The following is a 100990-nucleotide window of genomic DNA, read 5'->3' as shown; positions in this document are numbered from 1 at the left end:
GGTCGCCTTTTCTTTGCTTACTTTCTTTTGGCGAAGCAAAAGAAAGTAAGTCGCCCGCCGGGGCGAGTCCCGGCCCCGGACAACGAGAAAACCCAGTCACTCAAAGCATATGACTGCGATCCCCTTCAACAAACCCCATCGCATCCCACCCCTCGCCCACAGCAAACCCCACAACCTTGAACAGCTCCCCCATCTCATGCTCATGAATGAGCCGCGCCGCCATGGCACGTTCAGCCACGGTCCCCGCTTCCATCAGAGACAGCAGCCCGCAATTCAGCAGAAACCGCGCCTGGCTCGCATAGCCCAGCACGACAAGCCCCGCGTCCTGCCCCGCCAGCGCGATGCCAGTGAAGTCCACATGCGCGGTGATGTCCTTGTAGCCCACGTCGGACAGCGGATCGCCGTCTGCCTGGTGCGCCCGATGGCACATCACGGTCCCCATGTGCCGCTGCGGGTGGTAGTACTCCCCTTCAGGAAACCCGTAGTCGACGAGAAAGATCGCGCCCTTCTTCAGCCGGTCCGCCAGGGTGGCCATGAAAGCCCGCGCCTGCGGATGAATCTCGGTGAGGTAGTCATGCGCGCCCGGCACGTCGACCGGCGGACGCAGCTCGGTCGCGCGGTCGGCCCAGGTCCAGCCGTCGTCCTGCGCGTTGCGCACCACGCCGCGCTCGAACCATTGCCCGCCCACGCGCGCCAGCAGTTGCACCGGCATCGCATCGAGCACCTCGTTGCCGACGACCACGCCCTCCATCGATTCGGGCAGTTCGCTGAGCCACTCGACACGGTCCGCATAGCGCACCAGTGCCTGCTGCTGCCGCTCGCGCAACGTGCCCGACAGGTCGACGATGCGGTAGCGCACGTCGGTGCGGCCCATCTCGTCGAGCGCATGCAGCAACTGGACCGCCAACGCACCCGAGCCCGCGCCGAATTCCCAGACCGTGTCGGTGCCGGTCTTCTCCAGCGCCTGCGCCACCTGCGCGGCCAGCGTCTTGCCGAACATCGGCGTCAACTCAGGCGCGGTGACGAAATCGCTGCCCGACGAAGGCATGTGCCCGAACTTGGCCGAAGTGTTGGCGTAATAGCCCAGGCCGGGCGCATACAGCGCGAGCGCCATGAAGCGGTCGAACCCGATCCAGCCGCCCGCGCGTTCGACGGAACGCGCGATGAGATGGTCGAGGGCGGTGGGTAAACTGCTGGGGGTGGTCTTGGTCGTCACCACGCAATTGTCTCTCTCCTCGCATTTTCCTTGCCCCCGTTGCCGTCTTCCCGCCCTCTCTTCTCTCCTCTCTTCGCATGAGCACCGCATCCCCCTCCCCGGCCCCCCGCACCGTTCTCGTCACGGGCGCGGGTCGCCGGCTGGGCCGCGAGATCGCGCTGGGGCTCGCCGCGGGCGGCTGGCAGGTGGCGGTGCACTACCGCAACTCGCGCGCCGAGGCCGAGCAGACGGTGGCCGACTGCGCCGCGCTCTCGGGCGATTCGGCGCTCTTCGCCGCCGACCTGGAAGACGAGGCCACCACGCGCGCGCTGCTGCCCCGCGTGGTCGCGCGCTTTCGCGGCATCGATGCGGTGGTGCACAGCGCGGCCCTGTTCGAGCACGACGAGGCGGCCACCTTCAGCTACGCGCTCATGGAACGCCACGCGCGCAGCAACACTGGCGCGGCCATCCTGCTGGCGCAGGCGCTGCACGAGCACCTGGCGGCGCGCGACGCGCACGGTGCGGTGGTCCACCTGCTCGACCAGAAGCTGTGGAACCCGAACCCCGACTTCTTGAGCTACACGCTGTCGAAGGCCGCGCTCGAAGCCGCCACGCCGATGCTGGCGCTGGCGCTGGCCCCCCGCGTGCGCGTGGTGGGCGTGGCGCCCGGCCTCACGCTGCCCAGCCACATGCTGGACGACGACACCTTCGCGCAGTTGCACAAGCTGTCGCCGCTGGGCCGCTCTTCCACCCCGGCCGACGTGGTCGCCACGGTGAAGTTCGCGCTGGAAAACAGCTCGATCACCGGCACCACGCTGCTGGTGGACGGCGGCCAGCACCTGATGAAATTCGAGCGCGATTTCTCGCTCATGTAAGCAGCACCATGTCTACCCCCTCCACGCCCTCGCCCACCCGGGGCCGCCAGACCCTCACCCTGCAGGGCCTGCGCTTCGATGCCAACCTGGGCATCCTCGACCACGAGAAGACGGCGCCGCAACCCATCCTGGTGGACGCCGAACTCAGCCTCGGCCCGCAGCCGCTGCTGCCGCAGGACGACGACATCTTCCACGTGCTCGACTACCGCAAGGTGCGCCGCATCATCATCGAGGAGTGCACCGCCGAGCACGTCAACCTGCTCGAAAGCCTCATCGGCAAGCTGGTGCAGCGCCTGCTGCAACTGCCCGGCGTGGTGGGCGTGCGCGTGAAGATCGCCAAGCTCGAAATCTTCGACGATTGCGAGGTAGCGATCCGCATGGAAGCCGGCGAGTGGTAACCGCCTTTTCAGGCGGCTGAACCGCAGGCCACGGCGGGCCCGGCGCCTGCCGGCCACATCCGCACGCCGAGCGCACCCAGTGCCGACACCGCGGCCATCAGCGCCACGCCCGGCCAACCCCACTGCGCCAGCACCAGCGCACCGAGCGCCGAGCCCGTCGCCATGCCGACGAACACGCCCGTGAAGAACACCGCGTTGAGCCGGCTGCGCGCACCGGGGTCGATGCCGTAGACCACCGTCTGGTGCGCGATCAGCGCGGCCTGCAGGCCGAAGTCGAAGCCGATGGCACTGGCCACGATGAGCCCCAGCCGCGCGGCGGGCGCCATCAGCGGCGCGAACAGCATCGCGGCGAACGACACCACCACCAGCGCCGCACCCATGCGGATCACCAGCTCGGGCCCCCGCCGGTCGGCCAGCCGGCCGGCGATGGGCGCGGCCAGCGCACCGGCCGCTCCGGCCAGGCCGAAGGCTCCTGCTGCCGCGCTGCCCAGGTGGAACGGCGCGCCGTGCAGCATCACGGCCAGCGTCGACCAGAAAGCGCTGAAACCGACCGACAGCAAGGCCTGCGCGATCGTGGCGCGGCGCAGCGCGCCGTGGCGCCGCCACAGCTTGCCGAGCGAGCCCAGCAAGGCGCCGTAGCCCAGCTGCGTGGTCGGGCGCAGGTGCGGCAGGCCGCGCGCCGCGGCCACACCGATGAACGCGATGCTGGCCGCCGCCACCACGAACATCGCGCGCCAGCCGAAGTGCTCGGCCACGAAGCCGCTCAGCACGCGCGACAGCAAAATGCCCAGCAGCAGCCCCGTCATGACCGTGCCGACGATCTTGCCGCGGTGCGCCTCGGGCGCCAGCGCGGCGGCGGCCGGCACCACGTCCTGCGCCAGGGTGGCGGCCAGGCCGATGACGAGGCTGGCCACGAGCAGCGGGCCGACCGAAGGCGAGAAGGCCGCGCCAAGCAGCGCCAGCACCAGCACGGTGGCCTTGGCCAGGATGATGCGGCGCCGGTCGAAGCGGTCGCCCAGTGGCGCCAGCAGCAGGATGCCCAGCGCGTAGCCCAGCTGCGTGAGCGTGGGCACGAAGCCCACCGAGCGGGCGGAGGCGCCGATGTCCGGGCCCAGCACGCCCAGCATCGGCTGGCTGTAGTAGAGCGCCGCCACGCCGAAACCTGCGCTGGCGGCCAGCAGCAGGATCAGCGAGCTCGGCAGCCTCTCATGCGTTGATTGAATGGAAGACATGGTGTTAACCCTAGGATTCGAAAACAAGGGCTGGAGTGTGCTCGCCGTAGCCCCTTGAAGGTAGCCCCTTGCTTTGAACAATTGATATACGCTGCACGTATGGCCGCTCCGCTCCCACCCACCGCTTCCGCCGACCGCATCGAGTTGATGCAGACCTTCGTGCGCATCGTCGAGGCCGGCAGCCTGTCGGCCGCGGCCGCGCAGATGGGCACCACCCAGCCCACCGTGAGCCGCCGCTTGCAGGCGCTGGAGCGTTCGCTGGGCGTGCGCCTGCTGCAGCGCTCCACCCATGCGATGAAGCTCACCGAGGACGGCGAGCGCTGCTTCGAGCGCGCCCGGGAACTGATCCTGAGCTGGAACGCCTTCGAGGCCGAGGTGCGCGGCGCCGTCGACCAGCCCGAGGGGCGGCTGCGCGTGGTGGCGCCGCACGTGTTCGGCCAGCAGCTGCTGGTCGGGCCGCTAGCCGCCTACCTGCACAGCTACCCGCAGATGACGGTCGAATGGCTGCTGCACGACGGCCCGCAGGACCGCACGCCCGACTTCATCGCCGAGGGCGTGGACTGCGCGATTCGCGTGGGCGAAGTGACCGACCCGTCGGTGGTGGCCATCCGGCTGTCCGAGGTGCCGCGCATCGCGGTGGGCGCGCCCTCGCTGTTCAAGGACGTGGCGCCGCCCGTGCACGCCCGCGACCTGGAGGCGCTCCCCTGGCTGGCCGCGAAGAACTTCTACCGCACCGAGGTCGTGCTGACGCATGAGACCAGTGGCGAGGTGCACAGGGTGCAGATCCGCCCGCGCATGATCACCGACAGCCTGAACGCGCTGCGCAGCGCGGCCGTGCTGGGGGTGGGCGTGGGGGTGCTGTCGACCTGGATGCTGGCCGAGGCGCTGGAGGCCGGGCAGCTGGTGCACCTGGCGCCGCAGTGGCAGGCAGCCCACGCGCCCGTGTACGTCGTGTACCCGTACGCGCGCTTCTACCCGGCCAAGCTGCGCCGCTTTGTCGATGCGATGCGCACGGCGTTTCCGGTGCCGTGAACCGCATAAAAACGCCGCGATGGCAGGTGAAAGGATGATCGGGGACAATCGCACCCTCCCCCGACTCCCCGAAGTAGCCTGCCCATGAACGCCGTCTGGATCGACGAGGCGCCCGCCGCCGCGGACGCCACCCACTCCCTGAAGATCGAACGCGAAACGCACAAGCTCGAAAAGCGCCTGTGCCGCCAGGTCGGGCAGGCCATCGTCGACTACAACATGATCGAGGAGGGCGACAAGGTCATGGTGTGCGTCTCGGGCGGCAAGGATATTGGACTGCGGCCTTGATCTGGTGGCTTTGACTTGCTAACTGATTGATCTGATTGCAGTTTTTCCGTCAAGGCCAGAAAAAAGACGGTGAAGCGCGAAAATCGCCCCCTGTATTAGGCACAGATCCCGAAGTGGAAGGATTTGGCTTTGATTGAAAGCTAGTCCATATTGTCTTCATGCGATCTCGGTGAGGGCCGTGCCGTCGTGATCGAACAGACCTTTCTCCGCGAAGCGCCAGCGACTCTCCATTCGTTCCGCTGTGGATAGATTCAAGCCCCATAACTGAGAGACGACCTCCCCAAGGCTACGCCCCTCGTCTCAATTAGTTCAGCGGGAATCACAACCGTCACTCCCTACTGCAGTAAGGTAGTCAACCAGTTTTCAGCGACATCAGCAAAGCAGTCTTCTCATTTCATTCTGCTGCGAGGGCGAACTCAGTGAAAGTCCTTGCTCAAGGCCTGCGCGAGTCGTTCCGCCATAGCGCGACCGAGGCCAACCGCTGGAGCATGCGGGTCCTTACCGTCAGATTGGTACTCCAATCGCTTGCTAGGAGCGCGGAACCACTGATGAGACGAGAAGCGAAACGTCGACACCCAGTGCAGTTGCAAGGCGCTCGAGGTTGTCGATCGAGATATTCCTCTCCTCCCTCTCAACTGACCCTACAAACGTCCGGTGAAGCCCGGCAGCTTCTGCAAGCTGCTCCTGGGAGATGCGGCGTTCCGCGCGTATGACACGTAGATGGAACGCCACCCTTTGCCTTGCACTCTGCGTTCTTGGTTGAGGTTGGCCCATCCCCCAAGAATTCCCTGTCTAGCATTTTTTATCGACAGCGCTAAGATATCGATTTGATGTATTTGAGTAGCAAAATAGCTACTTGGACAAGTAATGGGCAGTGTTCGTATGTCTTGTTGAACTGCTTGGACGGCAAGGCGTCCGTGACCAATCTTCACCTTGGGCTGCAAACTGTAGGGTCATTTTTATGTTTATGACGATGGATTCGCATGAGGTGAGGATCTCTTCCATGCTGGCCGGTCCCGGTGCGAAATGCTGGAGAGCAGTCCAGTTGAACTTGACGATTCCTGCCTTCTTTCCGACCTGGGTGGTGCACGAAGACGACCTCGAGATCTCGGAGCGTGCGTTGTTGATTTATGAGAGCGATTTCCTCGATCTCTTTGAGAGCGTGGGGGCGCAGTCGCTGCGGCACGTTCAGTATCTGGCGCCGACGGAGAGCGATCCCGATCGCTGGCAAATTCGAGACATTCGGAAGATCTGGTCAGCGACCAGCGCCGATGCCGATCAAGTCGACCTTCTGGTCCTGGAAGATGAGAACGGAGCGCAGTTCACGCACTACGACATGCGCACCTCGTTCAGCATCCGGCACCAGATCTGGCCGGTCAACTGAGCATGGAAATCTCACTCCTGCTAGCGCTCGCCGTCGCGCTGGTCCTCTTCTATTGGGCCTGGATCGCATCGCCTCGTTCGATCCAGACAGGACGTGAACAGCTACTCCGGGAACGAGCCCAGGTATCTGGCGCAAGCTTCTTTCCGGTCGATCCCCGACGCATGCTGGGCGATTGGAATGGAACCTGCATCCTGTTCGATTCCGATGCCCGCAAGGCCTGCATCGTCAGTCGCGGAAAGCAAGCCCGGACGGTCGATTTCGAGTACTTCCACACCTGGCGGCTCAAGTGGACCGAGCATCCCGGAAACCCGGTATTTCGCTTTCACCATGTGCACTTCCTCTTCGAGACCGGTGACTTCGACCGTCCGACGATCCGCGTCGCCGTGCCCTCCAGGTCCGATGGCGAGGCATGGAATGCCAAGCTCTCGATCCTGATGCCCTGAGCGCTCTGCTGAGGAAACGGGTTTGCCGCTGTGAAGCTGCTTATTCTTTCGGACCTGCACCTCGAGTTCGGCACCCTTCTCGTCCCGAAGGTCGACCGCGATGTCGCAATCCTTGCCGGGGACATCTCTGTGCCCGGTTCCAAGGCCATGCGCTGGGCCCGGCAGGCAGAGAATTTTGGGGAGACAGTCCCCATCGTCTTCGTGCCTGGTAACCATGAGTTCCATCAAGGTGTTCTGCAGACCACGCTCAAGGAAATGGCACTGACCGCGAAAGCATGCAATGTGCACCTCCTGGCGCCAGGCAAGGCCGTGGTCGCCGGCGTCCGGTTTCTGGGTTGCACGCTGTGGACAGACTTCGAACTGCCGATCCAGACCAAGACGGGGTCGCTGGTAGACACCGAGCGGTCCATGAAGGCGGCCAAAGTCCGTCTCAACGAATACTCATCGATCCGGTGGGCCGAGGCGCAGGAATCCTCCGACGCACCGGCGGCATCAGCCAAGTCAAAAAAGCGCCGCCTAGTGCCCGAAGACACGCGGGCGCTCCACCAGAGTGACCGAGCCTGGCTGGCCCAGAAGCTGGCCGAGCCCTTCGATGGGCCGACGGTGGTCGTGACCCATCATGCCCCGCATCGAAACTCTCTCGCGCGGCACTATCAGTCCGACTGGCTGTCCGCATCTTTTGTGAGCGAGCTCCCAAGTTCCTTCTTCGAAGCGCCGTCACTCTGGGCGCATGGCCACATCCACGAGAGCTTCGACTACCAAGTCGGGAACTGCCGGATGGTGTGCAACCCCCGTGGGTACCTGCGGCATGGCCGCGGCCTGGAGAACAAGCAGTTCAACCCCGAGTTCGTGGTCGAGCTATGAGTGACATCCGGTCATCTACCCACACGATCCAGCAAGTGCTGGCTGCCGCGGCTGCGGTCTCGGGCGGGGACCTCGAGGCGGCCATCCTCTGGTACAGAAACGAGCCACTTGCGCTGTTTGACAACAGGACCGCCGAGTCGCTGGTAGCCGAAGGGCGAGCTGCCGATGTGCTCAATCTCCTTGAGGCCTTCCAGGCGGGGTTTATTGGATGATGAAGCCCTGTACTGGCCGTCTACCCATGGCAGAAGCGACGCCGACCCATGATGCCGTTGGCCGCACGGATGATTCCAGCGATTTGCTGTTCCTGGATGTCGATGGTGTTCTTCATCCTGTCGGCGTGGACTACTCGTTCAGCAGCAGGTTCTTCAGCCATTTGCCGCGGCTCGAGGAGCTTCTTCGAGAGTTCGATTCTGTCGACGTCGTCATCTCGTCGGATTGGCGGCGAGCCGAAAGCATCGAACAGCTGCAGCGCTATTTCAGTGCCGACATCCAGCATCGGATCATCGGAGCGACGCCACAGATTGATCCCAATGTGGTCGTCCCCCACCGGCGCCAATTGGAAATCCAGGCCTGGCTCGACGGGAACGGCCGTAGCGATGCAGAGTGGGTTGCGCTTGACGATTGGTCCTCGAACTTCGAAGTGGGCTTCGCGCGGCTCGTGCTCACGGATCCCGCGCGGGCATTCGATCAGGACAGCTTCCAGGAGCTGCGCTCGCACTTCCTGCGGGTTGCGGCCGGATGATGAACCGCCATCGGCATATGAGATGAAATCGCTCATCTCGTCGGACCTCCATGCGCGATCCGAGCACAACCAGTCGAAGCCAAAGCTCATGTTCTTCGGCGACCCGCACGGCGATCTCGATTCGGTGATCGCCGCAGTCGAGTACTTCCGTCCAGAGGCGATCGTGCTGCTGGGTGACATCCAGGCGCGCCGACCTCTGCACATCGAGTTGGCGCCTATCCTGGGCCTCACTGAGGTCTGGTTCATTCACGGGAACCATGACACCGATAGCGTCGAAGATTTCGATAATCTATTTGGATCACAGATCGCCGCCCGCAACCTGCACGGACGGATCGTCGAGATCGCTGGGTTCAAGGTCGCGGGCCTGGGCGGCATCTTCCGCAGCAAGATCTGGGATCCGCGGCGGCCGATCGAGGAGGCGGCGTTCCAGTCGAGCGACGCCATGCGCCGAACCATGAAGCGCGAGGAACGGTGGCGTGACGGCATCTCCCGCAAGCACCGGTCCTCCATCTTCCCGGCCGACTACCAACAGCTGCTCAGGCACCAATCTGCCGACATTCTGGTGACGCACGAGGCGCCGGCGGCTCACCCACACGGCTGGCAGGCGATCGACGAACTCGCCGAAAAGCTTGGCGTCCAACTGGCGGTCCATGGTCACCACCATCAGAGCATCGACTATCTCGACGAGGGCCTGATGACCGCCGCGGCGCCTTTCCGTGCCTTCGGGGTCGATATGGGCTCGCACTTGGCATGGCCGCGCGATGAGTCTGGGCCGGGAGGGCCTCTACAAGACGTGCTCGATCTCGCTACTCAGGTGTTCGGCACAGCGGCCCAAGCCTGGCTGGACAAGCCGCACGAGCTGCTCGATGGTCAAACGTCGGCGGCGTTTGCTGTCGGGGGCGGCGCCGACAAAGTGCGATCGATCCTGATCGCGATTCAACACGGCGGTGTCGTATGAGGGCCGGTGGATATGGGCTAGGAGATGCAAGGTGATCCTGTTCCTCGACTTCGACGGCGTGCTTCATCCGGAGGGGGAAGATCACATCCTCAACGGCGGCGCCGACTTCTGCTTCCTGCCGCGGCTTGAAGGGCTGTTGCGCGAATTCCTGCACGTGAACATCGTGATCAGTTCATCCTGGCGCGAGCAGCTTCTCTACAAGACATTGCTGAAACCGTTCTCCAGGGACATCCGGGCCCGCATCCTTGGGGCCACGCCTCATTCGGGCTTTGGCCTCCCGCCACCGTACAGAAAGCGTGAAGGAGAAATCCTTGCCTGGCTCCAGATTCACGACGCGGTCGATGAACCGTGGGTCGCACTCGACGATGCCTATTGGCAGTTCGATCGCCGCAAGGACCATCTGGTGGTTTGCGGTTCGTTCACCGGCTTCGACGACAAAGCCAGCGCCGAGCTTCGCGCGCGCTTCGAAGGGGTGTCCCGATGAAAGTGCTGGTTCTTTCCGACCTCCACCTCGAGTTCGCACCGTTCGAGCCGGTGCCTGATCTCGAATTCGATGTCGTCGTCCTCGCCGGCGACATTCATTCGCCGGCCAAGCGCGCCGTCCAGTGGGCCGCGGATCGCTTTCGCGGCAAGCCCGTGGTCTACCTGCTTGGCAACCACGAGTACTACGATGGCCGCTTGGACAAGACACTGGCCGAAGCGCGCCGCGAAGCCGAAGGAAGCAATGTCCATCTACTCGACGGTGACAAGTTGGTGATCGACGGCGTACGCTTCCTCGGTGCGACGCTTTGGACAGACTTCGCGCTCTCCATCGAGACAACTGAGGGTCTGGTCAGCGATGTTGGACGGGCCATGAAGATGGCGACCAATTTGCTGAACGACTACGCGCTGATCCGCACGGTCGATGAATCCGCAGAACCCGATACCTGGCGCGATAAGCAGGGAAGAAAGCTTCAAGCAGCCGACACGCTTCGGATTCACCAGGCACAGCGTGCCTGGCTGCAGGAGAGGCTTTCGGAAACGTTCGCCGAACCGACGGTGGTTGTGACGCACCATGCACCTCATCGCGGTTCATTGGCGCAGCGCTATGCTGATGACTGGTCCTCAGGCGCCTTCGTCACCGAACTTCCGGATGCCTTCTTTGATGTGCCCGTGCTCTGGGTCCACGGTCACACGCATCAGCAGTTCGACTATCGAGTTCGTTCTTGCCGAGTTGTGAGCAATCCGCGCGGCTATGTGAACTGGAGCGGCAGGATCGAGAACAAGGCGTTCGACCCTGGTATGGTGATCTATGTACCGGCTGCCTCCGAAGGTAGCAGCTCGTGAAAGGGTAGCGCGGTAGTGATTCCATGCCGAATATCGCCTCGATTCTCAAAAGTCGAAATCGCAAAGAAGTGCGCGCCAAGATCGAAACGCTCAAGAATGCATTGATCGCGCATCGCACACGTCGCATCCGAAGCTGCTTTGCAAATGCGAACGTTCTAGATACGGTACTACTTCGTGTTGCGAAAATGCCGCGCATGCGCGCCACGGCACCTGTTCGGGTGAATCGATCGCGCTCGCTACCTCGAATAGCGTCTTGGTAACCCAGATTGTTGATTTCCATGCAAACGTATCCCACCATTTCCATCTCAATCTGACCCACCCTTTTGCGTGAACGTCATGCTCACGTTGTGGATAAGTTCTTGGTGGTCTTCTCCTTTTTGGTGGGGGTTAGGGTCTGTGGCTGCTGTGCGGAACTGTTCTTGAACCGGTAGCTGTCGTTGCCCGTTTCCAGAATATGGCAGTGATGCGTGAGCCGGTCCAGCAGCGCCGTGGTCATCTTGGCATCTCCGAACACATTGGCCCACTCGCTGAAGCTCAGGTTGGTGGTGATCACAACGCTGGTGCGTTCGTACAGCTTGGACAGCAGGTGGAACAGCAGCGCCCCTCCTGAAGTGCTGAACGGCAGATAGCCCAGTTCATCCAGGATCACCAGGTCAGCGTAAGCCAGTCGGTGAGCGATCTGTCCTGGCTTGCCCTGGGCCTTCTCCTCTTCTAGCGCATTCACCAGCTCCACCGTCGAGAAGGACCTGACCCTTCGGTGGTGGTGTTCGATGGCCTGAACCCCCAGGGCTGTGGCGATGTGGGTCTTGCCCGTGCCCGGCCCTCCCACCAGCACCACATTGTTGGCTTCCTGCAGGAACTCGCACCGATGCAACTGGCGCACCAGGGCCTCGTTCACTTCGCTGTGGCTGAAGTCGAACCCTGCCAAGTCCCGGTACGCTGGGAACCTGGCAACCTTGAGTTGGTAGGCGACTGAGCGCACCTCCCGTTCTGCGGTCTCGGCCTTGAGCAACTGCGCCAAGATGGGTTGGGCCGCTTCGAAGGCTGGTGCTCCTTGCTCGGCCAGTTCGTTCACGGCCTGGGCCATGCCGTGCATCTTGAGTTCGCGCAGCATGATGACGATGGAAGCAATGGCGGGGTCATGACGCATGGCGCACCTCCCTCAGTAGGTCGTAGCGAAGAACATTGGCCTGTGGCTCTACGGTGAGCTTGAGGGCCTGTGGGGAAGTCACCGGTGCTGGAGCGGGCTTGCCATCGAGCAGCCGGTGCAAGACGTTCAGGATGTGGGTCTTGCTGGGAGCGCCAGCCTCCAGGGCCAGCTCCACGGCCGAGAGCACTGCCTGCTCGTCGTGGTGCAGTACCAAGGCGAGGATCTCCACCATCTCCCGATCGCCGCCTGGCTGCTTGAGCAAGGTGGCCTGCAGGCGCTTGAAGGCCGGCGGCAGCTCCAGGAAGGGAGCACCATTGCGCAGGGCTCCGGGCTTGCGCTGCAGTACCGCCAGGTAGTGGTGCCAGTCGTAGACCGTCTGGCCCGCGCCATGGTGGTTGCGTTCGATCAAGCGCCGGTGTTCACAGACGATCTGGCCTTCGGCGGCGATCACCAGGCGGTCTGCGTAGACCCGCAGGCTTACGGGCCGATTGGCGAACGGCGCCGGCACGCTGTAGCGATTGCGCTCGAAGTGAATCAGGCAGGTGGGAGAGACCCGTTTGGTGTGCTCCACGAAGCCATCGAAGGGACGCGGCACGGGCATCAGGGCAGCCCGTTCCTCCGCCCAGACGTCTGCTACGGTGCCAGGCAGCTTGCCGTGCTCGATCTCGTGCCACAGGGCCATGCAGCGGTCGTGCAGCCATGCGTTGAGCTCCGGCAGGCCAGGCAATGGTGGCACGACCTGCCACAGCCTGTGACGGGCATCGCGCACGTTCTTCTCGACCTGGCCCTTCTCCCAGCCGGAGGCGGGATTGCAGAACTCGGCCTCGAACATGAAGTGGCTAACCATCGCTGCAAAGCGCGCGTTGACGTCGCGCTCCTTGCCCCGGCGCACGCGGTCCACGGCGGTGCGCATGTTGTCGTAGATGCCCCGCCTGGGCACCCCGCCGAATACTGCGAACGCATGGTTGTGGGCATCGAACAGCATCTCGTGCGTCTGCAGCAGATAGGCACGCAGGTAAAACGCCCGGCTGTGGCTGATGCGTATTCCGGCGAACGTGACCGACGATTCCGCTCTATCGTGACCGGTCGCCATGCGTGCTGAGTTGCGCGTTCAGATTGTAGAAGTGGCGGTCACGATGGGTCTTTGTTCTTCTCCTTTTGAGGCGTTTTCGCGGTCTGACGCAATGACTCACCCGTGAGGGTGAGTCGGTGGTTCTGCTGCATCAGGCGATCAAGGATCGCGTCGGCGATGGTGGCGTCTCCGACCCAGGCATGCCAGTGCTCGATCGGCAGTTGGCTGGTGATGATGGTGGCCTTGCTGGCCGCCCGGTCGTCGATGATCTCCAGCAGGTCGGACCTGGCCTGAACGTCGAGCGCCGCCATGCCCCAGTCGTCCAGCAGCAGCACGTCGGTCTTGGCCAACTGGATCAGCCATTTGCCGAAGGTCCCGTTGCCGTGGCGGATGCGCAGTTCCTCACCGAGCCTGGGCATGCGCTGGTAGTAGGCGGAGCGACCGCGCCGGCAGGCGTACTGCGCCAACGCACAGGCCAGCCACGACTTGCCCGCACCCGTCGGTCCCGTGATCAGCACACTGTGGCCCGAATCGATCCAGTCGCCAAGCGCCAGGCTCATCACGGCCTTGCGATCGACGCCGCGACCGGCGCGAGCATCCATGTCCTCGATGGCCGCCTGCGGGTACTTCAGCCGTGCCTCCTTCAAGAGCCGCTCGCGTCGCTTGTCGCCGCGCCAGTGCACCTCGCGCTCGACCAGCAAGGCCGTGCGCTCCTCGAAGCTCATGGCCGTCATGCCGGCGCTGGTGAGCTGGTCCTGCAGTCCTGCTGCCATGCCCAGCAACTTCAAGCTGCGCAGTTGATCGAGGGTCGTGTTCATCATCATTGGAATTCCTTCTTGTTCAAGTGCCGGATGCAGTCCGGGCGTCACTGGTAGTACGCCGGGCCGCGCACATGCTCGTGGGGTGGGCTGGTCCAGCTCGGCGCCGTGCTCGCTGACGCCTTGTCGCGCTCGTTGACCAGGATGGCCTTCACATGCACGTACTTCGCCGTGCCCAGCTCCAGCGCGATCAGGCTGGCCGCCTCCAGCCGCTCGCGGCCGTAGCGGCGCGCCAGCGACAGCAGCCCGAGGCATGCCCGGTAGCCGTGCTCGGGGTGACGCCGCTCTTCGATCAGACGCGCCACCAGGCGGCCCGTGGCCGCGCCGATGCTCTGCCCCCAATGGACCAGGCGCTCGGGCGTCCACTCGAGATGCGCGCGGTGCGCCGCCGGCAGATGGGCGACGACGGTCGTGAAGCCACCCTTATGTGCGCTGCGCTGATGCGCGGCCACACGCTGGCCGCGGTGCAGCAGTTCGACCGCGTGGGCTGTGATGCGCGCCTCCAGCAGCAGGCCCACGAGGTTCTGGGGCACGCTGTAGCGATGGCCCTCGATCTCCACGTGATGGTCGATGTGCACCCGCACGCTCTTGAAGGCCGCCCACTCCCAGGGCTGCAGCGGCAGCGCCTGCAGTGCAGGAGCATCCAGATCGGCGAAGGCGCTCGCGCGGCTGCCGGGCAGCTTCTGGAAGGGCTTGCCGTTGAGCCTGGCCAGCAATGGCTCGATCGCCTCGTTGACATCGTCGACGGCCGCGAAGCGTTGGTGGCGCAGGCGCATGAGGATCCAGCGCTCCACGACCTGCACGGCCGACTCGACCTTCGCCTTGTCCTGCGGATGGCGCGGCCTTGCCGGCAGCACCGAGGTGCCGTAGTGCCGTGCGAAGTCCTCCACCGTGTCGTTAGCCCGAGGCTCATAGCGGTTGGGGTTCGCGATCATCGCGCGCGGGTTGTCAGGCACGATGAGCTGCGGCACGCCACCGAAGAAGCTCAGGGCACGCGCGCAGCCCTCAAGCCAGTCGGCCATGGTCTCGCGCGGCGTGGCGCAGGCGAAGGTGTAGCAGGAAGCGCCGAGCGCGGCCACGAAGATGTGTGCTCGGCTGCCGTCGGCGAGCTCGACCGTGGGGCCGGCGTAGTCGACGAAGAGCTTCTCGCCGGCGCGGTGGATCTGGCGCATAGAGCGCTTCAGGCGCAGTGCGTAGCGCCGATACCGCTCACAGAACTGGCTGTAGCGGTAGGTCGGCTGCCCGGCGTGGGTCGTGACGTACTCCTCCCACAGCAGCATGAGGGTCATGCCCTTGCGCCGCAGTTCCTGATGCGCGCGGCCATAGTCGGGCATCACGTAATGGGTCGCCCGATCCTGGCGACCCTGCACGACACGGCGCTCCAGAGCGGTGTCGCTCAATGCTTGAACGGTGGGCCAGTCCAGGCCCGCAGCGGCGGCCAGGCTGACGTACTTGGCCACGACGCCCTTGGAGATGCCGAGGGAGGCCGCGATCCGCTCATGGGAGAGGCGGGCTTCGAGTTTGAGACGTAAGACGTCTCTGATCTTGCGCATGTTGATCCTTGGTGCGGGCAAGCCTGTCTCCGGCAAAAGCCGGGCAGGCTACCCCGCGTGAGGTGGATGAAATGCGCAACACCAACACGATGACATACGGCAGCGTTCCGCTGCCGTGACCGCCGGTTCCGCCATCGTGACCGGTGATTCCGGACCATCCGGAAATCGGTCACGTTGAGCCCGGAATCACCGGTCACGTTCGAACGGAATGCTCGGTCACGATCGCACGGAATCGGCGGTCACGGTGCTCCGGAATACCCAGCTGAGCTTGAAGTGAGCCACCTGCAGCTTGGTGCGCACGCCGGCGAGCACCGCCCAGTCCTCGCTCCAGTCGAACTGGAAGGCCTCGCCGCAGTCGAAGGCCAGGGGCACGAACGTACCGCGGCCGGTGGTCTGCTGGGCTGTCTGGCGCTGCTCGTGCCAGAGCCGGGCGAAGGCGGCAACCCGGTTGTAGGAGCCGCCATAGCCCAGCGCCTGCAGATCGGCGTGCATCTGCTTGACGGTGCGCCGCTGCTTACGAGATCGACCCGCTTCGGTCTTCAGCCAGCCGGCCAGCTTCAGCGCGTAGGGATCGAGCTTGCTGGGGCTGATGCGTTTGGAATAGCGCGGCTCGTCGGCGTCGGCGCGCAGGTGTTTGCGGATGGTGTTGCGCGAGAGGCCCGTGCGGCGGGAGATCTCGCGGATGGACATCTGCTCTCGCAGGGCCCAGCGCCTGATGACACTCAGTGTTGCCACGTCTATCACTCCTGGTCTCCTGCTGCTTAACAAAGCAGCAGGTTAGGGTTAGTACGTGGATCAGATTTAGATGGAAAACTTAGGGGTTAGTGGGTCACTTCTAGATGGAAATCAACAGCCTCACGGCATCGAGAATTGATTCGTCGACGTCGTGTCCTATCTGGACCAATTCGACCTTGTCTGCAATTTCACCCATATTCGAGCTCCCTCCCCAGAGTTGATCACGCACTGCTGCCCTGCGCTGAAAGGCCGTCGCAGTGAGCGCGACTATGCTTGCCCGGATTCAGGCACAGAATTTTCAGAGGAATAGTCAACCGAAGTCGCGTTGCCTTAGTGTCCAATCCAAGGGATAGCCAAGCAGCACTGCGGAGCCTAGGGCTGACAGCAAACGTAGAAGAACTGAGGATATCTACCTATGCATCGGAGTAACCATGATCGATATTGACCGCGCATCGTTTGACGTCGAGTGCCCTCAATGCAGTTTCACGACCAAGATTTTCTACCGCGATGCCCGGCTTCGAGATGTCATGATCTGCCGCGGCTGTAAGGCGAACATTCAGCTAGACGATCATATGAATGAGTGCCGGAAAGTACGCAAGCAGGTGGCATCCGCGATCGCCGATCTGGAACGTACGGTCGCAACGCTCAATAAAACCATCAGGATCACACTCTGACCATGGATTCCCGGTACCTTCAGCAGCAACGGTTCCAACTTCAGAAGCGAATCCGTCGACTGAACTCTTGTGACGCGAAAGTTTTTCACAGCTCGCTCGTCCAGTTCTGGAACTATCTTCATGCGCAACCGCTCCTCGCAGGGGTTCTCGCGAGGCAAAAGGCCGAAGCTCCAGCCCACGTCGAGGACTTGGAAAGTCTGACGCGTGGAAGCATTCCGATCTTCGCTCACGAGGGCGAGGCGTCGGCTTTCGTCTATCGCGTGATCGAGCATTGCACACAGCAGCCCCTTGGGGGTGGCATTGGACCTGAAGTCATGATCGGACGAGCTCTGGCACGCTCCGGGAAAGCGGATGAGCTGCTGGACAGCTTCCGCGAATACTTCCTTGAGCCGTTCTACGAACATTTAGATGAATCGCTCGATCAGCAAGCTGCCGTTCTTTCCTTGCTGATCAAATACAAACGCAAAGTGGAATGGTTTGAGCGGGAAACTGCCTGCGCGCTAGCCGCCGAAGGCGAGCGCGCACTGGCCAAGCATCTCTACGCCTACCTGTTCGATCAAGGTCTGGACTTCCATATTGAACCCCAGTCGGCCTCCGGCGAGGCCGATCTTGTTTCTCCCGATCTGGTTCTTGGGGTGATCGTACTTTTCGTGCAGGTTGACACGGTTTCTCCGCGAAGTCTTATCCGGTGCGGGTTGCCGGACCGGCGGCCCGCGCCGCATGTTCAATTCTGCTCACCCGAGGCGGCGCTGTAGAGTTGGCGGACATTCAAGAACAAAACGGCCATGTCCACCTATGCCTATCGATTCGTCGGTCTGGAAAACCTGCCCAGCCGCTTGACGGAGTTCGACCTCGCGCAGTTCTTTCGGCTCACCGAGGCCGATGTGCTGGCGATCCGCGAACGGTTTCGATCCGCCAACCGGGTTGCCGGCGCACTTCAGCTGCTTTTCCTGCGTGCCTGCGGACGCCCAATGGACCGGTTCTCGGTGCTGCCGCGTAACGTGTTGCGCTATGTGTGCGAGACGCTGCAGGCGCCCTCGGTCACGATCGCGAGCCTGCGTACGCTCTATGCACGCCGGCAGACACTCTACGAACACCAGCTTTGGGCGAAGGAATACCTTGGCCTCAAGGAGCTGAATCCGCCTGTGGAGACGGAACTGATCGCGATGCTCGGGCTGCATGCCGCAGAGGCGTCCCACACCGATGATCTCGTGCTGGCCGCCTGTCACTGGCTCTACGACCGTCGCGTTCTGATTCCCGGCCAGCGTCGCATCAAGGATTGGGCACGCAACGCCTTCGCATCGATCGAGGCCCACATTCGCAGCGCGATCGCGGCCGAGGTCCCGCCAGCCGTCCTGCGTGCCTGCCTTGACTCCGCCTACAGCGTCCGGCGCGACGGCGCGACGACCCACCTCGAATGGCTCAAGACGCCCTCCAAGCGCAACGGCCCCAGCACCCTGAACGAAACCCTCGAAAAGATCCGCTACCTCAAGTCGCTCGGCGTGCACGCCTGGGCGCTGGCCGCGGTCGCACTGCCCAAGCAGCGCGCGTACGCGCAGCAGGTCCAGGCGCGGCGCCCCGCGAAGACCGGCGAACTCAAGGACGCGCGCCAGACCATCGAGCTCGTGTGCTTCCTGCGCATGAGCCTGCTCGAGCTCACCGACCTGGCGATCCACCAAGGCTCCAGGCGCAGCCAGCAGCTGTTTCGCGAGGCGACGCAAAAGGCGAAGGCGGCGCGCGAGCGCTCCAACGACGTGGCCCGCAACCAGGCCCGACTCGCCCGCGAAATCCTGCGCGACCGGACCAAGACTTTCCAGGCCAGGTGCACCGAAGCGGACCAGCTGCTCAGCAAGATGCTCGATGCCGCGCCCCGGAGCTTCGTGTCCGAAGTGAGAAAGGCCCTGTCCAGCGACCCCACGCGCGTCAAGGCGTTCCTTGGCGGCTTGAAAGACCTGGAATTCGGCGGCCGCGAAGGCGACTCGGGCTATGAGCAACTCCAATCCTGGCGCGAACTGCAGTCGGCCAGCGAACTGCCGTCGGGCTTCGCCCTGCCCGACGTGGGTGCGGCCTGGCACGACTTGGTGCACGACGTCGATCCGCGCTTCGGGCTGCATGCGTTTGCCGCGTGCACCATGATGTCGTTGCGCAAGAGCCTGCGCAACGGACGGGTCTGGATCGACCACTCCCTGAGCTTTCGTGCGCGCGACCAGATGCTCATCCCGGCCGATGAATGGGCACGCGACCGAGAGAACTACCTCGCGCTGCTGGGCCTGCCGGTGCAGGTCGACGACCTGCTCGAGCCCTTGCTGGGCACCCTGCGCGCGGGCCTGGCGGCGGTGGCGCAGGCGTGCGAGCAAGGCGCGCTGGAGATCGGCGCCGCCGATGGCATGCTGCACCTGCCCGCGGTCACGGCCTTGCCGGACGAGGGCGAACCGCGGCGCCTTCGGGATCTCATCTACAAGAAGATCGGCGATGTGCAGTTTCCCGACCTCATGCTGGAGATCGATGCCCTGTGCAACTACAGCGAGGCATTGCTGGGCCATCGCGCCGAAACCGTGGCCGAACTGCTGGCCCTGTACGCTGCGGTGCTGGCGCACGGCACCGACATCGACGCCAAGAGCGTTGCGGCGATGATTCCGGGTCTGGAGACGGCCCGGGTGTCGGTCGCCATGCGGGCCTTGGAGACGCACGGGCGGCTGCGCCGCGCCAACGAACGCGTGGTCGAGTTCCAGGGCCGCATTCCCATGGCCGCGCACTGGGGCGGCGGCGACAAGGCCTCGGCCGACATGATGTCGCTGGAGGCCTCGCGCCATCTGTGGAGCGCACGCACCGATCCGCGCCGGCGCACCTACGCCGCCGGCATCTACACCCACGTGCTGGACCGCTGGGGCATCGTCTACGACCAGCCCATCGTGCTGAACGAGCGCCAGGCCGGGGTGGCGGTGGAAGGCGTCGAGCTGCACAACCGCAGCGAGGACCGCATCCGGCTGTCCCTGCTCGCGGTGGACACGCACGGCTATACGAACCCGGCCATGTCCGTGGCCAAGCTGCTGGGCTTCGACCTGTGCCCGCGGCTGCGCGATCTGGCCGAGCGCAAGCTGTATCTCCCGCCCGGCATTGACGTGCCCGAAGGCATCGAGCGTGCGACGGTCCAGCGCCTGTCGCGCAAAGCGATTCATCAAGGCTGGGACGAACTGCTGCGCATCGTGGCGTCGATCCGCATCGGCAAGATCGGCGCCGAGCTGGCGCTGCGCCTGCTCGGCAGCGCCGCACAGGGCGACCCGGCGCACCGCGCCGCCGACCACCTGGGCCGCCTGCTGCGCAGCATCTTCCTGTGCGACTACCTCGCGATCCCCGACTTCCGGCGCGAGATCCACACATTGCTTGCCCGCGGCGAATCCGTGCATCAGCTGCAGCGCGCCGTGTACACCGGCAAGGTCGCTCCCGAGCGCGGGCGCCGGCGCGATGAGATGAAGGCGATCTCCGGCTCCCACGCGTTGTTGACGAACATCGTGCTGGCCTGGAACACCAGCGGCATGAACGAGGTCGTGGAGCGACTGCGAAAGGACGGTATGGCGATCGACGACGGGTGGTTGCGTCGCATGGGACCGGTGCACTTCGGGCACATAAATTTTCGGGGAACGTTCCGGTTCGGGATCGAGAAATACGCGCAGGCGCTGCTGCGGCAATCGTCGGCAACCGGGGAAAAAATGCTCTCCCACGGCTGATCTAATTTGGCAGCCCGACGCTCTGCGCCAGGATCTCATGCATATACTGGAAGCGTGGCATGGGAGTTTCCTGTGAAGGTTCCACGAACGGTTACCGCTGGTCTGATCGCTTTGACCATCTGCCTTGGTGCTGCCTTGGTGCTGCCTTGGTGCTGCGTTGGTGTGGCGCATCTGACTGGCTTGCGGGAACCAGCGCCAAACGTGGCCTACGTCCTCCTCGATGGCAAGCGTGAAGAGCTACAGGCCTTGCGCGGCAGGGTGGTTCTGGTCAACTTCTGGGCGACAAGTTGTGCCACCTGCGTCAAGGAGATGCCCGCGATCGCAGCTACGTATGAAAAGTACAAGTCGCGCGGCTACGAGACGCTGGCCGTCGCCATGAGCTATGACCCACCACCGGGAACGGCAGCCTTCGCGTCTCGGCAAACTTGACCACAAAGAGCGGCCGAGCACGCGCAGCTGGTTCACGGCGTTGAACGACTGCGAGCCGCCCGACACCTCCATGAGCGCCAGCGTCTTGCCCTGCGTGGGCGCACCGAGCCGACAGACAGCGGGACCCAATCGATCTGTGCCTTCATGATGCCGGTCATGGCGCCATGGCGCCATGGCGTTCGGGCGAGCACCAGACCATGCCTTCGGACCACTGCGCCAGATCACGCAGTTCCTGGACCTTCGGGTGATCTTCCGGCGCGCCGTCCGGCAGGGGCAGTCCGCGCTTGAAACGGCGCCGCACGGGCCGACCTACTAGGGCAATTTTCTGGCGGCGTGCGGCTCGTGACCCTCTTGCCTTGTCCCCCTCAAGCGCAAGGCATTGGTGATGACCGAGGCCGAACTCAGACTCATCGCCAACGCCGCAATCATCGGTGACAGAAGCCACCCCGTGAACGGGAACAACACGCCCGCCGCCAGCGGCACGCCGAGGGCGTTGTAGAGAAAGGCGAAGCCAAGGTTCTGCTTCATGTTGGCGACGGTCTGCTCGGAGATGACGCGCGCCTGCGCAATGCCTCGCAGATCGCCCTTGACCAGCGTCACCTGGGCGCTGTTCATCGCGACATCGGTGCCTGTGCCCATCGCCACGCCGACGTTTGCCTTTGCGAGCGCAGGGGCGTCGTTGATGCCGTCACCCGCCATCGCGACGATACGGCCTTCGCTCTGCAGCTTGTCGACCAGCGCGAGCTTGTCGGCGGGTTTGACTTCTCCGTGCACCTCATCGATGCCCAATCTGGCCGCAATGGCCTGGGCCGTGGTCAGCCCATCGCCGGTCGCCATGATGACCCGCATGCCCGAGGCCTTGAGCGCGGCCAGCGCCTCCATGGTGGTGGCCTTGATCGGATCGGAGACCGCGAGCAGGCCGGCCGGTTGGCCGTCCACCGCCAGGAACATGACGCTCGCGCCCTCGGCCCGCAACGCCTCGGCCCGCGGCTTGAGATCGTCGACCCGCACGCGCAGCTGTTGCATGAGCGCCGTGTTCCCGAGCGCCAGCTTCCTGCCGCTCACGGTGCCGCTCACGCCGATGCCGCTGCTGGATTCGAAACCATCGGGCGTGTCCAGTGCCAGGTTGCGCTCACGCGCCGCGCGGACGATGGCGTCGGCCAGCGGGTGTTCGCTGCCCTGGTCCAAGCTGGCCGCGAGGCGCAAGACTTCGTCTTCGGTGAAGCCTGGCGCAGGCACCGCGCGCTCGAACTGCGGCCGGCCTTCCGTCAGGGTGCCGGTCTTGTCGACGATGAGCGCATCGACCTTGCGGAAGTTCTCGATGGCCGCGGCGTCGCGGAACAACACGCCTTGCGTGGCCGCCTTGCCGGTGGCCACCATGATCGACATCGGCGTGGCGAGGCCGAGCGCACAGGGGCAGGCAATGATGAGCACCGCCACGGCATTGATGAGACCGTAGACCCAGCTCGGCTGCGGTCCGAAGAATCCCCAGGCGAAGAAGGTCAGCACCGCGATGCTGATGACGGTCATGACGAAGTAGCCGGCGACATGATCGGCCATCCGTTGCATCGGGGCCCGGGAACGCTGGGCCTGCGCGACCATCTGGACGATGCTCGCGAGCACGGTCTGCGAGCCGACTTTTTCCGACTGCATCACCAGGGCGCCGTTGGTGTTCAACGTCGCACCGATGAGCTTGTCGCCCACGCGCTTGGTCACGGGCAACGGCTCACCTGTCAGCATGGATTCGTCGACCGCGCTGCTACCTTCGATCACCACGCCGTCCACGGGCACTTTCTCCCCTGGCCTGACACGCAGCTTGTCGCCGACATGCACGTGACTGATCGGAACGTCCTCCTCGGCGCCGTCGGGGCCAATGCGGCGCGCCGTCTTGGGTGCGAGACCCAGCAGCGACTTGATGGCCGCGGAGGTTTGCGAGCGCGCCTTGAGCTCGAGAATCTGGCCAAGCAGGGTGAGCGAAATGATCACCGCCGCAGCCTCGAAGTACACCGCCACGCGCCCCATCGAAACGAACGAGGCGGGAAATACGTGCGGCGCGACGGTGGCGACGACGCTGTAGATGAACGCGGCGGCAGTGCCCAGACCTATCAGGGTCCACATGTTCGGGCTGCGGTTCGCCACGGATTGCACCGCGCGCTCGAAGAACGGCCACCCGGCCCACAGCACGATCGGCACGCTGAGGACGAGTTCGATCCAGCTCTGCGTGCCCATCTCGAACCACCGGAATCGATGGCCGGCCATGGCGAGCACCGTGACGATGACGGTGAGCGGCAAGGTCCAGACGAAGCGTCGCTTGAAGTCCTTCAGTTCGGGATCTTCCCCCTCGTCGAGGGTCGGCATCTCGGGTTCCAGCGACATACCGCACTTGGGGCAGTTGCCCGGGTGATCCTGCCGGATCTCCGGATGCATGGGGCAGGTGTAGATCGTGCCTGGAGGAGGACCGGGTTGAGCCGGCTCCGCGGGCGCAAGCACGAGCGGGGCCGTCGGCTGCGCGCCGCGCTTTGCGTACTTGGCCGGGTTGGCCTCAAACTTGGATTTGCAAACCGCACTGCAGAAATACACGGGCCCGCCTTCGTGCTGCAAGACATGCGTGGACCGCGCGGTCACCGTCATCCCGCAAACGGGATCCTTCAGAGCCGAATCGGTCTCGGGCGAAGGTTCTCCAGAGGCGGGCGGGTGCGCCCCGTGATGCCCCTGATGGCGTTCATGCAGGTTGGAAGGCGTAAGGTTCATTCGAGATCTCCAACGAAAAATTGGCTGGATGCACCCCCACATGGCGGTGCCTTCAGTCCACGCAAATCAGCACGGGACCACAGCCTCCGATCAAGGCCGCTGTCCCGTGGAGCCAGATCACTTCGGGGGATAGCCGGCTTCCGTCAAGGCCGCGGTCACAGACGCACGGTCCTCGGCGCTGTCGACGCGCAACGTTTTGGTCGGCAGGTCGACTTCGATCTTCGCCGTGGCGTCCAGATTCTTGACAGCCTGAGCGATCCTGCTTGCGCAGCCACCACAGGACATCGACTGGATGACGAACTCTTGCATGAGAGACTCCTTGATTGAAAGTGATTCCAGTATCAGGCTTGACATCGTGTGAAGGTCAAGTGGTTGACGCCAGACCCTTCGCCTGTGTGATTCCCAGCATTCAGGCTTCCACGTCCAGGATCATCATCAGGCCGCCGCCTCCGTCTTGCTCGACGTTGTTGTTGGTCGTGTGGTGCGGGATGTGGCAGTGGACCAGCCACTTGCCGGGCCGCAAGGCCTTCCAGATCACGTCGTAGCGCTGACCGGGCCCGACATTGACGGTATCGGCCTGAAAGCGCGCCGACTCCGGCAGGACGTACCCATCCCTTGCGACAACAGTGAACGGACCGCCATGGACGTGCATGGGGTGCACGAAGTTGTTGTTGCTGCCCACGAACCTGAGTTTGATCGTCTCCCCGACCTTCATCTTCACTGTGTCGGTTGCGGGGAATGCCTTGCCATTGATGGTGAAGTAATTGGGAAGGCCGCCCTCCATCAGCATGGCCGGATAGGTCAGGCCTTCGCGCTTGAGCCACTCCTGCAACTGCAACACGTACTCGTGGTCGGCCTTGGGCGCCTCCTGCGGGCTCTTGGGATCGATGATCAGAGCACCGTACAGGCCAAACGCTTGCTGGCGGTCGACATGATCGTGCGTGTGATAGAAAAACGTCCCAGCCTGCTCTGTCGTGAATTCATAGGTGTACGAGCCGCCGGGCTGAATCGGCTTCTGGGTGATCTTGGCGGGGCCGTCCATTTCGTTCGGCAAGATTAAGCCGTGCCAATGCACCGTGGTGCTTTCGGGCAAGCGGTTGGTCACCTTGATGCGCACGCGATCACCTTCCGTGACCCGAATCCTCGGGCCCGGGATCGTTGCATTGAACGCATAGCCTTCGACCGTCACATCCGGGAGGATGTTCCAACGGATGACGCTGGTCTCGAGATTGAAAACCTTGACCCCGTTGTCCAGCGTCGGCACCAGGTCCACGTCGCCACGGGCCTGCGCTGCGGCAGCTTGTGCGACAAGACGCGGATGGATGGCCGACATGTCGCGCATCGCGTCGCCCGGTGTGTCCCACCCCATGATCATCGACGGCGGCATGATGGCACCGCGCACATCCCGGTTCGACAAGCGCATGTTCACGAACATCGCGGGCATCGTCATGCCGGCGAGCAGCATGAGCGTGGTCGTCATCGCCACCGCAGCCAGTTGTGGCCGAGTCACGTTGGGGCGCATGCTGTGGCCATTGCGGCCGCCATGTCCATCTTGGCCGTGCTGCGCCCCGTGCGCGTTGCCGCCTGACGGGCCAGTTGGCGATATCGCCGGGACCGCGCCTTCATGGCCCGCCTGAGCACCATGCTCACCCGGCTGTGCGTTGGTTAGCGTTCCGTGCGCCGCCGCAGGCAGTGCGCCGGTCCCATGATCGACTTCCACGGGCATGCCCGAGTGGCCGCTGGTTGCCTTTTCGGACCGACGCTCGGTCATCAATCCGTGCTTCATCCTGCGCGACACCATCCAGACGTTCACCGGATAGGCCACCGCAAATCCAACGGCCACGCCCAGGGACATCACGCCCCAAAAGACGAGTTCGGTCGGATCCATGGCCCGCATGTCCCGGCCCATCATCAGCAGCGCCATCACCGGCGCCATGCCCGCCATCATCGCGTTCATGCTGATGAACTCCGGCATGAAAGACTTCTTGACGTTTTCCAGATACGAGCCACCCATCATGTTCTTCATGAAGAGGGACTGAAAGATGAAGAGGCCGAACGCGAAGCCTGCGACGTACTCCACGATCAGGTCAACCCACATTGGAAGACCCAGCACCGCAGTCACGACGGCAGCCAGGATGATCCCGGTCGCATCGCCCGCAACGCAGTGGATCGTCGAACCCACGCCCTGCTTCCACAGCGGCTTGACGAACTCCTCGTGCTCTCCAGGGGCCGGCTCCTTGTCTGCCATCACGTACAACAGAAGGCCCAAAGGCCCCAGATACAGGGTGACGAGGATGAACCCCCACTTCATCACCAGCGGCTCGGGATTGTGGCGCAGCTGATCCCAGGCAACGTAGGCTGTCGACAAGGCTGCGAGCAAAAACCAGACAGCGAGGAAGTAATCAATGGGCTGAATGAGCATGAGATTCCCTTCAATAGGCCGGTCGACGCGATTCGCAGAACAGTGGGTCAGCGCTCGTGACTTTTTTTCTCGTCAAGAGAACGAGCCTTAATGCACAGAACAAAGACATCGTCGGGCCTCTCAGACTGGCGTGCGATCCGCGCGGTGTCTGTCAGACGCTCGCTCTACCAGAGTCGAGTGCGGTCATCGGATGCCCCGCCGGCGGCGCTTGGCTTTCCTCGAACCGCCCAGTCGAGTTGAGCCATGGTGTTTATCGCCTGCGGGGTTTCTCTTTCGATGCTTCCGGCGTTGCCACACGATGACAACCACGAAGATGACCACTCCAACGAGCCAGGCGATGAACATCGTGCCAACAACATTGGTTGAAACCCAACGTCCTGTCACGTACATGCCTACCTCCTATGGCGAGAGCAACTCTGGGGGCATGGCGTCGTTCAATGCAGCCCCGCGATGTAGTCGGACACGGCCTTGATTTCGCGATCGTTGAGCTTGGCTGCAACGCCACTCATGGGCACGTTGTTGAGTCGCACCCCATCGCGAAACGCAGTCAGCTGCGCGGCGATGTATTCGGCGTGCTGCCCGCCCAGTCGCGGGTACTGGATCGGGATGCCGGCGCCGTTGGGGCTGTGACAGCCTGCGCAGGCTGGGACACTGCGCTCCCCGATGCCGCCGCGATAGATCTTCTCGCCCAGCGCCACCAGATCCTTGTCCTTCGCAAACCCGGGCTTGATGGGCTTGGAACCCAGGAACCAGGCGACGTCGCGCATTTCCTTCTCGGACAGCATTGCCGCCATGCCGCTCATAACCGGGCTCCTGCGTTTCCCGGACTTGAATTCCTGAAGCTGCTTGACCAGGTACTCGGGATGCTGCTGAGCCAGCTTGGGATTGGCGGGGATGACTGAATTGCCATCCGCGCTGTGGCACGCTGCGCATGACTTGCCAGTGAAGACGACTTCGCCGTTTGCAATGTCGGGTTTCGCCAATTTGGCAGGGACGCTCTCCGTCGGCCCTGGGGCGCCAGGATCGGCCGCGAAAGAGAAGCCGGAGAAAAATCCGGCCAGCGCGACGAGCAAAAGAGGCGCGAACAATTTCATGGGGTGCTTAGGTTTATGGGGGCTGGTTGCAAGGATGGCGAAAGATCGTGCGCAGGCCGCGTCAACTGCGCGGCGCTCGTGCATGCGACAGCACGTGAATGGGTGTGCCGCACCTGACGACGTTGGTCGAGACGATGTCGCCCAACTCGATGGGTGTCGCAAGATCCAGCATCACGATGTGCGCGTGGCGCTGCCCCGTAGAACGATCGACCAGTACGGCAAAGCGCTGTACTGCAAGATCATCGGCACTGGCTGCCTTCCTGCAATCCGAGCGCCCGCCGCGCTGGATCTCGCTTGCGCGGCCGATTTCGACAATCTCACCGGTGCGCCAGCCGTCCTGGAAATCGCGAGACTGCCGGTAGAAGTCGGCGCATCCCGTCAGACCAGCGAAGAGAGCCATACCCAGGATCCCGCCCGCAGCGGAATGTGCCCTCACGGTGACGCGAGGCTTCTTCTCCAGTGCGACTGCGAACAACTTGCGCGCAGCCCGCCAGGACTGGCGAGCACGCGTGGACGCTTTGGCTTGCATCGCTCAACTGGCGAAGTAAAGGCCACTGAACGTCGGAATGCTGCGCTCGGGAAATCCCGGCAGATACAACGAACGCTCAGGAACCTGCCACTGGTCGCGCAAGGTGTACCCCAGCGCCTCGATTTCCTTGATGAAGCGTTCGCGGTTGTAGACGTGCATGGGCGCAAAGCAGCCGGCACCGATGTTCTGTGCCGTGATGTAGTCCTCGCCGTCGTAGAGCGGGAGCTTGTTCAGCAGGACGTGCCGTGGCCGCGTGTCGCACCGCTGGAGCAGATCACCGGGACGCGAATTCTCGACATAGTGCAGGGCGCCGGCGGACAGCCAGATATCGTTGTCGTGCAGCGCCTGCGAAAGATCCTCGGCGAAGCTCAGTCCAGTGGCGTCGGCCCGGCTGGCGATATCTCGCCCCAGGGCCGCGATCGCAGGCACTTCAACGACGCGCCAGGACAGGCCCTGGGGCATCTCGAAATAGCGGCGATAGGCATAGAAGTGAACCCCTACCGAGCCACCGATGTCGAGCAGCTTGGTGGCACCATCTCTGAACGCACGCTCGAGCCACCACATCACGGGGTAGTCGTAGGCAAACACCTTCTTCGTGCGGACATTCACGTACTCTTCCGCCAAGGCCGCGTGGTCGAATTCCGGACTGTCAGGCAGCCAATCCCGGGCTTCGGAAAAGCTATTGAACAGTCCGAAGTAACTACCGAATCCGGCCTCGGAAAAGAACTGCTGGCGCCGCCAGCGCCGCAACGCTGGCCGGGTAACCGGTCCCTCCAGGATCTGCCGAACGACTTGCGAAGCACTCGAGTAAGCCATTCCTTCCTCCATCCTTTCGATAGTCGCCGCCCGTTGATTTTTTACGCGCTCAGCGGGCCGATTCGATCTTCGTGACGACGATCTTGCCGTCGATCTTTTCCGCTTGGAAACGAACCTTGGCGCCGGTCTCGACCTTGTCGAGCATGGCGTCATCCTTGACGCCGAACACCATCGTCATGCCCGGCATGTCGAGGTTCTTGAGCGGGCCGTGCTTGATCGTGAGCTTCTTGTTGTCCTTGTCCACCTTGCGGATCTCGCCTTCGCTGAGGTCCGAAGCTGCAGCCGCATCCGAGCCGCCGGCCGCGGGCGCCTTCTCGGACATGCCCGGCATGTCGGCCATGGATTTGGAGGACTGCGCCCCGGCTGAGCCAGCGAACGAGAGTGCGGCAACGAATGCCAAGAGTGCGATGCGGGTGTTGGTCATGAGGATCTCCTGAGATATGAATGAATTTGGAGTCCCGCCGTGTTCCGATGGAAGCCGGCGGCGGGAGCGCCTCTCTTACTTTCCGGTCTTGGTCACGTTCACGGCGCCCTTCATTCCGGCGTCGTAATGGCCAGGCTGCAGGCACGCGAAGTCGACCTTGCCGGCCTTGGTGAATTGCCAGACGATCTCGCCGCTCTTGCCCGCAGCCAGCGTCACCATGTTCGGATCGGAGTGCTCCATCTCCGGGTTCTTCTTCATGACTTCGTAGTGCTCCTTGAGCTCCTTCTCGGTCCCGATCACTAGCTCGTGCTTGAGCTGGCCGGAGTTCTTGATGACGAAGCGCACGGTCTCGCCTTGCTTGACGCTGATGTCGGCCGGCGTGAAGCGCATGCTGTCGGCCATGTCGACATTGATCGTGCGGGTGGTCTTGGTGGCCACGCCGGGCTTGCCGATCGCCTCGTCGGCATCGTGGCCGTGGCCGCCTGCGTGGGTGCCAGATGCCGAAGCGCTCGCGGCGGCCAAGGCCAGGAGTGCTGCGAGAGCCGTGTTGCGGAAAGTGTGTTTCATGGGTTTTTCCTTTGAGAGTTGGAGGTTGGAACGGAGGGAGAGAACTAGTGGTTCGAATGGCCGCTGCCGGGCTTTCGAATCTGGACTTCGATGTTCTTGGCGGGCATGTTCTGGGCGGGCATCGCTGCGGCGCCGGCGCCGCGTTGGCGCGAGGTCTCTGGCGGCGGCCCGTCCAGCTCGTAGGCGACGGTGCCTTTCGGGTGCTTGAACCAGCCGGGGTTCGAGTAATCGCCGGCCTTCTGGTTTTTGCGCACCTTGACCATGCTGAACATGCCGCCCATCTCGACCGAGCCGAACGGGCCTTCGCCCGTCATCATTCGCGCGGTGTTGTCGGGAATCGGCATTTCCATCTCGGCCATGTCGGCCATGCCGCGCTCGCCCATCACCATGTAGTCGGGCACCAGGCTCGTGATCTGCTTGGCCACGTCCTTGTGGTCCAGGCCGATCATGGTCGGCACGTCATGACCCATGGCATTCATCGTGTGGTGGCTCTTGTGGCAATGGAAGGCCCAGTCGCCTTCCTCGTCGGCCAGGAATTCGATCTGCCGCATCTGGCCGACCGCCACGTCGGCGGTCACCTCGTACTGCCTGGACGACTTGGGCGTCGGCCCGCCATCGGTGCCGGTGACGAGAAACTCGTGCCCGTGAAGGTGCATCGGGTGGTTGGTCATCGTCAGGTTGCCGATGCGGATGCGCACCTTGTCGTTGAGCCGCACATTGAGCGAATCGATGCCGGGGAAGATCCGGCTGTTCCAGGACCACAGGTTGAAGTCCAGCATGGTCATGATCTTGGGCGTGGCGCTGCCGGGCTCCACGTCGTAGGCGTTGAGCAGGAACACGAAGTCGCGGTCGACCTTCTCGATCAGCGGATGCTCGGCCTTGGGGTGCGTCACCCAGAAGCCCATCATGCCCATGGCCATCTGCGTCATCTCATCCGCATGTGGGTGGTACATGAAAGTGCCCGGGCGGCGCGCGACGAACTCGTAGACGAAAGTCTTGCCTGGGCGGATCGGTGGCTGGTTCAACCCGGCCACGCCGTCCATGCCGTTGGGCAGGCGCTGGCCGTGCCAGTGCACGCTGGTGTGCTCGGGCAGCTTATTGGTCACGAAGATGCGCACGCGGTCGCCTTCCACGACCTCGATGGTGGGGCCTGGTGACTGGCCGTTGTACCCCCACAGATTGGCCTTGAAGCCGGGTGCCATCTCGCGCACCACGGGTTCGGCCACCAGGTGGAATTCCTTGACGCCGTTGTTCATGCGCCAGGGCAAGGTCCAGCCGTTGAGCGTGAGCACTGGGTTATAGGGGCGTCCGCTCGAGGGCATCAGCGGCGGCATGGTGTTGGGTGTCGTCTGGAGCACGGGCTCCGGCAGGGCGGCCATGGCCACCTTGCTCACGCTGGCCGCGGCGATGGCGCCCGTGATGGCACCCGCACCGCTCAAGAAATTGCGTCTGTTTTTCATGTCATTCAAATCAGTTGGAGAGCTCAGGTAGCGGGCTCAGTGGGCAGCGCCAGCAGAGGCGCCTTCGCCGCCCGAGCTGGCCATCGAGGCGCCCATGGACGTGGGCTTGCCCATCACCGAAGCCGCCAGCGCAGCATCGGCCAGCCAGAACTGCTGCTGGGCATTGATCGCGTTGCTCACGCTCGCGATCTGGTCGCGCGCCTCGGCCAACAGCTCGAAAACGCCGATCAACATCCCGTTGTAGCGAAGCACGTTCTCGTCGGCCATGGCCTGGCGCAGCGGCACGATCTCGTCGCGGTAGTGCCGTGCGATGTCGTAGGCAGTGCGGTAGGCCGAGTAGCCTTCGCGCAGCTGAGAGGAAGCGCCGCGCACGGTGGCGTCGTAGCGGTTGGCCGCGGCCAGCGACTGCGCGTTCAACATGTCGCGCTGCGCCGAACCCCAGTCGAACAGCGGCAGGCGGATGTCGAGCTCGAAGCCTCGGCGGGTGCTCTTGGTGTTTTCCGCGTTGTCGAACACCGTGTCGCGCCGTCCGCCCACCTCGACGTCGATGAAGGTCGACAGCAGGTTGATGCCTTGCGATTTGCCCGCCACATCCAGCTGGGCACGCGCGAGTTGGACATCCAAGCGCTGCTCGGTCGCGGTCGCTGCGACTTCCTTAGCCTCGCGAGGGGCCTTGGGCAGGTCAGGCAAACGCTCGGGCAAGGCCAGCTTGGTGGCCTGCTCATCGTTCAACCCCAGGACACGAATCAATTCTTCGCGCGCAGCGGTGGTGGCGTGCTGTGCCGAGGCGAGTTGTGTCGTCGCGTCGGCGTAGAAAACCTGTTGGCGTGCACGCTGCAGCTTGGAGAAATTCCCAATGAGCTGCATCCGGCGCGCGAGCTCGGCGCTGGCCTGGGCAGACTTGTTGACTTGCTCGGCGTACTGCAACGACTGCTGCGCGGCGACCGCACGGACCCAGGCCTGCTTGACCTGCGTGACCTGGTCGACCACGGCACCGGTCAGTTGGACTTTGGCCTGGGCTGCCTGGCTCCTGGAGATCGACAGGCGTTGTGGCAACAGAATCAGGTCCACCAGTCCGAAGGACAGCAGACGCCCAAGCTCAAGCTCGCTGTTCAGGCGCATGCGCTCGAACGTGAAAATCGGATTCGGCAACCGGCTGGTCTGGTTGGCTGCGGCAATGTCGCCCCAGCTCTGGGCAATTAAAGCCTGGACGGACGGGCTGTTGGCCAGCGCGAGCTGGACCGCGTCGTTCTGCGACAGCGGTTTGGCAAGCAATTCCTGCGACAGCGCGGCGCGGCGGTCACGCTGCTCCTGAGTCCGGCTGAGTTCGAGCTTGCCGCCGGTGAACTGCTGCGCGTTGGTGTTCGTGTCCTTCAAGGCGTCGTCAATGCCGACCGAGGCGCACCCCGCCAGGAAAGCAGCGGCGACGGCAACGGCCGTCAAACGAAGGGCGCGCTTCATGGCTTCTCCTTCTTCGCAGGCATGGGCATCGAATGGCCCGGCTGCGCGGCCGGCGCAGGGGCTGCGCCCTTGGTCGAATCGGCCTCGCCCACACCGGAGCCTGAGGTCTCCTTGGCGTAAGCCTGCCAGCCACCGCGGCGGTAGACCGTCTCATTGGCTTCTTTCCAGGGAATGGGCTTCTCGTCGGCAAAAGGCTGATAGCCCTCAAGCGCGGACTTGTAGGTCAGGACGGCGGGCGCCGCAGCCTCAGCGGATTTCGCGGGTGCGGGTTGAGCCACCGCGACGGCGGCACTCAGGGCCGCCAAAGCGGAGAACGCAGCCAAGGCGGGAAAAGCTGCCAACCGACGGGTCGGCGATGAATGGAACATGGAGTCCTCGCAAGTTCATGAACGGAGTGCGTCAAAAGCTGCCCGAAAAGGCATGACGCAGGCGATGCATGAGCGTTCGCGGCGGCCCGTGACGAGAGTCACAGGCGCGCGAACGCGTTAAGCGCGAGGAGGTTTGTCGAGAACGCGCGGAGCGAGCGTGGCCACCGTGATGGCTGGCTCCATCAGGTCTGCTTTGGGAAGGTCGTGGAAGACCGCCACGTCCATCGTGCTGGTCAGCGCCGTGGCATGGCATGCGCCGCAGGTACCGCACTTGTGCATCGCATCAGGCTCTGCATTCGCAGTCTTGGCGACGCTGTCCTTTGCGGGAGGCTTGGCGGCCTGTGTCGCCTTGTGCTCGTGATCGCCGTGGCCGTCCGCATGGGGGTACCGGGCATGGTCGTGCGCCCCGGGCTGTGCGAGCGACACCTCGGCCGCCGCACCGGCGTGACCTGGTCCGCAAAAGACCATGGCTGCCGCCGCGTACCCCTGGAAGGGCACGGCGAACATCATGATCCAAAGGACGAACAGGCGAACCCGGTGCATGCGGCGAATTCTAAGTCGAGCAGTGTGTCAGGAGACCTGTATGGACATCCAGTTTTGCGCGCAACTCTCAGGGCTGCGCTTGTGCGCGGGCTTTGCTCGCATCACCTCTGGGCGCTGGCAGGGGCGCACCGAGCCTTGCTGCGGCATCCCAGTTGGGCTGCTTCTGCGCGGCCTCCAGTTCGGCCACCACTTCGGCGCGCGACTTGGCGGCTCCGACCTTCGGCGTGCTCATCGATCCCCAGCGCAGCATGCTGCCCCCGGCAGGGGTTTTCTGCGCGTCAGCGAGTTCAGCTGATACCTGGGCCTGGGATTTGCCCTGTCCAGCTTCACTTGGGTGATAGACCACGCCGGCTTCGTTGGGCGCAAAGTGGGACGGCCCTTCTGAGTAGGCTGCAAACGGCGCAACCAATGCAGCGCCTGCACCCACGGCAAGTGCGAGCGAGAGGATTTGACGGTTCTTCATGATAGGTCTCCTTCAACGAAATGCTCGACTTCGCGAGCTGCACTGAACGCGTCGGCATCGACCACCGAGCCGGCGATGCCAGGCAACTGTCCGGCATGCAACGACTCTAGGAAGCCAGTCCACCAATCAACCGCCACGTGGATTACAAAGAAGTAATCCACGCATGCGATCTAGCGCCGTAGCATTCGACGATGCGAATCCTGGTCATCGAAGACGAACACAAATTGGGCGACTACCTGGGCAAGGGGCTGGCCGAGAGCGGCTTCGTGGTTGACCTTGCGCGCACCGGAATCGAAGGGCGCACCCTCGCCCTCGAGGGCGATTACGATCTGCTGGTACTTGACGTGATGCTGCCGGGCATCGACGGCTTCGCGGTGCTGGAGGCGGTCCGAAGATCCAAGGCGATGCCTGTGCTGATGCTGACCGCCCGCGACGAAGTGGCCGATCGGGTGCGCGGACTGCAGAGCGGCGCGGATGACTATCTGGCCAAGCCGTTCGCCTTTTCCGAGCTGCTTGCCCGGATCCAGGCGCTGCTTCGGCGCGGCAAGCTCCATGAGGTGTCTAACTACACGCTGAAGGACATGACGCTCGACGTGGTGGCTCGCAAGGCAACACGCAGCGGACACCGCCTCGACCTGACCGCCAAGGAGTTCGCGTTGCTGACCTTGCTCATGCGCCGCCAGGGCAATGTACTGTCGCGCACGCAGCTGGCCGAGCAGGTGTGGGATATGAATTTCGACAGCGACACGAACCTTGTGGAAGTGGCCATCCGGCGGCTGCGCAGCAAGATCGACGATCCTTTCGAGGAAAAGCTGCTGCACACGGTCCGCGGCATGGGATACGTGCTGGAGAGCCGGCAAGGCGGCGTGCCGTGATCGCCGCCAAGACCGCTGTGGAGGGCCTGGGTGCAAAGCCCAGCATCACGCCAGCCCCACCAGAGGTGGGTGCACAGGCCGTCACCGCGCATGCGAAGGGCACCGGGTCGATCCAGGCTGCGTTGTCACGCTGGTTTGCAGCCCAGGCCCTGATCGGACTCAGCTTGGTGTGCGTGGCGATCTACGCCGTCACCGCATGGAGCTTTCAGGTCAAGCAGGCCAGCGAATTCGAGCGTCAATCCGAACTGATCAAACATCTGATCCAGGAGTCGCGCGATGACCCGGGGCGCGACGGACTGCGCCACAAGCTGGACGACTTCTTCTCGACCCACGCGGAGATCAGCCTGGTATTGCGCCGCGGCAACGAAATCATCTATTCGTCCACGCCGGCCCGGACCTCGGGACGCTGGGTCTGGATGCCTACGCAGGAGCAGCCGATGTCTTCCGGCGAAGCCGCGATGCAATTGCAGCTGGGCATTGATGTGCAGGAAGATGCCAAGCTCCTGGCGCGGCTGGCCTGGACCCTGGTGGGTGCGGCCGTCCTCGGCTCCGCGGTCATCTCGCTGACCGGCGCCTTGCTGGTGCGTCGAGGGATGCAACCGCTGCAGAGGCTCGTTCGACAGACGGCCGACACCGGGCCGGAACACCCGGGCCGACGCATCGACCCTGCCCCGTATGCCTCTGAGATCACGCCGTGGGTGGCTCAGTTCAATGCGGTGCTCGATCGCGCCGAACAGGCCTATCTGCAACTGGAATCCTTCAATGCGGATGTGGCGCATGAACTGCGCACGCCGCTGGCCAACCTGATCGGGATGGTCGAAGTCGAACTGGCCCGGCCGCGATCGATCGAGGAATTGCGCGAAGCCTTGTTGTCGGCGCTGGAAGAAGCAAGGCGGGTCTCCACGATCGTGATCGACATGCTCTTCCTGTCGAAGGCGGACCGCGGCGCGGTGGCCCGCCGCTCGGCGCCGGTCAGCTTGGCCAACCAGGTGCGAACGGTGCTTGAATTTCATGACGCCACGTTGGAGGATGCAGGATTGAAGGTGCATGTGAGCGGCGATGCACGCATCGGCATCGACGCGGGCCTGGTGCGGCGAGCCTTGTCAAACTTGCTGAGCAATGCGGCCAGGTATGCGACACCAGGCTCGACCATCGCCGTCGTGATCGACACCCAACCCGATGGCGTCTGGGTCAAGGTTGCCAATCGCGGTGAACCGGTTCCAGTCGACGTCCTCCCCAATCTGTTCAAACGGTTTTTCCGAGCAGAGCGCTCCCGATCCGACTCGTCAGAGCATCACGGGCTCGGCTTGGCGATCGTGGCCGCCATCGCCCGCATGCATGGCGGCCAGACCCGCGCGACCTCCCGTTCGGGGGTCACTGAGATCAGCTTTTCGATAGCGCCGGAAAGTTGAAACGTATTTCTCAGGACCGCCTGCTGTCCACCGAGGGCAAGCGCAACCTCTGGTCCATTCGACTCCGTGCGAGGCCAGACCGGAATTCGACCGCCAGAGATTCCTATGCGGAACGTGGCCCCGACTGGAGCGGCCCGTGCTTCAATCGATGGTGTCGCGCCTTGCGCATTTCAATCCTCTGCGCCCATGTCCCTTGGTCTTGAAGTTCTCATCGGTCACTGGAAGTCCGATTCATTGAGCACCTACAACTCCTGGTTTCTGTGGGACGAGCGGCTGAAGAATTTCCGCTCCATCCGCCGGGGCCTGGCCCAGGTGGTCAAGGACATCGATGCGGGGACCTTCGGCAGCGCGTTTCGCGGCTCCTCGCTCGAGACCGTCGTCGGGTCGGTGGCGGAGCAACGCCAGATCTTCAAGGGCGCCGACCATGCGTTTCTCTGGAAGCCCAAGCTGCGCATTCCCGACATCTACGAGAACAATGCCAATCAGCGTGCCTTTGCCCGACTGCTGCATGCCTGCGACTGCTGCGACAACGCCGAGGAGGTGGTCGAGGCCATCCGCCGCATCGATGCGCATCGGATCAAGGGCCTCGGGCCGGCCGTGGCGAACCTGCTGTACTTCGTCCATCCCACGATCGTGATGCCGTTCAACACGGCGATCGTGAAAGGCTACAACGCCGTCACGGGCAGCAACGTCAAGCTCGGCAAGTGGGACCATTACCTTTCCATGCGCGAGGGCTGCCTTCGGCTGAACGCGCAGCACCGCCGGCTGCTGTCCAACGACATGGGAGCACTGGCCGGGTTGCTCTTCGACATCGGCTCGGGCCGGTACGCGGCGCCGCCGCGCAGCGATGATGTCGCAGCCGTTCAGGGCTGGGAGGCCGACCTCGAGAAAGTTCGCGAAGATTCGGCAGCCGCGCACAAGCGCTGGGCGGCGGAGCGCGAGAGCGACGCAACCCACACGCAAATCCAGGGATGGCTGCGCGACCTGGGCAGGTCGCTCGGCTACGGCGTGTGGATCGCCTCCAACGACCAGGGACGCAGCTATGCGGATGGTCGGCTCGGCGACGGTTGCTTGACGCAATTGCCTGCGGGCGCCCAGCCCGGCCTGGACTCGGTGCGCTTGATCGACGTCATCTGGGTGGAGCCCGACGGCTCGAAGATCGCTGCAGCCTTCGAGGTGGAGCACTCGACTTCCATTTACTCTGGCATCGTGCGAATGCTGGACCTCGCACTGGGCACTGCGTTGGGCGTCGGCGTTTCGATGTTCCTGGTGGCGCCCGATGCGCGTCGTGAGGATGTCCGGCTGCAGTTGCGCCGCCCTGCATTCTCGCGCGTCGCCGAACTCGGCATCCGTTATCTGCCCTACAGCGAACTTGGAACGCACCGCGAAGCGATTGGACGGTTCGGTTCGGGCTTGAAGCCACTCAGAGAGATCTCTCACTCGCTCTGATCAAGGCCATTGGCGGCGGTGACAGCCGCGCGCCGCTTCGCGAAGAACGCAGCGCACGATGCAAGTCCCAGGACCATCAATGCGCCATGGCTCGGCATGCGGCAGCACAATCCTTGCAGGCCTTGGCGCAGGCCTTGCAGTGGGCCATCTGGTGCTTCTCGCACTCTGCACCGCATGCGTCGCAGATGTCCGCGCACAGTGCGCAGATGGCCTTGGCATGTTCACTGCCGCGGGCCATTGCGGCCGCAGCAAACTGGCAGGCGGCGGCGCAATCGATGTCAAGGGCGATGCACCTCGCCAGCATCTTGACGTTGTCTTCTTTCAAGCACGCGGACGCGCAATGATTGCAGGCAGTGGCGCAGCCGTTGCAGGCCTCGATGCATGCGGTATAGCTCTCATGTGACATTGCTGACTCCTTTGAAGTGAATGCCGGTGACCCGGCGACAAATGGGCTGCCGTGACTCGGCATCCCGGAACCATCTGCTGCCGTCGCATCGGCCTTGGACGTGGCGATGTCCGACAGCATTGGCTTTGGTGGCGGTTACTTCGGGGTGCCGCCCTGACCGGGATCGCGGTGTGGGCGCGCCTCGCGAGCGGCAGCTCTTCCCTGGCCCGTGGCCTCGGGGCGTGTCGTCTTCTTCACGCCCGAGCCCTCGCCTTCAGCGGTGCTGCCATCCTTGATCGGCTTGGTTCCCGTCGGCTTCGCGCTCTTCTTGGCTTCGGCTGCGATCTGCGGCTTCGTGTTCGTCTGCGGGACGGCCTCGGACGTGTGGTTTTGCGCAATGGCAGCACCCGAGAACAAAACGGCAGCACCGAATCCGATGAACGAGGTCTTGAGAGAGAAGATCTTGCGTTGAGGGATCGTGTTCTGGCTTGTCATAAAAACTCCTTTAGGTCGTTGCCGGTGTCCCGGCGAATAGGACATCTGTCTCATCAGGTATCCGTGAAGACAGCTGCCGCACTCACTTTAGGAAACGGCTTTATAGGAAGCCGGACGCGGGCATTACAGTTGTGTAATCCGCCCTCGCGCAATTGCCGAGGGCAAATTGCGCACGCGGTATCCAGAGGAGACTGCGGCCAGGTCATTGCGCTTCCTGATGAGTGCTGGGCGATTGCTGCGTGAGTTGTTCGAACTCTGCCGGCGAAAGCTTTGGCAATTGCTGCAGGAAGGCCACCATCGACCACAAGGTCTGATCGTCATGGGTGTACCCCCAGGCCGGCATGCCGGTCATCTTGACGCCGTGCTTGATTACCCAAAACGCTTTCTCGGGGTCATGAGCTCCATGCGCGTAAAGATTGGGCGGCCGCGGATTCAACCCTTTGCGCAGATCGGAGTCGCCCTTGCCGGGCGCCAGGTGGCATTGAACGCACATTTGTGCGTACTGCCTTGCGCCCGCCGCAACCATCTGCGGAGCGTCGAGGTCGGGCACAGGAATGCCTTGTGCACGCGCAGAGATCGAGCGCTCGCGCATCGAAGTCAGGGCGGATGTGACGGGCCGCGAGTGCGCCTCGTCCGCTGCGACGTTGTATCCGCCCGTCCACCAAACGGCCGCGAGTCCCGCAGCGGCGACCACGACCGCGGCCGCCGCCCCGACAAGCATCGTTGAGATGAGTTTTGACATGGGGTGCTCCAGTCAGAACCACAATCTCACGCCAGCCACGATTTGCGTGTCCCGAACGCGTTCGCCAGCCTGTCGTGCGTAAGCGGCGGTATTCCCGAACTTCTTCGACCATGTCACCCCAATGTAGGGAGCGAACTGCCTCGTCACCTCATAGCGCAGTCGCACTCCCAACTCCATGTCGGACAGCCCCGAACCGATGCCGCGCTGCGGATCGTTCTTGCTATAGAAATTGGCCTCGAGCTTGGGTTGAAGGATCCACTTCTGCGTCAGGAGGAGGTCATAGCGCAGTTCGAGACGTGCGGCGAGCGCGCCGCCCGAACCCACATAGGCTGTTGCTTCGGTTTCGAACCAGTACGGAGCAAGGCCTTGCACACCGAACGCCAGCCAGCTGCGCGAGCGACCTCCACCGCCGTTGTCGTGCCGCACACCCAGCTGAGTGCTCCAGAACGTGGCGATGGCATGGTCCCAGAGTGCCTCGGTGCGAAAGGCGTCGAGGCGGCCCGCGCGGCGTTCGCCTTCAGCCTTGATCCAAAGCTTGTTGTAGTCGCTCCCATACCAGGCTTCGACGTTAAGGTTCTGGCCACGAGCATCTCTGCCCTTTGCATATTCCAACTCGTTGACCAGGATCCGCCCGTAGCGTTCGTCATCCGCCATGTCCATGCCGGGCATGGCCATCTTCGGCATTCCCTCAGCATAGGCGTCTGGGTCGCGGGCATCGGCAGGGGGGCTGCCACCTTGCATCGGGCCCATGCCTGGCATGGAGCCCATGTTGTTCATTTCGGGCATGTCCTTCATGTCGGAGCTACTGCCTTTCATTCCAGGCATCCCCTGCATTTGTCCGTGATCCATAGGCGCTGCGGTGGATCGAGGATTTTTCTTCTCGGTTAGCTCTTTTGGCGGTGTCGTCGGTGCGGCCCTATTGGATGCACCGTCCTTCGACGTGGGACCGGACATGTTCGTGCCCATCCCCGGCATGTTGTCCATGCGCTTGGACGCATCGCTCTGGGCAATCGCAGAAACTGTGAAGCCGAGTAGAAAAGTTGCGGTTGCGACTGCAATGCTGCTGCGCGCAAGTTTGAGCTGAAGCGGGTTCATGACACGTGCACCTCACGAAACATACCTGCTTCCATGTGGTACAGCAGATGACAGTGATAAGCCCAACGCCCCATCGCATCCGCGGTCACCCGGTAGGTCACGCGCTGCGCGGGCTGGACATTGATCGTGTGTTTGCGAGCCAGAAACTCGCCAGTGGGAGATTCCAGTTCACCCCACATACCGTGCAGGTGAATCGGGTGATTCATCATCGTGTCGTTGACAAGCACCAATCGAAGCCGCTCGCCGAAACGGAAGTGCACTGGCTTCGACTCGGAAAACTTCTGACCGTCGAAAGACCACATGAATCGCTCCATGTTGCCGGTGAGGTGCAACTCGATGTCGCGGCCAGGCTCCCGGCTGTCGATCGGTCCGCCGATCGTGTGGAGATCGGCATAGGTCAAGACGCGTCTTCCGTTGTCGCGCAGATTGATGCCGGGGTCGTCGAGGTTGGTGCGCGGCATGTCGACGTGCATGTCCACGCCAGGGCCGTACTCCGTACGGGCGTGGCGCACGCGCGGCGGTTTCATGGCCGGCTTCGCGCTACCCTCTGCACCCATTCCGGCCATGCTCGAGTGGTCCATCCCTTGCATGCTCCCCATCTCCTGCATTCCGTCCATCTCGCCCTTGCCTTTGGACCCGCCCATGCTCCCCATCATGCCCATGGCGCCCATCATGTCGGTCATGGTCAACCACTGCGGTTTGTCCACCTCAGGTACCGGCGCCTGCATCCCGGTGCGAGGCGCAAGCGTGCCGCGGACAAAATTGGTTCGGTCGATCGATTGAGCGAAAAGGGTGTAGGCCCTGTCGTCGGTTGGTTCGACGATCACGTCGTAGGTTTCGGCAACAGAGATCCGGAACTCATCCACCGTCACCGGGTGGACGTCCTGACCATCCGCGGCGACCACGGTCATTTTCAGTCCCGGTATGCGGACATCGAAGATGGTGGTGGCCGACCCGTTGATGAACCGGATCCGCACCTTCTCGCGGGGTTGGAACACGCCAGTCCAGTTGTGATCGGCGGTCTTGCCATTGAGAAGGTAGCGCGCGGCGCTTCGAAGTTGAGTCGTGCCGGTCAGATCACCGAGGTCGGTGGGGACCATGCGCATGCGATTCCACATCTTTCGCTTTTCGAGCGCGCCTTGGACACCCATCTGGGCGATGTCTCGCTTGAAGTCGCCAACCGTCGGCTGGTTGAAATTGAAGAACCCGCTCATGACCTTCAGCTTCCGGAAGATCTCTTCGGGCACGCCATCCGTCCAGTCCGAAAGCAGCACCACGTGCTCGCGGTCCGCCCTGAAGCGAGGTCCGTCGCGGGGGTCAATCACGATGGGCCCGTACAGCCCCGTTTGCTCCTGGAATCGCGAGTGGCTGTGGTACCAGTAGGTGCCGCTCTGCTTGACCGGAAAGCGATAGACGAAGGTTTCGCCAGGGGCGATGCCGTTGAAACTCAGACCAGGCACGCCGTCCATGGACGCAGGGACCAGGATGCCATGCCAGTGGATCGAACTTGCGACCGGCAGTCGGTTGGTCACACGCAGCGTGACCGTATCTCCTTCGCGCCACCTCAGCGTTGGCGCCGGGATCCGGCCATTGACCGTCGTCCCGATGCGCGCCTGTCCTGTCACGTTGACAGGCGTCTCTGCTATCACGAGGTCGAACTCCGTTCCACGCAATTCCGTACGTTCGGTTTGCTCCGCCGTCGCAGCCCAGGACAAGGAAGGAGGCAAGGCCAGCCCACCGAACGCTCCAGAAAAGCCCAGGCCCGTCACAAATTTGCGCCGATTGAGGCGGTTTGAAACCGGCCTCATGGTGCGCCCCTTCTCGTCTCGATGCGGCACGAACGCGAGACGACGGAAGGTCGGGCCCGACCGGTCGATCGTGGCGCGGGGGATCGGGCTTCAGGCGAGCAAGGCACCCGCGTACCGCTTGGTGGAACAGTACGCACGGATGTGGGCTCGTTCTGGGAACGTGTTGATGGATGGAGCATTGGATCCTCGAAGATTCATGGCTGGATGCATTCCCCGCCCGAGAGGGAGGGAGACTGCCGATGCGAAGCGCTCGGCCTTCGGACTGTGAGGTCGAAGGCGAGAAGGTGCTTCAGGCCCGAGGTGGGCGTTCGAGGAGGAGCGGAAAAAGGGTTGTGGGCAGCGCGCGCGGTTCTGCCAGATCTGCCGCCGGCAGATGCTGAGGGCGAACTCCGGAAGTCTCAGGTATCAATGCCACTGCGTGGCACGCTCCGCAGGTTCCACACTTGTGTGCGCCATCTGAGCTGCCGTCATGGTGACCCGCGTCTTCATCATCCATTCCCTGGAGGTGCGCGGCATCGGAAGCATTGGTATGCGCCTGATGGTGCGAGTCCGCTTGAGTCATCGCGGCGGGCTCGCTTTGCTCGGTCTCGCAGAAAGCCATGGACGCTGCCGCGTACCCTTGGAACGGTACGGCAAAGATGAGCGCCCAAAGAAGCAAAACTCGAATGCAGGACATGCCGCAGGGGCCTTGGTGATCCAATCGACAAGCCGACGGATTGATGCCCGAATGATTGGCGCGTGGGCGCTGCCGTCTGTCAGATAACTGCTGATTCGATCGTGAGTCCCGCCGAGCCCTGTGTCCTTCGCCAGGCCCTCGCAAACGGCAGGGTGGCACTTCGATCGGCAGCTTCCGATAGATGACGCAACTGTAATCTGCGCGTGCGCTAAACCTCCGATCCGCGGCCTAGAGTTGGTACATCGGAAAGACAAATCTCAGCCTGTCTATTTCCGCAGATGCCAACCCCTCCACTGCCAAAGGACCGATCATGAAGACTTCCCTCAAGACCTCCCTGACCCTCGCCGCGCTGCTCGGCACGATCGCAGGACCCGTTCTGGCCGGCAACTATGCCGAAGGCGATCCTCGCCCGGCGCCGCTGACCTCGAGTACCAGCCGTGCAGCCGTTGCCGCGGACACGCAGCGCTGGCTGCAAAGCTCAATGGACCAGGGCTATCCCGAGGGCAATCCACGCGCTGTCGTGAGCGTGTCCTCCAACACCCGTGCGACGGTACAGGCGGACACGCTGGCCTGGATGCGCTCGGGTCTGGCCGCCGCCACCAACGGCGAAGCGGGTGCGGACACGACTCGCCCTGCCTATCGGCAAGCCGCAGCAGCGTACGCACGCCTGCGCGGTGAGCAGCCGGAGTTCGGCAGGCCCGTGGAGCGCCTCACCCAGCAGGGCCAACTGCCGGACGCACCCGCGACCATGCGCCGCTGAGCGACCTGGACCTCGGGCGACCGTCAGGCAATTGAGCGCCGATCACGGCGCTGTCGTCCGCCGCAAGCCGCACGTCTTGCCACGGCTCACCTCGTTTCCCGAGTAACAGGCCTAGAATTCGCGGAACCACTTTTCAGGCACTGACTCCATCAGCAGCGTTTCACGCGTTCTCCAATGCTCATTTCCGCAACCCTCCTCACACGGTACGCCAACGCATCATGCGCTGGACGTGCGGCCGTGTCGGCGTTGCCAGAGGTGCAGCGATGAGGCGTGGACTTGTGCAGATGGTGGCCCGGGGGCTGATCGGCTTGCTGCTGTTCTCGCAGTTGGCGATCGCCGCTTACGCCTGCCCCGCGCTTTCCGCGGGTCTGGCGGGTGGCTTGTCCACTGACTTGTCGATGACGCAAAACGCTGTCTCTGCAACAGACAACTCTCTTGACTCGGCCGTGCAAGGATCGCCCTGTGCGGACATGGTGGGCGCGACTGACACGGCTTCCGGCAACCTGTGCGCCGAGCACTGCAAATACGGGCAGCAAAGCGACCACGCATCCACACTGACGGTTCCGCCGGTGTTGCTGTCGGCGATCTATGCCCTGACCCCATGGGTGCCTGAGACGGTGCCTCCTGCGCGCCCTTCGGCCACCTCCCTGAGTGCACTGGTTGCGGCCTCGCCGCCTCACGCCATCCTGCACTGCGTCTCCCGAACTTGATCGCCTGATCGACTTTGCGCCGACGGCCCATTGTGGGCCGGTACGGCGCGTCGGTCGTGCCTTGCCGTGTTCGTCGAGCTGTGCTCGGCGCACCGGAGCGGCCCGACAACCTACTCGAAGGTTCGTCAGGAGATTCCATGTTCCCCAATCCTTTTGCGGCTGCACCCATCGTGCGATCAGCCCGCCGCCCCGCTCGTCTTTGGGCTGTGGTGTTGGCGCTGTGCGCCGGCACCCTCGGCCTGAGCGCTCATGCACAGCAGACGCTTTCTCTCGATGCGGCACTGCGGCTCGCCGAGGAGCGCTCACGGCAGCTCGTCGCGCAGGACGCGGCCGCCAGCGCCGCGCGCGCCATGGCCGTGGCCGCAGGACAACTGCCCGATCCCGTGCTCAAGGCCGGTATCAGCAATCTGCCGGTGAACGGGAGCGACCGCTTCAGCCTCACGCGCGACTTCATGACGATGCGCTCGATCGGCGTGATGCAGGAATTCACCCGCTCCGACAAGCGCCAGGCCCGCGCGGCGCGCTTTGACCGGGAAGCCGAGGTCGCCGAAGCGGGCCGTGCCGTCGCCTTGGCCAACCTGCGGCGCGACACCGCGATCGCCTGGCTTGATCGCTATTACCAGGGACGGATGCGCGAGCTGCTGCAAACCCAACGTGCCGAGTTGACCCTGCAGATCGAGGGCGCCGACGCCGCCTACCGCGGTGGCCGCGGCACGCAGGCCGATGTGTTCACGGCGCGCTCTGCGTTGGCGCAACTGGACGACCGCATCCTTGCGCAGGAGCGCCAGATCGCTACGGCCCAGACGCGTCTGGCGCGTTGGGTCGGGCCGGGTACGCCTCCACCCTCGACGGTGCCCCCGGAACTGGGCTCGGTGCGTCTGGACGCCCGCAATCTGGAGGCCCAGATCGGCGAGCACCCGCAGATCGCGCTGATGGCGCGACAGGAAGCGGTGGCGCGCGCGGAAGCCGACGTCGCGCAAAGCAACAAGCGCTCCGACTGGAGTGTCGAGCTGATGTACAGCCAGCGGGGGCCGGCCTACTCGAACATGGTGTCGCTGAACCTGTCGATCCCGCTGCAGTTGGACCAGAAGAATCGTCAGGATCGCGAACTCGCGGCCAAGCTGGCGGCGGTCGAGCAGTTGCAGGCCCAGCGTGAGGAAGCGACGCGAGAGAGCGCCGCCGAGGCTCTCTCATGGTTGCAGCAATGGCAGAGCAACCGCAAGCGGCTCGGCCTGTACGACAGCTCGCTCATCCCGCTCGCCGCCGAACGCACGCAAGCGGTGCTGGCTGCCTACCGAGGCGGTGCAGGCACCTTGAGCGCTGCACTTGAGACACGACGCATGGAAATCGACACCCGCCTGGAACGCCTTCGCCTCGAGATGGAGACCGCCGCACTTTGGGCCCAGCTCGAGTTCCTGATCCCAGCCATCCATCCAGCGCTCGATACCGGCCCGTCCGCGGCCGCGGGCGAGTCCAAGGAATCACAGAAATGAAAACAAGACCTCTCTTTCTTGGACTGATCGCGGCAGCAGTCCTCGCCGCGGCAGCCTTCGGTGCCTACACCTTCGGGCTGCAGCGCGGCAGGAGCCAGGGCCCCTCGCCCGCCACCTCCGGAGGAACGTCGGCGATGGCCGCACCGTCGGCGGGCACAGCGACCGCTCCGGCCGCCTCTTCCAACGAAACCGGCGAAGACGCAACGCGGCGCCACATTGCGGCAGGCCTCAAGGCCGGCGACATGGACCCGGCCAACGGCAAGAAAATCCTCTATTACCACGACCCCATGGTGCCGGGAAACAGGTTCGACAAGCCGGCCAAATCCCCCTTCATGGACATGATGATGTCCCCCGTCTACGCGGGTGGCGACGGCGACCAGAACAGCGTGACGGTGAGTGCGCGCGTGCAGCAGAACCTGGGCGTGCGAACCGCCGTGGTGACCGAGGGCACCGTGTCGCCGCAAGTGACCACGGTCGGCAGCATCGCCTTCAACGAGCGCGACCAGGTCATCGTGCAGGCCCGGGCGACGGGATATGTCGAGCGGCTGAATGTGCGGGCCACGCTCGATCAGGTGAAAAAAGGCCAGGCCCTGGCCGAGCTCTACGTCCCCGAATGGATCGCGGCACAGGAGGAGTTCCTGTCGGTTCAGCGCATGCGCGGCACCGACCTGGCCTCGCTGGTCGACGGTGCACGCCAACGCATGCGCCAGGTCGGCATGAACGATGGGCAAATCGAACTCGTCGCTCGCAGTGGCCGCACACAGCCGCGCATCACGCTGGTCGCGCCCATCGGCGGTGTCGTCACGGAGTTGGCCGCGCGCGAAGGCATGACGGTCAGCGCCGGTACCACGCTGTTTCGCATCAACGGCCTGGCCAGCGTCTGGGCCAATGCCGAAGTACCCGAAAGCCAATCGGCGCTGGTGCGTCTGGGCGCGAGGGTGCAGGCCAGAACGCCGGCCGCGCCCGGCGAGACCTTCGAGGGCAAGGTGCAAGCCATTCTTCCCGATGTGAATCCGGCGACGCGCACCCTGAAGGCACGCCTGGAGCTGGCGAATCCGACCGGCAGGCTGGTACCCGGCATGTTCGTGTCGATGCAGTTCACGGACACGCGAGCCGACAAGGCGCTGCTGATCCCGACCGAAGCCGTGATCCAGACGGGCAAGCGCGCGGTTGTCATGCTGGCGGAGGACAACGGCCGGTTCCGGCCGGTCGACGTCGAGATCGGCCTGGAAACCGGCGGCCAGACCGAAATCAAGCGCGGGCTGCAGGCCGGCCAGCGTGTCGTGGTGTCCTCGCAGTTTCTCATCGACTCGGAGGCCAGTCTCAAAGGTGTCGAGGCGCGCCTGAACGCCGCTCCCGGGACAGCGGCGCCTACGGCGGCGACGGCCGCTTCTGCCACGCCGGCTGCAGGGGCTCCAAGACACGTGGGCGAAGGCAAGGTGGAAAGCATCACCAAGGACGCGATGACCTTCTCGCACGGCCCGATTCCGACGATCAAGTGGGGCGCCATGACGATGGAGTTCAAGCTGCCGCCTGGCGGCACACCAGGCAATCTGAAGCCCGGCGACCGCGCGAGCTTCGAGTTCTTCATCGACGCGGATGACCTGCCGCAGCTCACCCGGGTGACGCCCATGGCGACGGCTCCCGCGGCAAGTGCCGCTGCGACCCCCAAGGCCGCAGCGCCGGAAAGCAAGCCATGATCGCCAAGCTCATTCGGTGGTCCATCGCCAATCGTTTCCTCGTGTTGCTGGCCACGGCCATGCTCAGCGCCTGGGGCGTGTATTCGGTCTTGCGCACGCCACTGGATGCGCTACCCGACCTCTCGGACGTGCAAGTCATCATTCGCACAAGCTATCCAGGGCAGGCGCCGCGCATTGTCGAGAACCAGATCACCTACCCGCTGACCACCACCATGCTGTCGGTGCCGGGTGCCAAGACCGTTCGCGGCTATTCGTTCTTCGGAGATTCGTTCGTCTATGTGCTGTTCGAGGACGGCACCGATCTGTACTGGGCGCGCTCGCGGGTGCTGGAATACCTGAACCAGGTGCAGTCACGCCTGCCGGCCGGCGCCAAGGCCTCGCTTGGCCCCGACGCCACCGGCGTGGGGTGGATCTATCAGTACGCGTTGGTCGACCGCGGCGGCACACAGGACGCCTCGCAGCTGCGCGCCTTGCAGGACTGGTTCCTCAAGTACGAACTCAAGACGGTGCCCAACGTGGCCGAAGTCGCCTCGATCGGCGGCATGGTGCGCCAGTACCAGGTCGTTCTCGATCCGGAGAAGCTCGCCGCCTACCGGATCCCGCACACCAAGGCGGTGGAGGCGATCCAGAAAGCCAACCAGGAAACCGGCGGCTCGGTCCTCGAGCTCGGCGAGGCGGAATACATGGTGCGCGCCTCGGGCTATCTCCAGGGCGTGGAGGATTTCCGCAAGATCCCGCTGATGACGACCGACGCCGGCGTATCGGTGCGCCTGGGCGACGTCGCGCGCATCCAGGTCGGCCCGGAGATGCGCCGCGGTATCGGCGAGCTCGATGGCGAAGGCGAAGCCGTCGGCGGCGTGATCGTGATGCGCTCGGGCAAGAATGCGCTGGAGACCATCACCGCCGTCAAGGAAAAGCTCCAGACCCTGCAGGCCAGCCTGCCTCAAGGCGTGGAGATCGTGCCGACCTACGACCGGTCCAATCTGATCGAGCGCGCGGTCCGCAACCTGGGCTTCAAGTTGCTCGAGGAATTCATCGTCGTTGCGGTGGTGTGCTTCATCTTCCTGTTCCACCTGCGTTCCGCATTCGTCGCGATCGTCTCGCTGCCGATCGGCATCCTTGCGGCCTTCATCGTGATGCGCTACCAGGGCGTCAATGCCAACATCATGTCGCTCGGCGGCATCGCGATCGCCATCGGCGCGATGGTGGATGCCGCGGTGGTGATGATCGAGAACGCCCACAAGCACATCGAGAAGTGGAAGCACGATCACCCTGACCAGACCCTGCGCGGAGAAACCCATTGGCGCGTGATCGCGGACTCGGCGGCGGAGGTGGGCCCTGCGCTGTTCTTCTCGCTGCTCATCATCACGCTGTCGTTCATCCCGGTCTTCACGCTGGAAGCCCAGGAAGGGCGGATGTTCTCGCCGCTGGCTTTCACCAAGACCTATGCAATGGCCGCCGCAGCGGGACTCTCGGTGACATTGATCCCGGTACTGATGGGCTATCTGATCCGCGGCAGGATTCCCGATGAGAAGACCAACCCGCTGAACCGGCTGCTCATCGCGGTCTATCAACCGCTGTTGAATGCGGTGCTGCGCTGGCCGAAATTGACGCTGTCAGGCGCCGTGGTCGTGCTGGTGCTGAGCCTGTGGCCGTTGCAGCACATCGGCGGCGAATTCATGCCACGCCTGGACGAGGGCGACTTGCTCTACATGCCATCGGCATTGCCTGGGCTGTCGGCAGGCAAGGCCAGCGAGCTGCTGCAGCAGACCGACCGGCTGATCAAGACGGTTCCCGAAGTGGCAAGCGTCTACGGCAAGGCCGGGCGCGCCGAGTCGGCGACCGATCCGGCGCCGATGGAGATGTTCGAGACCACCATCCAGTTCAAGCCGCAGGACCAGTGGCGTGCCGGGATGACGCAGGACAAGCTGGTCGAGGAGCTCGACCGCACCGTCAGGGTGCCCGGCCTGACCAACATCTGGGTGCCACCGATCCGCAACCGCATCGACATGCTGGCCACGGGCATCAAGAGCCCGGTGGGCGTGAAGGTGGCGGGCACCGACCTTGCCACCATCGACCGCATCACCGGTGAGATCGAACGCGTGCTCAAGGACGTGCCGGGTGTCTCGAGCGCCCTGGCCGAGCGGCTCACCGGTGGCCGGTACGTGGACGTGAATATCAAGCGAGACGAGGCATCGCGGTTCGGAATGAACATCGCCGACGTGCAATCGGTCATCGCCTCGGCGGTGGGTGGCGAGAACATCGGTGAGACGGTCGAAGGCCTGCAGCGTTTCCCGATCAACGTGCGCTACCCGCGCGAGATCCGCGACTCGCTGGAGCAACTGCGCTCCCTCCCAATCGTCACCGAACGCGGTGCGCGATTGGTGCTCTCCGACGTGGCGGACATCCGGGTCACCGACGGGCCACCGATGCTGCGCAGCGAGAACGCGCGGCTGTCCGGCTGGGTCTACGTGGACATTCGCGGCAGAGACCTGCGTTCGGCGGTGCAGGACATGCAGCGCGTGGTTGCGAAGGAAGTGAAACTGCCCCCGGGCTACGCGGTGTCGTGGTCCGGTCAGTTCGAGTTCCTGGAGCGCGCCACGGCGAAGCTGAAGGTGGTGGTGCCGTTCACGCTGCTGATCATCTTCGTGCTGCTGTACCTGACCTTCAAGCGCTTCGACGAAGCCCTGCTGATCATGGCGGCGCTGCCGTTCGCGCTGGTCGGGGGCATCTGGCTGCTCTACCTGCTCAGCTACAACCTGTCCGTCGCCGGCGCGGTCGGTTTCATTGCGCTCGCGGGTGTGTCGGCGGAGTTCGGCGTGATCATGCTGCTGTATCTGAAGCACGCCTGGGACGAGCGCATCGACGAGGGCAAGACCAGCACCGACGATCTGCTGGACGCGATCCGAGAAGGCGCGGTGCTGCGCGTGCGCCCCAAGGCCATGACAGTGGCGGTCATCCTGGCGGGCCTGTTCCCGATCATGTGGGGAACAGGCACGGGCTCGGAGGTGATGCAGCGCATCGCCGCTCCGATGGTGGGCGGCATGATCACGGCCCCATTGTTGTCGATGTTCGTCATTCCCGCGGCCTACCTGTTAATGCGCAGGCCTCGCCGCGCGAGGCATCCCGATGGACGCTTGGAAGGAGCCGCCGTGCGGCTCTCTGAACAAGACGTCACCATTCCGTCCGGTGAAAGATAGTCGCAATCGTCACCTGTTGAGTGACGAGCGAGAAGGGCTTCTTTCTCGGCAGGTGTCTACATCGATTGCCCGGCCCACTTGCCACGAGTCGGAGAGTGGCCCTGCGGAACTGCGGGATCGCACGCGTGCGCTATGGACTGCAATAGTCTTGCTGCATCTGCACCGGTGGGAACTTGACAGAGCCATATGAACAGAACACGCAGCAGTCGCCGGCCGTCGGCCGCAGCACCGTCTTGCACTGCTCGCATTCGTAGAAGAACTGGCCAGCATCGGTCGGCATGTGCTCTTGCTTAGCGTGCCCGCACTGCGGGCACGTCAAGACAGAGTCCAGCATGGGAGCGGTAGTGGTCGTCACTTGCGCACCGTCGAGGGGAAGCCCGCGTCGGTCGTGGCCTTGACCAGCGCCGCGGCGGTGGTCTTGTCTGCGTCGAATGTGACTGTGGCCGTCTTCTTCTCGAAATCGATGCGCGCCTGGCTCACGCCCGGCACATGCTCAGCGACTTCTTGACGGTAACGGGGCAAAGGTTACAGGTCATGTTCTGCACATCGAGCACATTGAGCACAGCGGTCTTCACCGCCCAGGATCCGGCGCACTACATTCTCAACAGACGCACCCAACGGCGGATGCGGAAAACAACCCGCGAGCGAGGAAGGAGATGCCTAGCTATTTCGCGGACATACAACGCGCAGACGCGCCGGTCTGTCGCCTGACCATCACCGGGACATGGTCCCAAGAAGAGGCTCATCGCCTGTTGGCGGTCAAAGCTCGCTTGTGGATCGACGAGTACTTGTCGCGGCCGCATAGCGGAGCCATAGACTTCGGGACGTTTGATAGCGCCTCCGAGCAGCCTTGATCATGGCTTCGTGCCCGCTGCAGTCCTTGAGGTTTTCCGAAAACCTCTTGGCGCGACCTATGGCAGCCGGAAGAAGATTTCGGCCCGGATCATGGTCATCTCCTTGAGCAAGTTCGGCAAAGCTCTACGCACTTCCGCCAGGGCTGAAACTGCCGCGGCGCATGGTGACATCGCCACAGGAACTCGCTCGCGAGACGTGCCCGAACAATGGCTGGTGGGCGATGGAGAATGGACTGGCCCGGCATCGGCAACGCTCATCGGGGTGATGCGCGCGCAAGAAGTACCGTGGTGAAATTGACGCGTGAGGGCTGGACGACGCCCGCCGGTCGCTTCGTTTTAAGCAGACGCCTTGTCGGTCACAAACTGCGTCGCATCGAGGCTCTGCTCGCCACCCAGAGTTCGGCGGCATCCTCAGCATCACCACCAAAGCTTTTGTCGGGGCCACGCCGCCGCGCCTATCGCTAGATGGTCCTTACGCGATCCGGCTCGGTTGGTACTCCCTGACCGCAAGCCTGATCCTGGCGCTGGCTGCTACCTTCATCGTACTGTTGGGTCAATCGATCGTACAGATGAAGATGCGATCAGCTTTTTTCTGATGGTCGCCGACGGGGCTGAAGCCACACACGGGTCCGAACTGGATTGGCGTGGCGATCAAAGCATCGGCGCCGCTGGCGTAGCATCAAAATTCTGAGAGATGTCCGGCCTGAAACGCGATATGTCCTTCGTGAAGCCTGGTTGGCAAGACCTGGATGCATCCTCATTTTGGAAGACGCCATACCTGACCCCGTCAGCTAGACGGCTTTTTTCCTGATCCGATGGTGGCGAGGTCCAGGCCACACGTTCCGGGGCCGTGCGCCGCGGGCGTATTCTGAAAAACTGGCAGGGCGTCTCGCAGATCGCCGAAGAAAGGTGGTGCGCAAGAGAACTGCGCGCAAGCGCAATCATCGGGCCAACTTCGCTCATCACTGCTATTGCGATAATCCTTCTTATCGCAGTAACCATCTCGATTGGCTAAACTCCAAATATGAAAAATAGCCCACGTGCCTTGCCCCAGGAAGAAAAGCCGCAGGACTTCCCCGGTGCCGCGGCGCTCGCGGCCCTGCGTGCCTGGTACGCCGGCATGGGCACCACCGAGGCCGTCGCGCAGTACCTGCCGCACAGCACCGGCACTGGAAGGTCGTCGCGCGCCGTACTGGGCGAGATCCGGCGCCAGCTGGCGGACCACGCCCGCCGGTGTCGCCGCGACGACCTGGCGCAACTAATCCTGCACCCGGCCTCCGAGCGGCCGAAGCGGGTCCGCGCCGTCATGGCGACGATCGACCTGTTGCGCGGGCTCGCCGTGCCGCGGCCGCTGGTGACCGACGCCGTCGAGCGTTGGCTGCCCGTGCGCATCGCCAAACCGATGCGGGCCCACGGCCTGCGCACGCTGGCCGACCTGACCGTGCGCGTCCCGCGCCGGCGGCGCTGGTGGGCGGCCATTCCCGGCCTCGGTGCCACCGGCGCCCGGCAGGTGGAGGCTTTTTTTGCAGCGCATCCGTCGCTCACCGCGGCCGCCCGAGCGCTTGTGTCGGTCGGCATGCCACACGACGTGGTGCCGTGGGAGCGCCTGTGCGTGCGGCGCGAGGTCGACGGCTCGCAGGGCGCCTTCCGGGCGCCGCCGGCGACCTGCGTCCTCGCCGCGGACAACGACTACGAAGCGGTCCAGGCCTGGCTGTCGTTACACGAATCGGCGGCCACCCAGCGTGCCTACCGCAAGGAAGCCGAGCGGCTGATTCTCTGGGCGATCGTGGAGCGCGGCAAGGCGCTGTCGTCGCTGACGACGGAGGATGCCGTGGCGTACCGGGCGTTTCTGCGGCACCCCGCGCCGCGCGGGCGCTGGGTCGGACCGGCCGCGCCGCGTTCCTCGCCCGAATGGCGGCCGTTCACCGGCGCCTTGTCGGCGCGATCCGTGGCCTACGCGCTGTCAGTGGCCGGGGCCTTGTTTCGCTGGCTGATCCAGCAGCGCTATGCGCTGGCCAACCCCTTCGCGGGCATCAAGGTCCGGGGTGCATCGCGGTCGGAGCCGCTGGCCGTGACGCGGGTCTTTGGCGAAGGGGAGTGGGCGATCGTGCAGGCGGTGGCCGAGGGCCTGGAATGGATGCACGGGTGGGAGGCCCCGGCGGCGCAGCGCCTGCGGTTCGTGTTGGATTTCGCATACGCCACCGGGCTGCGCATCGGCGAACTGGTCGGCGCGACGCTGAGCCAGATCGAGGCGGACGTCCACGGCGATCACTGGCTGCGCCTGGTGGGCAAAGGCGGCAAGGCCGGCAAGGTGGCGCTGCCGCCGTTGGCCCGGTCGGCGCTGGACCGGTACCTGATGCAGCGTCAGCTGCCGGTGACGCCGGCCCGGTGGAATCCGAAGACGCCGCTGCTGGGCAGCCTGGACCTAGACAGTACGGACGGCATCACGGCCACGCGGCTGTGGAGCGTCATGCGCGGCTTCTTCCTGAAGGTGGCCGAGGTCATCGAGGCGGACAGCCCGGCGCTTGCGGAAAAGCTGCGCCGTGCCAGTCCGCATTGGATGCGCCACACCCATGCCACGCATGCGCTGGCGCGCGGCGCCGAACTCACGACCGTGCGCGACAACCTGCGGCATGCCTCGATCACGACCACGTCGATCTACCTGCACGGCGACGAGGTCAAGCGGGCACGGCAGATGGATGCGGCGTTCGCGGTCCGCGGCTCGGCGTCATGAGTCGTCTGCAGCGGCCGCCTTGCGCACGGCGCGCAGTTCCATGCGTGCGGATTCGCGGATGTCGTCGCGGTCCAGTTCGACGGCGGTGTCGTCGGCCCAGGTTTGCCTGAGGCTTTCGAGCCAGGCCTGGCGGGTGCTGAAGGATTCGACGGCGTAGTCGAGCCAACTCGCGTACCCGGCCGGCGGCGGCAATGGCTTTTGAATGGTGAAGAGGAATTCTCCTGGGTGAGTTGGAACAAGGCCGAGATCATCGAACACGACAACGAAGTCCGGCAAGTCCAATTCGCACCATTGCAGACCGCATGTCGCGATGGCGGGCCGACAACCGCGGCCCTCGAATCGCTCGGGTGTCAGGAACCGAGCCAAGCGCACCAATTTGCACGAAAAGGACGAGCCGTCCAAAATGTCACGTCCCTAAGTGATTGATTTGACTAGTTATTTTTTGACAAACCGTGTCAATCTGCACGAAAAGGACGATCACCCCTTCTTGACGCGAAGATATTCGATGGTGACGCATCCTCGCGGGGCACTCGGTACATCAAGCATGGCGTCAATCAACTCATGACGTATGCGCGAGACTTCAACCAGTTGGTCGGATACCTTGTGATCTACCGCACCTGTCCTGAAGATCTGCAGTTTCCCTTCGCAAGCAGTGATGTGATGGTTCCGTTCGTCAATTTCGGAGGCAAGACGCTCTACCTGCTGGTCGTCGATATTTGCAGCTACGACCGACCCGCTTCAAAGCGCGGTGCACTCCGTGCGCACGTTTTGGATCAGACTGATCTGATTGCAGTTCTTACAGAAGCGACGGCAGAAGAGTCAGCAAACTCCTCAGGCGTCAGCAACTGACCTGAGACGACCTGAAATGGCAGGTACATCACCTCTGCCATTAACCGCGTGCGCATCCATGTTCGGGAGATAGGACGTTTGGGAATGTCACCCTCAGCCGCTAACCGGTATTCAAGCGGAGCCAACGATTGAGCAGGCCTGCGGTTATCGCTACGCCGACGAGCAGAAGCACCATCCCCGACAGTCGAATGACGCTGAAGCTTTCACCATAGACCAGCGAAGACATGCTCAGGCCCACGGCGGGCGCCAGCAGAGCGAAAGGGGCGACGGTGCCAGCGGGATAGCGCTGCAGCAGATTTCCCCAAATGGCGTACGCCAGCACGGTCGCCAGTAGCCCAAGGTAGACCGGCGCGAAGAGACCCCATATCGATGCGTGCGTCATCGCCCACAGGAGCGCCATCGGTCCATCCTGGATGAAGGACAGCGCCAGCGCGGGGGCAGGGGGAACCAAGCTGGCCCACACCATCAGGTGCAGCATGTTGACCTTGGACAGCCGCTTGATCACCAGGTTGCCAACGGCCCAGCTCAATGCCGACGCGAGGGTCAACGCGAAGGCCAGTGCAGGCACGTTGCCGTTGAGCGTCAGGACGATCACGAGCAGCCCGACCAGGGCAACGACCATGCCGATGGTCTGCTGGGTGCTGGGGCGGTCTCCAATCATCAGGGCTGCGAAGACGACCGTGAAGAGCGCCTGCGTCTGCACCACGAAGGCCGTGAGTCCGGCAGGCATTCCAAATGCGATCCCGAAGAACTGCAGCAGAAACTGCCCCGTGAAGACGGTGAGGCCGATGAACACCACCGCCCTCCATGAAATCGCCGGCCGCGGCAGCCAGAACACCCCCACGGCCGCCACCAGGAACCGCAGCGCGGTCAATTGCGGCGGTGTGAAGCTCTCCAGGCCGATCTTGCTGACGACAAACGCCACACCCCAAATGACGGCGACTAGAACGGCGAGAAGCATGTGGAACGGTCGCATTTGACGATCTCCTGTTGCCGGCACAGTTTTGGACCGAGCGCTTGCGCAGATTCAATGATTCAACGATACTTGAATTATGGAAGAAAATACTGTTGTCCGTTCTTTGATGGCACTTGCGCAGCCGATTCGCCTTCGGGTGTTTCGTGCCTTGGTCGTTGCGGGTCCTGAGGGTATGACCCCGGGTGCGCTGACGGAAGCTCTGTCCGTTCCGGCGACTGGCCTCTCCTTCCATCTCAAGGAGTTGACGAATGCCGGTCTCGTCTCGCAGGAGCGGCAGGGCCGGCATCTGATCTACCGGGCGTCGTTCGACCAGATGAATGACTTGTTGGCCTACCTCACCGAGAACTGCTGCCAAGGGCAGGCATGTGTCGCGGAGGCCGACGCCTCGTGTGCTTGCTGACATTCAAGCCCGCCGTCGAGCTATGCCCCCCGAACAGGCAAGCGCAGCTGATTTTGCGCAAGTGCGCGCGCTGCTACTCACTTGCGAGTTGCCCGAGAGCGATCTGAGCCCAGGTCACATGAACGATTTCCTTGTGCTTCGAGCCGGCGACGACTTGGTAGGCTGCGTCGGGCTTGAGCGCGCGGGAGATGCAGGCCTGTTGCGCTCCCTGGCAGTAACCCCCGAGAGTTGGGGCGTGGGCCTCGGTGATGTGCTCCTGCGTGCGATCGAAGCCAAGGCCGTGGCTGCAGGCATCCAGCGGCTCTTCCTGCTCACGACATCCGCGCCCAATTTTTTCGCGGCGCGTGGCTACCTTCCCGTCACGAGATCCGACGCACCCGACACGATCCGATCCACCACCGAATTCGCCAGCATCTGCCCCGCTTCGGCAACCTGCATGGCCCGCGCGCTCAGATCGACGACTTCGAACTAGGCACATCGCCAAAACCGCGCCACCACTTCTCAACGCCCATTAGGAGAACATGTCATGAAGCGTTTCCACGTTCACCTGCACGTCGATGACCTGAGCAAGAGCATCGCCTTCTACTCCCTCCTCTTTGCGGCAGAGCCTGCGCGCGTCGAGCGCGACTACGCGAAATGGATGCTGGACGACCCGAGGGTCAATTTCGCGATCTCGACGGTGGGCCATGGCGTTGGTATCGACCACCTCGGCATCCAGGCCGATGACGAAAGCGAACTTGCTGAACTGAAGGTTCGTGCCCAGGCCGCGGACCGGACGCTGCTCGATGAAGGCGAAACCGTGTGCTGCTATGCCAAGAGCGAAAAGCACTGGGTCACGGATCCGCAGGGCATCGCCTGGGAACACTACCGGACGCTCGAGTCGGCCGTTGTGTATGGCCAAAGCCGCAACCCGGACGCCCCAGCGGATGCTGCCAGCGCCTGCTGCGCCGGGCCTGTCGGTTTGAAAGCCATCCCAGTGGTGGCCTCCCCCAGCAAAGCCTGCTGCTGAAAGTACCCAATGACTGAACGCAAACACAACGTCCTCTTTATCTGCACGGGCAACTCTGCACGCTCCATCTTGGCCGAGGGGATCCTCGACCACCTGGGTTCGGACCGCTTCACCGCTTTCTCGGCGGGAAGCCACCCCAAAGGTGCCGTACATCCGCTCGCGCTGACCACATTGCGCAACCTGCATTTCAAGGACTCCGGCTACCGAAGCAAGAGCTGGGGTGAGTACGCGAAGGACGGCGCCCCGCACATGGACTTCGTGATCACCGTGTGCGACCAGGCCGCCGGCGAGGTGTGCCCCATCTGGCCGGGCCAACCCATCACCGCACATTGGGGCCTTGCCGATCCGGCGACTACCGAAGGATCCGAAGAAGCCCGGCAACGCGCTTTCACCGACGCGGCTGTCACGCTCAAGCGCCGCATCGAATTCCTGCTCTCGCTCCCACTCGCCAAGCTCGAGACCTTGGCCATCCAACGCGAAGTTCGCGACATCGGAATCCGCTGACATGACGACAAATATCCTGATCCTCTGCACCCACAACTCGGCGCGCAGCGTGCTGGCGGAGGGCATGTTCAACCATTGGGCACGAGAACTCGGCGTCGACGCGCGCGCCTACAGTGCCGGTAGCGCACCCAGCGGCCGCATCAACCCGGTGGCCGTCGAAGTGCTCGAGAAGGCTGGCATCGACACCTCCAGTTATCGCAGCAAGAGCTGGGATGAATTTACGGAGCCTGACGCGCCGATCATGCGCGTGGTGATCACCGTGTGCGACAGCGCGGCCGAGGAAACCTGCCCTTACTGGGCCGGCTCGCCCGTGAAGATCCACTGGGGCTACCCGGATCCGTCCAACGTCGGAGCGAACGCGGATGAAAAGCGGGACGCCTTCGAATCCACCCGCCAGGCCATCGGCGAACGCATGCGCAAGCTGGCTCAAATCCCGTTCGATGTCCTGAACGACGCGCAGTTGCGCACGACCCTCGAAAGCATCTGATCAGGTCTAGGGGATTCCCGACTCTATGCAGCAGGTGGGCGGTGCCCACTTGTGCATCTCACCTACCAACCAAGAAAAACTCTCCAATGCTCGCGGCCATCCTGATCTTCGTCTTCACGCTCGTGCTCGTCATCTGGCAACCACGCGGCCTGGGCATCGGCTGGAGCGCTTCGCTCGGCGCCATCATCGCGTTGCTCTTCGGCGTTGTTCACCTCGCCGACATCCCGGTTGTCTGGGGCATCGTGTGGAATGCGACCGCGACCTTCGTTGCCGTCATCATCATCAGCCTGTTGCTCGACGAGGCCGGCTTCTTCGAATGGGCCGCGCTGCACGTGGCGCGCTGGGGCAATGGGCGCGGCCGGCTGCTGTTTGCGTTCATCGTGCTGCTGGGCGCAGCGGTCTCGGCGCTCTTCGCCAACGATGGTGCCGCGCTGATCCTCACGCCCATCGTGATGGCGATGCTCGTTGCGCTGGGCTTCACGCCCGCCGCCACGCTCGCCTTCGTGATGGCGGCCGGCTTCATCGCTGACACAGCCAGCCTGCCGCTGATTGTGTCCAACCTGGTGAACATCGTTTCGGCCGACTTCTTCAAGATCGGCTTCAACGAATACGCATCGGTCATGGTGCCGGTGAACATCGCGGCCGTGCTCGCCAGCCTGCTGGTGCTGATGCTCTACTTCCGCCGCGGCATTCCGGCAAGCTACGACGTGGCCCAGCTGAAGGCGCCGGGGGACGCAATTCGTGACCCCGCGACGTTCCGGGCAGGCTGGATCGTGCTGGCGCTCCTGCTCATCGGCTTCTTTGGCCTAGAGCCACTGGGCGTTCCGGTCAGCGCGGTGGCGGCCGTGGGTGCAGCCATCCTGCTCGCCGTGGCGGCGCGCGGACATGTCATCAGCACGCGCAAGGTATTGCACGGTGCACCATGGCAGATCGTGATCTTCTCCCTGGGCATGTACCTCGTGGTCTACGGCCTGCGCAATGCCGGGCTGACCGGGCAAATCGCCTCGCTGCTTAACGTCTTCGCGGAAAGCGGCGTCTGGGGCGCGGCCATGGGCACCGGCTTTCTCACGGCCGCGCTTTCATCGGTAATGAACAACATGCCGACCGTGCTGATCGGTGCACTCTCGATCGACGCATCGAGTGCTACCGGCATCGTGAAAGAAGCCATGATCTACGCCAATGTGATCGGCTGCGACTTGGGCCCCAAGATCACGCCAATCGGCAGCCTGGCCACGCTGCTCTGGCTGCATGTGCTTCAGAAGAAAGGCACGACCATCGCCTGGGGCTACTACTTCAAGGTCGGCATCGTGATGACCATCCCCGTGCTCGCGGTCACGCTGGCTGCTCTTGCGCTTCGCTTGAGCCTCGGCTGAGACCGCGCCACCTCTCCACACCTACTGTTTCAAATCTAATGAGCGACGTCACCATCTATCACAATCCCGACTGCGGCACGTCCAGGAACGTGCTCGCGTTGATCCGCAACACGGGCGAGGAGCCTACGGTCATCGAGTACCTGAAGACCCCGCCTCGTCGCGCCACGCTGAAGCAGCTGATCGCAGCCATGGGCGTGCCGGTGCGCGATGTGCTGCGCCGAAAGGGAACGCCTTACGACGAACTCGGCCTCGACGATCCGAAGTGGACCGACGAGCAACTGATCGACTTCACGGGGCAGTATCCGATCCTCATCAACCGGCCGATCGTGGTAACGCCGCTTGCCACACGCCTGTGTCGGCCTTCCGAAGCCGTTCTCGACATTCTGCCGCGGCCGCAACTGGGTGCGTTCACCAAGGAAGACGGCGAAGCCGTGATCGACGCGAAAGGCCAGCGTGTCCCAAAGCCTTGATCTCCCCAACATCGATCTGGAGGCCTTTCGCCGCCCCGATCTGCAAAGCCTCCTGCCGGCAACACGCGCTGCACACGCACCACGCATCCTGCTGCTCTATGGATCTGTGCGCGAGCGTTCCTACAGCCGGCTACTGACCGAAGAGGCCGCCCGCCTGCTTCGCGCCATGGGTGCGGAGACCCGCATCTACGATCCGCGCGGCCTTCCGTTGCCTGACGACGCGCCCGAAGATCACCCGAAGGTGCAAGAGTTGCGCGATCTGGCGCAGTGGGCAGAAGGCATGGTGTGGACATCGCCCGAACGGCACGGCGCGATGACCGGAATCATGAAAGCACAGATCGACTGGATCCCACTGGCCGTTGGCTCAGTTCGCCCGACGCAGGGCAAAACCCTCGCGGTGATGGAAGTGTCGGGCGGCTCGCAGTCGTTCAACGCGGTGAACCAACTGCGCGTGCTCGGCCGTTGGATGCGCATGATCACGATCCCCAACCAGTCGTCGGTGGCCAAGGCCTTCCTCGAATTTGATGACGACGGGCGCATGAAGCCCTCGCCATATTACGAGCGCGTGGTCGACGTAATGGAGGAGTTGGTGAAGTTCACGCTTCTCACGCGCGACTGCGCGGACCACCTGGTCGATCGCTACAGCGAGCGGCGCGAAAGCGCCGAGGCGCTGTCGAAGCGGGTCAACCTGCGCAGCATCTGAGCGAGGCGATTCCAACGTGCAGAGCAGGACCACGACGACAGTGATGCTGGGCGTCGCTCAGACCCTGGCCTGGGCATCGTCGTACTACCTCCCTGCGGTGCTGGCCGGCGTCATGGGCAAGGACATCAGCATCTCCACATCCACGGTCTTCGGTGCTTTCTCGGTGGCGCTGCTCGTTGCCGCCGGCATTGGGCCCATCGCCGGCCGGCTCATCGACCGCCTGGGCGGACGCCCGGTGCTCATCGCCAGCAACCTGGTGTTTGCCGCAGGGCTGGCCGCGCTGAGCCAGGCCACTCATGCCAGCCATGTGTTCGGTGCTTGGGCGCTGATGGGCCTGGCCATGGGCAGCGGCCTCTACGAAGCGGCCTTTGCCACTGTGGTGCGGCTGCACGGCCAAGAGGCGCGAAGGGCAATCACTGGTATCACACTGTTCGCAGGTTTTGCGAGCACCGTGGGTTGGCCGTTGTCGGCCTATCTGGAAAGCACCGTGGGTTGGCGCGGGGCGTGTCTTACGTGGGCGGCATTGCATCTGGTGATCGGTCTCCCCCTCAATGTGCTGCTGCCACGAGCTTCCCGTATCAATCAGGCGTCGAAGGGGGCCACTGTCGCCGAGAAGGACGTTGGCGCTGGACTTGCGCCAGCGCAGCAGCGCCGCGCCGCCGTTCTGATGGCGTACGTCTTCGCCGTGACTTGGTTCATCAGCACGGCGATGGCCGCACACCTACCGGAACTGCTGCTGGCCAGCGGTGCCACGCTGGCCGCAGCGGTTGGCATCGCCGCCTTGGTCGGCCCGGCCCAGGTGGTGGGGCGGGTGATCGAGTTCACCTTTCTCAAGCGCGCGCATCCGCTGTTGTCGGCCCGGCTGGCCACGCTGGCTCATCCGTTGGGCGCGCTCTGCCTTGGCCTGTTCGGTACTTCGGCCGCCGCTGCCTTCGCGGTGCTGCACGGCTTGGGCAACGGCATCCTGACCATCGCCATCGGTACGCTTCCGCTGCTGATCTTCGGCGCCAAGGGTTACGGGCAGCGTCAGGGATTCCTCATGGTGCCGGCGCGCGTCGTGCAAGCCGGCGCGCCGTTTCTGTTCGGCATGGCGGTGGAACGGTGGGGAGACGGTGCGCTATGGTTCTCCGCCATGCTTGGCCTGTCCGCGTGCATTGCGCTGGTGGTCATGACGGCCGACATGAAGAAGGCACTACTTGTTGCTGCAGCGCATTGAAATCGGAACTCTGACCGTCGTATGACCCACGACGTGATCATCATCGGGGGTGGCCAGGCGGCGCTCTCGGTCGCGTACTTCCTGCGGCGGACGCAGCGCTCGTTCCTGATGCTCGACGCCGAGGAAGCCGGCGGTGGTGCCTGGCAACACGGCTGGGACTCGCTGAGGCTGTTCTCACCAGCCGCGTGGAGTTCCATCGCGGGCTGGCCGATGCCGAATGCGGGCACGACGTACCCCGGCCGCGACCATGTGGTGAGCTACCTGCGCGACTACGAGAAGCGATATGCGCTCCAGTTCGAGCGGCCCGTTCTGGTGTCGTCGGTCACCCGCGTCGAGCAGGGATTCGAGGTGCGGGCCGGCGATCGGACCTGGACGTCGCGAACGGTCGTGAGCGCGACGGGCACTTGGCGCAAGCCATTCATGCCCGACTATCCAGGCATGGCGGATTTCTCCGGCCGCCAGCTTCATTCGGCCCACTATCAGAGTCGGGACGAGTTCAGCGGGCAGAGGGTCATGGTCGTGGGTGGAGGAAACTCCGGCGCCCAGATCCTGGCTGAGATTTCCCTCTCGGCTGCTGAGACCGTGTGGGTCACGCAGGAGGAGCCCATGTTCCTGCCAGACGACGTGGATGGCCGGGTCCTGTTCGAGCGCGCGACGGCGCGATGGCGGGCTCTCCAGGAAGGGCGGAGCGTTGAAGTCCTTCCTGGCGGATTCGGCGACATCGTCATGGTGCCGCCGGTGATGGATGCACGTGCCCGAGGGGTGTTGTCCTCGGTCAGGCCCTTCGAACGCATGACGTCCAAAGGTGCGGTCTGGAGCGACGGCACCTCCCGCAACGTCGATGCGGTGATCTGGTGCACCGGCTTCCGAGCGGCCCTGGATCATCTGATGCCGCTCGGCATTGTCGAGGATGGAAAGATCGCGGTGGAGGACACCCGGTCTCGCGACGAGTCGGGTCTGTGGCTGGTCGGCTATGGTGAATGGACGGGCCCGGCATCGGCAACGCTCATCGGGGTAATGCGTACGGCCAGAAGCACAGCAAGCGAGGTTGATTCGTTCTTGCAAACTGCAGATTCTGCAGCTCCCCAATGACCTCCTCCTGCCTACAGGCTCAGGCGCAATGCTCGCCGTGCCCTTCGAGCACGGCGGCGATCGGTTTTCAAAGCGTGAGTGAATGGACAGCATGCGCTCCAAAGAGCTTGTCCAACGTCGACAAGGCATCGTCCGGGAGCGTCTGTGTTAGCAGTACGGCCAGTCGCTTCTTCGGCCTAGACAAGCCGACGTAGAAAAGATTTCTCGCCCTAAAGAAGCCATTTCTATTTTTGGCGGTAAGCGCACTCGTCTGCATCAGTTCAAGCATTTGCGGCCAGTTGTAGTGATTCCAACCGCCGCCGAGAACGACGAGCACATTCTCAAATTCTGCCCCTTTGACACTATGCTGCGTGGCGAATGGAGTTGAACCTTCAATGAATTTCGTAAGCTTCGCGATCTCCTGATACGGGACTGCTCTCAAGCCGCGGTGCCTCCGAAGGTAGGAAGGCTCTTCCTGGCCGTCCTCCAGAACAAGCGCAGCAAGTTCCGCCTCTCTGCGCGAAACCGGATCGGGGAGCGACGGTCGTCGCGTTGCCTTGAGATGGTCCAACACATCTCCGACGGTTCCGGTATCCCGAAGATTTTTTAATACCGCCATGTTCTGCTGCCATGTCGCTTTGTCAGCGTGGCTCTTGATCTGTTGGGGTCGGCCAAGAATCCGAAACATGTCACCGTATCGCCCATTTTCGTAAGCGAGGCACATCGGCTCGAGCACATCGGCAAAGAACTCGATGGTCTTGTCTTCCTTCTTGGCGAAAGCCTCTTTGCGTTCCCTGAAGACTTCAACAATGGTCGGATACCCTTGCTCTTCGGCGAGAGCGTTGTGGGTCAGCATGAGTATCTTGGTCGCGTCGGGTGAAAAATTCCATCCGTCCTGTTCCAGACGGGCCCTAAGCGCAGCCAGGTGATCTCGCGCAGATGCTGGGAGCAGATCGTGCTTGGAGTTTCGATCGTTGGTCCGCTCGCCCGCATAAGCGTTCGTGTGGAATGCCCTCGCTTCACCAGGCGCGTGTGGATCTTTGACCGCTTGAGCGAGTTCAGGCCTCAGCCTGTTCAGAACATCGACCACGGCTGGCACGGATCGGAAGTTTGCCCCCTTGTCGATACCCTCGATGTTCGGATACGCGGTCAGCTCGAAGTCGTCCCTGTAGATTGTTTGCCAATGATCACCAAACAGACCGACAAGCGGGCCCGTTCCGTCTTCGAGGAAGTGCTTGGCGATGGCGGAAGCGAAATGCTCATCGGTATCTTGGTACTCGTCGATGAACAGGACGGGATACGCACTTGCAAGCTGCTGCCTGAACTTGGGAAAATCCATCAGCTTTGCCATGAGCTCGGGCACATCGTCGTGATAGAGCGTCACCTTGTCTTCGTCGATTCCGAAAAAACCTAGGCTGTACTCAACCCGGCGATTGCCAAGCCCTCCTGCGTCCGCGACCTTGGCGGCGTTGCGTTCGATCTGCGGTATCAGTGCCCTGAGCTGAACCTGGAAGCGAGACATAACGCTCCAGCAGAACGCATGGATCGTGTCGACTGCAATGGCGGGATGTTGGTCAATCTCCTTGAGGATCTCGTCTCGCGCGACCTTCGTATATGTGATGCATGCGACCTTTTTCCCTTTCTGGATATAGGCGGTACCGCGCTCCGCGATCAGCCGCTTCAGGCTGGTCACAAGTGAGTAGGTTTTTCCCGCGCCCGCCCCGGCTTCAAGGCGGAAGTTCTGCCCTGCATCAATGCAGGCGTTTACCTTAAGCTGCGCAGCGGCTGCGGCGGCTTCAGCAGGATTGAGTGCTACATCAGGCATTGGGATCGACCATTTCAGCTTCCAGCGGCGGCAGCGGTGCGGGTTCTGGTGGCTCAGACAGCCAGATCAGACCCTCTCGAATGTAGAGAGGCACATTCCACTCGGCCACCTCGATTGCGAAACGCAAGGCTGTCTCGGTTTTGGGCATGTCTTGTGCCAACAGCCAAGCCGTATCGCCCCAATGTGTACCAGCTGCAAGTTGAAAGTGATCTGGGTTGGCGAGGATGAGCGCATCCTCGTAGCTTCTGGCACAGAACGCAGAGCCTGCTTCATGGATTTGATAGGCGATCCTCCGACTACCTTTTGTTTTTTCGGCAGGCGATTTTTCCTTAAGTTGCTCGACTGAAATCTGCTCTCCTTCAGCCACGTCGAACCAATTTTTGATTGTCATGTTGTTGGTTCGAACTCCTTTAGAGTACGGACACTTCACCCACCGTGCTGGCTTGTTGTCATTCAGCTTGACCACGTCTAGATCAGTAATGATGAGAGTTCTCAGCTCCAGGAAGTCGAGCAAGGGCTCAAAAATACTGGCATGCGCGCCGCTGACCTCCAATACGGTGATGTACTGTTTCGCGAGCTTTGATGCGGCAGGTAGATCCTTGTCCACGATCTGACAGATCCGGGGTATCAGCAGGCGTTCCGTCGTCCCTTCGATCACGATCGTCTTGTCCGCGAAATAGAGGTCGCATTTCGTCAGCGTCATGTACTGATGAAGAAACTTCCGATCGGCTGGCTGTATGGTGTCCAGGCCCTTCCTGAAATCTTTGACTTGAGTGTGTCGCGTGAGGCCGTCATCGGCCGGTTTGGTCAAGAAGTATCTGATCGAGTCGAAGCTTGCAGCGTTTGCCAGGTGCGGCGAATGAGTCGAGACCACGAACTGAACCTGCCAGGGCGGCCCGCCGGGGTAGCCCTCCGAGAAGGTTGCAATAGCATCGGTCAACTGCTTGATGAAGACTTCCTGCATTTGCGGGTGGAGATGTGCTTCGGGCTCTTCGATGAAGACCAAGTGGATCCCAGGGAGCGTGGGGCGTGCCCGATATGCCTTGTGAAAGGTCATCAGTTGAAGAAGGATGTAGATCAGGTTCCGAGTGCCGAGACCGTTGTATCCTTCGGGCAGGTGTACACCGTGTGTGCCTGTATAGAAGACCTTGGTGTGCTCGGACAGCAGGCTGCCAACATCCAGGGCAGTCTCGGTCCTCAAGTGCGGATCGCTGAGGCCCGGATAGCCAAATTTGTCGAAAGTCGGCAGGAGACCCTTGAGCTTCTCATTGAACCCGCTCTGGATCTGCTTTTCCACAGTTTCGACCGCAAGCTTTAGATCGGCTGCGATGGTTCGATCGCCAGGAGCTGCAGTAGCGGTCGATGCGGTTTGAAACAACGTTTCTAGAAGCTTTCCCAACACATAGGGATCGCCTTTTTTGGCTTGGTCCAGCGCACGCTGCGCACCTACGAAACCATACTGAAAAAGCGCCGCAACGTGCTTGAGCTCTAGTGCGCGTTCATTCGCTGCATCCGTAGGATCGATGGCGACAGGATGCAATGAGTACGCTTTGGGCACCGTTTCTCGAAGACTGCGGAAGAAATGTGCCACTCCATCCTCGTCGCCGACCAGCACGGGAATATCGAACAGGACCGCTAGCGTCGCCAAGCTCGCCCGGTAGTCGACTCGGAGCATTGCCTTAGTGCAATTGACGTCAAGATCAATAACAAAATCCGAGAGCGGCCCAAAATCTGTGGCGCCTGCTTCATAGCTGAGCGTCAAGGTGACCGATATGACCGGAAGCGCCGCTAAGACCGCTTTAGCCTCCGCGCCATCCTCGCGGAGCTTCTTGGCGGCGAGAAACATTGGCCTTGTGCTGGCCGAAAAATCTTCAAGTTTGAATTGACCGACCTTGTCACCAATCAAGCGGTCGAACACCTCAGTAAGGGACGTCTTCCCGCTGTTGTTTCGGCCCACGATCACTGTAGAGACGGCTTCGAACGAGATCTCCACCTTCTCGAGCAGGCGAAAGTTCGTGATCTCGGCTTTCTCGATACGCATAGTGCCTCCAGTATTTTTCGTTGCGCTTCCCGTCATGCCAGCATTCGACCACTTGCCTTGCCCCTTCCAAGGTTTCAAGTCGACGACGATCATAGGTTCTAAAACCGAGCAATTCGGCGCGGCCGTTTCCGTGGATCTCGGGAGATCAGTGCTCGCCCTCGGTATGGCTGAGTTCGACCTCGACTGTCCTCATCTTGAGGCGCTTCATTTTTTCCCAAAGCGTCTTGCGGCTGATGCCGAGCAGTTCGGCAGTCTTGGAAACGCTGCCCCCGGTTCGCTCAAGCGCGCGCTGAATGTGGAGCCGCTCGGTTTCCTCGATCATCGCCTGCAGAGGCACGAACTCGTCGCTCGATTCACCCGACAGTTCGTTTGTGATCAAGCGTCGATCTTCCAACGGAAGATCGACGATGCCTTGGTCGCTCAGCACGACCGCCTGCTCAAGGTAAGAGCGCAGTTGCCTTGCGTTTCCCTTCCACGTGCGCCCGAGCACGTCACGCATGAATGGCTCCGAAACCGCTATAGGCCTGCCATGCTCCTCTGTCAACTGCGACAGCATTCGCTCGGCAAGCCAACGGATGTCCTCCGGTCTCTCGCGCAGCGGCGGTAGCCACAGGTTGATTACGGCCAGCCGGTAGAAGAGATCTTCGCGAAACGACCCTGCCAGCATGTCGGCGTAGAGATCCCGATTGGTCGCGGCGATCACACGGAAGTCGCTGCGCGTCGTGCGCTCAGACCCCAGTCGAAAAAAGCACCGCTCTTGCAGCGCACGCAGGAGCTTCGCCTGCATCTGGTGCGGTAGGTCACCGACCTCGTCGAGGAACAACGTGCCACCGTGGGCTCTCTCGAGATAGCCCTTGTGGGCCCGTTGTGCACCTGTGAAGGCGCCTTTCTCATAGCCGAAGAACTCGGCCTCCATCATGTTTTCGGGAACGGCAGCGCAGTTGACGGCGATGAACTCGCCCTGGGCACCGCGCGGGTCGAGACTATGGACAAACTGCGCCGCTACTTCCTTGCCGACCCCGGATTCGCCTGTCAGCAGGACGGATGATCGCTGACCCGCCACCTTGCGGATCATCTCTTCGATCTTGCGCATGGCGCTCGAAACGCCGAGCACTGCCTCGTCATTCGACGCCCGGCTTGACGACGTTGCGGAGTGGATGAGCGTAACCAAGCGCTCGATCTCGAAGGGTTTGGTCAGGTACTCACGCGCTCCCGAGCGAATCGCCGCGACGGCATCGTTGACGCTGCCGTAACCCGTCAGGAAAAACCATGGCACGGAACGAATCTGTGACGACAGACCCGCGAACCATTCGGTGGCCAATCCATCCGGCAGGCGCACGTCACTGATGACCGCGGCCCATGGATCTTCCATGCGTCCGGCGGCTTCGGCCAGCCGGCGGCACCAGACCACCTGGAAGCCCTCCAGTTCGAAGCGCTGCTGCAGGGACTCGCCCATGATCGGATCGTCTTCAACGAGTAGGAGTGACTTGCTCATTTGCTTCCAGGTTGGGGATCCAAAAACACAATTCAGTCGCCGCGGTGGGGGAGTGCAGCAGGCCAAAGTCACCGCTGAAGCGGTTCGCGATTTCACGGCAGATCCAGAGGCCGAAGCCGCGCGGGTCATTGCCGCCTTCCGACGCCAATCGGGCTTCGAGCGCATCGGCCGTCAATTGCGAGCCGCTGTTGCTGACGGTGACTTTCACGGCTTGGGCATCGGCGTGCACTGCGGCATGCGCCAAGCCGCCACTGCCGGCGGCCTTGATGGCGTTCAGCAGCAGGTTGAGCAGCACCTGTCTCACCACGGCCGAGGGAACGCGAAAGGCGGATGCGATCTCCATCTCGAGCGTCAGGTGGACGCCCAGTCGGACCGCTTCAGGCTGGACCAGCGTGATGACATCGTTCACGTCTCCCGGTTGCAATGCCCGGTCCTCGACGCGGGCCTGCGGCAGCAGCGCGGCCGTCATCGTCTGGATCTGCTTCAGGCCACGATCAATGAGATCGATGCTTCGCAGGCGCGCGTCCTCAGACGCGCCATGAATGCGCAACGTCTGGGCTGCCGTGAGCAAGCCAGCCAGCGGATTGTTGATCTCGTGCGCGACTGCCGCAGTGATGCGACCTACAGCGGCGAGACGTTCCGCTGACAACGCGCGCTGCTCCGCCGCTTGCCTGACTTCGAGTTCCGAGAGCAGGCGTCGCACAGCGTTGCCGATTCGATTGAGCTCCGGGTCCTTGGCTTCGGGCACCTCAGTCTGCAGTTGCGCGGCGCTCGTGTTGCCGATCCGGGCAATGCAATCGGCGATGCGGGCGATCGGGCGACCCATGCGCTCTCCGAGCCACCAGCCGGCTGGCACGAGCAGCGCGGCTGCGAGCATGGCGCCGATGAGTGCTGGTTGGGCAACCGCAACCCAATCGGGCGCAAACACTGGTGCGTCGACCTCCACGTAGACGAATCCGAGCACCTCGCCGTCTTCACTCTGGATAGGCTCGATCAGCGTCAGATCTCCGGCCTGGTCCGGCAACTCCACGTGACCTCGAATGTCTTGGGCGGGGGGCGTGACCCTGGCTCCAGTCTGAAGGCCAAGGGCCTGTTCACCGGTGGCAAGCCGTGAGGGATCGGAACCTGCCAAGAAGCGGCCCTTTGCATCCAGGATCGCACCCCGTGTCTGTCCATGCTCGGCACCCGGAAGCAAGGCCGCCGTATCGCGCAGTAGCGTGAAAGCGCGCCAGGTGTCCTCGGATGCCAGCAACGGCCGCGCCTGCGCACTCAGCAGGACCATGGACTGCCTGACCGTCGACAGAATTTCCTGCCGCACCGAACGCGCTGAGATCTGGGCTGCAACGGCCGATACCAGCAGCGCCGACACCACAACAGCCAGCACCAGCCCGAAGGGGATCTGGAAGCGGTAAGGCAAGCGGCCGAGCATGGCGTCAGCTCACGCGTTCTTGTTCGGCCGCCAGCTTCTCGATCGAAGCGAAGATGCTGTTCGGCTCCTGCGCGAAACCATCGAGGTTGAGCGCTTGCAGCAGGGCCCGGCCTTCCGCATCCTGGCTCATGGACAGCAATGAAGAGCGTAGCTGCTGCGTCAACTCGCCGAGCGCTCCCTTGCGCACCACCAACGGCGGAAAGCCATACGGTTCGGACCGCCAGACGACCTCGGTTCGCTCGGCCGCGATCATCTTCTGGCGCCGCATCGTCTCCCACACATAGCCGTCGATGCACCCGGCATCGGCCAATCGGGCGGCCACGGCTTCCGCAACGTTGCGGTGGCCGTGGGCGAAGAAGCCGCGACGCAAATCACGGGGGAGAAGACCCACGCTGCGCAGTTGCGCCTGAGGGACCAACCACCCCGAGTTGGACAGAGGGTCCGAGTACGCGAGCACACGGCCCTTCAAATCGGACCAGCCCTCGATGCCATTGCTCTTGCCTGCGGGCCGGATGAGGTAGGAGCGGTAGAGAGGCTTGTCCTCGTAGATTGGCACGGCCAGCAGTTCGAGGCGCGCCTGCTGAAGCACGTAGGGATAGCCGCAGATCCAAGCAGCGTCGAGCTGGCCGCCGAACAGCAGGTCCAGGATCTCCTGGTAGGACTCGCGTGCGGAGAAGGTCACGGACACCCCGGTCCGGCTGGACAGGTAGCTGCCCCAGCGCGAAAGAAACGCGACCTGGTCAGCGAGGATCACCGCAGTCAAGCCGATGCGGATACGCGGCCGCTCGGCGGTGTTGGCGGCGCTCCAGCCGGCCAACGCCGGCAGCGCCTGAAGCAGCGTTCTTCGTTGCATGTCTGGGATCGTGGGTGTTACGAGTTCGTAACTTACTCGCCGAAAAGACGTTACGTGATCCGGACATTCCCGATGCGACCTCGTTCTAAGTCGTTGAAAACATTGAAAAGCTCCGTTGGCACCTGTCTTGCGGACAGAGAACGCTTGCCCCAAACAACGGAGACACGATGGAAAACCCGAAAGTCAGTCGACGGATCTTCATGCTGACCAGCGGCGGCGGCGCGGCCGCGCTGGCGTCCTCGACCTTGACGGCTGCGCATGGCGCGCAGCCCGCAGCACAGCCCGCGCCGGGCGCCACGACCCTCAACTATCCGCGCCGCGCGGTCGGCAAGGCCAGCGCGATGCCGGTCAACCAGGCCGTCAGCTTCAGCTACCCGGACTCCAGCTCGCCTTGCTACGCCATCCGCATGGGTTCGCCGGTGCCGGGCGGCGTCGGCCCCAACCAGGACATCGTGGCGTACAGCGGCATGTGCACGCACATGGGCTGCCCGGTCGCGTACGACGCCGGCACCCGGACGTTCAAGTGCGGTTGCCACTTTTCGGTGTTCGACCCCGAGAACAGCGGCCAGATGGTCTGCGGGCAGGCGACGGAGGATCTGCCGCAAGTGCTGCTGGAGTACGACGAGCGCAGCGACAGCCTGCAGGCCGTCGCCATTAACGGGCTGCTGTACGGCCGCCAGTCCAACGTGCTGTAAGGGAGCAAGGCCATGACCACCAACATTCGGGACCGCATCGCGCTGCCCACCAAGGATGCCCAGAAGACCAACATGACGTGCCACTTCTGCATCGTCGGTTGCGGGTATCACGTCTACAAGTGGGATGCGAACCGCGAAGGCGGCCGCGCCCCCGGCGACAACGCGCTGGGAATGGACTTCCGCAAACAGTTGCCACCGATGGCGATCACGATGACGCCAGCCATGACGAACACGATCACCGATCGCTCGGGCAAGCGCTGGAACATCATGGTGGTGCCGGACAAGGAGTGCGTGGTCAACAGCGGCCTGTCTTCCACGCGCGGCGGGAAGATGGGTTCGTACATGTATTCGGCCGACGGCATCGGCAAGGAGCGCCTGAAGACACCGCGCATCTTCCGGGGCAGCGAGTGGCTCGATACGAACTGGAGCGAAGCGCTGGCCATCTACGCCGGCGTGACCAAGAAGATCCTCGACACCGACGGTCCCTCCGGTGTGATGTTCGACTGCTTCGACCACGGAGGTGCTGGCGGTGGTTTCGAGAACACCTGGGGCACCGGCAAGCTGATGTTCTCGGCGTTGAAGACGCCCATGGTGCGCATCCACAACCGCCCGGCCTACAACTCCGAATGCCACGCCACGCGCGAGATGGGCATTGGCGAACTCAACAACAGCTACGAAGATGCCGAGGTTGCGGATTGCATCCTGGCCACGGGTTGCAACCCCTACGAAACCCAGACGAACTACTTCCTGAATCACTGGGTGCCCAATCTCTCGGGTGGAACCACCGACAAGAAGAAAAAGTGGTTCCCGGGAGAGACCACGGCCGCCGCCAAGCTCATCGTGGTGGATCCGCGCCGCTCTTCCACGATCGCCATCGCGGAACAGGTTGCAGGCAAAGAGAACGTGCTGCACCTGGACCTGCAGCCAGGCACAGACACGGCGCTGTTCAACACGCTGTTCACCTACGTCGTTGACCAGGGTTGGCACGACAAGACCTTCATCGCCCAGCACACGTCGGGCTTCGACGACGCGGTGAAGACCAACCGCATGTCCCTCGAAGACGGCGCCAAGATCACCGGCTTGTCCGTCGACAAGATCAAGCAGGCGGCCGAATGGGCCTACAAGCCAAAGGCGTCGGGGCATCGCCCGCGCACCATGCATCCCTACGAGAAAGGGATCATCTGGGGCAACGACAACTACGTCATCCAGAGCGCGCTGGTGAGCCTCGTCATCTCCACGCAGAACGTGGGGCGCCGCGGCACCGGAGTGGTCCGCATGGGTGGTCACCAGGAGGGCTACACACGTCCGCCGTACCCCGGCGACAAGAAGATCTACATCGACCAGGAGGCCATCCAGGGTCGCGGCCTGATGTACACAATCTGGGGCACCAACCCGTTCCAGACGACCAACAACGCGGAGCAACACCGCGCGATCCTGACCCGCCGGGCCAACATCGTGCGCGAGGCGATGGTCAAGGCGCGCGGTGCCGATGTGGCCGCCATGGTCGACGTCATCTACGACGCCTGCAAGAACAAGGGCGGGTTGTTCGTCGTCGGCATCAACCTGTACCCCACCAAGCTGGCCGAGGCGGCCCAGTTGCTGCTGCCGGCCGCCCATCCGGGCGAGATGAACCTGACATCAATGAACGGAGAGCGTCGGCTGCGCCTGTCCGAACGCTTCATGGACCCGCCCGGTTCCGCCCGGCCGGACTGTCTGATCGCCGCCGACATCGCCAACACGCTGAAGACGCTCTACACGCAGGCCGGCAACACGAAGATGGCCGCGCAGTTCGAAGGCTTCGATTGGAAGACAGAGGAAGATGCCTTTAACGACGGCTTCAGGCAGGCCGGCAGGCCTGGCGTGGGCCCCATCGACAGCCAGGGCGGTGACACGGGTTACCTGGCCACCTACGAATTGCTTCGGAAAGCGGGCAATAACGGCGTGCAGCTTCCGATCAAGGAGGTCAAGGACGGCAAGCTGATCGGCACGGAAATGATCTACGCCGATGGCAAGTTCGACACCAAGGACGGCAAGGCTGCCTTCAAACCGGCTCCGTGGAACGGCCTTCCCAAACCGGTGGCGGCCCAGAAGGAGAAGCACAAGTTCTGGATCAACAATGGCCGAGCCAACGAAGTCTGGCAGACCGCGTACCACGACCAGTACAACGAGCAGGTCAAGGGGCGCTATCCGATGGCGTACCTGGAGATGAATCCTGACGACGCCAAGGCGTCGGGTGTCGGCGCCGGCGACGTGGTCGAGGTCTTCAACGACTACGGCAGCACCTACGCGATGGTCTATCCGACGAAGTCCATCAAGCAAGGGCAGACGTTCATGCTCTTCGGGTACTTCAACGGGACGGCCGGCCACGTCACCAGCGACTGGACCGACCGCAATGTGATCCCGTACTACAAGGGGGCATGGGCCAGCATCCGCCGCGTCGGGACCTTGGCCGATTACAAGGCGACGGTCTCGTTCAAGGACCGGCATTTCGCATGACAACCCCGCATGGCCAGCGCGTCAAGGCAGGCGACGCCCCTCCGCCCACGATGCTGCCCTGGCACGCCAGCGACGTCGGCGCCGAGTTGGCGTCGGTCCTTGCTGCACGGCACAACGTCTCTGCAAGGCGCCTGGTCGAACCAGGGCCAGATCCCGCGGCCTTGGAGCGGCTGATGGAAGCGGCCGTTACCGCTCCGGACCATGGGCTCCTGACGCCGTGGCACTTTGTTCTGATTCCGGCGTCGCAACGGTCGCTGCTTGGAAAGGCATTCGTCAGCGCGTTGCTCGAACGCGATCCTGGCGCAACGCAAGCGCAACTTGCCACGGCGGCAGAGAAGGCAGAACGCGCACCGTGCCTGCTGCTTGCCGTCGCCCATGTCGACATCTGCACGAGCGGCATTCCAACGCACGAGCGTCTCATCTCACTGGGTTGTGCCATCCAGAACGTCTTGCTCAGTGCGACGGCGTTGGGGTACGAGAGCGGTCTGGCCAGTGGCCGTTCACTCGATGCCCCCGCAGTGCGATCCCTCTTCGGCCTGGAACCGCATGAGCAGGCGATTTGCTTCATCGCGATCGGCACTGAAAGCCAGGCCAAACCCCCACGCCAGCGTCCAGGAGCAGGCTCTGTGCTGCGCGTCCTCGGCGCATGACATCACCTCACTTCACAACAGGAGATTCCTTTGTTTCGCTCAGCCATTTCTTTCGCATCTGCCGCCGCGGCGTTGATTCTTGTCTCTCCATTGGCACAGGCGAGTGACGCACTCGCAGCCAAGAACAGTTGCACGGCGTGCCATGCCAAGGACCACAAAGTCGTAGGCCCAGCTTTCAAGGACATCGCTGCGAAATACGCAGGCGACAAGGACGCTACCGACAAGCTCATTGCCAAGGTCAAAAAAGGTGGCTCCGGCGTTTGGGGTTCAGTCCCCATGCCACCGAATTCCCAAGTGTCGGATGCTGACGTGAAAGCACTCGTGACGTGGATTCTCAAGATGAAGTAGCCTCCGGAATCGACTCCATGAATCCGGAGGTGTCGAAATATGCTTGATAGGCTCTTCGCTCTTTCGCTCTACTTCGGATGCATTTGTGCGGGAGTGCTCGTCATGTGGCTGGTCAGCCGCCGCAGCGGCCGGGAATGGCTGCTGTGGGTGAGCTTTCTGGCCGTCACCGGCGTCCTGATGGGGGTGCTGTCGTACTCCGGCGTGGAGTTCCCTGGCTGACAGGGCCCGCGGTACTACGGCGGCAAGGCCCGATCAGCTTCCCTCTGCGGGTTCTGCGCTCTTGACCGAACTGCTCTGATCGAGCCGGCGGCGTTCCGCTTCAGGGCGGTGGCCCGTCACTGTGACGTATGCGGCTTCGGCGATATGGGTTGCGTGATCGCCGATGCGCTCGATGTTCTTTGCACAGAACAGCAGATGCACGAAGCCGATCACTTGCGACGGGTCGGCGCCCATGCGCGAGACCAGATCGCGAAACACCACCGTGTGCAGCTCGTCGATTGCCTCATCCTGCTCGCGCACCACCATCGCCTGTTCGGCATCCCGCGCCAGAAACGTCTGCAGTGCGTTGCTCAGCTGCTGCGAAGCGAGTTCGGAAAGCCGCTCCAGACTTTGCACCAGATCTTCGGGAAACTGGGTGCCGGTGATCGCGATGGCGCGCTTGGCGATGTTCTTCGCAAGATCGCCAATGCGCTCCAGGTCTTCGACGATCCTGAAGTCCGCAAGCACCTCGTCCAGGTCGCCGGCGAGCGGCTGCCGCTTGGCAATCACCATGGCCGCTGAAGCCGACAGGTCGCGACGAAGCGCATCGACCTGTCGGTCCTGCTCGATCACGCGCTCGGCCAGCACCCGGTCGCCGTGCAACAGAGCCTGAACTGCATCGGTGAACTGACTGCCCGCGAAGTCGCCCATTGCCCCGATGCTGCTGGTCAGAGTGTTGAGCTCGAGATCGAATGCTTTGACAATGTGAGGAGTGTTCATGTTGACTCTGAAGGTGAGTGCATCAACCGAAGCGGCCGGTGACATAGTCCTCGGTCTGCTTCTTTGCTGGCTTGAAGAACAGTTCGTCGGTGGCGCCGTACTCGACCATCTCCCCGAGGAACATGAAGCCGGTGAAGTCCGAAACCCGCGCGGCCTGCTGCATGTTGTGCGTCACGATGAGCAACGTATACCGCGTCTTGAGTTCATCGATCAGCTGCTCGATCTTGGCGGTCGACAAGGGGTCGAGTGCCGACGTCGGTTCGTCGAGCAACAGCACTTCCGGCTTCAAGGCGACAGCGCGAGCGATGCAAAGCCGTTGCTGCTGACCACCGGACAGGCCGAGGGCACTTTGCTTGAGCTTGTCCTTCACCTCATCCCAGATCGCGCCTGCGCGCAGCGCTTCTTCCACTCGCTGATCCATGTCCACACGCGACAGGCTCTCGTAGTGGCGGATGGCGTAGGCAACGTTGTCGTAGATCGACATCGGAAAAGGCACGGGCTTCTGGAAGACCATGCCGACTTTCGTGCGAAGCCGGTTGATCGAATAGTCCTTCGACAGGATGTTCTTCCCGTCGAGCAGCACCTCGCCCTCGGCACGTTGCTTGGGGTAGACCGCATAGATACGGTTGAAGATTCTGAGCAGCGTGGACTTGCCGCAGCCCGAAGGCCCGATCAGCGCGGTGACGCGCTTTTCACGAAGCGTCAGATTGACGTCTTTGACGGCATGCGAGTCGCCGTAGAAGAAATTCAGATTGCGCGTCTCGATCTTCGCTGGCGAGGTCGGCTGCTGGAAGGTCGGTCGATGCGCGCTCACGCGCGTCGCGGTGGTTTCAATCATGGTTTTTCCTGGAAAGCAGAAGGCCGCGTGATACCAGTCCCAGCACGAGGACCAGGATCGTCACCACGAAGGCGCCGGCCCAGGCGAGCGAATGCCAGAACTCGTAGGGGCTGAGTGCGTATTGGAAGATCACGACCGGCACGTTGGCCATAGGCTGCGTCAAGTCGTTCGTCCAGTACTGGTTGTTCAGCGCCGTGAAGAGCAGCGGTGCGGTCTCCCCGGAGATGCGCGCGATTGCGAGCAGCACGCCCGTGATGATCCCGGACAAGGCCGCCCGGTACAGCACCTGGCGAATGACCTTCCACTGCGGGATGCCCAGTGCCAGCGCTGCCTCTCGCATCGTCGATGGAACCAACTGCAGCATCTCATCGGTGGTTCTCACCACCACAGGCAAGACGATGAACGAGAGTGCCACGGCACCGGCCAGCGCAGAGAAATGCCCCATCTGCCGAACCATCAACTCGTAGACAAAGAGCCCGATCACGATCGATGGCGCCGACAGCAGAATGTCGTTGACGAAGCGGATGGTCGCGCCCAGTTTGGTGTGACGGGCGTATTCGGCGAGGTAGGTGCCGGCTGCAATGCCGATCGGAGTTGCGATCAGAACGGCGAGGCCGCTCATGATGATGCTGCCGGCAAAGGCGTTGAGCAGGCCGCCATCCTGACCCGGCGGCGGCGTCATCTGGGTGAACAGCTCCCACTTCAGCGCAGGCAGACCGTTGCTCACAGTGGTCCAGAGGATCCATGCGAGCCAGAAAAGACCGAAGAGCGTCGCGCCAACGGCGAGCGCCTTGGCGACGTAGTCCATGAGTTGCCGTCGGGCCCAGCTGCTCATGACGATGTCCCTCCGCGCCGGGCGAGCTGGCTGAGCATCAGGCGCGCGATCGCCAGCACGATGAATGTGACGATGAAGAGCAGGAAGCCCAGTGCAATCAGCGACGACAGGTAGACGGACGAATCCGCCTCGGTGAACTCGTTGGCGATGGTGGCGGCGATTGAATTGCCCGGTTCGAGAAGAGAGGCGGACAACAGGTGGGCATTGCCCAGCACGAAAGTCACCGCCATCGTCTCGCCCAATGCGCGCCCCAAGCCTAGGAAGATCCCACCGACGACCGCAGAGCGCGTGTACGGCAGGACGATGTCCCAGACCACTTCCCACGTCGTGTTGCCGACGGCGTATGCCGATTCCTTCAGCTGTGCTGGGACGGTCATGAACACCTCCCGCATCACTGACGAGACGAACGGGATGACCATGATGCTTAGCACGATGCCGGCGGTGAGCATGCCCAGGCCGATCGGAGGCCCCTGGAACAGCGGTCCGATGAGGGGCAGCGGCCCGACGTGTTCGTCCAGCCACGGGCTGACATGGTTGGCCATGAAGGGAACGAACACAAAGAGCCCCCACATGCCGTAGATGATCGAGGGGATGCCAGCAAGCAGTTCGACCGCTGCGGCCACAGGCTGACGGATGCGGGTGGGCGCGATCTCGGTGAGGAAAAGCGCGATGCCGAAGCTCACCGGCACCGCGATCAGCATCGCGATGGCTGCCGTCACCAGCGTGCCGTAGATGGGCACCAGGGCGCCGAACTTCTTCTGCACGGCGTCCCAGTCGGAGCTCCAGATGAAGGACCATCCGAAGGTGGCGAAGGCTTCTTTGCCGCCCCACAGCATCGACAACGCCGCGCCGAGGAGCGCGACCAGAACGAACATCGCGCAGCCGAACACGCCATAGCGGAAGAGACGATCATTGCGTGCGTCACGCTGTTCATCGCGCGCGGTTCGCACTCTAGGCACGGTGGTGCTCACAGGCAAAGTCTGGGTTTGAGACATACAAGAACTCCGGAGGGGGAGATCAGGCGGTGGCTGCAATGCCACCTCTGACCTCTCGGACTGTCGTTACTTGATGTTCTTGGCCCAGTACGCCTCGATCTGTTTGACCAGCGTGGCTGGCAGCGAGACGTAGTCCAGCGATTTCGCGTCGGCCTGGCCGTCCTGCAGTGCCCACTTGAAGAATTCGAGCGCCTCCTTCGACTGCGCTGCGTCCTTCGGCTGCTTGTACATCATCACGAAAACCGACGCGGTGATGGGCCAGGAGTCCTTGCCGGCGGCGTCGGTGATGACTTCGAAGAAGTCAGGTGCCGACCAGTCCGCGCCAGCCGCTGCGGCCTGGAAGGTTTCGAGGGTGGGGTCGACGAATACGCCAGCCTTGTTCTTCACCTCGGTGTACTTCATCTTGTTCTGCATCGCGTAGGCCAGCTCGACGTAGCCGATCGAACCCTTGATCTGGTTCACATACGCTGCCACGCCTTCGTTGCCCTTGCCACCGACGCCGGCCGGCCAGTTCACCGATGTGCCTTCACCGACTTTGGTCTTCCACTCGTCGCTGACCTTCGAGAGATAGTTCACCCAGTTGAAGGTCGTACCCGAGCCGTCGGAGCGGTGCACCACCGTGATCTTCTGGTCGGGCAGCTTCATCTTGGGATTCAGGGCTGCAATCGCGGGGTCGTTCCACTTGGTCACCTTGCCGAGAAAGATGTCGGCCAGCAGAGGTCCCGTGAAGCGCATGTCGCCAGGTTTCGCATCTTCGATGTTCACAACGGGCACAACACCGCCGATCACCACCGGGAACTGAGCGAGGCCTGCGGCCGCGAGTTCCTCGGGGGGCAGCGGTTTGTCCGAAGCGCCAAAGGTCACGGTCCCGGCTTTGATCTGGGCGATGCCACCGCCGGACCCGATCGACTGGTAGTTGATCTTGGTGCCCTTCTTGGCGTTGTAGCTCGCCGACCATTTGGACAGTATCGGATACACGAACGTGGATCCGGCACCGGTAATTTCGGCGGCGTGCGAAGCAACCGAGGCGAACGCAATGATGATGCCGGCAGCGGCAGCGCGGATCGGAGAACGGAAAAGCGTGGGAGTGGTCATGGTCGAGAGGCTCCTGATGGAAAGGCAACGGTGACTGGCCGTTCGGTTCGCAGGGATTCCCCGTTGCGCGCCAAAACGTTGGTGAAGTGACGCTCCGTGCGAAGCACCACTTAGATCCACATAACTAGATTCCTATGTGTCTAGATTTGTAGAACTGTTGACCGCATTCTGTTGAGCGTTTATGACAGCGAAGTGACAACCCAAGAGGTTTGCAGCGACGTTGAGAAAATCATCCTTCGCGCCCCAGATAGGCCGCTGCCTCGCCTGAAAGCGATCCCACGGGATCAGCGCCGAGTTCGGTGTTCTGACGAATCGCGCCGTCGGCGCGAGGCGGGTGAATGTCGGGTGAGAAGGCTCGCGCCTGCCCTCAAAGCACCGCGCGTTGTCACAGATACGTCATGGTCGACGGACAAACTTGGGTTCTACATACCCAGCAATATAGAAATAAGGAGAGGCAGCCATGCCTGACTTTCAACAACCGCGGCAGACCGCCATCGGATCGAGAGCACTGTGCAGCAGCGGCAAGAAGGGGCGGATCGCGTCCGGCCTGGTGCGCGCCGCGGCTGGCGTGCTGGCCTTCGCGGCGGTGACCGCGCACGCTGCAGACGTCATGGGGGCGGGATCCACGTTCGTTTTCCCGATCCTCTCCAAGTGGGCGGCCACGTACCACGATCAAACTGGCGCAAGGGTGAACTACCAGTCGATCGGGTCAGGCGGTGGCATCGCTCAGATCAAGGCCGGCATGGTCACCTTCGGCGCGTCGGACAAGCCACTCCCGCCGGATGAGCTGAGCAAGAGCGGCCTGGCCCAGTTCCCGCTGGTTGTAGGCGGTGTGGTGCCGGTGGTCAACGTCGACGTCTCAACACCGACGCCCTTGAAGTTCACGGGCGCAGTCCTTGCCGACATCTACCTCGGCAAGGTGACCAAGTGGAACGACCCTGCGATTGCCGCGCTCAATCCAGGGGTGGTGCTGCCGGATCAGAAGATCACAGTGGTCCATCGCTCGGACAGTTCGGGCACCACTTTCAACTGGGTGAACTACCTATCGAAGGCCAGTGACGAATGGAAGACCAAAGTCGGCAGTGACACCGTTGTCCAGTGGCCCGCCGGGATGGCCGGCAAGGGCAACGAGGGCGTGGCCACCTATGTCAACGCCACGAAAGGCGCCATCGGGTATGTAGAGCTGTCGTACGCCGTGAAGCACAAGATGAAGTATGCGCAGGTCAAGAACAAGGCCGGCATGTTCGTGGATCCGAGCGCGGCATCGTTCCAAGCTGCTGCGGCAAGCGCCGAATGGAAGGCTGAGGATTTCTACGAGGTCATCACCGACGCTCCGGGCAAAGACTCGTGGCCCATCGCAGCGACCACCTTCGTGCTGATGTACAAAGACCCGAAGAATGCGCCTGCCAGCAAGGAGGCCTTGAGCTTCTTCAAGTGGGCCCTTGAAAGCGGCCAGGCCGACGCACAGAAGTTTGACTATGTTCCGCTGCCGACCCCACTGGTTCAGCAGATCGAGGCTTACTGGGTGAAGCAAATCAAGTAATCGTCAAGGGGAAAAGCGCCGCTGCAACGCAGACGACCAGGCTGGCGCGCGCCGATGGCGATTCCTTCGAATAGCTCTGAGATGATCGCAACAAAAGTCGCGCTTGGCTACGTCAAAAGCTCAACCTCCGCGCCCAGTTCATTCGCAACGCGATGGGCTTTCGCGACGTAGCTCGGTCGAGAAGCTCGTTAGTGGGCGGTGCTCGAGGTCCCCGTATTTCTCTTCCCAAGAGGCCGCTCGCGTTCTAGGAGTGCAGAGAGGCAGGCGAACACGTACAGAACACAGTGGCGCACCAAACTAGCCTTGGCAGCGGCGCCGACCAAGGATGACGGTCGCAGCTAACCTTGAAGAAAGCGAGTGAGGGAGGTCTTGCCGTGCCCAGTTCGAAGTGGTCGTGAGGCTATTGCTCACCAAGCGGTATGAAGATGGGCAGATCGCACTGCCAAGGGCCGACACCCTCAATGTCGAGCTGCAGACGGAAGGGAATCCAGTTCTCCTGGGCAGACGAAAGTTGCTCAATGCTCCGGACGCGAGATACGCTTCGCAGCGCCGTGTATGCGGATCCAGTGATGGGGTCATCGATTGGCACGCAGGCCATGCGAATCACTTCGAGCTTCACCAGATGAGGCAGCCACGGTGAATCTCGAAAGAGATCAAAATACTCTTTGATCCTCGTGCCGAAGGTGGGGTGGAAAGGCATCTCGCCGCGTAGCGTGGAAAGACACATCTTGATCTTCTGCGGAAGCGATTCAAGTCCAGAGGCAAAAGCGAGATCGCCATTGGTTAGGAAGATGTCATTGGCGTCATTGGTCGCAATGCCTGCGGGAAGTTCGTGCGCGTTGGTGCGCGGCGTGCTCGGATGCACCTTGAGTGAGAGCATGACGCCGGCGGCACTCTTCTGCCAAGTGGCGGCGGCGGCGAGTTGCCGACCTTCCCCCAATGCGTTTACAAGCACGAAGCGATCCGTCGGCGCGATACGATCGAAGCGCTCATTGAATTCGATCAAAGCTCCGAGATCGCCGATGAGAAAATGCCCGATGCGAACGTCCCATGTTCCATTTTTTGCCCCGACAAGTTCACCGATGAGCACCAGGTCGGGCCCAATCGCGATGAAATCCATGTCGCCCGTCGATCTAACCGCACCGTCCATCTCGGCTCGCACAGTATCTTCGTGGTCTGTTCTCATTCTCCTGAGTACGGCTGACGGGAAGCGGGTACGGTCCTCATCAACCAACCTGCCGTGTGTTTGGCATAGCCAGAGGCCATTCGTGACGGCTGAGCGTTCCTCGGGGAGCATCTCAGCCACGTAGCGAGGACCGCCGGACGCGGCGGCATGTATATGCGCTGCAACGCCGATGCTGACGTGCGCTTCTGGTGACTCGTCGCTCGGGCCCGAGGTCGGTATGCGACACCCTGGAAATGAACACCTGTAGTTGGCTCGCTGAGCTAGCGCTCCTTTTGTCTTTGCAGAGAACTCGTCACGTTTGCGCGCTGCCATGGGTCAATCCTCTTTCGATCGCGACTAGTTCGCTGGACGAGCAACTCACAGTGCTTCCCGCAGGAAGCTGGCTTGGAACGCCAAGGTGCTCATCGGGGGCTTATTGAGATGAAAGCTATCGACTAGAGCATGCCCTGAGCGGCGACAGGCTGCCCACGAATATAGCCAAGTCGGTCATTTCTTGTCCGGCAGAACAAAGGCTTCTGCCGCTGGCGGGAGCTTGAACTGCAAGTGCGGGGCGCTCAAAGTTCCAATATTTGTCTTCCCAAGAGGCTGCTCGCGTGCCACGAATGCAGAGCAGCGCACAACACTTGTTGGTGAAGGCCCTGGAACCGAGTCGGCAGGCAGGCTACATCTCGGCTGCAGGGGTTAATCGAACCCGGGAACGATCATTTCGGGGTAGCAACGACAGTACCCCCGTTCACCGCAAGACGCCTCGCCCGGGTGACCATGAGAGGGGCGTCGATCCAGACGGAATTTCTTACCCTCCCGGCTGACGCATGTGGGGCATGCACCGCCACTGTCGCCCATAGAGCGCCAGCGATAGTGGGTGATTCCGGCGGCCTGCGCCCGCGGAAAGTCCCTCGCAATTCGCTTTTGCGCGAGCTCCAGCATGTGAGCGGCAAGGCTCGCACGTTCGGTCTCCAATTCTTCTGCCGTCTTGCGCTTACCTTTACGTTCCGGTGGGCGCTTCGGCGGCGCCCAGCGCGGGCTCCCATCGACGTCAGCGGGCGCAGCAGCTTGACTTGGCTCTGGCCGAAGGTCGGGGACGATCAGATTTACGAGAAAGTTCAAGAGGCCCATGCACAGATCTTGCCGCATCGCGGCTCGATGCGCAGCACAACAGCGCGGTTGGTCATGTGATGCCCTCGCGCAGATCAACATTTTTGTTTATACTGGCCTTGGGCTTGCCGGATCTCCCCACACAGGGAGCATCGGCAAGCCTCCTTCGCCGAACAACATGCGCGCACATAGACGTTGCAAGTGAGGTTGAGGGCATCAATACGTTGAATCTTCAACTTGATCAAGGAAACAGAAATGGCAACTGCAAATCGAGCGACCTCACGCGCTCATCAACCTAGTTGGACACATGAAAACATCGGAGTTCAAGCGCTTCCTTGCGTCGAAAGGCGCCAAGTTCGTTGAGGGTGCAAAGCACACCAAGATTTACGTCAACGGTAAACAAACGACGCTACCGCGTCATGCCAAAGAGTTGGGCGACGGGCTGCGTAAAGCGATCCTGCGGCAGCTCGCGATCAAAGATTGAGATGACCCATGTTTAGCTACCCCGCACGAGTGACGCGGGATGGCGATGGCTACCTGGTGACCTTCCCAGATATTCCGGAAGCAGTGACCGGCGCCAAGGAACGAGCCGAAGCGATTGAGCTGGCGGCTGATGCCTTGACGACCGCGATGGACTTCTATTTCGAGGACAGGCGGCCCGTGCCAATGCCTTCTCCGCTGAAAAAAGGACAGGTCGCAGTGGATCTGCCCGTAAGCGTTTCCGCAAAGGTGCTTTTGCTGAACGAAATGATTGCTCAAGGCAAACGTCCAGCAGAACTGGCGCGGCTGATGAACGCGCGCCCTCAAGAGGTCACGCGCCTTGTCGACCTGCATCATCCGACAAAGATTGACACCATCGCCGCAGCCTTACTCGCTATGGGTAGGCGACTCGACCTCCGGCTGACTTGAGAGCTCCCGAAGAGAGATGGTGAACACGCCCACACCGCAATCACTGTTTCTGAGCTGCACGAGCCATCTATCCATTCTTCTGTAGGGTGAATCGGTAGCCGCTTTTGAGAACGGTTTCCACAGCGTCTCGCAACCCAAAGGGCGCCAAGGAATCACGCAGGCGCCGGATGTGAACGTCGACCGTGCGTGCGGCGATGCGTGCGCCGGACGGCCACAGCCGGTCCAGGAGTTCAGTGCGGGAGTGCACAGTCTCGGGGTGAGTGACAAGAAAGTAGAGCAAGCGGTACTCGGTCGGGCCGACGGGTACTTTCTTGGCGCGCCCCTCCACGACTGCCAGGACTTCACGGTGTACTGAGCGAAAGCTCAGCGGGCCTGAGACCACATCCTCTTCTAGCAATTCGGGGGCGCGACACCGGATAACGGCTCGGATGCGCGCCAGCAGTTCGTCAGAAGAGAATGGTCTTGAGACATAGTCGTCCATACCCGCGTCGAGCGCGGTCACCACCATGTCGGCGTCACCATACCTGCATGTCGCCAAGATGGGCAGGTGAGCAGTTCTAGGGTGATCGCGCAACTTCCGTCCCCAGTCCAGCATGGCATGCCCACCGCGGGGCACGTCGATGATGACAAGCTTGGGCAAGCCAAGTCCAAGCGATCGGGTCGCATCTACGGCATTGCGTGCTCGCAACACATCGAAGCCCCCGCGTCGACATGTCACGCTGATCGATTCCAGAGCTTCGGAGTCATTCGCAACGATGAGCGCGCTTTTGGGGATGTCGTAGGAGAGCACTGCGAAAGGGGAATGAGCCCCGTAAGAGGCTATTGATCTACAAATCTAGATTTCTAGACTTATCGTATCTTTGCGCGTGACCGTGACAGACTGATGACGTTTTTGAAACGAGACTGTCATATGCTCAGGCCATACTCACCTCATCACCCTGTCATATGGGAAAGTCTGCCTCGTCTAAACGCTCCATGAACTCAGAAAACGCCGTCGTCGCCCTGGCTGCCTTGGCGCAGTCTTCTCGACTGGCCATCTTCCGCCTGTTGGTGGTCGCAGGCAGCGGCGGCATGTCTGTTGGCAAGATCAGTGAGGAGCTTGCTTTGCCTAACGCGACGCTGTCGTTCCACATGAAGGAGTTGGCTCACGCCGGTCTCATCCAAGGCACGCAGGAAGGCAAGTTCGTTTACTACCGCGCGAAGTTTGCGCAGATGAACGAGTTGCTCGCCTTTCTGGTGGAGCACTGCTGCGATGACTCCGGGGAAAACTGCGAACTGGAACTTCCGCAATGCGTGGAAGACGTCGTCCAGCAACGCCGAGCGCCCGCCCGCAAGCGCGTCGCGCGGGCCTGATTCAACTCCCCTGGCGGTGCATGCTCGCACTGTCATCACCACATTGCCAATGAGTTAGGGGGCGCTCAACATGCCGCCAGCGCCCCTTGAATTGAACGGCACTGCAAAGTGCCGTGCTGAATCACTCAGGTGCCTATGCGGCCGCCGTCATTCTTCGTGATCACGATCGTGGCCGAGCGCGGCCGCGAACCGGCGCCATAGCCGGCGTTGCTCGGCCACCGACTCGTGTACTTCGTTGGATCTGCAAGATTGGCTTGGCTTGTGGTCTCGCCCGGATGCTGGATGTTCACGAAAATCGCCTTCCCGTCCGGCGTCTCGCAAAAGCCAGTGAGCTCGCATCCCACCGGTCCGACCAGAAAGCGCTTCAGGGTATCTGGGGTCGGGGCCTTTCCGACCTGGGTCAATACATCCAGCTTGCTGGTGTCTGCCTTCGTGTAGCTCAAGGTCTTCGCAGCGCCATCACCGACCTTGCCAGGCAACGCGGCCAGCATCATGCAGTTCGTGACGTCCGTGTAGGCACCATCGTCCGTCTGGATCCAGCAGATACCGGTCGCAGGACTGAACACCAGGCCGTCCGGGCTCGAGAAATCCTGATCGGCCGTCAGGCTGGAGATGTTGACCAGACCCTTGTCCGCGCCAGCTTCTGCGCCGAAGAGATAGATGTCCCAGGTGAAAGTTGTGGCCGAGCCGCCGGCGCTGCCTTCCTTCATGCGCAACAGGTGGCCGTTCGGGTTGCCAGGCTGCGAGGTCGCGCCCTTCATGTCCGTGTAGGCCCGCGGGTTCGCAGCGTCGAGTGCCACTTGGGATGAGCCGCTCGGCTCGAGTCGGCGATTGCTGTTGTTGGTCAACGTCTGGTAGATCTCGCCATTGGCGGGATTCACGCCACCCCATTCCGGGCGGTCCATCTTGGTTGCACCCACCGCGTCGCCTGCAATGCGCGAATGAACGGCGACATCGGCCTGGCTGGCGAAGGCATAGCCGGCATAGCCGGAAACCATGGCGTTGGTGAAGCTGAGTTCCAGCCAGGTGCCGGTTCCATCGGCATTGAACTTCGCGGCGTACAGCTTGCCGTCATTCAGGTACTTGTCGCCAATGGCAAGGCGATCAGTCGCATCCGCATCGGCCGCAGCCCAGAGCGCTGTCGACACGAACTTGTACATGTACTCGTTGCGCGCATCGTCGCCCATGTAGACGACCAGCGGCTGTCCCACCGTCGGCTTGCCGAAGGCGGCGCTCTCGTGGGCGAATCGACCCAATGCGGTACGTTTGCGGGCGGTCTTTGTCTTGTCGAGCGGATTCACCTCGACGATGTAGCCCATGCCGTTGAGCTCGTTGCGGTAGTCATCGCTACCATCGGTCGAAGCGCCGGTCTTGCTGATGTTCCAGCGTGCATACCGGTCCTCAGGGCCCGCGCTCTCCCAGCCGTGCCGAGAAGCGCCGCCTTGGGAGCTGCCGTATCGCTTGAGAGCCACAACGCTCTTGTCTCCGCGCGCTGCATCGTCCGCCGCGCCGCGCGTGAAGTAGCCGAACCAGTTCTCTTCGCCGGTGAGGAAGGTGCCCCAAGGCGTCTTGCCTGTGCCGCAGTTGTTCAATGTGCCGCGCGTGCGCGTGCCGTCGGTCGAATACTTGGTGACCAGCAGGCTGCTCCCACGGGCGGGGCCCGTGATCTCGATGTCGCTCAGCGGGGTCAACCGGAAATTGAAGTCGGACCCGGCGACGGTTGCCCACTTACCCGATGTCTTGGCGACTTCCACGACCGAGATGCCGTGGATGGCGACTTCCTTGTCCACTTCCGCGGCAGGCCGCGGCAATGTCGAGGTTCCGCCATTCGCGTGCAGGAAGAACGAACTCAGCGATTCATTGGTCGTCGCTTCATGATTGACGGCCAGCACGCCACGCTCGGTGGCCGTGAGCGAGAGCTTCCCGTTGGCATCCAGGCCGAACCATTCCATGCCGTCGTGGTGATCGCCCGCACGGTTTTCGAAGGCAGTGTCCGTGCCGTCGTTCTTGTACGCAGGCGTGCCGCTCGTCAGCGGGTCACCCAAGGCGTAGATGACGCTGAAGGAGTAGCCAGTGGGGACCGAAACGACGTCGGCCAAGCTCTTTGCGACTGCGCCGAACCCAAGGAGCTTCTCAGTTGGCGGTTGCGGAGCGGGGGCGGGTCCTGGAGCGGGCGCCGGCGCGGGAGGAAGCACGGGGAAGCTGACGCCGTCGCTTCCGCCGCCACAGCCCACGACGGCCAAGCCGCCCAGCAGGGCCGCGCCGGCCGTGCCGACGCCACCGCGCAGAAGGCCTCGACGGCTCAGCCGCGTAGCGAGCACCGAGTCAAATGTGGGGTTGGGCGACGTGTTGGAGTCTTCGTCGTTGAAGTCGATCTGTTTGGGATCGGCCGGGTTTTTCATTTAGAGCTTTCTAGATACGTGGAAATGTTTAATCTAGAGAAACCCAATGACGGTTTCGTGACTTGGTCAGGCCCTGGTCAGTGGATCAATGTTTTTCAGCAGCAAGTCTGAAAACTTCCACGCACATGAACGCTGCGAGACAGAACGCAGGTGCTGCAGCGGGACTCTGCTTCCTCTTGCACTCGGTCCAAGTGCCGATTGCCAGCCATCCAAGCCTGTCGCAATCAACTGACACCCCAAACTTCGACGCGCCACTGTCGTGATCGCACGTCCGACGTCATGGCCCCAGCGACATTCTCTTTCGACAGAGGTTTTGCTCAGCGGAGAACCTAGTTATCGGATTCCATCCCAATTTGACAAGATTTTCGAGGCAAATGAAGCATTCATCCTTGGACATTCGTCAATCTTGTTGCCGAGACGAAGCACTCTTTGTAAGGTTTCGGTCATGACGCTTCGTTTCCGAATTGAATTGCTGTTGGACACATCGCCGGATGGCAGTGACGCCGTTCGCCGCGTTGTCCTTGTGGACCGCGAAACCGAACTGCAACACGAACTTGCAGTAGCTTTTTTGCTCGACGAATTCGGCCAGAAGCCGCTGAACACCCAGATCGCAGTTCTTTTGGATCTCGCGTTCTTTCTCGAATGGCAGTTGCTTCGCACAAGGCGTGCTGAAGCCTCCGGAAAAGCGAGAGCGCCCTTCATCGGTCCGGAAGGTCGCGTGCTTGCCGGCATACGTGCACTGAGGAATAGAGAAATTACTGAGTACTGCAGTTGGGCATGCCTGTCGGCCAACAAGCTCGCAACCGCGCTACAAGACGAATCCTCCACCTTCGCTCAGTTGGCAACCGGCAAGGCAGTCAAATTCGGCACCTCAAACCGCCGCATCAGGACCGCCGGAAACTACGTCGCCTGGCTAACGAAGGAATGCGATCCTCGGTCGGAACTCACCGCGGAGGAGCATCGAATGCTCGAGGCCAGCGCGCAGAGCATTCGAATGGAATTTCATAAGCACATCGCCACCGGCGACGATTCTGTAGAGGTGCGATCGTTAAACGAACAGCAACGAAGCGCGGTCGAGAAAGCCATAGGGAATGGCGGCCCGTTTCCTCAGACTCCAACGGGGCGGCGCGACCGCTTGATAGTGGAAACACTCCACGAGTCGGGCCTCAGAGCGGGAGAGTTACTCAAGCTCTGCTGCGTAGATGTGATGGAGTCGTGGGAATACAAGCCTGGGCACTTCACCGGATGCATCAAGGTCGTCGAAGCGCAGAACGATCCTGCCGACACTCGATTGCACGAACCCGCTTGCAAGACCGGGGGTGGCTTGGTGCCGATCTCCACATCACTTGCGACCAAACTCATTGAATACATTGTTGGCGATCGTGAAGCGGCCGCCTTCAAATCAAACTCAGCGACGCCCTTTCTGTTTGTAAATCATGAGGGCAAGTACGAAGGAAGCCCCCTCGGCCGAAGGAACCTCAATCGCATACTCGCCAAACTCAAATCCTTCGAATCGCTCCCTTCCACCATCTCGCCTCACGTCCTGCGACACACCAACCTCAATCACGTCTACAAGACTGCGACGTCAAAAGGCCGTGATGCTCGTGAAATCGTGATCCAACGAGGTCGATGGTCTACGAAATCAACAATGCCCGATCGATACGCCGCTCGTGCAATCGAAGAACGCTCGGCTGAACTCGTTCAGCAAAGAGACCAGATCATTTCCTGACGAGGTCGCGGCATGTACGGCCCATACACTGAGTTCGTTGTGGGAAGCGGGGAAGTTTTTCCCGAAAGCCTTCCAACTCACATCAAGGTTATTGACAACGAATCGCGGCTGATTCCCGTCAATTTGGATGGCATGCTGCTTTCCAAAACGGGTGGTATAGAAAGCGTATTCCGGCTGAGGAATGTTGAGGGGCTTTTGACACCCGCCACGGCAACTATCTGTTATGCAGTCGTTCTCAATGCCTTGAACGGCAACCGCAAGGTTTCCACCGTGACGCAGTGGTTTTTCCGTTTTGAACGGATGCTCAGGAGGTTGAATCTCACCAAAAACGTTGCATCCATCACGCTGAAAATGTACATGGAGGATGCACGGCAATCGTCGCCAAATGATCTAAAGACTCTCAGGAGCTTTTTGAGGTATTGGATACACCTCAGCTATCCATGCATCGCCCCAGACCTCAAGGCTCACATTCTGACCTCTCGGTCACCGAAGAGCGCGACATCCATCGAGATTCAGGCAAGGAAAGTACATGAGCGACCATTCTCGACCGAGAAGGTACGCGCGATTCATCGTCAAGTGGATGACTTGTATATCGATGGGATCTTCAACCCACAACAAAACCTGCTTTGGCGCCTGATGATCTCGGAGGCTTTGCGCCCCTCGCAAATGCAACTCTTGAGGGTCAAGGATGTTTCATTGTCCACCAAGACACTCGCAGTGCCTTTGGTGAAGCTCCATGGAAAGCCTAACCGCTCAAGGATGATGGAAGTGCTCGTTTCGGAGTCCGTATACGTGGCTCTTCGAGATCATCTTGCCTGGATGCAGAGGCTTCGCGTCAGCGACCTTTCTCCAGATCAGCCGCTTTTTTGCGTCAACATTCACAATCAAAAACCTTTCATACAGAAGCGGCCCCTAGGAATTATTTCTCTAATAGCTCGCTCCCGAGGACGCATCACAGACCATATTGCCGATTTGGGCGATCTCGATCTTTTCACGAGGCGTTTCAAGCATACAAAACTCACTCACCTAGCCATTCTGGGCGCGCCTATAGAAGTCCTCAAACAAGCGGCCTTCCACACCTCTTCGGGTTCGCTCGCGCGCTACGTCAATCTGACCGACGAAATGGCGGACGCGTTTGAGCGGCAGATGGATCCACATTTCACGCTAGTGATCGATGCGTTCAGAGGTTCAGTATTGGATGCAGACGACGAGAAGTCCATACCTGAAGACAAACTCATCCTCGACGCCGACTTGAACGACACCGTGGGCGGATGCGGAGATGAGCCATGCGGCGTTCTAGCCCCCATTGGCTGCTATGTTTGCCCTCGATTCAAAGCTTTTGTAGACGGACCGCACCAGCAGGTTCTGGCGAGGATGGAGAACGCAAGAGAAAGGAAGATTCAAATGAGATTACCTGCGGAAACTATTCAAAGAGACGACAACATCATTTCGGCCGTAAAGCAAGTCATCTGGCTCTGCGAGAGCAAAAAGAGAACCGAATGCAGGCAGTGATTCCGCTCTTCAGTAAAGAGATTTCTGCAGGTCCCAAAAGATTCGATGAGTTTTCCCAATGGGGATGTCCCGGGGGACTCGCAGGCTTTGACTCGGTGCACGAACAAAGGTATGACCCACGTGATCCGTGGTTTTCGATGGCCCCGCATCGTTTAAAAAATAACGATACGGTTGCGCGACTGCCATTTGTAAAACTGGAGCACCGCGCAAGGGCCCGAGAAATATTTATTCGCACTCGATCGGGCCCGCCCAAGATTATCGAGCCACAGGCGATGATTTGTGGAGACCGCTTCCTCGCTTTTGCGAAGGCATACATCAACGTGATGGTTACGTACCGAAACCTTAGGGATATTCCAAAAACGCTGACACGCACTCTGGTAGTCATCGAATGGGCCCTGCGGCAGCTTAACTCCGGAGCCAATGACCCATCCCTCCTGACGCGCTCAACGTTTGCTCTCGCTGAGCGGGAGTTGATAAATGGATCGTATACTGCTGGCGTCAAATACGACATGGGATGTGAATTGTCCATGCTTGCGGGCATGTTGCAGGGTGGCTATCACTCGAAGAATTTTCGATACGGTCAGTTCGGTTTTGGTTTGTTGGCCGTTCGCTTCACTTTTACGTCCACCGTGCCCATGCCGGTCAAACGAAAAGCGCAACTTCTTGATGACGACATACAGACGAAAAATCAGTCCAAGCGGTTGCCAAATGAAGTCGTGACCGCGATTGGGCTGGCATATCGCTCCGCCCAGCAAAGGTTTGGGCGAGATCACGAAGTTACCGCAATGGCTGCGTTAACAGCATTGCCCTTCACCACCGTGTCAATGCGTCTGTCGGACTTGCTGCAGCTTCGCTTCGACGCTCTCAGGCGCTTTGAAGAAAAAGTCCGACTGTCGATCTACAGGCCGAAAATCGATCTTTATCAAGAGCTTCCTGTCCCGAGACAACTTGAAACTCTTGCTCAAGAGCTGAGTGAAGTTGCAGCTGATTTTTCGTCAAAAGCAAGGGCGGCGTTTAAGTATTACATTGAAAATTTCGAAAGCTTCGAGAAGATCGATGAGTTATACGTTCCAGAAGACCTTCAGAGTCATTTTGCTCAACCGTATTTCAGAAGGCCTCCCCCTGGAGGAAGAAAGACCAATGGAGATGCGGCAGTCAACGCCTTACAACTGGAGGCTCTCGAGCGCCCCTCCCTTTACGACAAGGTTTCGGTAGTAATCGTTGAAAAGCTACACATCTTGCGCGGCGTCGACACTCCCAGAGATTTCTTTCCGGCGATCAAGGCTCGGGCCCAATTTGCAGGGCGCGTCTATCTATTGCGTTCTGATGTGGGCGAGCTACTGAAGAGCGTAGGCGTTAGGATGCCAGATGAAATTCGGCAGCTCCCCAAGAATATTTACGTTGATCGAGACTATTTACTTAAGTCGATCTGCGCGAACGAGAGGCAGAAGCTTGGAGTCGAACTTGCTTTCCTGTTGGCAGGCCGAAGTCTTTCCTATTTTTCCAGCGTTAAAAAATTGCGCTCCGGACTTTTGGCGGACTTCAAGAAAAAGAAGTTTCCACATTGGCCCTATGCGTCCAGTGATAGAAAGCTGCGGCTCGACGAGGCCCTCTGCGCCTGGTTCGATGCTCAAATTGACCACAGACGAGATTTTCTGATAAGAAAGCGGGCTTGGTGGCGCCCCGTCGTCCTTTCGCACAGCCGTTTTATTCAATGGACTGCTGGTTACGCAGGCAAGCCCCCAAGGCTCTTCGCGCTATTGAATATCAAACTCTCAAATGGCGAACATCCTACCTTTACCCTTCACGACGCCCGAGCGTATCTTCAAACGCGAGCCCTAACACTAGGGGTGAGTGAGCAGTACATTGATTTACTTGCAGGCAGAACATCGGGCCCGCATTCAGCACACTATGATTTGCGCACTCCAGCAGAGATAGTGGGCAATTCAATCGAGGGGTTTGATCCAGAAGTCGACTTTAAAGTGATCGGGCCCGTTGCAGATTCCGCTCGAACAATTGAAGTAGTAGATCGAAAAATCTTTCTCTTTGAAAGAGCTGTACCCAAGCAAATCACGGAAGTGGGGGGATGCTCAACATCTTGGTCTCTCAACCCTTGTGAACAGCATGGCGACTGCATGGGGTGTGGCCATCACGTCTGGAGGAAAGGGGACAACAAGCGCTTGCCGATCATCAAAGAGATGCATCAGCACTCCGTTCACATGATCGCCGAGGGACACAAAAAGTTGCGATCGAGCGGGGGCTTGAAGAAGCCGATCGAGCGCCACATCAGACAACACGAATGGGTTCGCGCTCGCTGTGAAGAGATCTTCGCTGTGGAGAATGACCCCTCAATTGCACCAGGCACGATCGTGACCTTCGATGCGGCGCCAGCGGCTCTGGGCTTGTCCGAGCTCACGTCTCGGCTACATGAGAAACATGTCGGCACGCCGCCGGAAAGAGATGACCATGGGAATGCCGAAAATTAATCGGAGGGCCGAAACGGCGATCGTCGTCATCTTGAAAGAATGGCCGGCCAAGCAGCGATTGACCTGGGATTCACTAAGAAAGCAAATTGCCAAGAAATTAAAGACTGCAGAAGTGTGGTCGCGTCAATCTCTTAGTGCGAATGAGGCCATCTATAACGCCTACGAGGCGGCCAAGAAGCCAGGTGCTGAGCGCTCGAGCGCTTCCCAGCACAGTCGGTCTTGGTACGTGAAGCGAGTTATTGAGTTGGAACTGGAGGTTGCCGACCTGTCTGCGAAAAAAACTGCACTGCAGTTGCGTCACACGCAGCTGATCCACAACGTGTCCCTATTGCCCGGTGGCATCGGGCTGCTGGCTCTTCCATTGCCCAGTAATACGCGCAGAAGGCGAGAAGATAGGTAGAGGGCCAACTCCGAGACGCTGCCAGACGACAAGGAGCCGCATCCTCTATGGTTCGCCCTAGTTGTTATATTCATGCGCTCGCGTTTCCCACTCGGCGCCAAGCCCTCCGATCAGCTAGCCAGACTACCGATGGTCGAAATACCAGGCATGAGCCGGATCGGGGCTGCGACAACTTCCGAAGTCTCATTCGGCGCAGCAAGCCAGTTGCTGACGTCGTCCAGCTCACCGCTCACCTTCGCTGGCGTGTTGAAGTCATGCAACTTTCGGTCCAGTAGGTGCGACGGCACCACATCCGTCAATGCACGAAACATGTTGTCGGAGCGCCCCGGGAAGCGTCGGTCCCACTCTTGAATCATTTCCTTCATTGCTCTGCGCTGAAGGTTGGGCTGAGAGCCGCACAGATTGCAAGGGATGATCGGGAAATTCATCGCCGCTGAATAGGCCTTGATGTCTCGCTCGTTGCAGTATGCGAGTGGGCGAATGACTACATTTCTTCCGTCATCCGAGACCAGCTTCGGCGGCATGGTTTTCAACTTTCCGCCGAAGAACATGTTGAGAAGCAGCGTCTCCAAAATGTCGTCGCGATGGTGACCCAACGCTACCTTGGTCGCACCCAATTCCACTGCGGTCCGGTAGAGAATGCCGCGCCGCAGCCTTGAGCAAAGAGCGCAAGTCGTTTTTCCCTCAGGCACCTTCTCCTTGACAATGGAGTAGGTGTCTTCCTCGATGACGCGAAACGGAACGTTTAGCTGAGTCAAATATGCGGGAAGGATGTCCTCGGGGAAGCCTGGCTGCTTCTGATCGAGGTTGACCGCTACGACATCAAAATTGATCGGAGCGACTTCCCGGAGGTAGAGAAGGCTGTCCAGCATGGTGTAGCTGTCTGCCCCGCCCGACAGACAGACCATGACGAGGTCACCTTCCTCGATCATCCCGTAGTCAACGACAGCTTGGCCGGCGAGTCGGCGGATGCGCTTGCGTAGCTTATTAAATTCAACACTCATAGGAAACCTTTCGTGGAATTGTAGGGAAGACTCGTCGCCAATGCCCTCCGATGTAAACATTGGCAGGTTTAACGACTTTTCTTGACAAAATTCAACGGCTGTAAAGGACCGCGCCTTAGCCGCTGCGATCCGTCCCTCTGGAAGGCCTCAGAAAAAGCATGTTCTTGATGGGCTCTACGTCCGATAAGCAAAGACAGCTACGCGCTGCTCGACATCCTGCTCAAGATGAAGGCGCGCGCGCCCATTCACTTCGACATCGTGGCGGTCAACCTCGACCAGAAGCAGCCCGGCTTTCCCGAAGACGTGCTGCCGAAGTACCTGAGCGACCTGGGCGTGGACTTCCACATCGAGAACCAGGACACCTACAGCATCGTCAAGCGCGTGATTCCCGAGGGCAAGACCACCTGCGGACTTTGCAGCCGGCTGCGCCGCGGCATCCTGTACCGCGTGGCCGACGAGCTGGGCGCCACCAAGGTTGCACTGGGCCACCACCGCGACGACATGCTGCAGACCTTCTTCCTCAACATGTTCTTCGCCGGCAAGTTGAAGAGCATGCCGCCCAAGCTGGTGAGCGACGACGGCAAGCACATCGTGATCCGCCCGCTGGCCTACGTGGCCGAGAAAGACACCGTGCGCTGGGCGCAGCACCGCGAGTTCCCGATCATTCCGTGCACGCTGTGCGGCAGCCAGGAGAACCTGCAGCGCAAGCAGGTCGGCGAAATGCTGCGCGAATGGGACAAGAAGTACCCCGGACGCGTGGAGAACATGTTCACGTCCCTGCAGAACGTGGTGCCGTCCCACCTGCTCGACGGAACGCTGCACGATTTCAAGGGTCTCAAGGCGACGGGCGTGGCGGACGAGAACGGCGACACCGCCTTCGACACGCCCTCCTTCGATCTGCTCTCCCAGGCACCCTCGGCCCTGCGCATCGTCCAGGGCTGACCGGGCAACCCAGGGGAATTTGGGGCTTTTCAGCCCGGAGACCCTCATGAAACGTGCGTTATCCGCTCTCTTTCTGATAGCAAGCCTGACCGGCTGCGCCACCTCCTGGGTGGTCGACAGCGACGTGAAGAGCTTCGCCTCGCCCGGCACCGTGGCGCCCGGTGCCACCTACCGCTTCGATCGCCTGCCTTCGCAGCAGGCCGACGGCGCCCGGCAGGCATCGCTCGAAGCCATGGCCGGCGCGGCGCTCGACAAGGCCGGCCTGCGCCGCGACGACGCCAAGCCCCAGTACACCGCGCAGATCGGCGCGCGCGTCTCGGCCGGGCTGTCGCCGTGGGCCGATCCGTGGCTCTACAGCGGCCCGTGGGGTGGCGGGTATGGCGGCTACGGCTACTACGGCCGGCGCTGGTATGGCGGCGGCTGGTACGGCGGCCCGGGGTTCGCGCCGCCGGCCAATCCCTGGTACGAGCGCGAGGTGAGCATCGTGCTGCGCGAGGCGGGCTCCAACCGCGTGGTCTACGAGACCCGCGCACGCAACGACGGGCCGTACAACGTCAGCGCGGCGATCCTGCCGGTGATGTTCGAGGCCGCCCTGCAGGGCTTTCCCAATCCGCCGCAGGGCGAGCGCCGGGTGAACATCGAGCTGCCGACGGCCGGAAAGTAGCGCTTCTAGAATCCCGCGGATGGAAGAACCCACCCGCCTGATCGCCGTTCGCCACGGCGAAACCGCCTGGAACGTCGACACCCGCATCCAGGGCCAGCTCGACATCGGGTTGAACGCCACCGGCGTCTGGCAAGCGCGGCGCGCCGGCGGGGCGCTGGCGGACGAGCCCGTCGGCGTCGTCTATGCCAGCGACCTGTCGCGTGCCTGGCAGACCGCCGAGGAAATCGCCAAGCCCCACGGCTTGGCCGTGCAGCCCGAGCCGCGCCTGCGCGAGCGGGCCTTCGGCACCTTCGAGGGCATGAGCTTTGCCGAAATCGAGGCCACGCTGCCCGAGCAGGCGAGGCGCTGGCGCGAGCGCGACCCGGAGTTCGAACCCGAGGGCGGCGAAAGCCTGCTGGTGTTTCGCGACCGCGTGACGGGCGTGGCGGCCGAACTGGCGGCGCGCCATCCCGGCGAGCTGGTGGTGCTGGTCGCGCACGGCGGGGTGATGGACGTGCTCTACCGCGCCGCCACCCGGCAGGCGCTGCAGGCGCCGCGCACCTGGCAACTGGGCAATGCGGCCATCAACCGCATGCTGTGGACCTCCGGCGGGTTCAGCCTCGTGGGGTGGAGCGATACCGCTCACCTGACGGCGGGCGACGCGCTCGACGAGATCACGAGCTGAGTTTTTTTCGCGGGTTGCGTATACACGCCGCTGTTCAGGGCGCGCGCACGCCGACGGGGTGCGCCAGCAGCGTGTCCAGTGCATAGGGCGCCCGAACGCGCCGTCCCAAATCGCCAGCTGCCGTGAAATTCTTCACGCCCACGCCACCTGCTGCAGCGGCTCCCAGCCATTGACTTCGCCTGCGACTCCCAATAATCGCGCGGCTCCGAAATTCATCGAGGCCAGCCAGTCAATAGTTATTAACAATGGGAGTCTCATGCAAACAAATTCAGTGAACAAATCATTGGCGAAAGGCCTGCTGTGCCTCGCCGCCGGCTTGCTGCTTGCGGCCTGCGGGGGTGGCAATTCGGATTCGCCCGCCTTTTCAGCGACCGCGCCCGCCGCGGCAGTGCCTGCACAGCAGGCCTCCTCGGCGCCCGCAGCGCCCACGGCACCCGCCGCGCCCGCGGAACCACAGGCATCCACCCCCGCGCTGGACGCCTTCCAGCAAGAAGCGCTCGATGCCCACAACGCGGCGCGCGCCGGGGAAGGCAAGGGCCTCGCCAGCCTGAAATGGTCGGCCAATCTGCAGACGGACACCCAGGCATGGGCTGACCAATGCAAGTTCGACCATTCGATGCCGAAGGGACAGGGCCAGAACCTGTACATGACCTCGGCCTCGACCGCGAGCCCCGGCAACGCGGTCAAGGCGTGGATGGGCGAGAAGGCCGACTACACCTACGGCGCGACCGGCGGCACCTGCGCAAAGAACAAGGCCTGCGGCCACTACACGCAGGTCATCTGGAGCACCACCACCGAGGTCGGCTGCGCGGCGAAGACCTGCGGGAACATCACCGACAAAGGCAAGGACATCGGCCCCGGCACCGTGCTCGTGTGCAACTACAGCCCGTCCGGCAATGTCACCGGCCACCCGCCCTACCCCGCGCCCTGACGCCCTAGGTGTGCGAGGCCGCCGCGTGCCCCACGGTACCGGCACCGGCGGCCTTCGCATCCGCTTCCCCGGGCAGATCGACCATCGGCCCCGTGCCGCTGTAGCGGTCCAGCGCCAGGTAGATCGCCGGCGTGATGTACAGCGTGATCACCTGCGAGAAGATCAGCCCGCCCACCACCGCAACGCCCAGCGGCTGCCGAAGCTCGGCGCCCGCGCCCAGGCCCAAGGCCAGCGGCAGCGCGCCCATCAGCGCGGCCAGCGTGGTCATCAGGATCGGCCGGAAGCGCAGCCGGCAGGCCTCGCGAATGGCGTCCACCGGCTTCATGCCCTCGGTGCGCTGCGCGTCGAGGGCGAAGTCGATCAGCATGATCGCGTTCTTCTTCACGATGCCGATCAGCAGCAGGATGCCGATGGTGGCGATCAGCGTCAGGTCGAAGCCGAAGAGCTTCAGCGACAGCAGCGCGCCCACCGCCGCCGAAGGCAGCCCGGCCAGAATGGTCAGCGGATGGATGTAGCTCTCGTACAGCACGCCCAGCAGCACATAGATGACCAGCACCGCCAGCACCAGCAGCACCGCCTGGCTCGACTGCGAGCTCTGGAACACCGCGGCATCGCCGCCGTAGGTGGTGATGATCGACTGCGGCATCTTCAGCTCGTCCTTGAACTGGTCGATCTTCGCGGTCGCGTTGCCCAGCGGCACGTCGGGCCCGAGGTTGAACGACACCGTCACCGCCTGCAGCTGCCCCTGGTGGTTGACCGACGTCGGCCCCACGGTGCGGTTGATGGTGGAGAAGGCCGACAGCGGCACCAGCCGGCCGGTGGTGCTGCGCACCGACAGGCGCGACACGTCGTCCTCGAACTGGCGGTCGCTGTCGGCGGCCGACAGGATCACCTGGTAGGTGTTGCTGGCCGCGTAGATGCTGCCGATCTGACGGTCGCCGTACGCGTTGTAGAGCGCGGTGCGCAGGTCGCCCACCGCCACGCCGAGCACGCCGGCCTTGTCGCGGTCGATGTCGAGCGTGGCCTGCAGGCCGCGGTTCTGCGAGTCGCTGGTCACGTCGCGGAACGCGGGATCGGCGCGCATGCGCTCCATCAGCTTGGTGGCCCACGGCACCATCTCGCCCGCGTTCACGCTCTGCAGCGTGTACTGGAAGCGCGCCTTGCTCTGGCGTCCGCCCAGGCGCAGGTTCTGCACCGGCTGCATGTAGACGGCAACGCCCGGGATCTCGCGAAAGCGCTGGCGCAGCGACTCGAGCACCTTGGCCATCTGCGGGCGCTCGCTGCGCGGCTTGAGCACCGCGAACAGGCGCCCGGAGTTCTGCGTGGCGGTCGGGCCGCCCACGCCGACGAAGGAGCTCACGTAGTCCACGCTAGGGTCGGCCTGCAGCGCGTCGGACACGCGCGCCTGCAGCGCCTTCATGGCCGCGAACGAGATGTCTTCGGCCGCCTCGGTGGTGATCTGGATCTGGCCGATGTCTTCCTCGGGGAAGAAGCCCTTGGGAATGGTGGCGAACAGCCAGCCGGTGATGACGAAGGTCAGCCCGGCCATCGCCAGCATCAGCGTGCGGTGTCCCAGCGTCCAGTCGAGCGAGCGCATGTAGCCGCCGTGCACCGCACGGTAGCCGCGCTCGAAGGCGCGGCCGATGGCGGTGCCGGGTTCGGGGTGCTGCTCTTCATGGTCCATCGCGCCCTCGGGCCGTGGCACGGGCTTGAGCAGCCGGCTCGCCAGCATCGGCACCAGCGTGAGCGAGACCACGGCCGACACCAGCACCGCCAGCGCCACCACCACCGCGAACTCGTGGAACAGCAGGCCGATCACGCCCGGCATGAAGAAGATCGGGATGAACACCGCCACCAGCGAGATGGAGATCGACACGATGGTGAAGCCCACCTCACGCGCCCCGCGCAGCGCCGCGGCGAAGGGTTCCATGCCCTTCTCGACGTAGCGCATGATGTTCTCGAGCACCACGATGGCGTCGTCCACCACCAGGCCCACGGCCAGCGTGATGCCCAGCAGCGACACGTTGTCCAGGCTGTAGCCGAAGGCGTAGAGCAGCGCCACCGCACCGATCAGCGAGATCGGAATGGTGGCCGCCGGAATCAGCGTGGCCACCAGCCGGTGCAGAAAGAGAAAGATCACCAGCACCACCAGCGCGATGGTGCCCAGCAGCGTGAGCTGCACGTCGTGCACCGCCTCGCGGATGGACAGCGAGCGGTCGTTCACCATCTGGATCTCGACCGACTGCGGCAGCTCCGCCTTGAAGCGCGGAATGAGCGCGCGCACCGCGTCCACCACCTGCACGGTGTTGGCATTGGGCTGGCGCTGCACGGCCAGCGAAATGGAGTCCTGCCCGTTGAAG

Annotated in this window: 97 protein-coding genes and 4 pseudogenes (1 of these 101 running past the window's edge); 54 read left to right on the top strand and 47 right to left on the bottom strand. The window is 62.4% G+C overall.

Annotated elements, in window-relative coordinates; all coding sequences use genetic code 11:
• Positions 1 to 100 precede the first annotated feature (100 nt).
• Positions 101 to 1216, bottom strand: a complete 1116-nt coding sequence (locus tag AC0IYU_RS20220) for a class I SAM-dependent methyltransferase (RefSeq protein WP_472120443.1) — start codon at positions 1214 to 1216, stop codon at positions 101 to 103.
• A 77-nt stretch (positions 1217 to 1293) separates the two neighbouring features.
• On the opposite strand from AC0IYU_RS20220, the gene AC0IYU_RS20215 reads away from it, so the two are divergent.
• Together AC0IYU_RS20215 and AC0IYU_RS20210 are read left to right on the top strand one after the other, a co-directional pair.
• Complete coding sequence (locus tag AC0IYU_RS20215; protein WP_472120441.1) at positions 1294 to 2070, top strand: SDR family oxidoreductase; 777 nt, start codon at positions 1294 to 1296, stop codon at positions 2068 to 2070.
• Between the two features lie 8 nt (positions 2071 to 2078).
• Positions 2079 to 2468 carry a dihydroneopterin aldolase gene (locus AC0IYU_RS20210; RefSeq protein ID WP_472120439.1) on the top strand — a complete coding sequence of 130 codons (390 nt, stop codon included), beginning with the start codon at positions 2079 to 2081 and terminating at the stop codon, positions 2466 to 2468.
• A gap of 8 nt (positions 2469 to 2476) precedes the next feature.
• Here the strand turns inward: AC0IYU_RS20210 and AC0IYU_RS20205 are convergent, their stop codons facing one another.
• Entirely contained in the window at positions 2477 to 3700 is a 1224-nt protein-coding gene (locus AC0IYU_RS20205; RefSeq protein WP_472120437.1) for an MFS transporter, read from the bottom strand.
• 99 nt (positions 3701 to 3799) lie between these two features.
• On the opposite strand from AC0IYU_RS20205, the gene AC0IYU_RS20200 reads away from it, so the two are divergent.
• A complete protein-coding gene (locus AC0IYU_RS20200) occupies positions 3800 to 4732 on the top strand; it encodes a LysR family transcriptional regulator (RefSeq protein WP_472120435.1) in 933 nt (310 codons plus the stop codon).
• 84 nt (positions 4733 to 4816) lie between these two features.
• Positions 4817 to 4999: pseudogene (locus tag AC0IYU_RS20195) on the top strand (tRNA 2-thiocytidine(32) synthetase TtcA); the annotation flags it as partial.
• A 546-nt stretch (positions 5000 to 5545) separates the two neighbouring features.
• Here AC0IYU_RS20195 and AC0IYU_RS20190 read toward each other — a convergent pair.
• Positions 5546 to 5791 carry a helix-turn-helix domain-containing protein gene (locus AC0IYU_RS20190; RefSeq protein ID WP_472120434.1) on the bottom strand — a complete coding sequence of 82 codons (246 nt, stop codon included), beginning with the start codon at positions 5789 to 5791 and terminating at the stop codon, positions 5546 to 5548.
• 229 nt (positions 5792 to 6020) lie between these two features.
• Here AC0IYU_RS20190 and AC0IYU_RS20185 point away from each other — a divergent pair, with 229 nt between their 5' ends.
• Genes AC0IYU_RS20185 through AC0IYU_RS20150 form a run of 8 tightly spaced genes read left to right on the top strand, consistent with a single transcriptional unit; the run spans position 6021 to position 10734 of the window.
• A complete protein-coding gene (locus AC0IYU_RS20185; RefSeq protein ID WP_472120432.1) occupies positions 6021 to 6401 on the top strand; it encodes a hypothetical protein in 381 nt (126 codons plus the stop codon).
• Positions 6402 to 6403: 2 nt separating this feature from the next.
• Complete coding sequence (locus AC0IYU_RS20180) at positions 6404 to 6844, top strand: hypothetical protein (protein WP_472120430.1); 441 nt, start codon at positions 6404 to 6406, stop codon at positions 6842 to 6844.
• A gap of 30 nt (positions 6845 to 6874) precedes the next feature.
• Complete coding sequence (locus AC0IYU_RS20175; RefSeq protein WP_472120428.1) at positions 6875 to 7708, top strand: metallophosphoesterase; 834 nt, start codon at positions 6875 to 6877, stop codon at positions 7706 to 7708.
• The gene (locus tag AC0IYU_RS20170) at positions 7705 to 7920 is read left to right on the top strand and encodes an antitoxin Xre/MbcA/ParS toxin-binding domain-containing protein (RefSeq protein WP_472120426.1); all 216 of its coding nucleotides are present in this window, start codon (positions 7705 to 7707) and stop codon (positions 7918 to 7920) included. Before AC0IYU_RS20175 ends, AC0IYU_RS20170 begins: the two co-directional genes overlap by 4 nt.
• Before the next feature lie 26 nt (positions 7921 to 7946).
• Positions 7947 to 8450: an HAD domain-containing protein gene (locus tag AC0IYU_RS20165; protein WP_472120424.1), complete on the top strand. Its 504-nt coding sequence runs from the start codon at positions 7947 to 7949 to the stop codon at positions 8448 to 8450.
• Between the two features lie 22 nt (positions 8451 to 8472).
• Complete coding sequence (locus AC0IYU_RS20160; protein ID WP_472120422.1) at positions 8473 to 9408, top strand: metallophosphoesterase; 936 nt, start codon at positions 8473 to 8475, stop codon at positions 9406 to 9408.
• A gap of 31 nt (positions 9409 to 9439) precedes the next feature.
• Positions 9440 to 9892, top strand: coding sequence for an HAD domain-containing protein (locus tag AC0IYU_RS20155; protein ID WP_472120420.1), 453 nt, complete (start codon positions 9440 to 9442; stop codon positions 9890 to 9892).
• Positions 9889 to 10734, top strand: coding sequence for a metallophosphoesterase (locus AC0IYU_RS20150; protein ID WP_472120418.1), 846 nt, complete (start codon positions 9889 to 9891; stop codon positions 10732 to 10734). Before AC0IYU_RS20155 ends, AC0IYU_RS20150 begins: the two co-directional genes overlap by 4 nt.
• Positions 10735 to 11074: 340 nt before the next feature.
• Here the strand turns inward: AC0IYU_RS20150 and istB (AC0IYU_RS20145) are convergent, their stop codons facing one another.
• The 5 genes and pseudogenes from istB (AC0IYU_RS20145) to AC0IYU_RS20125 all read right to left on the bottom strand — a co-directional run.
• Positions 11075 to 11884: an IS21-like element helper ATPase IstB gene (gene istB, locus AC0IYU_RS20145; protein ID WP_472120416.1), complete on the bottom strand. Its 810-nt coding sequence runs from the start codon at positions 11882 to 11884 to the stop codon at positions 11075 to 11077.
• Positions 11874 to 12977 (bottom strand): IS21 family transposase, encoded by a 1104-nt coding sequence (gene istA / locus AC0IYU_RS20140; RefSeq protein WP_472120414.1) that lies wholly within the window; start codon positions 12975 to 12977, stop codon positions 11874 to 11876. Before istA (AC0IYU_RS20140) ends, istB (AC0IYU_RS20145) begins: the two co-directional genes overlap by 11 nt.
• Before the next feature lie 38 nt (positions 12978 to 13015).
• Positions 13016 to 13780 (bottom strand): IS21-like element helper ATPase IstB, encoded by a 765-nt coding sequence (gene istB, locus AC0IYU_RS20135; RefSeq protein WP_454914330.1) that lies wholly within the window; start codon positions 13778 to 13780, stop codon positions 13016 to 13018.
• A 41-nt stretch (positions 13781 to 13821) separates the two neighbouring features.
• Positions 13822 to 15348, bottom strand: a complete 1527-nt coding sequence (gene istA, locus AC0IYU_RS20130; RefSeq protein ID WP_454914331.1) for an IS21 family transposase — start codon at positions 15346 to 15348, stop codon at positions 13822 to 13824.
• 240 nt (positions 15349 to 15588) lie between these two features.
• Positions 15589 to 16071, bottom strand: a pseudogene (locus AC0IYU_RS20125) (IS21 family transposase); the annotation flags it as partial.
• A gap of 422 nt (positions 16072 to 16493) precedes the next feature.
• On the opposite strand from AC0IYU_RS20125, the gene AC0IYU_RS20120 reads away from it, so the two are divergent.
• The 4 genes from AC0IYU_RS20120 (at position 16494) to AC0IYU_RS20105 (ending at position 20893) form a co-directional block, all read left to right on the top strand.
• The gene (locus tag AC0IYU_RS20120) at positions 16494 to 16736 is read left to right on the top strand and encodes a hypothetical protein (RefSeq protein ID WP_472120412.1); all 243 of its coding nucleotides are present in this window, start codon (positions 16494 to 16496) and stop codon (positions 16734 to 16736) included.
• 2 nt (positions 16737 to 16738) lie between these two features.
• The gene (locus AC0IYU_RS20115) at positions 16739 to 17491 is read left to right on the top strand and encodes a hypothetical protein (protein ID WP_472120410.1); all 753 of its coding nucleotides are present in this window, start codon (positions 16739 to 16741) and stop codon (positions 17489 to 17491) included.
• A 30-nt stretch (positions 17492 to 17521) separates the two neighbouring features.
• Positions 17522 to 20464, top strand: coding sequence for a Tn3 family transposase (locus AC0IYU_RS20110; protein ID WP_472120408.1), 2943 nt, complete (start codon positions 17522 to 17524; stop codon positions 20462 to 20464).
• A gap of 201 nt (positions 20465 to 20665) precedes the next feature.
• Positions 20666 to 20893 carry a TlpA disulfide reductase family protein gene (locus AC0IYU_RS20105; RefSeq protein ID WP_472120457.1) on the top strand — a complete coding sequence of 76 codons (228 nt, stop codon included), beginning with the start codon at positions 20666 to 20668 and terminating at the stop codon, positions 20891 to 20893.
• A gap of 9 nt (positions 20894 to 20902) precedes the next feature.
• Here AC0IYU_RS20105 and AC0IYU_RS20100 read toward each other — a convergent pair.
• The 4 genes and pseudogenes from AC0IYU_RS20100 to AC0IYU_RS20085 all read right to left on the bottom strand — a co-directional run.
• Positions 20903 to 21176: pseudogene (locus AC0IYU_RS20100) on the bottom strand (NAD(P)H-dependent oxidoreductase); the annotation flags it as partial.
• 29 nt (positions 21177 to 21205) lie between these two features.
• A complete protein-coding gene (locus tag AC0IYU_RS20095; RefSeq protein WP_472120406.1) occupies positions 21206 to 23644 on the bottom strand; it encodes a heavy metal translocating P-type ATPase in 2439 nt (812 codons plus the stop codon).
• Between the two features lie 117 nt (positions 23645 to 23761).
• On the bottom strand, positions 23762 to 23953 hold the full coding sequence (locus AC0IYU_RS20090) for a heavy-metal-associated domain-containing protein (RefSeq protein WP_472120405.1): 192 nt from the start codon (positions 23951 to 23953) through the stop codon (positions 23762 to 23764).
• A gap of 100 nt (positions 23954 to 24053) precedes the next feature.
• Positions 24054 to 26066 (bottom strand): multicopper oxidase domain-containing protein, encoded by a 2013-nt coding sequence (locus tag AC0IYU_RS20085; protein ID WP_472120403.1) that lies wholly within the window; start codon positions 26064 to 26066, stop codon positions 24054 to 24056.
• Between the two features lie 243 nt (positions 26067 to 26309).
• On the opposite strand from AC0IYU_RS20085, the gene AC0IYU_RS20080 reads away from it, so the two are divergent.
• Positions 26310 to 26432: a hypothetical protein gene (locus AC0IYU_RS20080; RefSeq protein WP_472120401.1), complete on the top strand. Its 123-nt coding sequence runs from the start codon at positions 26310 to 26312 to the stop codon at positions 26430 to 26432.
• Positions 26433 to 26500: 68 nt separating this feature from the next.
• Here the strand turns inward: AC0IYU_RS20080 and AC0IYU_RS20075 are convergent, their stop codons facing one another.
• The 10 genes from AC0IYU_RS20075 to AC0IYU_RS20030 form a co-directional block, all read right to left on the bottom strand.
• Entirely contained in the window at positions 26501 to 27160 is a 660-nt protein-coding gene (locus tag AC0IYU_RS20075; protein WP_472120400.1) for a c-type cytochrome, read from the bottom strand.
• A gap of 61 nt (positions 27161 to 27221) precedes the next feature.
• Positions 27222 to 27560, bottom strand: coding sequence for a hypothetical protein (locus AC0IYU_RS20070; RefSeq protein WP_472120398.1), 339 nt, complete (start codon positions 27558 to 27560; stop codon positions 27222 to 27224).
• A gap of 132 nt (positions 27561 to 27692) precedes the next feature.
• Positions 27693 to 28505 (bottom strand): methyltransferase, TIGR04325 family, encoded by an 813-nt coding sequence (locus tag AC0IYU_RS20065; protein WP_472120396.1) that lies wholly within the window; start codon positions 28503 to 28505, stop codon positions 27693 to 27695.
• 49 nt (positions 28506 to 28554) lie between these two features.
• Complete coding sequence (locus tag AC0IYU_RS20060) at positions 28555 to 28929, bottom strand: copper-binding protein (RefSeq protein WP_472120394.1); 375 nt, start codon at positions 28927 to 28929, stop codon at positions 28555 to 28557.
• A gap of 75 nt (positions 28930 to 29004) precedes the next feature.
• On the bottom strand, positions 29005 to 29496 hold the full coding sequence (locus AC0IYU_RS20055) for a cupredoxin domain-containing protein (protein WP_472120392.1): 492 nt from the start codon (positions 29494 to 29496) through the stop codon (positions 29005 to 29007).
• Between the two features lie 44 nt (positions 29497 to 29540).
• Positions 29541 to 30956, bottom strand: coding sequence for a multicopper oxidase family protein (locus AC0IYU_RS20050; RefSeq protein WP_472120390.1), 1416 nt, complete (start codon positions 30954 to 30956; stop codon positions 29541 to 29543).
• 36 nt (positions 30957 to 30992) lie between these two features.
• Positions 30993 to 32417, bottom strand: coding sequence for a TolC family protein (locus tag AC0IYU_RS20045; protein WP_472120388.1), 1425 nt, complete (start codon positions 32415 to 32417; stop codon positions 30993 to 30995).
• Positions 32414 to 32785 carry a hypothetical protein gene (locus tag AC0IYU_RS20040; RefSeq protein WP_472120386.1) on the bottom strand — a complete coding sequence of 124 codons (372 nt, stop codon included), beginning with the start codon at positions 32783 to 32785 and terminating at the stop codon, positions 32414 to 32416. Before AC0IYU_RS20040 ends, AC0IYU_RS20045 begins: the two co-directional genes overlap by 4 nt.
• 117 nt (positions 32786 to 32902) lie before the next feature.
• Entirely contained in the window at positions 32903 to 33328 is a 426-nt protein-coding gene (locus tag AC0IYU_RS20035; RefSeq protein WP_472120384.1) for a hypothetical protein, read from the bottom strand.
• 67 nt (positions 33329 to 33395) lie between these two features.
• Positions 33396 to 33791 carry a hypothetical protein gene (locus AC0IYU_RS20030; protein ID WP_472120382.1) on the bottom strand — a complete coding sequence of 132 codons (396 nt, stop codon included), beginning with the start codon at positions 33789 to 33791 and terminating at the stop codon, positions 33396 to 33398.
• 191 nt (positions 33792 to 33982) lie between these two features.
• On the opposite strand from AC0IYU_RS20030, the gene AC0IYU_RS20025 reads away from it, so the two are divergent.
• From AC0IYU_RS20025 to AC0IYU_RS20015, 3 genes are all read left to right on the top strand, one after another.
• Positions 33983 to 34666, top strand: a complete 684-nt coding sequence (locus AC0IYU_RS20025) for a heavy metal response regulator transcription factor (RefSeq protein WP_472120380.1) — start codon at positions 33983 to 33985, stop codon at positions 34664 to 34666.
• Positions 34663 to 36078, top strand: a complete 1416-nt coding sequence (locus tag AC0IYU_RS20020; RefSeq protein WP_472120378.1) for a heavy metal sensor histidine kinase — start codon at positions 34663 to 34665, stop codon at positions 36076 to 36078. Before AC0IYU_RS20025 ends, AC0IYU_RS20020 begins: the two co-directional genes overlap by 4 nt.
• A 186-nt stretch (positions 36079 to 36264) precedes the next feature.
• Entirely contained in the window at positions 36265 to 37527 is a 1263-nt protein-coding gene (locus tag AC0IYU_RS20015) for a type II restriction endonuclease (RefSeq protein ID WP_472120376.1), read from the top strand.
• A 76-nt stretch (positions 37528 to 37603) separates the two neighbouring features.
• Here AC0IYU_RS20015 and AC0IYU_RS20010 read toward each other — a convergent pair whose 3' ends face one another.
• The 6 genes from AC0IYU_RS20010 to AC0IYU_RS19985 all read right to left on the bottom strand — a co-directional run bounded on the left by AC0IYU_RS20010 (position 37604) and on the right by AC0IYU_RS19985 (position 42653).
• Entirely contained in the window at positions 37604 to 37933 is a 330-nt protein-coding gene (locus tag AC0IYU_RS20010) for a four-helix bundle copper-binding protein (protein WP_472120455.1), read from the bottom strand.
• A gap of 135 nt (positions 37934 to 38068) precedes the next feature.
• Positions 38069 to 38407, bottom strand: a complete 339-nt coding sequence (locus AC0IYU_RS20005; RefSeq protein WP_472120374.1) for a hypothetical protein — start codon at positions 38405 to 38407, stop codon at positions 38069 to 38071.
• Positions 38408 to 38609: 202 nt separating this feature from the next.
• A complete protein-coding gene (locus tag AC0IYU_RS20000; RefSeq protein WP_472120372.1) occupies positions 38610 to 39149 on the bottom strand; it encodes a c-type cytochrome in 540 nt (179 codons plus the stop codon).
• 12 nt (positions 39150 to 39161) lie between these two features.
• Positions 39162 to 40244, bottom strand: a complete 1083-nt coding sequence (locus AC0IYU_RS19995) for a copper resistance protein B (protein WP_472120370.1) — start codon at positions 40242 to 40244, stop codon at positions 39162 to 39164.
• Complete coding sequence (locus AC0IYU_RS19990) at positions 40241 to 42052, bottom strand: copper resistance system multicopper oxidase (protein ID WP_472120368.1); 1812 nt, start codon at positions 42050 to 42052, stop codon at positions 40241 to 40243. The genes AC0IYU_RS19995 and AC0IYU_RS19990 overlap by 4 nt, the downstream gene beginning before the upstream one ends.
• A 289-nt stretch (positions 42053 to 42341) precedes the next feature.
• Complete coding sequence (locus AC0IYU_RS19985; protein WP_472120453.1) at positions 42342 to 42653, bottom strand: hypothetical protein; 312 nt, start codon at positions 42651 to 42653, stop codon at positions 42342 to 42344.
• A 385-nt stretch (positions 42654 to 43038) separates the two neighbouring features.
• On the opposite strand from AC0IYU_RS19985, the gene AC0IYU_RS19980 reads away from it, so the two are divergent.
• From AC0IYU_RS19980 to AC0IYU_RS19960, 5 genes are all read left to right on the top strand, one after another.
• Entirely contained in the window at positions 43039 to 43488 is a 450-nt protein-coding gene (locus tag AC0IYU_RS19980) for a hypothetical protein (RefSeq protein WP_472120367.1), read from the top strand.
• 284 nt (positions 43489 to 43772) lie between these two features.
• Entirely contained in the window at positions 43773 to 44198 is a 426-nt protein-coding gene (locus AC0IYU_RS19975) for a hypothetical protein (RefSeq protein WP_472120451.1), read from the top strand.
• A 137-nt stretch (positions 44199 to 44335) separates the two neighbouring features.
• The gene (locus tag AC0IYU_RS19970; protein ID WP_472120365.1) at positions 44336 to 45691 is read left to right on the top strand and encodes a TolC family protein; all 1356 of its coding nucleotides are present in this window, start codon (positions 44336 to 44338) and stop codon (positions 45689 to 45691) included.
• On the top strand, positions 45688 to 47391 hold the full coding sequence (locus AC0IYU_RS19965; RefSeq protein WP_472120449.1) for an efflux RND transporter periplasmic adaptor subunit: 1704 nt from the start codon (positions 45688 to 45690) through the stop codon (positions 47389 to 47391). Before AC0IYU_RS19970 ends, AC0IYU_RS19965 begins: the two co-directional genes overlap by 4 nt.
• Positions 47388 to 50591 (top strand): efflux RND transporter permease subunit, encoded by a 3204-nt coding sequence (locus AC0IYU_RS19960; RefSeq protein ID WP_472120363.1) that lies wholly within the window; start codon positions 47388 to 47390, stop codon positions 50589 to 50591. Before AC0IYU_RS19965 ends, AC0IYU_RS19960 begins: the two co-directional genes overlap by 4 nt.
• A gap of 130 nt (positions 50592 to 50721) precedes the next feature.
• Here the strand turns inward: AC0IYU_RS19960 and AC0IYU_RS19955 are convergent, their stop codons facing one another.
• Together AC0IYU_RS19955 and AC0IYU_RS19950 are read right to left on the bottom strand one after the other, a co-directional pair.
• Complete coding sequence (locus AC0IYU_RS19955) at positions 50722 to 50925, bottom strand: GDCCVxC domain-containing (seleno)protein (RefSeq protein WP_371435886.1); 204 nt, start codon at positions 50923 to 50925, stop codon at positions 50722 to 50724.
• Positions 50926 to 50942: 17 nt separating this feature from the next.
• Entirely contained in the window at positions 50943 to 51113 is a 171-nt protein-coding gene (locus tag AC0IYU_RS19950) for a cation transporter (protein WP_472120361.1), read from the bottom strand.
• A gap of 342 nt (positions 51114 to 51455) precedes the next feature.
• On the opposite strand from AC0IYU_RS19950, the gene AC0IYU_RS19945 reads away from it, so the two are divergent.
• Positions 51456 to 51737, top strand: a complete 282-nt coding sequence (locus AC0IYU_RS19945; RefSeq protein ID WP_371435887.1) for a hypothetical protein — start codon at positions 51456 to 51458, stop codon at positions 51735 to 51737.
• Positions 51738 to 52469: 732 nt separating this feature from the next.
• Entirely contained in the window at positions 52470 to 54179 is a 1710-nt protein-coding gene (locus tag AC0IYU_RS19940; protein WP_472120359.1) for a phage integrase family protein, read from the top strand.
• On the opposite strand, the gene AC0IYU_RS19935 is transcribed toward AC0IYU_RS19940, so the two are convergent.
• A complete protein-coding gene (locus AC0IYU_RS19935) occupies positions 54174 to 54437 on the bottom strand; it encodes a hypothetical protein (RefSeq protein WP_472120357.1) in 264 nt (87 codons plus the stop codon). The genes AC0IYU_RS19940 and AC0IYU_RS19935 overlap by 6 nt on opposite strands.
• A 303-nt stretch (positions 54438 to 54740) precedes the next feature.
• Here AC0IYU_RS19935 and AC0IYU_RS19930 point away from each other — a divergent pair, with 303 nt between their 5' ends.
• The gene (locus tag AC0IYU_RS19930) at positions 54741 to 55028 is read left to right on the top strand and encodes a hypothetical protein (RefSeq protein ID WP_472120355.1); all 288 of its coding nucleotides are present in this window, start codon (positions 54741 to 54743) and stop codon (positions 55026 to 55028) included.
• A 100-nt stretch (positions 55029 to 55128) separates the two neighbouring features.
• Here AC0IYU_RS19930 and AC0IYU_RS19925 read toward each other — a convergent pair whose 3' ends face one another.
• Positions 55129 to 56004, bottom strand: a complete 876-nt coding sequence (locus tag AC0IYU_RS19925) for an EamA family transporter (RefSeq protein ID WP_472120354.1) — start codon at positions 56002 to 56004, stop codon at positions 55129 to 55131.
• A 76-nt stretch (positions 56005 to 56080) separates the two neighbouring features.
• Between AC0IYU_RS19925 and AC0IYU_RS19920 the strand changes: the two genes are divergently transcribed.
• From AC0IYU_RS19920 to AC0IYU_RS19875, 10 genes are all read left to right on the top strand, one after another.
• Complete coding sequence (locus tag AC0IYU_RS19920) at positions 56081 to 56404, top strand: ArsR/SmtB family transcription factor (protein WP_472120352.1); 324 nt, start codon at positions 56081 to 56083, stop codon at positions 56402 to 56404.
• Positions 56322 to 56876 (top strand): arsenic resistance N-acetyltransferase ArsN2, encoded by a 555-nt coding sequence (gene arsN2, locus AC0IYU_RS19915; RefSeq protein ID WP_472120350.1) that lies wholly within the window; start codon positions 56322 to 56324, stop codon positions 56874 to 56876. Before AC0IYU_RS19920 ends, arsN2 begins: the two co-directional genes overlap by 83 nt.
• Before the next feature lie 54 nt (positions 56877 to 56930).
• Positions 56931 to 57413 (top strand): ArsI/CadI family heavy metal resistance metalloenzyme, encoded by a 483-nt coding sequence (locus AC0IYU_RS19910; RefSeq protein WP_472120348.1) that lies wholly within the window; start codon positions 56931 to 56933, stop codon positions 57411 to 57413.
• Between the two features lie 9 nt (positions 57414 to 57422).
• Positions 57423 to 57917, top strand: coding sequence for an arsenate reductase ArsC (locus AC0IYU_RS19905; protein ID WP_472120346.1), 495 nt, complete (start codon positions 57423 to 57425; stop codon positions 57915 to 57917).
• A gap of 1 nt (position 57918) precedes the next feature.
• Positions 57919 to 58404 carry an arsenate reductase ArsC gene (locus AC0IYU_RS19900; protein ID WP_472120344.1) on the top strand — a complete coding sequence of 162 codons (486 nt, stop codon included), beginning with the start codon at positions 57919 to 57921 and terminating at the stop codon, positions 58402 to 58404.
• An 86-nt stretch (positions 58405 to 58490) separates the two neighbouring features.
• Positions 58491 to 59777 (top strand): arsenic transporter, encoded by a 1287-nt coding sequence (locus tag AC0IYU_RS19895; protein WP_472120342.1) that lies wholly within the window; start codon positions 58491 to 58493, stop codon positions 59775 to 59777.
• A gap of 38 nt (positions 59778 to 59815) precedes the next feature.
• The gene (arsC, locus tag AC0IYU_RS19890) at positions 59816 to 60247 is read left to right on the top strand and encodes an arsenate reductase (glutaredoxin) (RefSeq protein ID WP_454905055.1); all 432 of its coding nucleotides are present in this window, start codon (positions 59816 to 59818) and stop codon (positions 60245 to 60247) included.
• On the top strand, positions 60231 to 60950 hold the full coding sequence (gene arsH, locus AC0IYU_RS19885; protein WP_472120341.1) for an arsenical resistance protein ArsH: 720 nt from the start codon (positions 60231 to 60233) through the stop codon (positions 60948 to 60950). Before arsC ends, arsH begins: the two co-directional genes overlap by 17 nt.
• A gap of 43 nt (positions 60951 to 60993) precedes the next feature.
• Entirely contained in the window at positions 60994 to 62166 is a 1173-nt protein-coding gene (locus AC0IYU_RS19880; protein ID WP_472120339.1) for an MFS transporter, read from the top strand.
• A gap of 21 nt (positions 62167 to 62187) precedes the next feature.
• Positions 62188 to 63258, top strand: a complete 1071-nt coding sequence (locus AC0IYU_RS19875) for an ArsO family NAD(P)H-dependent flavin-containing monooxygenase (protein WP_472120337.1) — start codon at positions 62188 to 62190, stop codon at positions 63256 to 63258.
• A gap of 67 nt (positions 63259 to 63325) precedes the next feature.
• On the opposite strand, the gene AC0IYU_RS19870 is transcribed toward AC0IYU_RS19875, so the two are convergent.
• The 5 genes from AC0IYU_RS19870 to AC0IYU_RS19850 are packed head-to-tail and all read right to left on the bottom strand — an operon-like array spanning position 63326 to position 70880.
• On the bottom strand, positions 63326 to 65062 hold the full coding sequence (locus AC0IYU_RS19870) for a UvrD-helicase domain-containing protein (protein WP_472120335.1): 1737 nt from the start codon (positions 65060 to 65062) through the stop codon (positions 63326 to 63328).
• Positions 65055 to 67196, bottom strand: coding sequence for an ATP-dependent nuclease (locus AC0IYU_RS19865; protein ID WP_472120333.1), 2142 nt, complete (start codon positions 67194 to 67196; stop codon positions 65055 to 65057). The genes AC0IYU_RS19870 and AC0IYU_RS19865 overlap by 8 nt, the downstream gene beginning before the upstream one ends.
• Before the next feature lie 52 nt (positions 67197 to 67248).
• Complete coding sequence (locus AC0IYU_RS19860; protein ID WP_472120331.1) at positions 67249 to 68598, bottom strand: sigma-54-dependent transcriptional regulator; 1350 nt, start codon at positions 68596 to 68598, stop codon at positions 67249 to 67251.
• A complete protein-coding gene (locus tag AC0IYU_RS19855; RefSeq protein ID WP_472120330.1) occupies positions 68573 to 70027 on the bottom strand; it encodes a sensor histidine kinase in 1455 nt (484 codons plus the stop codon). Before AC0IYU_RS19855 ends, AC0IYU_RS19860 begins: the two co-directional genes overlap by 26 nt.
• Before the next feature lie 4 nt (positions 70028 to 70031).
• A complete protein-coding gene (locus AC0IYU_RS19850; protein ID WP_472120328.1) occupies positions 70032 to 70880 on the bottom strand; it encodes a substrate-binding domain-containing protein in 849 nt (282 codons plus the stop codon).
• Between the two features lie 167 nt (positions 70881 to 71047).
• On the opposite strand from AC0IYU_RS19850, the gene AC0IYU_RS19845 reads away from it, so the two are divergent.
• Genes AC0IYU_RS19845 through AC0IYU_RS19830 form a run of 4 tightly spaced genes read left to right on the top strand, consistent with a single transcriptional unit; the run spans position 71048 to position 75069 of the window.
• Complete coding sequence (locus tag AC0IYU_RS19845) at positions 71048 to 71575, top strand: arsenate reductase (azurin) small subunit (protein ID WP_472120327.1); 528 nt, start codon at positions 71048 to 71050, stop codon at positions 71573 to 71575.
• A gap of 12 nt (positions 71576 to 71587) precedes the next feature.
• Positions 71588 to 74071 (top strand): arsenate reductase (azurin) large subunit, encoded by a 2484-nt coding sequence (locus AC0IYU_RS19840; protein WP_472120326.1) that lies wholly within the window; start codon positions 71588 to 71590, stop codon positions 74069 to 74071.
• Entirely contained in the window at positions 74068 to 74721 is a 654-nt protein-coding gene (locus AC0IYU_RS19835; protein ID WP_472120324.1) for a nitroreductase family protein, read from the top strand. The genes AC0IYU_RS19840 and AC0IYU_RS19835 overlap by 4 nt, the downstream gene beginning before the upstream one ends.
• 30 nt (positions 74722 to 74751) lie before the next feature.
• A complete protein-coding gene (locus tag AC0IYU_RS19830) occupies positions 74752 to 75069 on the top strand; it encodes a c-type cytochrome (protein WP_472120322.1) in 318 nt (105 codons plus the stop codon).
• A gap of 252 nt (positions 75070 to 75321) precedes the next feature.
• Here AC0IYU_RS19830 and phoU read toward each other — a convergent pair whose 3' ends face one another.
• From phoU to pstS (AC0IYU_RS19805), 5 genes are all read right to left on the bottom strand, one after another.
• A complete protein-coding gene (gene phoU, locus AC0IYU_RS19825; protein WP_472120320.1) occupies positions 75322 to 76047 on the bottom strand; it encodes a phosphate signaling complex protein PhoU in 726 nt (241 codons plus the stop codon).
• Between the two features lie 22 nt (positions 76048 to 76069).
• Complete coding sequence (pstB, locus tag AC0IYU_RS19820) at positions 76070 to 76885, bottom strand: phosphate ABC transporter ATP-binding protein PstB (protein WP_472120318.1); 816 nt, start codon at positions 76883 to 76885, stop codon at positions 76070 to 76072.
• The gene (pstA, locus tag AC0IYU_RS19815) at positions 76878 to 77720 is read right to left on the bottom strand and encodes a phosphate ABC transporter permease PstA (protein WP_472120316.1); all 843 of its coding nucleotides are present in this window, start codon (positions 77718 to 77720) and stop codon (positions 76878 to 76880) included. Before pstA ends, pstB begins: the two co-directional genes overlap by 8 nt.
• Positions 77717 to 78715, bottom strand: coding sequence for a phosphate ABC transporter permease subunit PstC (gene pstC / locus AC0IYU_RS19810; RefSeq protein ID WP_472120315.1), 999 nt, complete (start codon positions 78713 to 78715; stop codon positions 77717 to 77719). Before pstC ends, pstA begins: the two co-directional genes overlap by 4 nt.
• 66 nt (positions 78716 to 78781) lie before the next feature.
• Entirely contained in the window at positions 78782 to 79810 is a 1029-nt protein-coding gene (pstS, locus tag AC0IYU_RS19805) for a phosphate ABC transporter substrate-binding protein PstS (protein ID WP_472120314.1), read from the bottom strand.
• A gap of 460 nt (positions 79811 to 80270) precedes the next feature.
• On the opposite strand from pstS (AC0IYU_RS19805), the gene pstS (AC0IYU_RS19800) reads away from it, so the two are divergent.
• Entirely contained in the window at positions 80271 to 81353 is a 1083-nt protein-coding gene (gene pstS, locus AC0IYU_RS19800; protein WP_472120312.1) for a phosphate ABC transporter substrate-binding protein PstS, read from the top strand.
• 400 nt (positions 81354 to 81753) lie between these two features.
• Here pstS (AC0IYU_RS19800) and AC0IYU_RS19795 read toward each other — a convergent pair whose 3' ends face one another.
• Complete coding sequence (locus AC0IYU_RS19795) at positions 81754 to 82473, bottom strand: hypothetical protein (protein WP_472120310.1); 720 nt, start codon at positions 82471 to 82473, stop codon at positions 81754 to 81756.
• A gap of 1468 nt (positions 82474 to 83941) precedes the next feature.
• On the opposite strand from AC0IYU_RS19795, the gene AC0IYU_RS19790 reads away from it, so the two are divergent.
• Both AC0IYU_RS19790 and AC0IYU_RS19785 read left to right on the top strand, forming a co-directional pair.
• Entirely contained in the window at positions 83942 to 84118 is a 177-nt protein-coding gene (locus AC0IYU_RS19790) for a type II toxin-antitoxin system HicA family toxin (RefSeq protein WP_472120308.1), read from the top strand.
• Between the two features lie 8 nt (positions 84119 to 84126).
• Complete coding sequence (locus AC0IYU_RS19785) at positions 84127 to 84543, top strand: type II toxin-antitoxin system HicB family antitoxin (RefSeq protein WP_472120306.1); 417 nt, start codon at positions 84127 to 84129, stop codon at positions 84541 to 84543.
• A gap of 67 nt (positions 84544 to 84610) precedes the next feature.
• Here AC0IYU_RS19785 and AC0IYU_RS19780 read toward each other — a convergent pair whose 3' ends face one another.
• Positions 84611 to 85333, bottom strand: coding sequence for a winged helix-turn-helix domain-containing protein (locus AC0IYU_RS19780; RefSeq protein ID WP_472120304.1), 723 nt, complete (start codon positions 85331 to 85333; stop codon positions 84611 to 84613).
• Between the two features lie 185 nt (positions 85334 to 85518).
• Between AC0IYU_RS19780 and AC0IYU_RS19775 the strand changes: the two genes are divergently transcribed.
• Entirely contained in the window at positions 85519 to 85896 is a 378-nt protein-coding gene (locus AC0IYU_RS19775) for an ArsR/SmtB family transcription factor (protein WP_472120302.1), read from the top strand.
• A gap of 125 nt (positions 85897 to 86021) precedes the next feature.
• Here AC0IYU_RS19775 and AC0IYU_RS19770 read toward each other — a convergent pair whose 3' ends face one another.
• The gene (locus AC0IYU_RS19770) at positions 86022 to 88298 is read right to left on the bottom strand and encodes a PhoX family protein (RefSeq protein ID WP_472120300.1); all 2277 of its coding nucleotides are present in this window, start codon (positions 88296 to 88298) and stop codon (positions 86022 to 86024) included.
• Between the two features lie 445 nt (positions 88299 to 88743).
• Between AC0IYU_RS19770 and AC0IYU_RS19765 the strand changes: the two genes are divergently transcribed.
• The 4 genes from AC0IYU_RS19765 to AC0IYU_RS19750 are packed head-to-tail and all read left to right on the top strand — an operon-like array spanning position 88744 to position 94425.
• The gene (locus AC0IYU_RS19765) at positions 88744 to 90027 is read left to right on the top strand and encodes a hypothetical protein (protein WP_472120299.1); all 1284 of its coding nucleotides are present in this window, start codon (positions 88744 to 88746) and stop codon (positions 90025 to 90027) included.
• Between the two features lie 12 nt (positions 90028 to 90039).
• Positions 90040 to 91539 (top strand): tyrosine-type recombinase/integrase, encoded by a 1500-nt coding sequence (locus AC0IYU_RS19760; RefSeq protein WP_472120297.1) that lies wholly within the window; start codon positions 90040 to 90042, stop codon positions 91537 to 91539.
• Positions 91527 to 94025, top strand: a complete 2499-nt coding sequence (locus AC0IYU_RS19755) for a hypothetical protein (protein ID WP_472120295.1) — start codon at positions 91527 to 91529, stop codon at positions 94023 to 94025. Before AC0IYU_RS19760 ends, AC0IYU_RS19755 begins: the two co-directional genes overlap by 13 nt.
• Complete coding sequence (locus tag AC0IYU_RS19750) at positions 94006 to 94425, top strand: hypothetical protein (protein ID WP_472120293.1); 420 nt, start codon at positions 94006 to 94008, stop codon at positions 94423 to 94425. The genes AC0IYU_RS19755 and AC0IYU_RS19750 overlap by 20 nt, the downstream gene beginning before the upstream one ends.
• 110 nt (positions 94426 to 94535) lie before the next feature.
• On the opposite strand, the gene ttcA (AC0IYU_RS19745) is transcribed toward AC0IYU_RS19750, so the two are convergent.
• Entirely contained in the window at positions 94536 to 95489 is a 954-nt protein-coding gene (ttcA, locus tag AC0IYU_RS19745) for a tRNA 2-thiocytidine(32) synthetase TtcA (protein ID WP_472120291.1), read from the bottom strand.
• Between the two features lie 129 nt (positions 95490 to 95618).
• Here ttcA (AC0IYU_RS19745) and ttcA (AC0IYU_RS19740) point away from each other — a divergent pair.
• The 4 genes and pseudogenes from ttcA (AC0IYU_RS19740) to AC0IYU_RS19725 all read left to right on the top strand — a co-directional run.
• A pseudogene (gene ttcA, locus AC0IYU_RS19740) lies at positions 95619 to 96371 on the top strand (tRNA 2-thiocytidine(32) synthetase TtcA); the annotation flags it as partial.
• 46 nt (positions 96372 to 96417) lie between these two features.
• A complete protein-coding gene (locus AC0IYU_RS19735) occupies positions 96418 to 97035 on the top strand; it encodes a DUF4136 domain-containing protein (protein ID WP_472120289.1) in 618 nt (205 codons plus the stop codon).
• 19 nt (positions 97036 to 97054) lie between these two features.
• Positions 97055 to 97699 (top strand): histidine phosphatase family protein, encoded by a 645-nt coding sequence (locus AC0IYU_RS19730; protein WP_472120288.1) that lies wholly within the window; start codon positions 97055 to 97057, stop codon positions 97697 to 97699.
• Between the two features lie 256 nt (positions 97700 to 97955).
• The gene (locus tag AC0IYU_RS19725) at positions 97956 to 98630 is read left to right on the top strand and encodes a CAP domain-containing protein (RefSeq protein ID WP_472120286.1); all 675 of its coding nucleotides are present in this window, start codon (positions 97956 to 97958) and stop codon (positions 98628 to 98630) included.
• A 4-nt stretch (positions 98631 to 98634) separates the two neighbouring features.
• Here the strand turns inward: AC0IYU_RS19725 and AC0IYU_RS19720 are convergent, their stop codons facing one another.
• A protein-coding gene (locus AC0IYU_RS19720) for an efflux RND transporter permease subunit (protein WP_472120284.1) crosses the window boundary here: on the bottom strand, positions 98635 to 100990 show its 3' portion. It continues 821 nt past the right edge of the window; 2356 of the gene's 3177 nt are visible here — the last part of the coding sequence; its start codon lies off the right edge, out of view; the stop codon is at positions 98635 to 98637.

The organism is Variovorax sp. AC103, from assembly GCF_979254005.1.
This window is presented reverse-complemented; position numbering and strand designations above follow the sequence as displayed.

What these genes read in the sequence shown, in the direction of transcription:
- pstB (WP_472120318.1), bottom strand. Translation starts at nt 76,885, where the DNA reads ATGATTGAAACCACCGCGACGCGCGTGAGCGCGCATCGACCGACCTTC.
- istA (WP_472120414.1), bottom strand. Translation starts at nt 12,977, where the DNA reads ATGGCGACCGGTCACGATAGAGCGGAATCGTCGGTCACGTTCGCCGGA.
- AC0IYU_RS20035 (WP_472120384.1), bottom strand. Translation starts at nt 33,328, where the DNA reads ATGCACCGGGTTCGCCTGTTCGTCCTTTGGATCATGATGTTCGCCGTG.
- AC0IYU_RS20090 (WP_472120405.1), bottom strand. Translation starts at nt 23,953, where the DNA reads ATGCAAGAGTTCGTCATCCAGTCGATGTCCTGTGGTGGCTGCGCAAGC.
- AC0IYU_RS19755 (WP_472120295.1), top strand. Translation starts at nt 91,527, where the DNA reads ATGCAGGCAGTGATTCCGCTCTTCAGTAAAGAGATTTCTGCAGGTCCC.
- AC0IYU_RS19990 (WP_472120368.1), bottom strand. Translation starts at nt 42,052, where the DNA reads ATGAGGCCGGTTTCAAACCGCCTCAATCGGCGCAAATTTGTGACGGGC.
- AC0IYU_RS19960 (WP_472120363.1), top strand. Translation starts at nt 47,388, where the DNA reads ATGATCGCCAAGCTCATTCGGTGGTCCATCGCCAATCGTTTCCTCGTG.
- AC0IYU_RS20210 (WP_472120439.1), top strand. Translation starts at nt 2,079, where the DNA reads ATGTCTACCCCCTCCACGCCCTCGCCCACCCGGGGCCGCCAGACCCTC.
- AC0IYU_RS20170 (WP_472120426.1), top strand. Translation starts at nt 7,705, where the DNA reads ATGAGTGACATCCGGTCATCTACCCACACGATCCAGCAAGTGCTGGCT.
- AC0IYU_RS20010 (WP_472120455.1), bottom strand. Translation starts at nt 37,933, where the DNA reads ATGTCACATGAGAGCTATACCGCATGCATCGAGGCCTGCAACGGCTGC.
- AC0IYU_RS19725 (WP_472120286.1), top strand. Translation starts at nt 97,956, where the DNA reads ATGCAAACAAATTCAGTGAACAAATCATTGGCGAAAGGCCTGCTGTGC.
- ttcA (WP_472120291.1), bottom strand. Translation starts at nt 95,489, where the DNA reads ATGTTTACATCGGAGGGCATTGGCGACGAGTCTTCCCTACAATTCCAC.
- AC0IYU_RS20115 (WP_472120410.1), top strand. Translation starts at nt 16,739, where the DNA reads ATGGATTCCCGGTACCTTCAGCAGCAACGGTTCCAACTTCAGAAGCGA.
- phoU (WP_472120320.1), bottom strand. Translation starts at nt 76,047, where the DNA reads ATGAACACTCCTCACATTGTCAAAGCATTCGATCTCGAGCTCAACACT.
- AC0IYU_RS19770 (WP_472120300.1), bottom strand. Translation starts at nt 88,298, where the DNA reads ATGAAAAACCCGGCCGATCCCAAACAGATCGACTTCAACGACGAAGAC.
- AC0IYU_RS20165 (WP_472120424.1), top strand. Translation starts at nt 7,947, where the DNA reads ATGGCAGAAGCGACGCCGACCCATGATGCCGTTGGCCGCACGGATGAT.
- AC0IYU_RS19930 (WP_472120355.1), top strand. Translation starts at nt 54,741, where the DNA reads ATGACGTATGCGCGAGACTTCAACCAGTTGGTCGGATACCTTGTGATC.
- AC0IYU_RS19835 (WP_472120324.1), top strand. Translation starts at nt 74,068, where the DNA reads ATGACAACCCCGCATGGCCAGCGCGTCAAGGCAGGCGACGCCCCTCCG.
- arsC (WP_454905055.1), top strand. Translation starts at nt 59,816, where the DNA reads ATGAGCGACGTCACCATCTATCACAATCCCGACTGCGGCACGTCCAGG.
- AC0IYU_RS19735 (WP_472120289.1), top strand. Translation starts at nt 96,418, where the DNA reads ATGAAACGTGCGTTATCCGCTCTCTTTCTGATAGCAAGCCTGACCGGC.
- AC0IYU_RS20025 (WP_472120380.1), top strand. Translation starts at nt 33,983, where the DNA reads ATGCGAATCCTGGTCATCGAAGACGAACACAAATTGGGCGACTACCTG.
- AC0IYU_RS20095 (WP_472120406.1), bottom strand. Translation starts at nt 23,644, where the DNA reads ATGAACCTTACGCCTTCCAACCTGCATGAACGCCATCAGGGGCATCAC.
- AC0IYU_RS19760 (WP_472120297.1), top strand. Translation starts at nt 90,040, where the DNA reads ATGTACGGCCCATACACTGAGTTCGTTGTGGGAAGCGGGGAAGTTTTT.
- AC0IYU_RS19880 (WP_472120339.1), top strand. Translation starts at nt 60,994, where the DNA reads ATGCTGGGCGTCGCTCAGACCCTGGCCTGGGCATCGTCGTACTACCTC.
- AC0IYU_RS20050 (WP_472120390.1), bottom strand. Translation starts at nt 30,956, where the DNA reads ATGAAAAACAGACGCAATTTCTTGAGCGGTGCGGGTGCCATCACGGGC.
- istB (WP_454914330.1), bottom strand. Translation starts at nt 13,780, where the DNA reads ATGATGATGAACACGACCCTCGATCAACTGCGCAGCTTGAAGTTGCTG.
- AC0IYU_RS20015 (WP_472120376.1), top strand. Translation starts at nt 36,265, where the DNA reads ATGTCCCTTGGTCTTGAAGTTCTCATCGGTCACTGGAAGTCCGATTCA.
- AC0IYU_RS19790 (WP_472120308.1), top strand. Translation starts at nt 83,942, where the DNA reads ATGAAAACATCGGAGTTCAAGCGCTTCCTTGCGTCGAAAGGCGCCAAG.
- AC0IYU_RS19910 (WP_472120348.1), top strand. Translation starts at nt 56,931, where the DNA reads ATGAAGCGTTTCCACGTTCACCTGCACGTCGATGACCTGAGCAAGAGC.
- AC0IYU_RS20060 (WP_472120394.1), bottom strand. Translation starts at nt 28,929, where the DNA reads ATGACCAACACCCGCATCGCACTCTTGGCATTCGTTGCCGCACTCTCG.
- AC0IYU_RS20180 (WP_472120430.1), top strand. Translation starts at nt 6,404, where the DNA reads ATGGAAATCTCACTCCTGCTAGCGCTCGCCGTCGCGCTGGTCCTCTTC.
- AC0IYU_RS20045 (WP_472120388.1), bottom strand. Translation starts at nt 32,417, where the DNA reads ATGAAGCGCGCCCTTCGTTTGACGGCCGTTGCCGTCGCCGCTGCTTTC.
- AC0IYU_RS20075 (WP_472120400.1), bottom strand. Translation starts at nt 27,160, where the DNA reads ATGAAATTGTTCGCGCCTCTTTTGCTCGTCGCGCTGGCCGGATTTTTC.
- AC0IYU_RS20120 (WP_472120412.1), top strand. Translation starts at nt 16,494, where the DNA reads ATGATCGATATTGACCGCGCATCGTTTGACGTCGAGTGCCCTCAATGC.
- AC0IYU_RS20040 (WP_472120386.1), bottom strand. Translation starts at nt 32,785, where the DNA reads ATGTTCCATTCATCGCCGACCCGTCGGTTGGCAGCTTTTCCCGCCTTG.
- AC0IYU_RS20190 (WP_472120434.1), bottom strand. Translation starts at nt 5,791, where the DNA reads ATGGGCCAACCTCAACCAAGAACGCAGAGTGCAAGGCAAAGGGTGGCG.
- AC0IYU_RS20205 (WP_472120437.1), bottom strand. Translation starts at nt 3,700, where the DNA reads ATGTCTTCCATTCAATCAACGCATGAGAGGCTGCCGAGCTCGCTGATC.
- AC0IYU_RS19970 (WP_472120365.1), top strand. Translation starts at nt 44,336, where the DNA reads ATGTTCCCCAATCCTTTTGCGGCTGCACCCATCGTGCGATCAGCCCGC.
- AC0IYU_RS20150 (WP_472120418.1), top strand. Translation starts at nt 9,889, where the DNA reads ATGAAAGTGCTGGTTCTTTCCGACCTCCACCTCGAGTTCGCACCGTTC.
- pstA (WP_472120316.1), bottom strand. Translation starts at nt 77,720, where the DNA reads ATGAGCAGCTGGGCCCGACGGCAACTCATGGACTACGTCGCCAAGGCG.
- AC0IYU_RS19895 (WP_472120342.1), top strand. Translation starts at nt 58,491, where the DNA reads ATGCTCGCGGCCATCCTGATCTTCGTCTTCACGCTCGTGCTCGTCATC.
- AC0IYU_RS19920 (WP_472120352.1), top strand. Translation starts at nt 56,081, where the DNA reads ATGGAAGAAAATACTGTTGTCCGTTCTTTGATGGCACTTGCGCAGCCG.
- AC0IYU_RS20030 (WP_472120382.1), bottom strand. Translation starts at nt 33,791, where the DNA reads ATGAAGAACCGTCAAATCCTCTCGCTCGCACTTGCCGTGGGTGCAGGC.
- AC0IYU_RS20160 (WP_472120422.1), top strand. Translation starts at nt 8,473, where the DNA reads ATGAAATCGCTCATCTCGTCGGACCTCCATGCGCGATCCGAGCACAAC.
- AC0IYU_RS19845 (WP_472120327.1), top strand. Translation starts at nt 71,048, where the DNA reads ATGGAAAACCCGAAAGTCAGTCGACGGATCTTCATGCTGACCAGCGGC.
- arsN2 (WP_472120350.1), top strand. Translation starts at nt 56,322, where the DNA reads ATGACTTGTTGGCCTACCTCACCGAGAACTGCTGCCAAGGGCAGGCAT.
- AC0IYU_RS20055 (WP_472120392.1), bottom strand. Translation starts at nt 29,496, where the DNA reads ATGAAACACACTTTCCGCAACACGGCTCTCGCAGCACTCCTGGCCTTG.
- AC0IYU_RS19795 (WP_472120310.1), bottom strand. Translation starts at nt 82,473, where the DNA reads ATGGATTTCATCGCGATTGGGCCCGACCTGGTGCTCATCGGTGAACTT.
- pstC (WP_472120315.1), bottom strand. Translation starts at nt 78,715, where the DNA reads ATGTCTCAAACCCAGACTTTGCCTGTGAGCACCACCGTGCCTAGAGTG.
- AC0IYU_RS19905 (WP_472120346.1), top strand. Translation starts at nt 57,423, where the DNA reads ATGACTGAACGCAAACACAACGTCCTCTTTATCTGCACGGGCAACTCT.
- AC0IYU_RS20000 (WP_472120372.1), bottom strand. Translation starts at nt 39,149, where the DNA reads ATGTCAAAACTCATCTCAACGATGCTTGTCGGGGCGGCGGCCGCGGTC.
- AC0IYU_RS19765 (WP_472120299.1), top strand. Translation starts at nt 88,744, where the DNA reads ATGACGCTTCGTTTCCGAATTGAATTGCTGTTGGACACATCGCCGGAT.
- AC0IYU_RS20200 (WP_472120435.1), top strand. Translation starts at nt 3,800, where the DNA reads ATGGCCGCTCCGCTCCCACCCACCGCTTCCGCCGACCGCATCGAGTTG.
- AC0IYU_RS20065 (WP_472120396.1), bottom strand. Translation starts at nt 28,505, where the DNA reads ATGGCTTACTCGAGTGCTTCGCAAGTCGTTCGGCAGATCCTGGAGGGA.
- AC0IYU_RS20110 (WP_472120408.1), top strand. Translation starts at nt 17,522, where the DNA reads ATGTCCACCTATGCCTATCGATTCGTCGGTCTGGAAAACCTGCCCAGC.
- AC0IYU_RS19975 (WP_472120451.1), top strand. Translation starts at nt 43,773, where the DNA reads ATGGTGGCCCGGGGGCTGATCGGCTTGCTGCTGTTCTCGCAGTTGGCG.
- AC0IYU_RS19900 (WP_472120344.1), top strand. Translation starts at nt 57,919, where the DNA reads ATGACGACAAATATCCTGATCCTCTGCACCCACAACTCGGCGCGCAGC.
- AC0IYU_RS19865 (WP_472120333.1), bottom strand. Translation starts at nt 67,196, where the DNA reads ATGATCGTCGTCGACTTGAAACCTTGGAAGGGGCAAGGCAAGTGGTCG.
- AC0IYU_RS20185 (WP_472120432.1), top strand. Translation starts at nt 6,021, where the DNA reads ATGCTGGCCGGTCCCGGTGCGAAATGCTGGAGAGCAGTCCAGTTGAAC.
- AC0IYU_RS19985 (WP_472120453.1), bottom strand. Translation starts at nt 42,653, where the DNA reads ATGGCTTTCTGCGAGACCGAGCAAAGCGAGCCCGCCGCGATGACTCAA.
- AC0IYU_RS19940 (WP_472120359.1), top strand. Translation starts at nt 52,470, where the DNA reads ATGAAAAATAGCCCACGTGCCTTGCCCCAGGAAGAAAAGCCGCAGGAC.
- AC0IYU_RS19840 (WP_472120326.1), top strand. Translation starts at nt 71,588, where the DNA reads ATGACCACCAACATTCGGGACCGCATCGCGCTGCCCACCAAGGATGCC.
- pstS (WP_472120314.1), bottom strand. Translation starts at nt 79,810, where the DNA reads ATGACCACTCCCACGCTTTTCCGTTCTCCGATCCGCGCTGCCGCTGCC.
- AC0IYU_RS19925 (WP_472120354.1), bottom strand. Translation starts at nt 56,004, where the DNA reads ATGCGACCGTTCCACATGCTTCTCGCCGTTCTAGTCGCCGTCATTTGG.
- istB (WP_472120416.1), bottom strand. Translation starts at nt 11,884, where the DNA reads ATGCGTCATGACCCCGCCATTGCTTCCATCGTCATCATGCTGCGCGAA.
- AC0IYU_RS19980 (WP_472120367.1), top strand. Translation starts at nt 43,039, where the DNA reads ATGAAGACTTCCCTCAAGACCTCCCTGACCCTCGCCGCGCTGCTCGGC.
- AC0IYU_RS20080 (WP_472120401.1), top strand. Translation starts at nt 26,310, where the DNA reads ATGGTGTTTATCGCCTGCGGGGTTTCTCTTTCGATGCTTCCGGCGTTG.
- AC0IYU_RS19855 (WP_472120330.1), bottom strand. Translation starts at nt 70,027, where the DNA reads ATGCTCGGCCGCTTGCCTTACCGCTTCCAGATCCCCTTCGGGCTGGTG.
- AC0IYU_RS19870 (WP_472120335.1), bottom strand. Translation starts at nt 65,062, where the DNA reads ATGCCTGATGTAGCACTCAATCCTGCTGAAGCCGCCGCAGCCGCTGCG.
- AC0IYU_RS19860 (WP_472120331.1), bottom strand. Translation starts at nt 68,598, where the DNA reads ATGAGCAAGTCACTCCTACTCGTTGAAGACGATCCGATCATGGGCGAG.
- AC0IYU_RS20070 (WP_472120398.1), bottom strand. Translation starts at nt 27,560, where the DNA reads ATGGCTCTCTTCGCTGGTCTGACGGGATGCGCCGACTTCTACCGGCAG.
- AC0IYU_RS19955 (WP_371435886.1), bottom strand. Translation starts at nt 50,925, where the DNA reads ATGCTGGACTCTGTCTTGACGTGCCCGCAGTGCGGGCACGCTAAGCAA.
- AC0IYU_RS20085 (WP_472120403.1), bottom strand. Translation starts at nt 26,066, where the DNA reads ATGCTCATTCAGCCCATTGATTACTTCCTCGCTGTCTGGTTTTTGCTC.
- AC0IYU_RS19875 (WP_472120337.1), top strand. Translation starts at nt 62,188, where the DNA reads ATGACCCACGACGTGATCATCATCGGGGGTGGCCAGGCGGCGCTCTCG.
- AC0IYU_RS19730 (WP_472120288.1), top strand. Translation starts at nt 97,055, where the DNA reads ATGGAAGAACCCACCCGCCTGATCGCCGTTCGCCACGGCGAAACCGCC.
- AC0IYU_RS19965 (WP_472120449.1), top strand. Translation starts at nt 45,688, where the DNA reads ATGAAAACAAGACCTCTCTTTCTTGGACTGATCGCGGCAGCAGTCCTC.
- AC0IYU_RS19775 (WP_472120302.1), top strand. Translation starts at nt 85,519, where the DNA reads ATGAACTCAGAAAACGCCGTCGTCGCCCTGGCTGCCTTGGCGCAGTCT.
- pstS (WP_472120312.1), top strand. Translation starts at nt 80,271, where the DNA reads ATGCCTGACTTTCAACAACCGCGGCAGACCGCCATCGGATCGAGAGCA.
- AC0IYU_RS19850 (WP_472120328.1), bottom strand. Translation starts at nt 70,880, where the DNA reads ATGCAACGAAGAACGCTGCTTCAGGCGCTGCCGGCGTTGGCCGGCTGG.
- AC0IYU_RS20005 (WP_472120374.1), bottom strand. Translation starts at nt 38,407, where the DNA reads ATGACAAGCCAGAACACGATCCCTCAACGCAAGATCTTCTCTCTCAAG.
- AC0IYU_RS20215 (WP_472120441.1), top strand. Translation starts at nt 1,294, where the DNA reads ATGAGCACCGCATCCCCCTCCCCGGCCCCCCGCACCGTTCTCGTCACG.
- AC0IYU_RS19785 (WP_472120306.1), top strand. Translation starts at nt 84,127, where the DNA reads ATGTTTAGCTACCCCGCACGAGTGACGCGGGATGGCGATGGCTACCTG.
- AC0IYU_RS19995 (WP_472120370.1), bottom strand. Translation starts at nt 40,244, where the DNA reads ATGAACCCGCTTCAGCTCAAACTTGCGCGCAGCAGCATTGCAGTCGCA.
- AC0IYU_RS19750 (WP_472120293.1), top strand. Translation starts at nt 94,006, where the DNA reads ATGGGAATGCCGAAAATTAATCGGAGGGCCGAAACGGCGATCGTCGTC.